Below are 115,343 nucleotides of genomic sequence, written 5' to 3'. Positions count from 1 at the left end.
GCCCTCAATTCTTTAGCTCACATATCTTAAATTGCCATCGGTATTTTGGCTTCTTGATTCTTTTCCTGATTGGGTTGAAAAGTGTATCTTCAGCAAGATATTGTCAACTTTGCCTTGTGTTTGAATTGGCAGGTGGCTATATGTACTTGAGTAATAGCTGAAAGACTTGGAGAACACATGTCAGGAACTACGTCAAATTCAGAAATGCAATATCGAGTACTCGGTAGTACAGGAGAGAAAGTTTCCGCCATCGGATTGGGTGGTTGGCACATTGCCTTAAAGCATGTTGATGAGCAACTGGCAATCCGTATTGTGAGAACAGCCATCGATCGCGGCATCACTTTTATGGATAACAGTTGGGATTACAACGATGGAGCCAGCGAAATTCGTATGGGAAAAGCGCTGGGCGATCGCTATCGAGATAAAGTGTTTCTGATGACGAAAATCGATGGTCGCTCTAAGAAGGAAGCTGCAAAACAATTAGACGAATCACTCAAACGTCTGCAAGTTGATTGCATCGATCTTGTTCAGCATCATGAAATGATTCGATACGAAGATCCCCATCGAATTTTTGACCCAGAAGGAGCGAATGCTGCTTTAATTGAGGCACGAGAAGCTGGAAAAATCCGATACATTGGCTTCACTGGGCACAAAGATCCCCATATTCATTTACATACACTGGAAGTTGCAGCTGCTAATGGATTTAAATTTGATGCAGTGCAGATGCCGCTGAATGTCATGGATGCCCACTACCGAAGCTTTGCAAAGCTGGTTGTACCAGAACTTGTGAAACAAAATATCGGCGTTTTGGGGATGAAAAGCTTGGCAAATGGTATTCTTTTACGGTCAAATACTGTAACGCCAATTGAGTGTTTACACTATGCTTTGAATCTGCCGACATCGGTTGTGATTACCGGAATTGACAGTATGGAGATTCTAGAGCAAGCTTTTGAAGCAGTGCGGACTTTCCAGCCAATGAATGACGAGCAAGTGCGATCGCTCTTAGCAAAAACGGCAGAAGCAGCATCACGCGGCGAGTTTGAGCCGTTCAAAACCTCATCAATTTTTGACAGCACTGCCCAAAATCCAGATTTGCTAGGAGAGGAACCAGAGCGCATTCAGCAATTGATGTCAGCATGATGCTTTCTTAGTGTTGTCTGGGGAGGAAGTTCACGCATCGACTATGCTAAGTAGATAAACAAAATTAATTACACAATGTCATTGCGAACGCTTCGCTCGCAATGACTGTAATGCTGTAAACTCCTTAGATTGTAATTGCGATCGCCACGCTATTGAATGTAACCTCCTGCAATGCCATTGTTGTGGCGGACAATGCGATTGTTTCAACTTGCAATGCCATTGTTGTGGCGAACAATGCGATTGTTTCAACTTGCAATGCCATTGTTGTGGCTGACAATGCCATTGTTTCGACTTGCAAAAATTAACTCACGCTTTTTTAACCTTGTTCAATCTAAAAAACTCACTTTACTGCTAGAATCTTTGTTTTAATGGGCACATTAAATCTATACCATATACCAGTATGCCTATATGCCCGCCCAAGATAAAACCCGCCGTCTCCCTTCTCAGTCAATTAGTCAAGATATAAACTCATTGCACGGTTTGCAAACCATCAGCACATACAACACAAGCCGTACTGATGCCTCTGTAGAAAAATTACAGCAAACTTATCAGACTATGTTGGCGCAGCAACAATCCGAAACCGAGAAACTAACTTTATACCGTTCTGCTGCCGATGCTGCGCGATTAGCAGAATGGGAATTTCATAATGCTGTATTAGCCATGAAAGAAGTAATTCGTGGGCAATATGGCTCAGATAGCGATCAAGCTCAAGCAGTTGGACTGAAGAAAAAATCAGAACGCAAACGCCCCAATCGTAAAAAGTTAGTTGCCATCCCAAGTTAATTAACTGAAGGGCGATCGCTAACTTTCCTGTGAGTGCGTTAGCGTAGCTCATCGTAAGTATCGCCCATATAGAAAAGCTGTAAACTGTTGAATTCGATCTTTAATTACCAGGAAATAATCTTTACTCAAAATTCAATCTATCAAAATAGTGAATTCCTTTCATAACTATTGATGCGAGAACTTCTATCTAGGGATCGATATGACTCATAAGCTAAATGAAGTAGAAATAGTATACTAAATCACATGAGATTGTATTGTATGAAATCCAATTATGTTGCAAAACAGCTTTCCACCGTAAAACGCTGGATGGCCACAGCGCTGTTTTGTATGTTAGCGATCGCTTTCGTTTGGCAAGGTGCATTTTTATCGAACACCTCAGCAATGGCTGATCCCACAGCTACCTTGATTGCATCATCAGACGCAGGCGATCGCGCTCAAGATAAAGCCAGTAGAGATGCTGGACGAACCAAAAATTTCATTGATGATACGGCAGATAAAGTTAAAGACGCTGCCAAGAGCAATGCCAACAAAGTTGACCAATCAACAGAGAATGGTAGTTTTGCTGAACGCAAAGCCAAGAAAGATGCAGCTACAATTCAGAAAAGAGCAAATGAAGATGCATCTCGGACTAAAGAAGCAGTAGATAAAACAAAAAATGCTGTTGAACGTACTGTTGATAACATCAAGGATGCTTTTAGTAAATAGAGAATAGACATAGCAATCCTATTGGATTTGTGAAAATCCAAAGCTTGAGATTTCCGTCTTCTTAAAGAAGTCGGAAATCTTGTCGTTTACGAATAATTTCGGAAATTCTAAGTTTACGTCAATATTATTACAGCAATTTATAGGTAGCTAAACCATTCTGGTACGGTAGCACAGCTAGCTCTGCGCCCCTATAGGTAATTTTAGTTAAAACCTCGTTTCTAGCCGGAAACTCTTAACGAGATATAGAAATATTTGCTAAATCAATGAAATTAGCAAGAAGAATCAAGTAGCTTTAGATACACGTTTGTCATACCTATATGAACAAGCGATCGCTGCTAAAATTAGCTGTTCTTACCGAAGACGATAAGAAATTATTGTTAAATATTTACCAGCAATTATGCTAGATATATAGTTAGAAATAAAATTTTTGACTTTCTTTCGTACTAACTTAACAAAGCAAAACTGAGTAATCTGATTAGGGTATTTCCGCAAAATACATCTAAAAAATTCGTTTTTCTATACGGATTAAAGAAAATTATTAAGTAGCATTACTCATGTAAAAATGTGCTATAACTTTAACTGATTGCAACCTTATTTGACGAATTGTTAATGGTTAACAAACTTTTCGCCATTATCAATTACGAAATTATACTTTCCGCTACAACTTAGTAACAATGTAAGACTTTGATTCTGTGAACAACCCGACCGTGGGAAAATCAAAATACCGAAACTCGAAGTTAGAGAGGAAAACCTTATAATATGCATCTGAGCGAAATCACCCATCCTAATCAGTTGCACGGTTTATCTGTTCGCCAACTGCAACAGATTGCCCGTCAGATTCGAGATAAGCATCTTCAAACAGTAGCAGTTAATGGTGGACACTTGGGGCCAGGGTTGGGTGTTGTCGAATTAACACTAGGACTTTACCAAACACTGGACTTAGATCGGGATAAAGTGATTTGGGATGTAGGACACCAGGCTTATCCCCACAAACTGCTTACAGGACGTTACGATCACTTCCACACCCTCAGACAAAAGGACGGGGTTGCAGGTTATCTCAAACGGGGTGAAAACAAGTTTGACCACTTTGGGGCTGGACACGCTTCTACAAGTATTTCAGCAGCATTGGGCATGGCTTTAGCGCGAGACTTGAAAGGGGAAAAATTTAAAGCCGTTGCTGTGATTGGCGATGGGGCACTCACTGGCGGTATGGCTTTAGAAGCCATCAACCATGCCGGACACATGCCGAAAACTAACCTGTTGGTTGTTCTCAACGACAACGACATGTCCATATCTCGCAACGTCGGCGCGATTCCTCGCTATCTCAACAAAATGCGCCTCAGCCAACCCGTGCAATTTATTAAAGATAATCTTGAAGAACAATTTAAGCAAATTCCCTTCGTGGGTGAATCCCTGTCACCCGAACTCGGACGCATTAAAGAAGGTATGAAGCGCTTGGCTGTTCCGAAGGTAGGTGCAGTTTTTGAAGAACTCGGCTTTACCTACATTGGGCCAGTGGATGGGCATAATCTCGAAGAATTGATTGCCACCTTCCAACAAGCACATCAGATACCAGGCCCAGTTTTGGTACATGTGGCGACAATCAAGGGCAAAGGTTATGAAATTGCCGAACTAGATCAAGTTGGCTACCACGCCCAAAGCCCCTTTAACGTAGCAACTGGCAAAGCGATTCCTTCTAATAAACCCAAACCCCCAGCTTATGCCAAAGTCTTTTCTCACACTTTGGTAAAACTTGCCGAACAAAACCCGAAAATCGTCGGCATTACTGCGGCGATGGCAACGGGGACAGGTTTAGATAAACTTCAGGCAAAACTGCCGAATCAGTATATAGATGTAGGCATTGCGGAACAACACGCAATCACTCTAGCAGCAGGACTTGCAACCGAAGGTATGCGCCCCGTTGCGGCTATTTATTCCACCTTCCTGCAACGTGCCTACGACCAGATAATTCATGATGTCTGCATCCAAAACCTGCCAGTATTCTTCTGCTTAGATCGGGCCGGAATCGTGGGATCTGATGGCCCCACCCACCAAGGTATGTATGATATTGCCTATCTGCGTTGTATTCCCAACATCGTAATCATGGCACCCAAAGACGAAGCCGAACTGCAAAGCATGGTAGTAACTGGCGTTGAGCATACCAGTGGCCCGATTGCGATGCGCTACCCTCGTGGCAATGGCTACGGCGTTCCCTTGATGGAAGAAGGTTGGGAACCTTTGGAAATCGGCAAAGGCGAGATTCTGCGTACAGGCGATGATGTGTTAATCGTTGCTTATGGCACAATGGTCTATCCGGGGATGCAAGCGTCTGAAATTCTCAGCGAACACGGCATTGAAGCAACTGTAATTAATGCCCGTTTCGTTAAGCCTTTGGATACCGAGTTGATTTTACCTTTAGCGAAGAAAATCGGCCGTGTTGTCACCTTAGAAGAAGGCTGTGTGATGGGTGGCTTTGGTTCTGCGATCGCAGAAGCTTTACTAGATTCAGATATTATCGTTCCTGTCAAGCGATTTGGTGTACCAGATGTGTTAGTAGATCACGCTGAACCCAATGAATCAAAGGCAGAACTAGGTTTAACTAGCCATCAAATAGCAGAGAGAGTGTTGCAAGCTTTCTTTAAGCAGCAAGTATCGGCTGTCGTCTAGTTAATTTAAGTCAGAATAGTTTGATAAAAATAACCCCAAAATTTGGGGTTATTTTTATGAAGATACTGGAAACCCCTCTGAAATCTATAGCAGTTTACACAGTTGGTTCATGGTATTTGACTCCTCGTTTTTGATGACGGTCATTAGCAACAATAGGATAAACAATGCTGCGTAACCGATTAATCGCACCGACAGGACGATGCACTGCTAGACCATTTCCAGGAGAAAAACTGAGATTTTCCCCAAAGTCATTTTCTTTGGCAGAATTAACTTTCTGATGCTTAACTGTTAGACGACCAACTGTAATAAAGGGTGATTCCTCTTCATTCCAAACAATAGTAGTATCATCAATAGACATTTCTGGGCTAGTTTGAAATTGAATTTGAAAGTCCCAACTATATTCAGCATCAGGCTTTGCTAAAGCTTGAATAATATCCTCTCGATAGTAGTTGTCCTCTGAACCTGCGGCTTTGGCACGCTGAAGCTCACTTTCTGGTCTAGATTCGAGAGGAAGTTGTTGATGAGGTGGTTGACTGGAAACTGGAGTAAATGCATATTTAATTACAACCGGATATTCCACAGGAACTCGACCTGGTTTATAGGGATCAAAATCAGATTTGAGTCCCAAAGAATATGCTGAAGCACTCCAATAGCGTTCTGTGAGTAAACTCTTGGGAAACCGTTTGAAACTAGTTTGTAAAAGAGTGGATTCGTAGGGATGTAACTTTAGCCAAAAAAGCACCAATAGCTTAAAAAGCGGAAACAGCCCTGCTCGATAAACCGCCACAAAAAAGCTATGGAAGTCTTTGATGGTTCTAACAAAAAAGAATTCGGTATTGTGGACAATAATATCTTGGGTTTTTAACTCGTGACTTTGCGGTAGTCTTTCTCCTTCTACCCCTATCACCTTTACGGACATGGAGCGCGTATCCCCTTCATAATCATTCTTTACTGAAAACGCTCCATTTGCAAATCGTAGCCAAACCGGATATTGTTTGGGATTTGCAAATAAACCTTGTTTTAGGGAAATGGCTAGAAGTTGAGCTTCAGTTAATGAGGTGCGTTTGCTCAATTCCTGTTTAATTGCTGCTTCATCAAAGTCAAAGATTTCTAGACTTCCTTGTACAGCAGCGTTGGTTTTAGAGTGGGTATCTCTCTTTGCAGTTTTTTTCTTCTCACCTCCGTAAAGATTTTCCATATTCTTTTTGACTAGCTCACTCATGAGAGCGCAATATTTGGCTTCGTCTTTTTCTGGGTATTCGGTAAATAGTTTCATTTTTTTAAACTTAGAATTAGTTAATCAATTGAGTTTATTACAAGGTGTATAGGCGCATCCCGCCGTAAGCATCGCTTGCAGTTCTTTTCTATTCAGTTTCGAGAATTATGTTGAAATTGCGAAAGTTTTGGTGACAAAGTGATAAGGGTATTATTAAGAGCGATCGCTCCACCATACAAGACGCTACGCATAGCTTGCTTAATAGTAAGTATCTAGGCATAAATAAATTTAAAGTTTGTAGTAAGGACTTTAGTCCTGATAATCCTTGCTCTGAGCGATAAATCGCTCACTACAAACTAGGAGTTTATTTTATATTTAATTATGTCTACCTACTTAGGGGTAAAGCGATCGCACTCAAAGCCAATGTTTATTGAAGGTCAAAAGTAACTTTGTACTTTCTGTCTGAGCGAGGGACGTTGCGATTAACTAAATCTGAAACTGTGTTGGTATTTTGAATTATTTCCCAACCCACAGGAGAAAAAGTCTTTTCATTGAAGATATTGGGTGATAGTAAAGGATTAGTTAGCGCTTGAGAAAAGGCATCAATCCCAATTAAGCGTGCTACTAGGGAAGGAATAGTTGAATTTTTCCGCCCATCCTCGGCGTAAAGCCCCACAAAGAATTCAATATTATCAACATGACCATATAATTCTTTGAGTTTCTCTTGAACAAATTCATCGCCGCTAATTTGCTCAAATCTCGTCACTCTGGGGAAACCACACAATTGGCGATAATCGTTGTAGCTTGCTAATTGCAGTTGCCGTCCTAGTTTAATCGCGGGTAACTCGGTTAACTCAACCAATATATCAGGCGTGTTGAATAAACCAATTTTTGTACCTGCTTGAGAACAAGTTTCTTCCATCAATGCGCCCAAACCTTGATCGATGAACATCTTGTTGTTCCAGAGAGATGCAGCAATATGGGTCGGTTTCCCGTTATATTTAAAAGTTTCTGGAATCGCGCTATGCCAGCGATAAACAAAGTCAAACTCAATTGCCATGTAATTAGGACGATGCCAACTTTCCTTAGTAAAAGCTTCAGGATCAGCAAACAACTTAAAGTGATAAGGAGTTATGTGGTTAATGTACTCCTCCATAATGATTTTGAGAATAATCGCCATGAGAATATTTCTCGCGGTTTGGAAGAGGCGTTCATCATCCCAATCTGGATAATTGCTTGCTAATTCATCGCAAAGACGATTATGCTCACGGAAACATAGAGTATTGAGCATGACATAGCCAATTTGCACATTTGCTCGTTCTACTCCCATCGCAAACAGATATTGTTTTTTTTCTACGGGCTGCCTTTTTTCATCATTGACAGGTTCATAAAGACCCTCAAATTGAGCGTCAACTTTACCCTGCGCTGGATCGGCATAATAAAACAAGGGATATTCTTCTTCTACACCATCTTGGCGCTTAAGTTTTTGAGATTTTAGTTTACCTCCTTCAAAGCTTCTTAAAAGGTGTGTTTGTTTTCTGGTTAAACCATAAACATTACACAAATCAATCTCATGGTTGGAAGTATTTTTTAATTTATTATAGTGATCGAGGCGAAGAAAACTATCAGTAAACCACTGCACCCAATAGGGAAACAGCATAGTTGATTTGGTAGAATAAATGGTTTTACCATCTCTTTTACGAAATAAGATAGCTAGGTCTTCTACTTTTGGTAAGTTGCCCTCAGCGTTTAACTTGGGATCGGGTGGTAAATGTCGTCCTGTATAAGTGCGATCGTTGAGTGATTCCCAGGAAGTATAAGTATCAGTTTTCTTAGGAATTTTAGTATCAGGAATATACTCATCTAGAGTCATCATACTGTAGGCATTAGGACGAGTCGGAATTTTATAGATGAGACTATTGAGTAGAGTTTTGTTAACTTTACGCTTTATAGATTCGTTACTTTGTAGAAGTTTCCAAATCGGTTTAAAGTTTGTTAAAACTAATGTTTGAATTTTGTTACCTAACCCGTCTTTAGATGTATCTCTTTTTCCAGCCATAATTGTTTTTACTTTTTTTCAGTTTTGGATTCAATACACTCGGATTTTCTCTGCTTCGATTAGCCAAATTCATTCAACTTATTTCAGTTTGGAAATAATCTTTTGTAGATTTTTTGGTCGATAGTCTTTGCGACTTTTCAAACGGTAGATCGCACTTTCATGAAGGTCTTCAATGACATCGCTGACCTCACGAAACTTAATTCCTGCTAATTTAAAGAATCCAGCATCGTTCTTAAAGTCACATTTATAATTAGGGTTGATGCCTGTCGGAATCACATTTGGATCTAAGTCAAGCCCTAATTCGAGTACACTGATGGAATCAATCATCCACTGTAAGGCAGCATCTGATAACCCACTGTGTTCTTCGGTTCCACCACCAACGCAACCGTGTACGCCTGGAAACCACTTTTGAATCACCCGCTGGTTTTCAGCATCAGGATGCTTTTGCATGGGAGTGACATCAAAGATTTCACGGATTTCGTCAATCGCCATTGCGTGCAATGCATTCTGAACACATTTGTTTAAAGTAGTGTCATGGAATCTGTAGCGCATATTAAGCTGTTTGCTTAACCTACTAAAGGCTGGTATCCCAGGAATACCAAGGGCACCAACGGTGTCAAAACAACCGAGTAAGGTGATCGGGACGCGATCGCCATAAGCTTGACGGTATTCTACTGCTGTCTTATCCTTGGGTTTAATACCCCGGTTACGGTAAAGCTCGTAGGCTTCATGTGCTTTAGTAATATGGGGGCGATCTAGAAGACCAGAGCAATAGATCATGCCGGCTAAACTTCTAACTGTGTAAGCACCGCGACTGAAGCCGAACAAATAGATTTCGTCACCAGAAACATAGTTGAGACTAAGAAATCGGTAGCAATCTTCTATATTTCTATCGATTCCTAGTCCGGTAGCTCCGCCTAAAACCTTTTGACCCTCGGTTCCAATGCCCTCGTCATAAAAGACGATTTGTGTAACCCCATCACTGGCAATCGATTTCACAGATTGAGCTAGCTTTACCACATTGCTTGGATAACGACTGGTTAACTGTTGCCAAGTTCCATCACAGCAAATAACAAGACGTTTCATAGTTCTATTTCAAAGGCTTTGAATAATTAGTTAAACTTTTATCAAAGTGTAAATTCGCCATTTAGTTAGGACAAAAGCATTTTATATATCAACTCAGAAACGCTGATATTTTATAAATGCTTTAGCGAAATATCCTCTCACTTTTCTAGTGAGAATGCAAGGACAGTTAAGACAGTTAAGCAGGAAATTAAATAAATAAATATTAAGTAATCACCCGCGCCGCAAAATTATCAATAGCTAAAAATAATTAATTGAATTTTGTTTTTTAAAATGAAATCATCTAAGTGCATTAAAGTAAAAAATATTGACCCTTTACTAACGACATTTTTCTATGACACCTTCCACAAACCAGGTTTATCCCGTTATTTGGCACAATGACTCAGTGTCACTAATTGACCAAACTCGCTTACCCAACGAATATACATTTGTGGAAATTCACCGCAGTGAAGATATGGCGCGGGCGATTAAAACTATGATTGTGCGAGGTGCGCCAGCAATTGGAGTGGCTGCGGCTTATGGAATGTATCTTGGTGCAAAGGAAATTACAACAAGCGATCGCACCGAATTTTTGCAACACTTGGATAAAGTAGCCCAGTTGTTGCGTTCTACTCGTCCGACGGCAGTAAATTTATTTTGGGCAATTAGCCGGATGCTAAAAGCTGCCTACGAAACGCTGGGAACGGTAGAAGAGATTAAGCAAACCCTTTTCCAAACAGCCCAAGCAATTAACGCTGAAGATTTGCAAACCTGTCAAGCGATCGGTGATCATGGTTTGGCAGTTTTGCCCAATACTCCAGAAAAGCTGACTTTGCTTACTCACTGCAACGCTGGGGCGCTAGCTACTGCTGGATATGGCACTGCTTTAGGTGTGGTGCGTTCTGCTTGGAGGGAAGGACGTTTAGAACGTTTATTTGCCGATGAAACCCGTCCTCGCTTACAAGGCGCAAAACTCACCACTTGGGAATGTGTGCAAGAAGGTATTCCAGTTACATTAATTACTGATAATATGGCAGCCCATTGCATGAAACAGGGTTTGATTCATGCTGTAGTTGTGGGTGCCGATCGCATTGCTGCTAATGGCGACACTGCTAATAAAATTGGTACGTATAGTGTGGCGATCGCAGCTAAAGCTCATAATATCCCTTTCTTTGTCGCTGCACCCCTTTCCACCGTTGATTTTGAATTAGCCGATGGCAGCCAAATTCCCATTGAAGAACGCGAACCAACAGAAATTTATCAAGTTGGCGATACTATTCTCACACCTGAAGGTGTAGATTTTTACAACCCAGCTTTTGATGTGACTCCGGCTGAGTTAATTACAGCCATCATTACAGAGAATGGAGCGATCGCACCTGATAAATTAGCAAAATCACAGTTAAAGCAATTAACGATTGGGTTAAATCCGAATTAATGGAGAACTTGCGCCAAGTTCTCGATCACTCTAAATCCGAATAAGGGAAACTTTATAGGGGATTGCCCCAAAAAAATCTCCGACTTTTTAGAAAAGCCGGGGATTTTGTTTTTTTACTAGTTTTAAATCTGACGCAATACGGTTTGGTTAAGGCAAGAGACGCGATAAATCGCCGTCTCTACAAAGGACTGATTCTTGTAAAGACGGCGATTTATCGCGTCTTTGCGATCTAGGGCATGTCATCAAAAAACCTTATCCAAACCGTATTAAAATCTGACGGTTCAAAATTTATCAGCAATTTTTTCAATAATTTTATCTAAACTTCATATTTTGACTAAATTCAATAAGCAAAATCCGCAATTACTTTCTCAAAAGAAGCTTTTGCTTTCTCAAACCCCAGTTTGCTTTCTCATTTTGGTGTTTTCCGCAAGCAAAAGCTGCTTTGACTTATTCAAACCCCAGTTTGCTTTCTCATTTTGGTGTTTTCCGCAAGCAAAAGAAGCTTTGACTTACTCAAACCCCAGTTTGCCTTCTCATTTCGGTGTTTTCCGCAAGTAAAATAAGCTTTTGCTTTCTCAAAATGCCATTTGACTTACTCAAACCCCAGTTCGCTTTCTGATTTTGGTGTTTTTGCAAATAAAATGCTATTTCGCTAGTTTAAAATGGTTGATTTTAGAACCAGCCCTTTCAAGGTGACTCGTAAAATCTCTATTTTTCTCTCTGCGCTCTCTGTGCCTCTGCGGTTTAAAAGTAATTTATTTAACCACAGAGACGCAGAGAACACAGAGTTAAGAGATTAAAGAGGAATTTTTTGAGCAAAATTTTTACTCACCTTGAAAGGGCTAGTTCTAGATTTATCAGAGGATGTCTGAGAAGTATTAAATATTTGTTGATCCCCCCTAACCCCTCTAAAAAAAGCGTGTATACACAAGTCAAATTACCCCCCTTAATCCCCCCTTGTAAAGGGGGGAAACAAGAAATCCAGTTCCCTCCCCAATACATACGGGGAGGGTTAGGGTGGGGTAATTCGAATTGTGACTAATTAACCCTAATAGAATTAACCAAAATGTTGAATAATTGCGTCGGCAAATTCAGAACATTTTAAGGGTTCAACTGGCGGTTCTAGCAACCTGGCTAAATCGTAGGTGACTTGACTATTTGCGATCGCATCGCTTAAACCTTTCTTAATTAGGTCTGCGGCTTCTTGCCAGCCCATAAATTCCAGCATCATCACACCAGACAAAATCACTGAACCAGGATTAATCCGATCTAAGCCGGCGTGTTTGGGTGCAGTGCCGTGGGTAGCTTCAAATATGGCACTAGAATCGCCAATATTTGCCCCTGGTCCCATTCCCAATCCCCCAACAATGGCGGCGGCGGCATCAGACAAATAATCGCCGTTTAAGTTCATTGTCGCCAAAATCGAATACTCATCCGGTCTGGTTTGGATTTGTTGAAAAATACTGTCAGCAATCCGGTCGTTCACCAAAACTTTCTCTTTCCATTTGCCATCGCCGTGGGTTGCCCAAATTGTGTTAAGAACAGTTTCAACTTCCTTGACAACTTGCGCTTTTTTGTCTGGGGTAAGATTATCAAACCCAGGCTCAATCTGGCGGGCGTTTTCTTCCAAGGAAATATTCGGATTTTTTTCCTTGTTACTCAAAATCCAAGATTCCTGTTCAGTGACAGTTTCTTGGCGAAATTCACTGGTTGCTAGTTCATAACCCCAATCGCGGAAAGCCCCTTCGGTGTACTTCATGATGTTGCCCTTATGCACCAAAGTCACTTGTTGCTTGTTTTTGGGCAATAGCAAGGCGTGTTTGATGGCACGTCTAACTAGGCGCTGGGAACCAGTTTTGCTGATGGGTTTGATGCCAATACCAGAATCAAGAGGAATGCGTTTTTTCCCATGTTCTGGGGTGGCGGGGATTAATTCTTCATTGAGAATTTTAATTAAGCGATCGCCGATTTCGCTACCTTGTCGCCACTCAATGCCTAAATAAATATCTTCTGTATTTTCCCGATAAACAATTACATCCAGCTTTTCGGGATTTTTGTGGGGTGAGGGCGTACCTGCATAGTAACGGCAAGGACGCACGCAAGCATACAAGTCAAAAATTTGCCGTAATGCCACATTTAAAGAACGAATTCCTCCCCCAATGGGAGTAGTCAAAGGCCCTTTAATAGCTACACCATATTCTTCAATTGCTGTGAGAGTGTCTTGAGGTAAATACTGGTAAGTTCCGTATAAATCACAAGCTTCATCACCAGCGTAAACCTTGAACCAGCTAATTTGACGCTGACCCTTGTATGCTTTGGCTACCGCAGCATCGAGAACTTTTTGGGTAGCAGGCCAAATGTCTATACCTGTGCCGTCGCCACGAATAAAGGGGATAATTGGATTGTCCGGTACGATTGGTTCACCATTTTTGAAGGTGATTTTGGCTCCGGCTGCGGGGGGGGTAATCTTTTCGTACATCGTTCACACACTCCTAATCGATACGCTGCTATTCAAAAAATCTTTATGTGGCAGGCTTGTATATTTTGCTATGTCTTTTGTTCACCAAGCCATAAGGCACAGATTTTCCCCCTATTCCCCTTGTACATTATTTGGGGATTAAGTGTGGGATTTCAGTGAAGCGATCGCAATTTTGTACGATCAAAAATAGTAAACTACTTTTCGCTATCAATGCTTCACTTTAGAGAATGCCCGATAGCTTACCACTCTTTCACTGACCGTTAACACAAGAATGGCATGACAGACCCAATGATTTTATCAGGCCCTGCAAATGACATCGACTCCCTCCGACAACCGTTAATCGCTGGGTCTGAAAAAGTCCAACAACAGATAATCCCACAGTTAGCTGAGTTGGGTAATGAGGGATTAGACGTGTTGATGGAATTTTTACTGAAACGACGTGAAAACCCAGCGACTTGGGTTGATGGCAAAGCTTACCAAGTCCTATACAACTCTGACGCACCTCAAGTCAAAGAATTTCTGCGCTCCTCTTTTCCTGAAGGAATTGTACCTCTAAAATCAGAGTGCGGGATTAACTACAATTCTTTGCAACAGCTATTGGCTGTTCAAGACTTTCAAGCAGCCGATCGCGTCACAATTGAAAAAATGTGCGAACTATCAGGGCCAACGGCTGTACAACGAAAATGGTTGTACTTTACTGAGGTAGAAAATACCTCGGCTGTTGACTTGCAAACCATCAACAACCTCTGGTTAGTCCACTCGGAAGGTAAATTTGGTTTTTCAGTGCAGCGAGAAATCTGGCTAAGTTTGGGTAAAAACTGGGAGAATTTCTGGCCGAAAATTGGCTGGAAAGCAGGTAACACCTGGACGCGATACCCTAACGAGTTTACCTGGGATTTGAGTGCGCCTAAAGGTCACTTACCTCTTTCTAATCAACTTCGGGGAGTACGAGTTTTTGCTTCTTTACTTTCTCACCCAGCTTGGTCGAAGAATCCAGAAAAATGATTTTGAGCCTACGGACAAACAGATTATAATTAATCCCACCAACCGAGAATTCTACGTCATCATTGAACGGGATGAAGATGGCTACTATGTCGGAGAAGTTCCTCAGCTACAAGCCTGTTACAGTCAGGGAGAAACAATTGATGAGTTGATAGCTAATATGAAACAAGTAATTGAACTCTGTTTAGAGGATGTCTGAGGAGTCAGAAATGTCATGCTGTAGTCTGCGATCGGAGTATGACTTAAAGAACCTAAAGGTGAGAAAGTTCGGACTTGAACGAAATAGCTTTGGTAAGACAACAATTTTTTTAGAACCTGATGTTGCAGAGGTTTTTTCTAATACCGATGCCGTGAATGAGGCTCTAATATTTCTGATTAGAGTTGTGCAGGACAACCAAGTTTCTGCACTTACAAAGCAGCCTCACAGTTCCTCTAAAGGGGCTGATAAAATCCCCTAGTGCTGAATTGGAGGTTACTTAACCGCAGATCCCAAACTGAAAATATCAAATCAGATAATGGCAAACGTTCGTCTAGAAGATATTAAGCGTAGGTTTAATAATGTCACCGCTATTGAGGATATTACTTTTGAAATTCCTGATGGCGAATTTTGGGTTTTAGTCGGGCCATCGGGTTGTGGTAAGTCTACAATTTTGCGAACGATCGCTGGTTTAGAAACCGCTACATCTGGCAAACTCTTTATTGGCGATCGCTTGGTGAATAATATCCCAGCCAGACAACGAGATGTGGCGATGGTATTCCAAAACTACGCTCTCTATCCTCACATGAGTGTGGCGCAAAACATCGGCTTTGGCTTGGAAATGCGGAAGGTTGACCGAAAAATCATTCAAGAACGGGTGATGAATGTGGCGCGATCGCTTTCTCTGGATCATCTGCTAGATCGTAAGCCCAAACAACTTTCTGGGGGACAGCAGCAACGAGTAGCATTAGGAAGAGCGATCGCTCGTGAACCCCAAGTGTTTTTACTTGATGAACCTTTATCTAATTTAGATGCCCAACTGCGCGATGATACCAGGGCAGAATTGAAACAGTTACATCAAGAATTAGGCATTACAACTATTTATGTCACCCACGATCAAGTTGAAGCGATGACTTTGGCTGATAAAATTGTCGTATTAAATCGCGGGCGGATTCAACAAATCGGCGATCCCCAAACTATTTATGCAAGTCCTGCTAATCAGATGGTGGCAACTTTTTTAGGCAGTCCACCAATGAATATTTTGCCTGCAATTTATCAAAATAATAGTTTTGATGTGAGTGGGCAGTTATTAGCAATTCCAGCAGACGTGAAAGAAAAATTACAGTTACGTCAAGGACACAGTTATGATTTGGGGATTCGTCCAGAGCATATAAACATAAACACTGACTCAGAACAGGCTGAACGCCCCGCTACCGATAACAGCACTCAAAACTCAGAATTATTATTAGTTGAAGTGAAAGTTGTAGAACCTTTGGGAAGAGAAACTTTGATTCGCGCTGGTTTACCTGGTTCGGCGGTGATGTTGAATATTCAGGTAGGCGGTGATGTGCGTCTTCGTCCAGGCGATAGGCTTTCTCTACAACTCGATTTAAATCAATTGTTTGTGTTTGATCCCAAAACTGGGGACAGAATATTATAAGCGCTTCGGAGTGTAAAATATAATTGTTTTGTGTGCGATCGCTGTGATGGGGTGTAGGGGCAATCGCTGTAATTGGTGGCAAGGGATAGGTTAGCGATCGCATCTAGAATCATCACCACACCGCCGTTAATCCAATTTTTGACCGTAATGACCTTGCCCTTGCGTCGTGCGATCGTGGTCATTTGTTAACCCAATAGCGAAAATTTGCTGTATCTCTTGCTGAGTAAGAATCTTGGCGCGTCCATGCCGATTTACTTTCACCTTTGGCCGCTACACCCCGTTAACTCTTAATTTTCAGGTTACAGCAGTTTGAACTGTTTATATTCATAATCAGGATGAAATAATGATTCAATCACTACAAAAACTATTTACATTTGATGAATATTTAGAGTTTTTAGAAACACAACCGGAAAACATTCGTTATGAATTACACGATGGAGATATTATTCAAATGCCGCCACCATCAGGCAAACACGAGCAAATAGTAGCATTTTTAACAATGATGTTAGGGTATGAGTGTCTTCGTCTTAAACTCTATTACGGTATACCTAAAACCGCAACGGTGAAGCCAGAAAATAAAATGTCAGGGTACTATCCTGATGTTTTATTAATGAATTTTTCTAACTTGGGTAATGAACCATTATGGGAGAAACAATCTATTCTTAGTAAACCAGATTCAATTCCATTAGTGATTGAAGTGGTCAGTACTAACTGGAGAGATGATTATCATAAAAAGTTGGCTGACTATGAAGAAATGGGTATTCAAGAATATTGGATTGTGGATTATGCTGCTTTGGGTAGCAAAGAATTGATAGGCGACCCCAAACAGCCAACAATCACAATTTACTCTTTAAGTGATGAGGGTGAATATCGTGGGAAACAGTTTAGAGGAGACGATCGTATAGAGTCTCCAACATTTCCAGATTTAAATCTAACTGTTGAACAAATTTTTTCAGTGCGTTATTGATGAATTAGACCGTAATCGCCGCAAGTCTGTAGAACCCTGTGATCCACAGACTACAACGATTTGACCAATGCTACTCACGGGCGCTAACCTGATTTCGGGAACCCTTTAATCACTTGGTGATGAGTAAGGCGATCGCCAATCTCAAGACAGTTGCTGCTCCATGTCTTCATTCTTCCCTAAAGTTGCAGGTGTTCTTGTATTCTTTTATAGGAAAAAGTGCATAACTAAGGCAAGGCGTGATTCTTACTGGGTAAAGCATACAGCGTTTTTTAAAATACCAAAATTCGGCACAAAACTGACGTAACAGCTAATGAAGGATAAAGTAGTCCAATAATACTGGTGTGCAAGGGTTATAGGCATTTTCACTGTACCTGACAAGTAATCAAGCGAGTGCTACTTGCCAGAACAAGTAAAATACCCTACTTGCTCTAACGCTTTTTTCATAGGCACAGAAAAAGGTGCTTGCACACGAAAATCTCCATACAGTGCTTGCCAGCGTTCCCAGTTTCGTTTGACAAACCCACGCCGTAAAAATGGATGTATCCAAATTACGCTCATACTCCATACCGATTCAATGTCACACCATGAACTCCACCCGACAATTAGATATTTCTCTGAGAGAATAGGGTTTGCAATGTAAACCTCAACTAGCCATTCGCGATCATGCCCCTCATGACCACCTGTTATGCCACAGATGTTAGATTCAAGGGCATGATTTGTTCTCGGCTCGATAAAGTGTTCTGAAAGCCTGATACAAATGATCCTCAAAATCTGTAATCATGTATTTCTTGCGGTAATCTCGTTTTGGCGCAATCATCCCAACATCAATATATGTAGAAAACTCGCTCAAGCCAACGCTTGACTTTTTTGAATCAATTTCGTGAGATGAACAATAGCGCCGATAGTTACCTAAAAAATTTTCTTCCTGCTTTAAATTAAGATTAATTTCAGGGATTAAATAAGGGTTGTTGATAATGGACACTTTGATTTTTATTAATTGAGGTATTGTAACCATGATTGAGAATATATATGTTATTGCTGACTAATTATTATTATCAAAATAGGTGGACACTGCCACCCATAAAACTACAATTTTGTTAGCTCATCAAGCTCTGCGATCGCACTTTGGTATTTCTTCCTCGCGCGGGGCGTTGCGTCCCATAAATATTGAATAATCTGCTCTTAGCTTTTCTCAAAATCCTCGCGGCTGAGTCTTCGCTGATGTGTCCATCACTGCGACCGGGAAACAGATAACTGTTATCTTTCCGATAATTCCCTGAACACCCCGTAGTGTCTCTTGTGGCGACGGGGTTTATTTTTGGTGGTTGGGTGCGAACCTATGATTAGTTGTAAAAAGATAGTTTAAGTAAAAATACACAATGTTTTGAATGTTAGTACTTAATATTACAAGTTTTGTAAATAGTTTCTTAAACTGCCAGAAATAATCGCCAATTCCCAATTTTTTGTAGCCAAAATCTAAGAAAATAAAAACTGCAATAGAGACATAATTGATTCGCTGCAAAAACTTCTATGACTATTAATCGACGCCATTTCTTGTTTTTACTCACAGCAGGTGCGGGTGCTTTTGCATTAGATGCTTGTGCATTGGCAGAGAAATCTCCTAATGGAAATACTGTAACTCCCAACGCAACAGCAAATACAACACCCAATATAACAGCAAATACAACAGGTGCTATCCAACTACCACCTTTACCTTATGCCTACGAAGCACTGGAACCACACATTGATGCCAAAACGATGCAATTTCACCACGATAAACACCACGCAACTTATGTGAAAAACCTGAATGCAGCGTTAGAAAAACACCCAGAACTAAAAGGTAAAACTGTTGAAGAACTATTGCAAAAACTTGACAATGTGCCACAAGATATTCGTAGAACAGTACGCAATAATGGCGGTGGTCATGTCAACCACTCAATGTTCTGGCAAATTATGAAGCCGAAAGGTGGTGGAGAACCAACAGGAAATATAGCCTCCGCAATTAATCAAAGTTTTGGCTCTTTTGCAGCTTTCAAAAAACAGTTTAACGAAGCTGGCGCTGGTCGTTTTGGTAGTGGCTGGGTTTGGCTAGTACGTAACAAAGGTGGCAAGTTAGAAGTGACAACTACAGCTAATCAAGATACTCCCTTAAGTGCAGGTAAATATCCCATCCTGGGTAATGACGTATGGGAACACGCATATTATCTCAACTACCAAAACCGCCGCGCTGATTATTTAGATGCTTGGTGGAACGTGGTTAATTGGGATGAGATTAACAAGCGGTTTGCAACAGCAAGTAAATTTGCCTGAAACCAGACAATAATTTAGAGTTATAGGCGCTTAAAAATTGGCGACAGAATATTGTTTCTGTTGCCAGTTGTATGATGTGATAATCTAACGCTCTTTTATTACTGTCGTCAGATTAAATTTGAAACCCTATTTTGGCGTTAGTCGGCGCAGGCGGACGAGAGTTTGTGTAGCCGCGATTTCTAATCGCTTGGATTATTTATGTCCTTTTTCTCGCACTTGCGGCTCAAAGAGGCTTTTGAGTCGGTACACCTACAGCACGAGGAAAATTAGCTGGAGTGGTAGTTACCTTACGCAAATACACACAGTGGCGGATGCTGTGACTCAGAGGTGTTGTAAATTGTTCGATTGATTCAATAACGCCACCCAATTGGTTCACAGCATTCTTTAAAGCAACTGTTTCATCCTCTGTCCAATTACCGCGATAAATTATAGCTAAACCTCCCTGTTTGAGAAGTGGTAGGGTATATTCTGCACAGACAGAAACTGCCCCTACAGCACGGATCAATGCAATATCATAAGCTAGTCGATGTTGGCTGTGCTGACCGATTTCTTCCGCCCTATCAACAAGAGTTTTGGCATTGGTAAGGGCAAGTTCACTTAATATCTTGTCGATAAAAGTAATTTTTTTCCGAGTGGAATCGAGAAGAGTAATTGTGCAATTAGGTACTGTAATTGCTACGGGAACACCCGGAAAACCCGCACCTGTACCAATATCGATGATAGTAGGGGAAACAGGGGAGAAATTTGCTGATAACAAGGGTGCAATTCCTCGTAGAGAATCCCAGAGATGTTTTTCCCAAAACTCTTGGGGGTCAACAATCCGAGTTAAATTGAGTTGGCGATTACCTTCTAGGATTAACTCATAAAGCTTTTGGAATTGCCCTTTTTGTTGAAAAGTTGGTTGCCAATTGAGAGTTTTCTGCCAGATTTCTGCCATCTCAGGCAATAGGTTTGTCATTTGTCATTTGTCATGGGGCATTTGTCATTTGTCATGGGGCATGGGGCATGGGGCATGGAGCATAGTTATTCTCCTTCTCCCCTTGCCCCTCATCTCCTTCTGCTCCCCCTGCTCTCACACCGTTGGTAGAGGTTCTTTAGCTTTGGATTCTAGTGTCTTTGGGTCTACTGATTCTAGTTCGCCGTGATTGAGTGTCCAGCAACGGTCTGCGATCGCTAACAGATCCCCAGCATCGTGTGTCACTATTAACAATGTCCAATCTTGTTTCAGTTTCGCTAATAAATTTACCAGTTGCCGACGCATTGACCAATCTAAACCAGCTGTGGGTTCATCTAATAACAGTAAATTTGGCTGGCGAATTAATTGCACTGCCAAAGCTAAACGTCGTTGCTGACCACCACTCAAAGCATGAGGGGCAGCGGAAAGCGATAAATGCTCTAATCCCACCTCAGTTAGGGCCTGTCTGACTCGTTCTGACCCTAACTCAGGATGTCCTAAACGTAATTCTTCTAAAATCGAACCACCACAAAAGTGTCGCTCTGGAAACTGAAATACTAACCCGGCTAATTGTTGTAGCTGTTCGGCTAGAAGTTCTTGTTCTCGCCAGAAGAGTGCGCCAGTAGTGGGTTCGGCTAGTCCCGACAAAATTTCTAGTAAGGTACTTTTACCGGAACCACTCGGGCCAATAATCAGACCTAGCTGCTGGGGTGCTAATTCTAAATTGATCGATTTGAGAATCGCTGTTGGGCACGCTGTAGGATGATAATTTACATTTCGGAGATAAAGCATTTGTTAAGATTACCAAAAAGTCAGCAAATTACTGATTACTTACACTGAGAATGTCTGGAAAATTCTGGAAAAACAATTTATAGCGCCTTACCTGGATTAACACCTTAATTTAGCAGCAAGAATTATCCACTTTTTCTCCATTGTGGCAGACTAAGCCTGAAATAATGGCTAGAGCAAGCCTGGAAACATGGAAAGATTACCAATATATAAAAAATTTTGGTTGAAGCAGAGGCAAGTTGAAATTAACCATTTTTGCATTCTAAGTAACACATACAACTATTTCAACCGCAATTATTCTGAGGGTTAAAATGACTAAAAGGTTTTCTTCGCCTCGATTAGTAGTGTCTGCTAAACTCACTGCCTTTGCTCAGACTGCTTTTGCAGTTGCAATCGCACTTAATGTCTGGGTAAATCCCTCCCTGGCCGGCGATCCGTTTCGCGATCGCGAACCTCATCAAATTGGCGACCAAACAGAAGCAGCTTTTAAAGCGATTTTCCAACAGGGCAACTATCCAGCAGCAGATCGTTATCTGGAACAAGCACTATCCAAAGAGCCAAATGAACCTCTAGCTTATGCGATGAAAGCATCTTTAGCATACGGAAATAAGGATTGGGCTAAACTCGATACATACAGTCAGAAAACTCTAGAAACAGGACAAAAACTGATTCCTACTGATCCATTGCGTGGTAATTTATACACTGCTGTTGGTCATTTTTTAGAAGGTGCAGTAGTTATTACCCGTCAAGGTACAGTCAACGGTGTACCCCAAGCCTTGGGCCGGCTGCGGCAAGTTTATGAATATTTAGACAAAGCTGAAGTAATTTCTGCCAACGATCCAGAACTGAATTTAATCAAGGGTTATATGGATTTATTATTGGCGGTTAATTTGCCTTTTGCTAGCCCAGATCAGGCAATTCGGCGTTTAGAACAAAATGCTGCTCCTGGGTATTTAGTGGATCGGGGTATTGCTCTTGCTTATCGGGATTTAAAACGGTATCCACAGTCACTAGAGTATGTCAACCGGGCGATTAAAACCACATCGGATAATCCAGAAATTTATTATCTCAAAGCCCAAATCCTTAAACAACTGGGGCAAAAAGAAAAAAGCCAGCAGATAATCCAGGAAGCGATCGCTAATTTTGACAAAGCATTAACTAAAAAATCCCAACTCCCAGGCGATTTAGTCAAACAAATTGAGCGTGAACGCAGAAGTGCTGTTAGCTTGAAGAATCCTTAACCCTCATTCCCCACTCTCCACTCCCTACTTTGATATGCTTATTTGCAGAAGAGTAATTGAGATATTAGACCAAAATGGAGATTCAGTTCCGCGAAATTAATCCTTTTGATATGTGGATTTGGCTGAAATTCAGTACAAATCCTTCTGCGCGTGAAAAGCAGTATGTAGAAGAAGTTTTCAATTCCTGGTTTTATTTAGGTAAATTGGGTGCATTTAATGCAGAGAATCTTCAGGTGCAGGACACTGGACTCGATATCAGCTACATGAATTATGATGAGCAAGGCTATGACAAAAGCCTACTAGCACTGATGCATAACATCGGTGAGTTTGAATATGAGGGACAGTGGGGACGTTGTTGGTTTGACTTAGGAACCAGTGATGCGATCGCTCTGGATATTTTAATCAACGCTCTCACCCAGCTAAGTCAGGAATATGTCACCATTGAAGAATTGTACGTTGGTGGTGAAAATCCAGATTGGCCTATTGAGGATAGCGAAAGTCGTCCTCAGTCTATCTATGATAATTAGTTATAAAAATGAGTAAAGCAGGTGAAATTCGGGTAATAGCATTGGGGCTAATTCGGAATGGCGATCGCATATTTCTTTCTGAAGGCTACGACCCCGTAAAACAAGAAACATTTTATCGGGCTTTAGGCGGTGGTGTTGATTTTGGTGAAACCAGCTACGCCGCCTTAAAACGGGAATTTCAAGAGGAAATTCAAGCAGAGTTAAAAAATATTAAATATTTAGGTTGTATAGAAAACCTGTTTACATTTAATGGTAGGCAAGGTCATGAAATTATTCAGCTTTATCAATGTGACTTTGCTGATTCAAAATTTTATCAACTAGAAAGTTTAGTCTTTTCCGAATCACCACATCATAAACATAGAGCGTTATGGATAGATATCTCTCGCTTGAAATCTGGGGAATTCCGATTAGTACCTGAAGTATTTTTTGAATATTTATAAATTATCTGGAAATCGCACTCAACAAAGACACAATATACTGATTGAGACTAACACCTTCCCGTTCAGAAGTCTCAGCTAAACGTCGATGTAAAGATTTCGGCATCCGTAGTAGCAGTTTACCACTATAGTTATCATTACTACTTGGTAAAGGAATATCATCGCCAGCTTCATAAGCTGTTTCAATCCACAATTCTCGCGCTTCATTGAGATTTGCCACTGTCTCTTCAAGGGTTTCAGCTTGGGTAAGACATCCAGGTAAATCTTTAATTTGAGCTACATATCCCCCCTCTGGGTCGGGGTAAAGTGTTACAGGGTACTGAAGATTTAAATAATATTCTAAGGACGGTTTCTCAATCTGCTGGTTCTTCTGGTTCAGTGTCTTCATCAATCCACTCTTCTAAATTTAATAGTTCAACTATTTGCTGCACGTAGATTCCCTTAACTTTTTGTCCTCCTGTTTTCGGTACAGTGATGGTTTTACCTTGGGAGTCTCGGAAGCTATGATGGCTACCCTTAGACCTTTTCTCTTCAAATCCAAAAGCTTCCAATAGATAGTAAACTTCCTGAAACCGCACTTCTGGAGGTCGCTTTAGGAACTGATCTACTAATTTTCTTAATTTGCTCATTGAGAGATGATACTATATATAGTATCAAAAAATTAAGATGTAAAAAAGCGATCGCTATAATTAACAGCAATCTACGTTAATTCTGCTTTAGATTTTGCCACCTTTCCTGCGCGGTATTCAGCCATTGCCTCAGTTGCCAGGAAAGCGAGTACATCAGGGGAACGGGCGAAAGCTTCATCACAAGAGCGCTCATCTTCTAGTTCTTCTAAAATCATTGCCGCGATGCCTGCGGCGGGCTACACCTACGCATCTTGTTCATTGGCAGGCAATTTTTTTAGTTTAGCGATCGCTTGTTCAAGTAACTCAGTCATAGCTGTTAATCGTTACGAAAGTCATACTATAAATTATCTCTGCTTGCACTCTGTTGGGGTTGTTAGGGTGCGATCCTTGGGGTGAGAGCAAAGCGCGATCGCTCTCAATAGCAGAACTAGTAATTGAGACAGTTCTACAATAAAAGCAAAGACGTTGAGGTTGAACTAACCTAATGGGTGTACCTGAAGCAAACCCAAAGATAGAAATGTTTTCACCAAGCCTCTACGAAACTGATTTTTACGCTTGGACACAGGAACAAGTAACTTTACTTCGCAATGAGCAGTGGAGTCAGATTGATCTGCAAAATCTGATTGAGGAGATTCAATCTTTGGGTAAACAGCAACGTCAAGAACTGCGGAACCGTCTGAGTGTGTTAATTTGTCATTTACTAAAATGGCAGTATCAGTCCCAACGCCGTAGCCGTAGCTGGTTAGCAACACTTCGTATTCAACGCTTAGATATTGCTGAACTGCTTGAAGACAATCCTAGCCTAAAGCCCTACCTTGAAGAAGCACTTCGCAAAGCCTACCTTAAAGGTGTCGAATTAGCTGTTGGAGAAACAGATTTGCCCAAACGGACTTTTCCGGTAGAGTGTCCTTACAGTTTGGTAGAGATTGTAGACTATGATTTCTACCCCGGTGAACCGAGCAAGTTACTAGATGAATCAGAGCAGTAATTTTAAATTAAAGTAAATCTTCTTCAAATAGCTGGGCTATTTTCATCAAGGCTTTCAAGGTTCCAACTTTCAAATCTTGATTGCGATGAACAGGAATTGACAGGATTTTCTATACTTCGGGGTTTTCATAAATATGGTGACTGCCAGTCTAAGTGGCAGATACAGCACCCGAAAATAATTTGGTGGCTACAGTTAATTCGGCTGAGGTAGTCAAGACTGTTAATAAGCCATGTTGTGGTTAGAGGAAAAATTGCTAGAACTATAAATTAAGTTAGCGATCGCTCGAAGTAATTTAGCTGGCTCCACTGGTTTGGTGATATGCTGCCCAAATCCGGCGGCAATTGCCTGTTGATAATCAACCTCACCAGCATAAGCTGTAAGGGCGATCGCAGGAATTTTCCCTCCCAGTTCTGGTGACATCGCTCTAATTTGACGAATCAGCATATAACCATCTACTTCTGGCATTCCAATGTCGCTTAACAGCAGATTTGGCTGAAACTGAGGCATAATTCGTAGTGCTTCCATCGCAGATCCGGACTGAATGACTACTGCACCAGATTGCTCCAAAATGAAAGCAATTAACTCTCGCGTATCACGCTCATCATCTACAAGCAGAACTTTCAACCCATTGAAATCGGGCAAATCATCAGGTAGAGAGGTAATCTGCTGGCTATTTAGATCGACCTGGATCAGCGGTAGCATGACTGTAAAGGTTGCTCCCTGTTCTTCACCTAAACTTTCTGCATTCACTGTGCCGCCATGTAGCTCGACAATGTGACGCACAATAGCTAATCCTAATCCCAGTCCCCCGAATTTTCTAGTGGTTGCACCATCAGCTTGTCGAAAGTAGTCAAAGACGAATGGTAAAAAGTCAGGGCTAATTCCCTTACCTGTATCACTGACTCGAAGTTTAACTTGAGAACCAACAGATTCTAAACTAATTTCTACCTGTCCACCTTGGGGTGTAAACTTAATTGCATTGGAAACTAAATTCCAAATAACTTGCTGCAAGCGACCAGAATCACCTGTTACTAAAAATTTAGAGTTGCTATTTTGGTACGCTTCTAGCGCAACTTGAATTCGGGATTTGAGGTTGTCTGGTTGCTTGTCAAAATCGATAGATTCTAAATTTCTGTGAGAATTTTCTAAGCCTAAGTCTAAAATCGTAAATCGCAAATTGATAGATTTGGCTTCAGCGGCTAAACGTACAGTTTCTATTGCTGCGGCGATCGCAGTTTCTAGATTCACAGTAGCAATATTCAGACTCAGCTTACCTTGCAGAATACGAGAGACATCCAGTAAATCTTCGATTAATTGGGTTTGCAGCTTGGCATTGCGCTCAATGGTTTCGAGAGCGCGAGTGGTGGTTGCTTCATCATACTTTTTCGTTTGCAGTAACTTCGACCATCCCAAGATCGGGTTTAGCGGCGTGCGAAGTTCGTGGGAAAGCACCGCCAAAAACTCATCTTTGATTCGATTAGCTTGGATTAATTCTTCTTTCCGTCGCTGTAACGAAGCCATTAACTGAGCGCGTTCTAGAGCAACCGCTACCTGATCGGAGGTTGCTTGTAATAAAGCTATTTCTCCAGAAGTAAAATGGGTACGGGTGCGACTGGCAAAGGAGAGGACACCAAGCAGCTTTCCCTGAGCAATTAACGGTTGACCTGCATAGGCTGTAATTCCTAAAGCATGGAGGATGTGAGCATGGGAATGGGTAGAGTGCGGCAGATTATTGACGACAATTTGACGGCGTTCTTGTACCACTAGTCCGCATAGCCCTTCATTAAATTCCAGGTATTCAATTGCTTGAAATACTTCATCAGTAATGCCGTTCCAAGCTACTAACCGAAGTTTCTGCTTATTTTCGTGTGTATCGATTAAATAGTGAAAGTAACAATGCAAATCCATTTGCGCCGAGAGTTTGCTAAACAAGCTGTTCATTAGATCCAAGGGGCGCTCGGTTGAAAGCAAATCACTGGTCGTTTCCGAAAGTAGTTTAAGTCTTTCACTGCGCTCTTGTAAGGCTTGTTCTGCAAGCTGACGTTCGCGAAGGGCGCGTTCGCGTTCGGTAATGTCAATTGCAACCCCTCCTACCAGGCATTGCCCAGACGCATCGGCAATGGGAAACTTATAGACCAAAAATTCGCCAAGAGTGCCATCTGTGCGTGAGGCAGACTCAATCGTTTGAACAACCTGATTAGTCCCGGCAACTATTCTAATGTTATCCAAGAGGGGTTGAGCAATTTGGACTGGGTATAAGTCAAAAATGTTTTTATTGATCGCTTTATTTATTGGCACATTGAATGTGCTGAAATAAGTTGGACTGAGGTAAAGTACACGTCCCTCTGCATTCGTAATCCATGCAGCAGCGGGAATATTATCCATAAAAGCTTGAAATTGTTCTTGACTCTGACTCAGCGCTTTTTTAGCTTGTTTGAGATCGCTAATATCCAGAATGAATGCAACTGATTTGTGCCGAGATTCTCCTAAAAGTGAGTAGCCAACTACAACTGGTACGCTAGAACCATCTTTGCGAATAAATTCCTTCTCGTAAGGAGTACAGGTTCCCTTCGCTGTTGCCTCGGCAATAGCCAGTTCGTCTAAATATTGGTACTCCGATGGCGTGATATCAGCCCACCGTAATCTACCTGCTTGAATATCCTCTTGGGTATAGCCGACAATTCGCAAAAACTCGTCGTTGGCTTCAGTGATGCTACCATTCACATCACCAAAGAGAATGCCAACTATATTCGCTTTCACAAAACTCCTGAGCCGTTCCTCACTTGCTTGGACTGCCTTCTCTGCCTGTTTGCGTTTGCTGATATCTGTAGTGCTGCCAACTAAACGTAACGGGTTTCCATCAGCATCCCGTTGCACCACTATCCCTTGATCTAATACATAGATATACTGATTATTTTTGTGGCGAATTCGGTACTCGGCAGCATAGCGATCGCTATTTACCAAAGCAAGTATCGCCTCTTGTACGCTTGGCAAATCTTCTGGATGGACAAGCTCACACCACCAATTACCAGTTGCTTCAGCTTCTGGGAGGGAATAGCCCAAAATTCGGGTTAACCCATCAGTTCTTTCAACGCTATCCTGTTTTATATTCCAGTCATAAATCAGACAGTTGACCGCAGATGCTGCTAACTCAAACCGTTCGTTAGCTAACTTGAGACGTTCCTCTTTCTGTCGCAAAGCTCGTTCTATTTGTTTGCGATCGCTGATGTCGCGGTAGAAAATGTCAAGACCATCTTCACTAGGGTAGGCGTGAATCTCCAGCCACAAGTCATACTTGGGTGGTAAGTAGTAGTGATGCTCGAAATGGACGGGAATTTGCTCTGCCATCGCCCGTCGGTACTGACGCTCGACATTCGTACCTAATGATATAGGCCACTCCTCCCAGTGCGACTTACCAATGACCTCTGTCCGGGATTTACCGTTAATTCGCTCTGCTTCGGCATTTTGGTAGATGATTCGCCAGTCCCGGTCTAGAGTAATAAATGCATCACTCATGTTTTCTAGAGTGCGTGTGTTCCGCTGATTAGCTTGCTGTAATGCCGCTTCTGCTTGTTTGCGATCGTGTAGCGCTGCTTGCTGTTGGCTCAAATCAATAACAAAGGCAATGACCGTTTCTTGAGTGTCTCCCAGCATCACAGAACCGAGCAGAACAGGAATGCGATCGCCATCTTTACGAATGTATTCTTTTTCAAAAGGCTTACATATTCCAGTAGTTCTTACTTCTTCCACTGAACGTTCGCTCAAAAGAAGATACTCAGGCGGAGTAATCTGGCGCCAGTTGATTTGGTTAGCAGAGAAATCTTCTTGCGTATAGCCGATCATCTTCAGAAAAGCATCATTGGCTTCGATAATGAAGCCGTTGTTCATATCAGTTACAATTACCCCAATGATGTTGGATTCTGCCAGTCGGCTAAACCGCATTTCGCTATTTTGCAACAACTTAAGGCTTGTCTCTGCCTTGCGTCTAGCAGTTCGCAACTCTGAAGAGAGCGCAGTAATTAAGAAGGATACTAGTGAGAATGTAGTTAATCGTACCAGAACTTTCAGGCTGAGGAAATCGAAAGAGTAGACTGGATCGATCAAAAAATAGAGCGCAGTTGTCACAGATAAAGCGATCGCTAGTACTCCAAGCCTCATACCGCCATACCAAGCGCTGACTGCCACAGCAGCATAAAATAAAGTGAATACGCTCGGATCAAAAACTGGCAGTAAGACTTTTGTTAAAAGTAGTGCCGTTATGACTGCCAAAATCATCACACTAAAAGCTATGAACCGATAACGCATTATCAAAATTTTTTCAGGTACTTTCACCGTCATCCTAAGAGTCCTCCCGTTGCTCCGATTTTGGGAGATACTCGTTCACTAATCTTTTGTCTGCTTCGCCCATCTTCTCTAACATTTCTTCAATCAGCTTTAGTGCCATCGGTGAAGGCACTGTAGATCCGTTCTCCCAGCGATTGATTGTTCTTAGGGAAACTCCTAACTTGGCTGCAAACTTTTCTTGAGATAGATCGAGTTGCTGCCGAAGTTCACGGATCAAATCTGAAATTTTGAGTGGCATTCTTAGTTCCATAGTAGGAAGAGTAGGACAGATGTCTCGCCATTCGTCTCCAGCTTGAGGATGAATTTGAATAATCATCAGTCGTTATCAATTTCATCTTTTGGCGAAACACCAATATTTCAGTTATCAGTGTTCACCGCTTACTGCTCGCTGTCGAAGCTATATCTAAAATAAACATTAAGTTTTGCCTGATATGAGATTCCCAAGAGTATTATCTAAGGCAATTTAATTAATTATTATCAGCGATCGCACCCAACCAAATAATTGGAGGTGTGTCATGTTTTAATTTAATTATTTATATGAAAATTAATTTTTTATATATAAAGTAAAGTATCTCTCTATATTTTGATAAAAACTTTTAAAGCATCGTTAGTTTAACAACTAAGTATAAAATAGATTCCCAAATATGCTAGTTAGTTTTACTTCTATGGTAAGATGTCATTCAAAAAACCAGTAAGTTACAATTCGCTATTTAATAGAAATTTTGCCTAATCCTAATCTTTAACTGTTTTGATTAATCAACACTCCGAAAATTTATTAAACAGTCAACAAGAAAATGCACCAGGTGAAGGCTATATATTTAACTGGTTTGATTGGTTTTGTCTTTGGTATCCTCCAGGGTGGCTAATTTTATTCAATCGGCATTGGCAGCACTATCACCCAGAGCCAGATGGTTGGAATTGCCTAGAATATGGATTATTTTTAATTCCTGGCGGATTTTATCTAGCGTTGCTGAGTCGATGGTTGCGTCTGGGTTTTCGTTCACCTCGAAAAGAAGTTGGTGAATTCGATCCTAAATATCAACAAGCTTTTGGCAAAGAAATTCTGGCCCCTATCGTTAAATACTATTTTCGTGGAGAGTTGCAACAAGTTGAAAACTTGCCGCCAACAGGGCCATTGATTGTGGCAATGAATCATGCAGGGATGTGTTTTCCTTGGGACTTTTTAACCTTGGCTTATTTATTGAGTGAAGCCAAAGGATGGGTAGTCCAACCAATAGCAAATCCAGCATTATTTGAGCATCCTTGGGTGATTTGGTGGCTACCGTCTCAATGGTCGCAGGTTTTAGGTGGTGTGCGAGCCGAATTAGATGATTTTGAGGGCGCGCTTGCCCAAGGTAAAATTCTTTTATATGCACCCGAAGGTATTCGCGGCCCTTTGAAAGGTTGGAGAAGACGCTATCAACTAGAAAAGTTTCATGTAAGTTTTATTCAGTTGAGCGATCGCTATCATATTCCGATTCTGCCAGTAGTTTGCATCGGCAGTGAATCTCTGCATCCTTGGGCTATTAATTTTACTAAATTACAACAACTAGTCAAATTACCATTCTTGCCTTTTTCGCCTTTGATGTTTGCCTTACTTCTATTTCCGTCAATGGGAATTTGGGCAATTAGAACTCGTCTGCGTTACTTTATTCAACCTTTGGAACCAGTAGAATTGGACAAGCACTCAAACAAAGGGCGTACAGTAGCCTATCAACAGGCGCAACAATTACGAGAAAAACTGCAACTCCAAATTAATCATTTTTTGGGTAAATCTTAAGAGGTTGTTTGAAAAGTCCTCTTCTGGGTAATAAAAAGTTTTAGATCCCCCTAAATCCCCCGAGAAATTGGGTGTACAGTGACAAATTAAATGGCGTTGAGACAAATTTACGTCATCAATGCAAGCCTTGCCCACTTTAAACTTGTAACTATTGCTGTTGATATAGCTTGTAACTTTCCCTGTTACTTTTAAGCTTAACGCTCTTTGAGTTCAAGCTTTACAGCCCTGATGACAGTAATTTGGCATCACGACAAAGAAAAAGTCACTGTACAGTACTAGAGAAAATCGTTGCAAATATTGGTAATACTGTATAGACGTGTTGTTAGCAATAAAGTTTTAGTTCCCACCACAGCTTGTCCGTTCGTTACCAACACAACTTGTTTTGTTACGAATGCTTATTCGTTAGTAACGACAGATTGTCCGTTTGTTACTAACATAACCTGTTTTGTTACCAACACTTATTCGTTAGTAACGACAGATTGCCCGTTTGTTACTAACATAACCTGTTTCGTTACCAATGCTTATCCGTTAGTAACTGACTCCATTGAAGAAGCACCGAAACGATAGCCTTTGCCATAAACTGTGTGAATCAGCGCAGTTTCTCTACCTACCTCAATCTTACGGCGCAGCAAACGAATTAATGCCGCAATTACATTACTACTGGGTTGTTCTGACTCTTGCCACAAATTTTGCATAATTTGCGCATGAGTCAGAAGTTGTCCAGTGTGTTCCATAAAGTATTGCAACAACTGGCTTTCTTTTTGCGATAGCTCAATTATTCGTCCTTGGCGATAGGCTACTTGATTTTCACAATCGAGTTCTAAATCAGCAACGGTTAAACGTCCGCTGGTGGTTTCATAAATTTGAGAACCGGAACGACGCAATAAAGCACGGACTCTTGCTAATAACTCCCGCAGTTCAAAAGGTTTAACCAAATAGTCATCAGCACCAGCATCTAAACCTTGTACGCGGTCATCGAGAGTATCTTTAGCTGTGAGAAACAGAACGGGAGTGGTTTTGCTTTGGCGTCGCAATTCCTGACAAATCTCTAACCCCGTTTTTCCTGGTAGCATCCAATCTAAAATAAGTAGGTCATAACTTCCTGCTTGTGCAAGTTCGCTGCCAGATGTCCCATCATAAACAGCGTCTACAGCATAACCCTCACGAGTTAACAAGCGGCTCAAGGGTTGAGTTAGTTCAACTTCATCATCAACTAATAAAATTCTCATGCTGCTTGTGGTAAGCATATAGAGATATTCTCAATATTATTCAACTGCCAAGACGCTAAGGATACCAATAAAAAAAATGCTGACTGTTGCATTGCCAAAAGGGGAACTACTTAAAAATAGCATCCGCTTGCTACAAGCTGTCGGATTAGATTTTAGTGCTTTTTTAGATTCAGGAACTCGCCAACTTCAAATTCCTGACACTAAGGGAGTTGCGAAAGCTTTACTGGTGCGGGCGCAAGATGTGCCCGTTTATGTGGAATATGGTCAGGCACAACTGGGCGTTGTCGGTTACGATGTGTTGCGGGAGAAGCAGCCGCAAGTTGCCCACTTGGTAGATTTACAGTTTGGGCATTGTCGGATGTCAGTGGCGGTAAAAGCATCAAGTGCTTACCGATCGCCTTTAGATTTACCACCGCATGGTAGAGTTGCTTCAAAATATGTGAATTGCGCTCGTGAATATTTCCATAGTCTGGATTTACCTGTGGAAATAGTGCCATTGTATGGTTCAGTAGAGCTAGGCCCAATTACTGGCATGTCAGAAGCGATCGTAGATTTGGTTTCTACAGGGCGGACTTTGCGCGAAAATGGTTTGATTGAAATTGCTATTCTGTATCAAAGCACGGCGCGGTTGATTGCCCATCCTCTGAGTTACCGCCTGAATACGGGTAATCTGAGTGATGTGATTAGCAAGCTGCGCGAGGCCGTTTTGGTAGAGGTTTAATATCATGTAATTCGTAATAACGCTTCTTTGCTCGTTCCTAACTAACGCTGCACAATTCGTTTTTACAGCGTCTCGTATTCAAGTGACTTGCAGATAAAAAATACTCAATTGTTATACCAATTCAATTAATGATTGCAACATATCCTTGGGTAAAGACGCGATGAATCGCGTCTCTACAAATGGTCTATTTGTTGCATTCTTTTTTCAAATTGGTATAACTTTTGGTTAAAAACTAGGTTTTAAAAGCCCTTACCCTTTGTTGTATAAGACTTGTAGAAACTAACCGCATACAAAGATTAAATTTTTATTTAACCCCTCAGCAAATTTAATCAAAATTATATTTATATTATTTTTGCAGACAAAGTAATATTTTTTTGAGCGTTAAAATTTGATGTGATCGCAAACAATTAAACTAGTGTTGTTTTGAGCAAAATTGTTAATCATAAAAAGCACTTTACAATTATTCTTAACACGAAGTAGGTGAAAATATGTTTCAAGCTACTCGCCGCCGTCTTGCAATTTGGTACACTGCCGTCACTGCTGTATTACTACTAATGTTTGCCAGTGGCGTTTATTTATACGTCCGCAGTACGTTGATTGAGCGGATTGATGACACCCTTAACCATGTAGTAGAAATAGTAGAGCGTTGCCTGACAACCAGTGGTTGTGCATCTACGCTCATATTTGAGCCAATTAATGCTGATGCAGATAAATTTCGCATTAACGTAGAAGCCAGTTTTGGCGATAATAGCGACACTGTAGAAGATGACCACATTGACCTAGAATGGTTTAGTCCAACTGGTAAATTACTTTGGTCAACGCTATCTGAACCACTAAATATTCCCATTCGTGCCAATCGCACTGGTGAAACTGTGCGCGTAGTCAAGAGAGAGAATGAAAATTCAAAATTTAAAATTCCTAACTCCCCACTCTTATTGCGACAAGTCACCGAACGAGTAGAAGTGAGACGCCAAGTATTAGGATATCTGCGCGTTAGTCATCCCTGGTTTGAAGTTACTAAACCTAGTCGCCAGTTAATATTTGATTTGGCTTTAGGTATTGGGTTAATGGTGCTTTCCGTAGGCGCGAGTGGTTGGTTTCTTTCGGGTAAAGCGATGGAACCTGTAGGTGAATCTTATCAACGTCTTAAACAATTCACTGCTGATGCTTCCCACGAACTTAGAAGTCCGATCACTTTGATTCAAACTAATGTGCAAGTTGCCCTTGCTGACTTGGATTTAGCAGAGACAGAAACGACTAGTTCTTTGCAATATCGACAACAGTTAAAGGTAGTGGAACGGTTAACACAGCGTTTAGGTAAGTTAGTCAATGACTTACTCTTCCTCGCACGACAGGATAGTGGTATTAGCAAAGATACTTTTTCACCTTCTCCATTGGATGCTTTGCTAATAGAGGTGGTTGAAGAACAACAATTGTTAGTCCCGGAGAAAGAAATCACCCTTTCTCTAGACTTAGTTGACCCTCCGGCCTCTGAAACTAGCCCCGAATTACTGGAGAATTGGTTTACTCTTGTAGGTAATTGGGATCAATTGGTGCGGCTGTTCACAAATTTAATTGCTAACGCTTTGCATTACACTCCAGCAGGTGGACGGGTGAAAGTGGAATTGGCGCGGATAGAAGGAATAAATCGTGTTTCTGGACTACGTAACACCAGTGCCCAGTTGCAAGTTAAGGTGAGTGATACCGGAGTTGGAATTCCAGCGGAAGCACTACCACGCTTGTTTGACCGCTTTTATCGAGTAGATCCGGCACGTACTCATAGGACGGGGAATACAGCTACAGCCAGCGCTACAGGTTCAGGATTGGGATTAGCGATCGCCCAAGCTATTGTTGAACATCATCACGGTCATATTCAAGTTGAAAGTACCCAAGGCATTGGCACTACCTTTACTATCACTTTACCAATAACTCTTGAGTCTTAATTTGCTAATAAATTTTTATTTCCTGTGATAGATGTAAGATTCTAGTACAATACGGCGGAAATAAAACAATCATTCCAAATCAACGAAACTCTAATGCTGTATTCATTTTTAATTTTTAATTCCGCCTTGCTGTACTAGTCCATTCAAGTGGACTTTAATTCTTAGTGAATAAACTTATTTTCTAGCGGGATATTGAATTTGACTGTTACAAAAATCTACTTAATGACAATGGTTAAGATTGTAAATCTTGAGAATGAGATATTTCAAGTTTTTTAGATTATTTCCGTATCCTTAGCTAGATGCGACAAATCAATTAGTTTGCTAAATGTTTAGATGTACTCAACGACCTATAAAACCTAATTTAATTTCCGGCTGGAGAAATCTTTAGTAAGAAAAAAAATGAAGCTTTTCTAGGAGTCAAGAATGAATATGAAGTCTCAAAATTTTCGCAAGTCTAGCAAATTATTTGGCGCTCTTTGTGGGGGATTACTAATTAGTCTGCCAGCAATTCCTCAAGCATTAGCACAAGAATCTACTGTCAAGGTTAACCCAAGACCCAGTATTTTTAGCGAACCACCCTACAACCGCTCTCAGGCTCCCGTGTCACCAGAGCCAGGAGCTAGACCAGCACGCCCAGTTCCGCCGACTGAAGGGCAACTGTCTCCCGTACCACCACAACCAGTTCCTCCGGCTGAGGGGCAAGTGTCTCCTTTACCACCACAACCAGGTGCTAGACCACTACGCCCAATTCCTGGCGATCGAACTCAACAGCCTTCACCACCTGCGGTTTCCAATGACCAACAACCACTGGTAGAACCACGGCAAACCCCCAGTGCGACGATCGCACTCACTAATGGGATGGTTAATATCAGGTTGGTTAATAATACTGCGGCTAAGATAACTTTCCAAGTGATTGGCGATACGGCACCGCGCTCCCTAGAAGGGAAGTCAGATGTAACGCTGCAAGCTTTAAAAGCACCAGTAACAGTAACATTTGAACGACAAGATGGCGGACAATTAATAGTGACTCCACAAGGTTCTTCAGAACCAGGAAGCTTGGAAGTCACATTTAAGGAAGCCACCAATGCAGCACAAGGTAGAAGTGCGATGAGAATTGAACGAAACGGTTCAGTGTTCTTAAATTAATTAATTTAGAGCTAGGGCGAAGGTAATTCGCGGCTACTTTTATAACCCACGTAGTTGGGTTTTGCCTGTGTAGACGCGGTTTCCAACCGCCCTTGTAATCCCTTGTAATATTAAATTGACTGCTACTTTCGCTGAAGCATTTTAGTTAATTGATCCCGCAATTGCACTTCTTGCCTACTATCTTGCAATGTCCGCGCCAGTATAATTGCCCTTTCGTAAAAATTGCGGGCAGTTAGGTAGTTACCTTGTTGCTTATATAGCTGGGCATAAGATTCAAAAGATTTTAATTCTTCGTGTAAATTTTGTAATTCTTTAGCGAGTGCTAAACGCTGCTCTAGTAAGTCAAAGGCGCGTTCGTAACGCCCTACAGCAGTGTGAGCCGTAACTAAACCGTCAATTGCCCGTAATTCATTAGTGCGATCGCGGTTGGTTTTAGCTGTGCGCATTGCTTCACCATAAGTAGCAATGGTATCTTGATAATTTCCAGATGCTAAATAAGCATCTCCTAAATTATTCAAGGTATTTGCTTCACCGATGGCATCGCCATTCTGACGGCGGAAAGTTAAAGCATTTTCGTACAGTTTAATCGCCTTGTTATAATCTCCCAACCTGGCACTTACCAAGCCCAAATTACTCAAAGACAGTCCTTCACCTTCAATATTTTTCACCCCGTGAGCAATTGCAAGGGCATCTTCAACTGTTTTACCAGCAGCAGCAAATTCGCCTTTTTGCAGCAGAAATGTACCAATATTATTCAGCACAAAAATCTGAGATTGAAAGTCTTTAGTATCACGAGCGATCGCTAATCCTCTCCTGAAAGCATCTTCTGCCTCTTTAGAACTACCAAGCTGCACATAAGCCTTAGCAAGCAAATTGTACGTCAGACCTTGTGCTTTCAGGTCGCCAATGGAATGATATAGTTCTAATGCTTGCAAACAAGACGTAATTGTTTTGTCGGCATGTCCTGAAGCGTATTCTTGTTGACCAATACGCAACAAGCTGTCTGCTTCATCTCTTGATTGTCGCCCAACGGAATTATTTAAAGGGCGATGGAGTTGTTCTGAAATATCAACCGCACCCGCTACAGGACTCAGCAAAAAAGCAAACAGTAAAAAGCTGTGTAAAAGAACCTGGGGACGATAAATCGCACCGACACAAATTAAGCCTACCTTTTGGTAGGGAAATACAAGTCGTTGTTTCATAAAAATTACCCGTAAAGTTGCGGGTTTAAGTAGAAGGTCTAAGAAGAAGTTTTAAGTTTTAAATTGAAGACAAGTAATATACGCATTTATACTTAAGTTGTGATTGAGCTAAATCTTCCCCAAAGTATATGGTGCGAATATCTGTGGGCAATTTGTCCTCTAGCATACGATAGCCTTCCTGGAGAAAATTGGCTACTTCATAAGGAGCGATCGCTTCTCCTTCAGCTTGTAGATAAGCAGCGATTCTAGTTTCACTCCAGTGGAAAGTTTGCGCCATTAATACAATTAATCGTAAAACTGGCGGCAGTTGGTCTAACGCCTGTTGTACATAGCACCATAGCGGCGGTGAAGTCGCTTGCAGAGAATAATGAATTGCTTCTGTGGGTGGTAGTTTAATCTCATTTATACAGAAAGCTGTCATATTAATTAACCAATTCTGCATGGTTAAAGCTTCCTCACCTGATTCAGAGTCAGTTAACTTTAGTCCACCGAGTTCGTAATAGATATGTCGCCAGGTGAGGGCAAACAGATAATCTGCTTGCACAGGCGATCGCGCCGAATGCCGAATTAAGGTGTAGACTATGGGGCTATAGCGGCAAAAAATCACCGTAAAGTACTTTCCGGCATCTGGATAGCGCTGAAACAGAGTCAGTAGTTCATGGTCACTGTGATGGAACAGCGACTTCACCAGTGGGTGATTAGCTTCGGGAAAATGAGGAATTTGCACAAGTCTTGGAGTTGATAATTGTTAAAATAGTTTTGGGAATTGCACTCCCCTAGTTAATCGCATAATATCTTGGTGTTGCTCAGTTTGTAGATAAGACTCAGACTAGTTGAGTATTGATAAACTAAAAACAAGGACTTAATTTTAGTCTTAATCGACAATCATAAAATCAACTCTCTTAAAGAATCCTTATTTGTTCATGGTTATAGCAGTTAGTGTGATCTCGTTCCTGCTCAGTCCCCTTACTTTAGGCTCCTTTCTGCCTTCCCTGCCGTTAGATAGCCTGTTCTCCACCCAAGGCATTATGGTAATGCTGCTAGCAGCCTACGCTGGTGCCATGTGGATGTTTCTCACCAGTGCCCCAAAAGTACACACTGTAATGGTGTCAGATTTGGAGATTGCCCGACAGTTGTATGAAGGACTGCTAGATTTGCCAGCAGCTGAGGTGCCATTGCACTACTACTACAACTACGAACAAACTATAGGCGCAACTGGCATCGATCCGTTATATATGTCTACAGGACCGAGCTTGTCTAGCAAAATGATGAATAATGCTAACGATGGGCTGTGGTATCAATTGAAGAAAAACACCCAGCTACACGTGATTACTGGTGCGAGTTTAGGTAGCAAAAATCAGCAACGCCACGTTTGTTTTGACCACGACTGCCTGGAAATGATTTTAATGCGAGTCGAAATGCGCGGTTTGAAATTGAAGATTCGTAATCACAAACCTCTGAACTTTTTAGTCAAGGACTATGAAGGGCGCGTTATTGAGGTAGCTGAGGTAGCGAATTAGTTCTGAGGTTTTAGATTATTTGAGGTTGGGTTTGGCGTAGCTTGCTACCGTAGGCATCGCTAAACCCAATATTTATTTTTAGATTTTGGATTTTAGATACTTCGACTTCGTTCAGTACAAGTTTTGGATTTTGGTGCAAGTGTTACCGCAGGGGTAGGTAAGTAAATAGGTGTAAATAAAGTGGAAAAAATGCACACATCTCACCTATATAAAACAGATTTCTATGATTGGACGCAAAAGCAGGTTAGCTTGCTCAAAACTCAACAGTGGGAACAATTAGATACAGTTAACCTGATTGAAGAAATTGAAACTTTGGGCAGAAGAGAACGGCAAGAATTGCGAAATCGGCTCGGAGTATTGCTAGGACATCTACTGAAATGGCAATTTCAACCTGAAAAACGTAGCAATAGCTGGTTGGGTACAATTCGAGAGCAACGTGTTCAAATTAAGCTGCTTCTGCAAGATAGCCCTAGTTTGAAACCCTATCTCGATGAAGTTTTCTTCAGTGTTTATGAACTAGGTTTGGCTTTAGCGATTCGAGAAACTGAGTTGGGTGAAAATGTTTTTCCAGAAATCTGTCCCTACACTTTAGACCAAACTTTGAATTCTAAATTCTTACCAAATTTTAATCAGGTTGATGAACAGGGCGAGTAATTACCCCAATACTATTATTTTCTCACCGTAAACCGTGGCAAATAAAAGCAGCCCAGTAATGAGGATGTGAAAAGGGAAATTTCTCTGTCGAATTTTTTATGTCATAAATTTGACTTAACACTTTACGGTACTTTTTATATTCACAGTCCCACTCTAAATAGGTGGCTGAACCTTTGGAATACTGGTTTCTATGAGTTTTCGCTTCTTTCGACATTTTGATAACTTGATTATAAAATTCTTGTATATCCTCTCTACTTAGCAGTGCCTCTTTCTGAAGTTCGCGCAGTTTGATTTGGGCTTGCTGTAAAGCTTCAGGACGGCTGTTGCCTTTTTGTCGATGTTGGTAATAAAAGATAGAAAATAATGCTGTTGCTAAGTCATCTATTAACCATAAACTACTAACAACGCTTCTAGCACCTGCACATAAAAAACCTGTGGCAAGAGTAAGAATATCATCAGTTAAGGATGGAATACCGCGATTCGTCTCGCAGCAAGACAGAAACACTTCTACAAGTTGAGGTAAACGCCAGCTTGGTGTCATCAATTGCCCCAAGGTGATGCTACCATCAGCTAATTTTAACTGTGATTCTAAGGCATTATCGAGGCGAGATAGGGCATGGTGGCAGGAATGAAGTACTTGAACTTGTTGTACTAATTGTCGATAGTTCTTGGAAGTGGCTTGACTGCTGCCAATTAATCTGTTTTCTGGTGGAATGTTGTACATTTTGGCGAGTTGTTCGCCTTCAAATCTGGCACAGGGAAGGTTATCTTCACCATCTTCCACAGTTCCATATTGTAGAGATATTTCATTAAATGCCCCTACATTGTCGCGTTGTTGACAAAATTCTAAAATTTGGCAGCTTGGGGTGTAACGAATGAGAAATTTATCTCCTAAATATTCTTGATATTCTCCTGTAGGCAAAGCAGCGAACGGAATCTGATGTAGTAATAGGTGAGGTACTAAAATTAACTCTTTTATTCCTTCAAGATGTTGGTAAATGAGTTCAGATATTTGTAGGCGTTCAGCTAATTCGCGGAGAATACTATTAATTTGAGTTTGCCATTTTTGGGAATCATTCATATAAGGCAATAACCAATTCTGGCTAATCCAGCCTTGTAACGTATCTAACCCTTGTTCTGTGCAAGTGTGGAGAGTAATTTGGTTTTTCTGCACGACAAAAATATGGGTGTCACTGTTGGTAGTGTAGAAACTGAGGATAGCTGTATTGGATTGGTCAATTAGCTTTTGAATTTCTGACAAGCTGAGAGGGTTAACTTGAATTTCGCCAGCAAATACGGGATCTTCGCGTCTAAGATTTTCCCAAACTTGGTGTTTTTGGGTTTCTAAAGATGCGATTTTTTGATTGCGTTCTTTCCAAATAGCGCGAGTGTCACTATGGTTATTTTCAGATTTATGGCTTTGGCGTTCTTGATTAATTTGCCGTTGCAGTTCTTCATATTGCTGCAATAATTCTTGGACTTTTGGAGGGATTTCTTCGCCTTGAGAGAGGTTGTAGCTTGCCATTAAGTCTACAAGAAGTTTAGAACGCGATCGCTCTGAGTATTCAAAGGCTTTTTCTATTTGTCCAGCATTGATGCAGGCTTGCACCATGTTTTGATAAACATCAATGGATTCTTCTATAATTTCTTGACGGCGGGATTCAGAAGTTACCCAATTACGGCTAGTTTCTACTGCGTCAATAGCTGCTTCATAGCCTTGGATAGCTTTATCCCAATTATCATTGGAGAAAGCTGTGTTACCCAAGTTACGTCCTGTTATAAAGCAATCAAGCGGAAATATGTTGTGTTGATAGATGGTTAAGGCTAACTGGAAAGATTCAATTGCTTTCGTAAAATATCCATGCAAGTTATAAATATGACCAATATTACTATGAGTTAATGCCCAGTCTTCCGGGAAAGCTTCTTGAGTACGAATTTGTAAAGCAAATTGAAAAGCAGTCATAGCCAGTTCTAAGTCGTTTGTGTAATCTTCTTTAAAATGCTCACCATAGCAAATTCCCAAATTCATTTGTGTCATAGCCCAGTTTATAGGATAAAATTCTTTGGTAAAAATTTGTAAGCTTTTTTGTAGAGAAATAATAGCTAAATCCAAATTTTCTGATCTAGTACCACAGATTCTATCCAAATAAGTAATACCTAAGTTATTTTGAGTTCTTGCCCATTCGTTAGGAAAGGCTTCTTTAGTAAAAATTTGGTAAGCTTCTTCAAAAGCAAATATAGCCAATTCTATATTTTGCTCTTTGTCTTTTTGAATACGTTCTAAGTAAGCAAGCCCCAAATTGTTTTTTACATCAGCCCATCCTTGAGGATAATCTGTCTGGCTAAAAACTTTTGCTGCTGCTTGATAACAGGCAATCGCTAATTCTATATTTTCTGCTTCGTCTCCTTTAATACGATAGCGATAGCTATTTCCTAAATTATTTTGGGTTTCAGCCCACTCCTGTGGAAAAGCTTCTTTAGTAAAAACTTGTAAAGCAGATTTGCAAGCGGCTATAGCTAATTCTAGATTCTCTACTTTGTTCCCTCGGATTCGGTCACGGTAAGCAACGCAACTGCTAGATTATTTTGAATAGTAGCCCATTTTTGAACAAATGCTTTTTCGGTAATGATTTCTAAAGCTGCTTGCAAAACAGTTATAGCTATTTCCAGATTCTCAGCTTTGTCTCCTTGGATACGCTTGATATAGGCACCAGCTAAACTGTTTTGGGTTATAGCCCATTCTGTAGGGAAGTCTTGTTTATTAAAGACTTGCAAAGCTTCTTGCAAAGCAGTAATAGCAATTTCTATATTTTCGGCTTTATATCCTCGGATACGCTGTATATAGGCAGCGGCTAAACTGTTTTGAGTCATAGCACATTCTTGGGAAAAGGCTTCTGGAGTAAAGACAGTTTGAGCTACCTCATAGCCAGCAATGGCAATTTCTATATTTGATGCTTTACTTCCTAAAGGAAACTCAGCGATCAGGTTACTGAAATTAAAAGTGTCAGTTGCTAAGATTTCTGCTGAAATTGGGTTTTCTTCTATTAACATATCTATAGCCCAAGCCTTCAATCAGCAAGAAAATTTATCATCAATTTTGTCTAGGTTAGCTTGCAAAAATGGGTAAACCACTTGTGGATCAGCATGACTACTACTAACTGCTTGTAACAGCATTAGAATAAGTTCCACATAATTTTCTGCTGACGATGGCTTACCTATAGTAGCGGAAATTGTAACAGCAACCCTACGTATGAAAGTGGCATTTTCTTCGTCTCCCTGCTCCGCTAGTGTTACAGCTACCTGCTTCATTGTCTCTACCAAACCAGCATCTATCAGGTTTTTATGAACCTCTAAAATTCCCGGTTCTTGTCCCTTAGAAGATTGGACAAGTTCATGTATTAACTTTAAATAAGCATTAAGGCGTTTTTCTTCTATCACCAATAAATTCCTGCTTATGAGCTTAGTTTATAAATTTATTTATACCGCTCAAAAAATTCCTTTAACTTCTCTAGCAATTCTTCAGCTAAATCCAACAACTCAATTTCATCAACTTCATCACTACTTCCACGATTACTTTCTCTATACGCCACATTAGCAGCCAAAACATTTTTTACAGCAAAAATCTTATCTTCTTCAGATAGACTCAAACATTTTTCCAACTCTACAGCAATTTCTCCGATTGTCCTTGAACCTAAACGCGCTCTTACTTTCACTGCTACCGAATCGTCACCTTCCAGCAGTTTTACCAAAGCTGTTCTCAGTCCATCATTCTCGCCAGAAAACTTCTCAACGGCGACACGCACATATTCCCGGACGCTCATGTTTGCCGCCAATGCTTTTTGGAAAACTACATCTGGTACATCTACCAGCAACACACCTTCGTTATCACTAGCTTGATATAAGTCATCCCCTTGTTTGACGGCTACCAGCAAATCTGCACCCAAAGTATGTAAATAGTGCAACACCGATTCCAATTCATGTTCCTTTAACGCCGACTCCAACTTGGACACAGCCGCCTGCTTTACTCCCAGTTTTTGGGCTAGCTCTGCCTGAGTCAATCCTGCTTTATTACGTATTTCCCGCATAGCATCAGTAAGATATAGGCGCAGATACTCTAACTTTCCCGCCAGAATCACCTCTGGTTCGTCGCTTACCTTCTGCTGTAACCAAGCTTGAAAATTAGGTTTTTTCATCAATTTTCCCTCTGCTGCAATTCACGTAATCTCACTCTTGCAGGTTCTTTGTCTCTCTCTTTGATAGCGTTGTCGTATTTCTTCATAAAGGCGTGCAGCACTACAAACCGTTGAGGAGTCGCAGCCGTTAATATAAACCTTGGATTATGTTCGCTTTTAGTCATGCGTAACTCATACAGGTCATCTTCGAGTTTCTCAAAAATGCCACTGGTGAGTGATGCGAGTCCTTTATTACACAGGTAGCCCAGGTTAACTTGCAAACGCCTGGTTTCGGAAGGACTCAGTAATGGCTTTGGTGGATTTTCTGGTTGCTCCTGTTCAGGAATCATCCTAATGAAAAAAGCAAGCAAATCTTTGGGGATTTCCCCATTGACATCTTGATAAAGTTCCCAAGTCCAATTCACTTGCTACCTCAGAGTATAATATTCCTTACAAAGAATGTCAATTGTATTATTCTTTTAAAGGAATATCATATAGATTACGGGAGTGCAACTAAGATAATAAAACATTGAGTAATAAAAATGGTAAGTGCGTTATACAAAGCCATATAGCGCTTCTGAGTTGAGTTCACCCCCAGCCCTTCCCTACTAGCGTTGAGGAGTAAGATTCAAAGCCTAAAAGGAAAGAGGTCAAACTGTATTGCATACAAACAAAAAACGCTATAACGTTCCATTTGCACTCAGGCTAAAATAGGTAAATCCCCTAACAGATACGATTTATGAACCAGCCGATATCTGAGAGAGTGCGCTGGACTACCGCCGATTTAGAGTTGTTTCCAGATAACGGGAATCGCTATGAAATTATTGACGGAGAATTATTTGTGACCAGAGCGCCCCACTGGAATCATCAAAAAACGTGTGTCAGAATTATTACTCCATTGCATATTTGGTCACAAGCTACTTCTTTGGGACAGGTCGTACCTGCTCCAGGAATAGTTTTTGGCGATAATGATAATGTTATTCCCGATGTTGTCTGGGCTAGCAACGAGAGATTACCCCTACTTTTAGACGAGGCGGGGCATTTGACTGGTGCGCCAGAACTGGTTGTAGAAGTACTATCTGCTGGTAGTGAAAATGAAAAGCGGGACAGAGAACTAAAACTTAAGCTCTACTCATCACGAGGTGTCAGAGAATATTGGATTGTAGATTGGCGCAAGCAACAAGTGGAAGTATATCGACGCGAACAAGCGAGTTTAAAGTTAGTTGCTACGTTATTCAATGGTGATGAATTGAGTTCACCCATATTACCTGATTTTATTTGTGCGATCGCACAACTATTTAATTAATAAAATTACGAATTACGAATTACGAATTAGTTAATTGTGCTGTAAAAACTCAATTTTGGGCAACAACGGGTCAGTCACAATACCCACACCGCTAAAACCCCAGCGTTTGAGCAAGTTTCCCAACTGTGTACGCGCAATAGATTCCACCGCAAAGCGATTTGCCACTTCTGCTGCGTGGGTGTTGAGATAGCTAAGAGCGTCAAAGTTTTCTTGAAACAGCAATAAATAACCCGATGTTTCAGCATCAGGACGAGCTATAAGATAATTCCCGTCAGTTTTTGAACGCACTAAGTAATAGACATCGGACAGCATGGAGATGAAGTTTGTTGGGGAGGAAAAAAAGCCCTTCAAATAAAAAACATAGAGGAATATCGCACTGCTTTGATTTCCGAGTATCCCTCATTGCTTTAATATCAACAATGTAAAATAAATATTTATCCAAATTTGCCGCTAACGTAATCTCTGGTTTCTTCCTGCTGAGGATTGTTGAAAATTAATTCTGTTGCATCGTACTCTACCATGTAGCCGCTACGGGTTCCTTTCTCTGAAGTCCGAACATTAAAAAAGGCTGTCTTATCAGAAACACGCGCTGCTTGCTGCATGTTATGAGTGACGATAACAATAGTATATTGCTCTTTAAGTTCGTGAATCAGTTCTTCAACACGCAAGGTGGAAATGGGGTCAAGAGCGGAGCAAGGCTCATCCATCAGTATAATTTCAGGTTGGACTGCGATCGCGCGAGCAATACATAACCGCTGTTGTTGTCCACCAGATAAAGACGAGCCACTTTGATGTAGTTTATCCTTGACTTCATCCCACAAAGCTGCTTTTCTGAGACTGCTTTCTACCAATTCATCCAAATCACCTTTGTAGCCGTTGATTTTAGCTCCAAAAGTAATATTGTCATGAATTGACTTGGGAAATGGGTTTGGTCTTTGAAACACCATCCCAATTCTCCGGCGCACTTCTACAGGGTCGATATCGGCTGCATACAAGTTTTTATCGTAAAAAAGTATTTTACCTTCTGCCCGAAATGACTCAATCAGGTCATTGAGACGGTTATAGCATCGCAACAACGTACTTTTACCACAACCGGAAGGGCCGATAAAAGCAGTCACCTGATTTTTCGGTATATCTAGCCAAATATTCTGTAAGGCTAAAAACTTGCCGTAGTAAATGTTGAGATTTTCAGCCCGTAAAACGGTTTCAGTGTCATTCACTGTCCTAGTATTGGTAGCCATAAATTAAATCTAGTGTTTGTTTAAGCGATGGGGATATGCACTGTGGATGGTTGCTGACTAAGCTTTTTTGCGAGTTACCCAGCGAGCGATGATACTTGTGATTAGAACCATCAATACCAAAATCAAAGATGCTGCCCAAGCTAGAGATTGCCAATTTTTAAACGGAGAAATGGCGTATTTGTAAACTAAAACAGCCAGAGAAGCTGTTGGTTGGAATAAACCATCTGGCCAAAAGTTAGAAAATAGAGCAGTAAATAGCAAAGGTGCGGTTTCTCCAGATGCTCTGGCGATCGCTAGCGTTGCCCCAGTTACAATAGCTGGTAAAGCTGCTGGTAAGACTACTTGACTTACAGTTTGAAAGTTAGTCGCTCCCAACCCTACAGATGCTTGTCGCAAATCTTGCGATACTAACTGTAACGCTTCATCAGTAGTTCGCAAAATAATTGGCAACATCAAAATTGCCAGTGCAAACCCTCCAGCTAGAGCTGAATACGATCCTAAGTTCAACTTTACCATTGTCAAAACTACAATCCCATAGGCGAATACCCCAGCAATAATTGAGGGGACTCCACTAAGGACGTTAGCCGCAAAACGCACCCATCTAGCTACTTTTGCCGAACTAAATTCTGTGATGTAAATCGCCCCTAAAACTCCAAAGGGGATACTAATCAAGGCAGCAATTCCTACCATCAACAGCGTGCCTAAAATGGCATTACCAAAGCCTCCTCCTTTTTGGAGAGCTTTGGGTGGCAATTCAACAAACACGGCCAGATTCAGACTGCTAAAGCCTTTAATAATCACATAAGAAAGTACTGCTAGCAAAGGAACAAGTGCCAATACTCCGCAGGTAAAAGCGATTACGGTCATCACTGTATTAAACAGTGTTCTTTGAGACATGGCGGAGCGAGTTAAACTGCGCTCTGGAAAATTAGAAGTCATAATTTAACCCAAAACTAAGCTATATTCGCTTGACTCTCAGAACGATCAACTCTGCCAGAATGTTGACTACTAGTGTCAAGAAAAATAGAATTAAAGCCGCATACATTAAAGCCGAAACTTGCAAACCACTAGCTTCTGAGAACTGATTTGCCAGTAGAGAAGAAATCGTATTGGCTGGTGCAAAAAGAGAGAGACTGATGTTGTTGGAGTTGCCAATTAACATCGTTACAGCCATTGTTTCTCCCATTGCGCGGCCAAGTCCCAACATCACAGCACTAACTATGCCCGAAAAGGCTGCTGGGATAAGAACTTGCAAAATCGTTTCCCAGCGGGTTGCTCCTAGTCCTATAGAGGCTTGACGCAAACTGGGGGGTACAGAAATCAAGGCATCGCGGGATAAAGCTGTGATGATGGGCAAAGTCATAATCGCTAATATGACTCCCGCCGGCAACATTCCTGGTCCTGTAGGAGAAGTGCTAAAAAATGGCAGCCAGCTAAAATAACCATTTAGCCATTTTCCCAAGCTGGTTAATATTGGCACCAAAACGAAAATACCCCACACGCCATAGACAACGCTGGGAATAGCTGCGAGTAGTTCTACTGCAAAAACCAGTACCAGTTTCACTTTTGCAGGTAAAAAATCCTCGCTCAATACAATAGCAGTACCAACGCCAATTGGGACTGCTATCAGCAGACCAATAAAAGAACTCACAAGAGTTCCATAAATTTGAGGTAGCACCCCATAGGTATCATTAACCGGATTCCAAGTGGTATTGGCTAAAAAGCTGACACCAAACTGTTGAATGGCAGGCCAAGCACCAATTGCAACCTGCGACCCGATCCATAATAAAGTACCAGCAACCGCAAAAGCGAAAATTTTAGTCAGCCAAATAAAACCCAAATCTAGGGATTTTTCGGCGTCAGAGCGATTTTTCATCGCTGATGACAGATTTTGAGAATTTGTAGTCATGAATACCGACTTTCAAGATTAAATCAGAGAAAAATATGGGAAGCAACTAGATTAGTAAAATTGTCGCCTCATCATCTATTTAAACTGACTTATACAATAGTAACTCTGTGTCCAAAGTTACTACTGGATAGGCATGTTTTATTGCTTGCTTACTTGCTAGCGCTAGTACCACTGGCAACAGAAATTTTGTACTCTGGACTGATTTGGTCAGCAGCAGCAGCTACTTTTGCGATCACACTTGAGGGTAGAGGAACATACCCTAATGGAATAGCCTGTTTCTGACCTTCAGTTAAAGCGTATTCGATGGCGGCTTCTATTGCCTTAGCTTTTGCTGCATTAGGATATTTTTTGTAAACTAAGAGCCAGGTATAGCTCACGATAGGATATGAATCAGCCCCTTCGGGATCTGCAATAAAGGCCCGAAGATTTTCTGGTAAGGTTACTGCTTCTAAAGTTTTAGCGGTTGACTGATCGTTATCAACAATGAATTTTCCTGCTTTATTTTCCAAAGCAGCAAACTTGAGATTGTTTTGTTTGGCGTAGCCGTATTCAATGTAACCAATAGAACCTTGAGTTTGTTGGATTTGGGCTGTAACACCCTCATTACCCTTCGCACCAACTCCTACAGGCCAATTGACACTTTTTCCTTCGCCAACCTTGCTTTTCCACTCCGGGCTGATAGCACTGACGTGTTTTGTAAACACACCAGTGGTTCCGCTACCATCAGAACGATAAACAACCGTTATTGCTTCTTTAGGAAGTTTTGCACCTGGGTTAGCCTTGGCAATTTGGGCATCATCCCAAGATTTGATTTTGCCTAGTAGAATATCAGCATAAACGGCTCTTGGCAGCTTAAGTTCTGGAACATCAGGCAAGTTGTAAGCCAGTACGATGCTACCAGCAGTCACAGGCAGTAAAATAACACCCCTATCTGCTGGTACTTTCTGAATTTCTTCATCCTTCATCGCAACATCGCTGGCCCCAAAATCTACAGTGCCTTTGATAAATTGCTCAACTCCAGAACCGCTACCAACTGATGCGTAGTCAACTTGCAGATTTGGATATTTTTTGTTTAAATCAGTGAACCAGGTATCGTAAAGTGGTGCCGGAAAAGTCGCACCAGCCCCGCTTAACTTTACGGTTCCGCCAAGGTCTAATTTAGCTGGGCTAGAGGCAGTAGTATCGGTAGCAGTGCCAGAAGGCGTATCCTTGCTGGCTGTACCATCTGGTGTTTGTTGTCCGCCACAAGCTGCTAGGCTGATTGTCAGTGCTAACACTGAAATTGAACCTGTGAGGCGATGAGTTTTTATTGCACTAAGACGTGAGAGCATCGCTATCAAATTTTTAGTAACTTTTCAGGTGAGCGTTTCTAAGATACTCCCAAAGCACAACAATAGAGATTAACGAAAGGTTAACAAAGCAAAAAGATACTTGTTTTTTTGATGAAGAGCAAACCCTTGTTTTTAGTTTTTATTGATAAATTTTATACCTTGGTTTAAGTTTAAGATAGAAATATTACTACCGTAAGTTTTTTATACGTATTTTATTTACAAAAATTTATTGGTAGTGTAATTTTGTTGGTCAAGTCATAAAAAAATATATAAATATATAAATATTAATTAAGATTAAGCATTAAACACTTTGTAGCCAAATTTAGGTACTGCTCTGCAAAACTAGTATAAATACTAATATAAATAATCTTAATTTACCAATATTTTAGGTTACATACCAGAATTCACAGCACGCCTCAGCCAAGAAAATCAGATAATAGACACCTCAGCTACAATTCGTAGAACTGAAAAATTACATACCAAAAAGGCAAAAGAAAATATGCTAGTTCTTAAGATGTAAGCACAAATTTCATTTCAATATTAATGAATATACTAGTTGCTGTTGGTTTTCCCTTTTGCTTTTCCTTGGTTGCCTGATAAATGTTTGCTGCTTCCAATCAATTACTATGGTCTATGATTGGCTTACTCCTGACAATGGGTGGTACCTTCTTAGAAGTTTATGGCATCACCTTTCCTTGGACTTGGAGTCAGCACGGAATTCAGACTTTTTCTTTAGGTGTCACTTTTCAAATTGGCGCAGTATTGTTGGTGGGTTGTTTAGGAGGCAAAAATGCGGGTGCGCTCTCGCAAATTGCCTATTTAGTCATGGGGTTAACCTTATTACCAGTATTTGCCGATGGCGGCGGTATTGGTTATGTCAAGCTGTCTCAGTTTGGCTATCTACTAGGTTTTATTCCTGGAGCTTGGATTTGTGGCTTAGTGGCTTTTAAAGCGAGACCTCGACTAGAAACTCTTGCCTTTAGTTGTCTCTGTGGCTTGTTAACTCTCCACATCTGCGGTATTACTTATTTGATTATCAGCTATTTTTTTCAGTGGAAAGGCACAGAAAATCTACCCTTGATGCAAGCAATCCTTAGATATTCTTGGTTTGCACTACCAGGTCAACTAACCGTGGTCTGTGCAGTTACTGTAATAGCATATATATTGCGTCACTTAATGTTTTATTAGTTCATTGCCTTTCGTCCTTTGTCATTTGTCAAAAGCTCATGACCAATGACCAATGACTAATGACCAACGACCAACGACCAATGACTAATTCGCCATGCATTTAAAAAATCGTCTTTTCTGGATCGCTGCCTTCATCGCTTTTTTCTTAGACCAAATAACAAAGTACTGGGTAGTACAAAGCTTTAGCCTGGGGCAGACACTACCACTCTTACCTGGGATATTTCACTTCACCTATGTCACTAACACTGGTGCGGCTTTTAGTCTATTGAGTGGGAAAGTAGAGTGGTTGCGCTGGCTATCTTTAGGAGTGAGTCTAGTATTGATAGCGTTGGCGTTAATTGGCCCAACATTAAATTTGTGGGATCAGTTAGGCTATGGGTTGATTTTAGGTGGAGCTATGGGCAACGGTATCGATCGTTTTGTTTTAGGCTACGTCGTTGATTTTCTTGATTTTCGCCTGATTAACTTTGCTGTATTTAATGTGGCAGATTCATTTATTAGTATCGGTATTGTTTGCCTGTTAATTGCTTCCTTGCAAAAAACACCGACTTCAACTGGCAGATCCCATTAAACTATTAAGCCTGGGATGATTAATCCCAGGCTATTGACTTAGTGAAACCTTTGCTTAGTCTTATATGCGAAGACTTGACGTATAAGGTTTTATCAATTTTTATTTGTCACCTAACACCAGTTTACATAACTGATGCAAGAGTTCAAGAAAGATGCACCGACGATCGCTGATGGCAAACTAGTATTTAGATTACGCCCAGCTTTAAATTTAGTTACCTGTGGTAGGAGTTTTTGGTGAACTAGAGCCGGGAGTACTGGGAGAGCTACCTGGTTCGATACTGCTGCCAGGAGTGCTAGGAGTGCCAGGTTGGTCAGGTGTAGTTGAGCTACCTGGTTCGGTAGTGCTGCCAGGAGTAGTAGGTGCGCTTTCAGGAGTGGTTGGAGTAACGCTTCCTGGTGCTGGAGTTAGGTTACTAGGTGCGCCTTCAGGAGTGGTTGAGCTTCCTGGTGCTGGAGTTAAGTTGCTAGGTGCGCCTTCAGGAGTGGTTGGAGTAACGCTTCCTGGTGCTGGAGTTAAGTTGCTAGGTGCGCCAGGTGCCGGTGGGGTTACGCTTCCTGGTGCTGGAGTGGTTTCGGGAGTGCCAGATTCAGGAGGAGTGGTTCCTGGGGCAGTTGTGCTATCAGGCGTTGTTGTTTCTGCTGGTGTTGTTTCTGCTGGTACTGTAGTGCTACCAGGAGCGCTAGGGGTGGCTGCTGTGCCGCCGGAACAGCGCGAGTTGAGCGGAAAATGCTCGCACAGAATTTTCATCCCTTCTGGCGACATTTTAATTTCCGCTGGTGCACTAGTGGAGTCGCTACTAGATTGGGCTATGGGGGATTTACTGGATTGGGCTACAGCAATATTAGTGGTAAGTGCCAAAGATAAAGCTGTACCAATCAGGGTCAGAGATTTTCCCATCATTCTGAAATTAACCTCAACAGAACACTCGCCCTATTAAAGCAGATAACTAAGATTTAGAAAATCCTCCTAAATGAAGATATTTAGGTTTGTTTCAGAATATGTGGATATGTAAAATTGGTAACAATTAAATCAGTTGTTTGTTACTAGCTAGTGTTTAAAAAGACAAAATTTAAAATTATACTTGTAGTTATTGAACAAATAATGCTAGCTATTGATAAGCCTTTGAGAATATAGAAGAAATTTTTCTTATATAAAGAAGTGACTAAAATCACAAATAAGTTCTAGCCATAATGTTAAGATTAAGTATAAATTAAATCAATAAAGTCCCGTATGACTAATTTATGCTTTGGCTTATGAGTAAAATGATGAAAGATTAACATCTAAAATTGATTGTAATTCGCCCGATTCTTCATTAAAAACTGTGATGTGAATAGCCGATGAGTTCTCCCCAACCCCCTCACAAGCCACAAACGTTACTAGGTCAACTGACTCAAGCAGTACATACGATTCAAGCTAGGGTCGATTTTTCAAAATTGGCGCTCAAGCCTAATGCCAAAGTACCAGAACTTTGGGTGCAGGATGCGGGGGCGGATAAAGCAGAGGTATATCCACTGTTGGGCGATCGCTATATTCTCGGTCGTAGTTCCAAATCCAGCGATATCGTCATCCGTAACCCTGTTGTCAGCCAAATTCACCTCTCATTATCGCGGAATTCTACTCAGCGCACACCAGTTTTCACGATCAAAGACGAAAACTCCACCAATGGCATTTATCGTGGCAAACGTCGTGTTAGTTCTCTAGAACTGCGTCATGGCGATATTCTGACTCTCGGTCCCCCAGAACTCGCTGCTTCTGTACGATTGCAATACGTCGATCCACCAGCATGGTATGTCAAAGCTGCAAGTTGGACAGCTTATGGAGTTGGTGGTGTTAGTGCCCTATTAACTTTAGTGATTGGCGTCGAATGGCTGAAATTTTCAGTCAAACCTCTACCGACAGCGACACGCGCCCCAGTAGTTGTTTACGCCCGTGATGGAGCCACTCCTCTGAGAGAGCCTCGGACTACCTCTCATGTAGATATGAAGCGATTAGAGGAATTTGGCCCTTATTTGCCTGCTGCGGTAGTGGCTTCAGAGGATAGTCGTTATTACTGGCACTTTGGGGTTGATCCTCTAGGGATTTTACGAGCTGTGTTGATTAATAGCCGCAGCGGAGATGTGCAACAAGGAGCCAGCACTGTCACCCAGCAAGTTGCCCGCAGTTTGTTCCGCGAGTATGTAGGAAGACAGGATACCCTTGGTCGCAAATTGCGAGAGGCGGTTGTCGCCCTCAAGCTTGAAACCTTTTACAGCAAAGATGATATTTTGCTGATGTACTTAAATCGGGTTTTTTTGGGAGGGGATACCTCTGGCTTTGAGGATGCAGCCCGATATTACTTTGAGAAGTCGGCTAAAGAATTAACTTTGGCAGAAGCAGCAACATTGGTAGGAATTTTACCTGCTCCCAACGCCTTCGATTTTTGTGGGGATGGGCCAAATAAGCTAGAAGCGGCTGAATACCGAAATCGTGTTATTAAGCGGTTGCTAGAGATGGGCAAAATTAAAGCAGAGGATGCGAACCGAGCTAGACGCTCCACTGTCCAAATTAGTCCTAAAGTCTGCGAACAGCAAGCTAAAACGATCGCACCTTATTTTTACAGTTACGTCTTCTCTGAACTCGAATCAATCTTGGGAGAGGGAGCAGCAAGAGAAGGAAACTATATCATTGAAACCAAACTCGATCCAGCGATACAGAGACAAGCAGAAGCAGCATTAAGTAATTCGGTCAACAACTCTGGTAGAACTTTTAATTTTTCTCAAGGGGCATTAGTCACTCTTGACTCTAGTACAGGCAGTATTCTCGCAATGGTAGGCGGGACTGATTACAAAAAAAGTCAGTTCAATCGTGCTGTTCAAGCCAAAAGACAGCCAGGTTCCACCTTCAAAATCTTTGCTTACACTGCTGCTATTCAACAGGGAATTTCACCATCTAAAAGTTATTCTTGCGCCCCTTTAACTTGGCAAGGCTTTACTTATAAACCCTGTCGTGCAGGTGCTGATACTAGCTTCGATATTGCCACTGGGCTGGCGCTTTCAGAAAATCCTATCGCCTTGCGAGTTGCTAAAGAAGTTGGGCTGGATAAAGTTGTGGCAATGGCGCAACGTTTGGGGATAAAATCAAATCTCGATCCGGTTCCCGGCTTGGTACTAGGTCAAAGCGTGGTCAATGTTTTAGAAATGACTGGTGCTTTTGGCGCTATTGGCAATCGCGGTGTGTCAAATCCTCCCCATGCCATTAACCGAATTTTAGACAGTGGTGATTGCAGCGATCGCAATGATATCAAAACCTGTCGTGTAATCTACTCCTTCGACCAAGATCCAGGTGCCAACAAACGAGTGTTGACAACTAATGTCGCCGATGAAATGACTAGTTTGATGCGTGGTGTAATCGCAAGAGGTACTGGTCGTAGTGCTGCCATTGGGCTAGGGGAAGCTGGTAAAACTGGCACGACTGATAAAAACGTTGACTTGTGGTTTATTGGTTTTATCCCCAGTCAGCGACTTGTAACTGGCGTTTGGCTGGGAAACGACAATAATTCCCCGACATCTGGTAGCAGCGCTCAAGCAGCTCAGTTGTGGGGAAATTATATGCGGAGAATTACACGGTAATTGGGGATTGGGAATTGGGCATTGGGGATTGGGAATTGGGGATTGGGAATTGGGCATTGAGAATTGGGAACTATTGATCAATAAATGAAAATGATCAATGGACTTTTGTGAGAAGACCTGATTTTGAGGAATTAGAAGTTTATCAACTTTCTGAAAAGCTTGCTAATGAAATTTGGCGTATTGCTAAAGGATGGGACAATTTCACTAAAGATACATTGGGCAAGCAAATTGTTCGGTCTGCTGATAGTATTTGTGCGAATATCGCAGAAGGTAGAGGTAGGTACAACGACCAAGACAATCGGCATTTTGTCAAGATTGCGAGAGGGTCTTTGTATGAAACTATCAGTTGGTTGAGGTTAGCCTACGCCAGACATTTATTGGCAAATGAACAGGTAAACAAATTTAAACCAATTCTTGATGAACTATTACCCAAGCTCAATGCTTATCTAAAAGCCATAGGGAATAGGGAATAGCAACTTAATTCTCTTGCCCCATGCCCCATGCCCCATACCCCATGCCCCATGCCCAATGCCCCATACCCAATTACTGATATCCCTTCCAAGGAGTGACTTCCAGCTTGCCGTTAGGCTTAAATATCACTTGAAAGTGGGCTAGAGGTTCTTTGTCATTGGGAGCAGCTACATTAGAACCATAGATGGCGTTAAACATCTTAGGAAGAGGTGTTTCTCGGAAATAATCAAAGGCGACTTGATTAAGTGGTTCATAGTCAGCAATTACACCCTCTTTGTTGACTGCTACCCGATATTTCAAATCTCGCGTAAAGGTGGGGGTGCCACTCCAGGTTTGACGAACTGTATTATAAAGTTTTTTATTTAAACCTTTAGTGATATTAGAGTCAGTAATTTTTGCACCAACTACCTCTGGTGTCTTAGCATATCCTCGCCAAGGGCTAACTTGCAGCACACCATTTGTAGTAAACACTATTCGGAATTGGGCTATCGGTTCATTAGAAATAGGAGCGCGATTAGCAGGATTGTAAAGTAGGTTAGGTAGAGGAGTTTGCCCGACTCCTTGATTGGCCTCTTTATTCACCGCTTTATAACCAACGATCGCTCCATCCGCAGCTACACCCAAACGATAGATCAAATCCTGTTGCAATCCTGAGCGTTTAGTCCAAGCTGGATGAACTTGGTTATACACTTGACGATTCAATGCACGCAGCTGGGATGGATCGGTAATTTCTGGAACTGTATTTAAAAGTGCTTCTAAATCTTTGACTACTGGCTTTTCATTAGCTATGGGTGTTGCTGTAGGTGTTGCAGCCTCGATGGGTGTTGCAGCTGCTGATGCTGGAAGATTAAGGCTCTTTGTTGTAGAGCTAGTTTGCTCATCTGGTTTAGGCTGCGGTGGACGAATTTGGGGAGGTGGAATCAGGTTAAATGCGATCGCTGCTACTGCTAAACTTGATATTCCTACAGCCGCAGGAACAGCTTGCCTAATTACAGCCTGACTAGCACCACCATAGCGTCTAGTAACTGGTTGTAGTTCTAGGGATAATTCTGGTAAAGTCTGGGTATCAGCAAAAAACTGATCTACTGCTTCTACTAAATCAAACAACTGTACCGTATTCAAATCTATTTCAATAGGCGGACGTTTAGAATTATTAGAGTGAGACTCGAACCCCTCTGGAGCATTCTCTGAATGTATGATTAATCTATGGCGGTTGCCGTCAATTTTTTGAAACTCTACTAGCTCCGATTCCTGGTTGTGTGCTTGCGGATTGGGTACAGTACTCAGAAATTCTTGAGCGTAACCACTAACAGCCCTTACCAAACTTTCAAAAAATTCCCGCCCTCCCGTTAGGGGTTGATTGTAACCAGATAAATAGCATTCTGCATTTACCAATATTGATAATTCTGGGCGCATTTCCTGAAACTGTGCAGCCCTAGTGACATCACTTAACCCTTCTAAAAGAAGAGTACAATTAGGTAGACTGTACTTACGTTGAATATTCATTCCACTTCACCGTCAAAAAGACTAATCCAGAACCGTTGCATTCCAGCAGTACCAGTACAAAATAGTAATTGTCCTAACAAATTTATTGCTAGCGCATCTAATTTTTCATCAGAAGTTAATGCTAGTACACCAGAACGCCGAGCATTCATCCGGCTTTTAAAATGCGCTCTAAACCGCTCTAGGTAATTAGATAGCCGCAAATTCTGTTCTAATGGAATCTGTTTTTCTTCCATTTGTTGACATATCATTAATAACTGGCGGATGACAACAGTTAAACGCCGTGCTATATAGCAAGCAATGACCACCAAAGCTTTTGCTTCCATAATAGTTAAGGGACGGCGCATGTGCGCTCTTCGTAGCGGGTTAGAGCTACGCATCCGCCATAAATTCACTCTGTCTTTAACAATTCCTTTCAGATCCAACTCTTGAGCAAAAGCCAGGATTGCTTCTGAACCACCAAGCTCTAAAGCTTCAATTGCCAATAAAATCAGGTCAATTTGCAGCCTGGTTCTTCGAGGACACGTTTTGGAAGCGATCGCAGGATCTGGTAAAGTGTCCAGAATCATCGGCAGTGAGTCTTGGGTTGAACTGTTGAACGGCGTTAAACTTGCTGAAACATTCATTCTATAAATACCTTGTGCGGTTCCAACAGACTAGATAAAACAAATTTAAGATCGGTAGCCAAGACTTGAGCCTTAGACTTGTGGCAGTAACATGACTACCTGATATATACATTACTTAACTCTTTCTACTCAAAGTTTTCCCTATATCGAAATCAAAATTTTAAAACATAACTAAATTCACCTCATTTATTAGTGAAATACCTTTTATAGCTTGGTTTAGATTCTAATTATCGTCAATGAAGAGCGAAGCTTTAGCCTTTATCCCCACTTGACCCCCAGCGTATGACATTATAGTGTACGATTTTTCAGGTATCTGAAATTGGGTATTGAGCATTGGGCACTTGTACTGAGCGAAGTCGTTGGCGCAGCCTCTCGTAGAGAAGTATTGGGCATTGCTTATTAATTTTTCTACCTCATTTCCCATGCCCCATTCCCCATTCCCTACTCCTTTATTCCCCATTTTATGGATTTAAAGTCTCTCGTTCGTGACATTCCAGATTTCCCGAAACCCGGAATTTTATTTCGGGATATTACTACGTTACTGCGCGATCCAGAGGGACTGCGCTATACTATTGACTTTTTAACACAAAAATGCAATGAAGCTGAAATAACAGCTGATTATGTCATTGGTATGGAGTCGAGGGGATTTATTTTTGGTGCACCTCTGGCTTATAAATTAGGAGCTGGTTTTATTCCCATCCGTAAAAAAGGGAAGTTACCAGCAGCCGTTCACTCAATTGAATATGAATTAGAGTATGGTACAGACTGCCTAGAAGTGCATCAAGACGCTTTACACCAAGGTAGCCGAGTTTTGATTGTGGACGATTTGATTGCCACAGGTGGAACTGCGAGTGCTACAGCAAAGTTGGTGCAGAAAATTGGCTGCGAACTAGTAGGATTTGGGTTTATTATCGAGCTACGGGATTTACAAGGGCGTAGATATTTGCCGGATGTGCCGATTATCTCTTTAATTGAATATTAGTCATTAGTCATTGGTCATTAGTCATTAATCATTGGTCAATAGCAAAACAACTGGCAAATGACGAAAGACAAATGACGAAGGACAAAATATAAATGACAAAGGACAAAATATAAATGACATCTACGAAAATTTCCTTGGAGACAGGTCGGGATTGGCTAATCGGGCTAGTCACGAGCGAAACTTTTGTTTATGTGGCAAAGCGGCTATTGCAGGCACTGCTAACTTTGTTGTTGGCGTCAGCGTTGTCATTTTTCATCATTCAACTCGCTCCCGGTGATTATGTAGATACGCTGCGGCAAAATCCGAAAATATCTCCAGAAAGAATTGAGGAAATCAAACGGCAGTTTGGTCTGGATAAGTCTTGGCCAGAGCAATTTGGGCTGTGGCTATGGCGAATCTTGACCAAAGGGGATTTTGGCACGAGTTTTATTTATCAACGTTCAGTGGCATCGCTGTTGTGGGAACGAGTACCAGCGACTTTGCTATTAGCGATCGCATCTTTAATTGTCACATGGGCGATCGCCATCCCTCTAGGGATCTTTGCCGCTGTCAAACAAAATAAGCCAGCAGACCGGATTTTACAGGTGATTAGTTACGCAGGACAAGGCTTTCCGAGTTTCATCACTGCTTTAGCGCTGCTGGTTTTAGCCCAAATCACCTCACCATTTTTCCCAGTGGGTAGTATGACTAGCATTAACCACTCAGAACTGTCGTGGTTTGGCAGAATCTTAGATATCGGCTGGCACATGATTTTACCAACGATCGCACTCTCAATTACTAGTTTTGCTGGTTTGCAACGCATCACTCGAGGCGAATTATTGGATGTTCTGCGTCAAGACTACATCCAAACAGCTCGTGCCAAAGGTTTGCCAGAAAACCGTGTCATCTACGTTCATGCACTCCGCAACGCCATAAATCCCTTAATTACGTTATTGGGTTTTGAATTAGCTGGTTTATTAAATGGTGCTTTCATAGCCGAATTTTTCTTTAACTGGCCTGGTTTAGGGAGATTGGCTTTACAGGCTTTACAAGCTCAAGATTTATATTTATTAATGGCAAGCTTGATAATGGGCGCAGTACTGCTGATTGTTGGCAATTTAATCGCCGATTTGATGCTCAAAGCAGCCGATCCACGCATTCGCCTAGAAAATCTCAATTAGCAGCAATTCTAAATTCAAAGAATCAAAACTTATTGGGATATTTCCAGGGTACTGCCAACTATCAAACAACAAATAGCTAAATAGCCAGGATGCGGATGTCATTGAAGAAAGTCTTCCTGATTCCTCATCCCGTCTTGAATTTGCCTACTTTCAGTGTCAGGCTAATTCTGCACACTGCAAAATCTAGAATTGCTGTTTAATTAGTTATTTTACCAAGATTCAGACTGATTTCTTGCTCTCACATATTTGAGAGTTTTTTCTAAGCGGGCGGCGGGAATCGAACCCGCATTAATAGCTTGGAAGGCTATAGTTTTACCACTAAACTACGCCCGCAAATTTCCAACTCTATCAATATAACACAGCTTCTGCCAAAATTCAAGTATTTACTTGGAATTGGCGGATTGGATTGTAATCCTGACATACAGATTGCTTAATTCTGGTTTTGTGCCATTGTTATTGTGGGCAGCAAGAAAGTTTTCTGTTTTGAAAACTTCATTGAGGGCTTGCTCGTATATGCTTTTTTCACTTTGCAGTGCTACTGGTTCTATTTCTAGAACTACGGCTTGTTTAAAATTACCATTGTTATCAATTATTAAGCTAGCCAAGAGTTGTGCTGGCTCAAGTCCCGAATTGTGGACAAGAAAACTTGGGTCTAATTGTTTTGTGTTGCTTCCTTTGTATAAAGCGATAACGTCGGGTAAAGCATCTTGTCGGAATCCTTTTGATTGTATCAAGCTAATCACTTCATCTCTAGATAAGGGAGCTACTATTGCTACCGATGCTCCTCCGGTAGGAATTGGCGGAGTTTCTCTAGTTGAAGTTGGTGGAGTTTCTCTATTTTCAGGTTCTGAAACTGGTCGATTTGATGGAATACCTGTTGGTAGTTGCGTTCCCTTTCCCAGTTTAATTTCTTGACGACGGTTCCAAGGTAAATTACCGACTGAAACTGTAGGTGTCGGTGTGGCTTTAGGTATCGGTGCGGGTGTGACTTTAGGTGTAGGTGCTGGCGTGGTTTTAGGTGTAGGTGCTGGCGTGGGGACTATCTGCTGTCTAGAAGGTTCGCTATTAGGTTGAGAGGCGTAAATTCGGCTCTTTTTCTGGAAATTCTTAGGGGTATTTATTGCGCCAAAATCCTGATTTATAGGCGTAGTTGGTGCTGTTTGTGATGAACGTGCTGGTACAGACTTTTGAGTTGAGGATAGTGGTTTTGACGAAACTATTTTGGCTGTTGATTTTGATTTGATTATTGATTTTGTTTTAGGAGCAATTTCTATCAATTCGATGGGAACAGCAGATTGATTTTGCTGGGGAAACCACAGACTAAATGCATTAGATGAGCGCATCAACCAGAACACCAGCAAGTGCAGAGAGACTGAACTGACAACGACAAAAATCCACAAACCTGGTGGATCGGTGTGTCGTCTCCAGACCTTGGCTGGAATTGGAGTTTTATCTGCAACCGATGGTGTCATATTATATAAACTGGATATGATTAGGCACTGTTACTCATTGGTAATGCTTTAAAATACCAGTCTAAATTTTAGCGATTAACCATTACCTCTGGTGAAACAGCGAAAGTCAAAACTGTTTCATCTACTCCTTTAAGTTCTAGCGGACTACCTTTAGTAATTTCTCCTTCCTGTAAATAATCTGCTACGGCAGCAGAAACCAGGATTGTACCGGGAAGTGCAGCAGCTTGCAACCTGGCAGCAATATTCACACTTGGGCCAATAGCAGTATAATCCGCACGTTCAGCGCTACCAAACATCCCCACAACAGCAGTCCCTTGGTGGATACCACATCGGAACTGTACGCTAGTAAGTCTGTCACCATCGAATACACCTTGGTCTCGCCAGCGCTGATTCAAGTCAGCCAGTGAGCGGTGCATTGCTCTTGCTGTATTGATGGCACGACGCACTTGTTCATTGGGGGTTAGTTCTTCTGGCGCTCCATATAAAGCTAAAATAGCATCTCCCATAAATTTATCTACAGTGCCGCCATTGCCAAATACAACCTTGGTCATAGCTTCTAAATATTCATTTAGCAATTCTGCGACTCGTCGGGATCTGAGAGTATTTGATAGCTGTGTAAAACCTACGATATCACTAAACAAAACTGTAATTAAGCGTGGTTCTGGGCGCAAATCTAACGTTAAATCTCCGGTTGCGGCTTTTTGCACCAATACAGCCGGTAAAAAGCGCTTTAGCACCGATTCTGTTAAATAAGTATTTAGCTCCACGATTCGCCGTTCATTTTCTTTTAATGCTAAAAGATTGCGAACTTCTGCCAAAAGTTCCCGATCGTTGAATGGTTTTGCTAAATAAGCGTCCGCGCCATGTTCTGTACCTTCAATGCGGGTTTCCTCATCTACTTTCGCTGTCAGGAGAATGATTGGTGTTCCTTTCAACGTCTCCTCATGGCGGATCATCTGAATCATCTCAAGTCCGCTCACTAAGGGCATCATTAAGTCAGTCACAATCAAACTGGGTATAATTTCTTTAGCTTTACTGTGCCCTTCATGACCGTTACGAGCTGTCTGTACATGATAGCCATTGCGGCGGAAAATCTCAGATACATAGGTTCGCAAATCGGGATTGTCATCTACAACTAAAATTGAGTGCTGAGTCTTAAGTGCTGAGTCTTTAGTATCAACACTGGAGGAGAGATTTATTGTAATATCTTCAATATTCTCTGTTGTTGACTCTACTAATTCTAAATCAGCCAATTCTACGCTAGCACGGCTCGTATTCAGTTCGGTAGGCGTTTCTAGTACTTGCTGTGCAGGTAAATGAGCATTCCCAGTCACCAGCCATAAACTAAAGGTAGTGCCTTTACCATAAACTGATTCCACAGTGACTTGACCACCATGTAATTCTACTAATTCTTTAACTAAAGCTAAACCCAAACCACTGCCTTCATAGGAACGGTTTGCTGAACCTTCAGCTTGGCGAAAGCGCTCAAATAGGTGAGGAATTTGTTCTTTAACAATACCAATTCCAGTATCTTGTACTTGCAATATGCAACGATCGCGCTCAGATTTTAGTCTGACACTGATCGTCCCACCTTCAGGAGTAAACTTCATGGCATTTGACAGAAGGTTATAAACCACCTTGTCAAATTTTTCCATGTCCAAGTACACCGTAGAACATTCATCTAGCTGGGTGACGAGATGCAGTCTCTTTTTCTCGCAGTAGGGACGAAAAGATTCCACTATTTGGCTGACAAATTCGACTAAATCGCAGGGATGGAAGCTAGGCTGCATTCTCCCCGCATTCAGGCGTTGTAAATCCAGGAGTTGATTTACCAGTCGCAGGAGGCGGCGGGAGTTACGCAGGGCGATCGCACATTGAGAGTAAGATAATCCCTCACCAGCGGCCACCGCCGACTCTAAAGGCCCTTGAATCAAGGTAATCGGTGTGCGAAACTCATGGGAAATATTTTGGAAAAATTCGGTTTTTTGTTTGTCTAATTCCAGTAGGCGTTCAGCTTGTTGGCGAGTTTTTTGATACAAGTGTGACTGCTGCACGGCGATCGCGGCTTGCGCTGCTACTGCTTTCGCCAAATCGATATCAGATGGCAACCACTGATGCACTTTTTTACCTTCATGCAAAGTAATACTACCAATACATTTGCCATCAGCCAATAATGGCACAAACATTAGCGATCGCGCTGGCATTTTTAAAGGCAAATCAAAACCCCGCACATCCGAGGGAGCATGGCTCACATTACCAATTACCACAGGTTCATGTGTCTGTAGCATTTGTTGGAGGATGGGATTCTCCTGTATAGATGCTTGAGAATAGGGTAATCTCTGGCTTGGTAGATGATTATTGCTACTTGAGCTATTGTCTGGGGTTGGCGATGCCTGCGACGGGCTGTGCCTACTTAAATTTTCTAGATGTTGAAAACTGTCATACAAGGCCACACACTCAACAAACTCATCTTCCTCAGTCCACAAAGACAAGACACAGCCATCGACTTGTAAAGCTTGTCCCAATTGCTGAGTGATCGCCGCAAAGATATCTTGAGGATCTAGGCTAGAGCGAATCGCGCTAGTAATCGTATTAATCAAGCTCTCTCGCTTGGCAAGGGCACGTACTTGTTCGTAAGCATAAGCTTGAGACAAAGCCAAGGCTGCCTGATCCGCTACCATCAAAACTAGCTGCACCTCATCATCCCCCCAGAACCGAGGAACAGAACACTGGTGCAGTGCTAACACTGCCATCAGTTCTTGTTGGCAGATCAATGGCACAACCAAACTAGAACAAATGTTAGCAGCAGCAAAAGCTTGCCCACGCTCACGCAGTTCGGGAGTGTTACCGTGAATGCGCTCATCATCAATCACATCGTGAATCACCTGAACTTCGCGGGTTTCCCACACCGTCTGAGCCAAAAGAGGCAGAGGAGTTGCAGAGGATATAGCGGGCAGAGTGGAAAGACTTACTGCTACTTCCTCTTTGCTCTCCTGCACCTCTGCTTCTTCAGAAACAGGCTTTTGATAAATAAACCCTTTATCCGCCAACTGCTCATCTTGAAAGGAACGTAGCAGACAAACATCCACCTCCAACATGTGACCCACTGTATCTACAATTGCTTGCAAAATTTGTCTGTAGTCTAAAGCACTGCGAATCGTATTGGTAACGGTATTCAGCAGCGATTCTTGACGGAGTGTGCGGGTAAGTTCGCGGGTTCTAGCTTTGAGGACATTGTGGGTATCCAAAGCTTGACGTACCACTGCTTTTAGTTCCTCCGCTTCCCACGGTTTGGTTACATATTTAAATACCTTGCCAGCATTAATTGCTTCCACCAAGTCTTCGACATCGGTGTAGCCAGTTAAAATAATCCGGATAATATCTGGATATTGAGTTGCTGTTAGGCTCAAAAATTCTGTACCGCTCATCATCGGCATCCGCTGATCGGAGATGATCACCGCGATCTCTCCCTCTTGAGCCAGCAGATCGAGGGCCGCAGGGCCAGAGGTTGCCCTTAGCACCTTATAATCACGATAGAAAGTGCGGTAAAGCAAGTCAAGGTTGTCTGGTTCATCATCGACAACCAAAATTTTAGGCTTACTGTTTGCTTGGGATTTCATGCACCGCTTTCCTGCTGCAACGGCAGTCGGATAAAGAATAATCTGATCAGGTAAGAATTTTTCTGAGTCAGGTAAGAGCAGAGCATTTTGACCAATAGGGCTATTTGGCTACATGACTGCTGAGTGTAGGAGCGTTTACTCACAGTAATTCGTCTCAATTGCTTGTGCCGATTACCATTTGCGTTGGTGCAGTGTAATTACTTTCATTGCCAGTTTTAGTGTTACAGAGTCGACGCTTGCTTGCCAAATCTTTTTTCACTTCCTGTGAGCAATGTCTGATAATACATACAGCGCTCATAGCCATCTGAAAAATCCAGATAAAGCTGCATATTAAGTTTTCCCTCCACAGCTGTTGTAATAACACTTGCAGGTAAATTTTATTTATGGTAGTCATGGTAGAGTCAGTGAAATTAGAACAATAAGATTTAAAGCCAAAGTATACTATTAGACAAATACCTCTTTCTAATTTAGCAATCAGAACTATCATTAAGACAAGTGATAGTGGTTGAGGAGTTAGAAATTAGGGTTTAGGAAACCTTACAGATTCTTATCCCAGTACCTGTACAGCCTATTTGGATAACTTGGTAGCAAAGTAGTATAAGTGTAGCGGTAACTGCAAAAAACAAGTTCAGTACTGTAACCAAGGGTGGTTTGAAACCAGAGTTTGCCAATAGTGTACTTACTTAACAATTTTGGAGATGCTGCTTACAGACAAGTTATGCTATTCCTCTGCCCACTCGCTCAAAGCTCTATCACTTTACAGATGTTTTTGTGGCAATCAGTTTGATATTCTGTCCACCTAAAACAAGGTATGCAATGAATATACTGAATTTAAGGTTATAGATTTATGAAGTTGTAACTCCTAATACTCTTTCAAAAATGCAGGTTATAAAACTCAAAACTAAAGTGTAAAAATTTGTTTAATCGACAAGCAAAAGCGAATTAGCAATATTGGTTCAGTTAAATCTCCTGGGCAACTCTTAAGTTCTGATTTAGTTTAAATCTTGTTTTAGGATATTTGAGAAAATTTTTGTTGAATAAAATCAATACTAAACTAGCCTTGAAATATCGGTTTTTTCACCCATACCACCAACAGCCAATCGATCCAGCATCCTGCCAATTCCAAATTCGTACAGCTACACCTGCTGATTTGATTGGTGTTGCCCAAATTATTACTGAAAGCTTTCACTCCCACAAGGGTATATGGGGATGGGCTTTTCCGTTGCTACGTCTGGGTATTTACGAAGACTTAAGGCATCGGATGGCATCACCTGCGCCCCGTCATCTGTGCTTAGTTGCCCTTGAAGCTACTACTGGTGAGGCTAATAACTTAGTAGGAAGTGTGGAAATGGGTGTACGCTACAGTAGTGATTCATGGAGCCAAATTGGTGTAGGTTTTCCTTACTTATCTAATTTAGCGGTTCACCCAAAATACCGTAGACATGGTGTGGCTTCAGGATTACTTACTAGCTGTGAAAAAGTCTCTCGCGAGTGGGGATTTCAAGACTTATATCTCCATGTTTTAGAAAATAACCATCAAGCACGACAGCTTTATTTCAAGCTGGGATATCGAGTGCATAAAGTCGAATCTAATTGGAATACACTTCTTCTAAGACGCTCAAGCCAGATGTTATTGCATAAGCACCTGAGTGCTGATTCCATTCTCTGAGTTTTGTTTTGGCAATTGTCAAGTTTTGTATTCCATTCCAATTAATTCGATAAAATCTGTAACTCATAGCGGTAATCAAACACAAAATAAGCTAAACCACGTATACCTTTATAACCACAATTATTTTGACTCAGAGAAAGCTCAAAACTCAAGCCAGGACTAGATAATATACTCTTATTAAGAACTCTAGGTTTTCAAATTAACGGGGTTTAATTAGAAATTTAGCCAATATTAGCTAAATATCCATATAAATCCGCTTTGATTTCCAGGACTTACTTGATTTAGCAGGCAAGAGCTAACGATAAAGAAGGCTCTTTGAGTTATACTAAGTTTTTTCACGCAATCAAATAGGAGTCTTAATAAATCAAAACTCAAACATGTTTGTTAATTTACGAAGCGAGTAAAAAGCTTTTGATAATTTTTTATCAAAAGAATATTTTATTTTAACTTTTTACGAAAAATGCCCTCTTCGCTATAAACAAATTATCTTTTTGGCAAATATTTTTAATATTAAAAAATGTTAAATTTAGCTTTTGGGATTTATGCTTAACAAATTTTTTAAAGCAATCGATATAGATGAAAATGGACTATAATGGGAACATACGCTAAATCGCGTTGAAATAAATCATTACTTCCTCATAATAACTTTGTAATTCATATATTCATCTTTATAAAAACTTTAAGAAAACACTAGTATAGTTTACAGACAAATCTAGTTATATCTCATAAAATATAATCACTTAATTACTGAAACAACGCCTATATATTGCTATTTTTAGTGAGATTGACTAAAAAGGTCTTGATAATAAAAGAATTCAAAAACTTGATTTGATATAACAGCTAGTTCCGTTTTGAAGTGCATACTACAACAACATTCATTAAAAGTTTAAAAAACATGGATAGCGAACAGCATCGACGCTATCAGACCTCTATGGTATCAACTTATTACCCTGAAACTACTTTCCTTGACTCTGTTGTCATGTCAGACGGAACTGAGCAATCGCAAGGCTCGGATATCCTTACACGTTTGCACAGTGGAGAAGTTTTCATCGTCAATAGTCGTAGGCGAAATGGATTAATACTCTTTAAACGCTACCATGCAGAGTTTGCTGGGCCTGGGGCTGCTGTCGGTGGGGATTATGATTGTGATTGCCAAAGGGCACTGCCCATAGGTAATCTGTCTTTATTAACTCCTGAATCTAATGAAGAACGCCAGAAGGCTTACTTGATTAGGCGACAGTGGATTCGATTGATCAAACAAATTACAGAAAACCCACTGCCTGGGCAGCGAGTCCAGAAAATTCTCGATCAATTTGAACAATACTTTCCACCAGAAATAGTGTCTCTTTTGCCGGATGTTGCCTTTGCTCTTTTAGTGGGTGTGCTGCCACAAACAGTTGGAGTAGTACGCCGTTTGGGCAGTGAGGTGAATAGCAGGTTTAATTACTGAGTAAATTGCTAAGATGACAAATTTGCCAAAGCAGCTTTTACTCGATTAACGGTGCGACCATTCTCCTCTATCGTTCCGACAGTAATTCGCAATCCTCCGCTAATGTGCCGTACAAGAGTGCCGAGTGTTCTAAGTTTCTGGTGGAAAGTTTTTAAAGCAGCATCTTGTGAATTAAAGCTATTTGGTTTAAGACGCAGGTAAATAAAGTTGGCAGCACTTGGGGTAACTTGTAGTTCTGGTTGCTGGGATAAAATTTCGATGAGTTTGGCTCGTTCACTCAGGGTCTGGGGAATTGATTCCAGCAAAAGTGTACGATTTTGTAAACCAACTAATGCTGCTGCTATGGAAAAACTGGGGAGATTATAGGGTAAGCGAACTTTTTCTAAAATGGCGATCGCTTCGGGATGAGCGACGCAATAACCTATACGGAGAGACGCCAATCGGAAAGCTTTAGAAAAAGTGCGTAACATTACCCAATTAGGATGCTGTGCTAATTCACCTACTAGGGTAGTTTGACTGAATTCAAAGTAAGCTTCATCAATTATTACTAAAATATCCTGTGGCAAGCTTCTTAACCACGCCAACTCTGCCTCAGTTAAGCTGTTAGCAGTCGGCGAATTGGGATGTACTACGAAAACTACGCGAATGGAGGGATTTTGAGTTTGTTCGATCGCAGACTGTGCGGCGCTTATGTCAATTTCAAAATTTGTTTCATTTCTCCCCACCGCAACCACAGGAATGCCCAAAGTTTGCGCCAAAATCCCGTACATCGAGAAAGTGGGATTGGCAACGAGAATTGACCCTTCTCCTCCTAGACAGGTGGCGATTAATAAAGAGCGGATTAGTTCATCTGAACCATTACCAACAGAAATATTGGCAGCAGTAAACAAAGATGATGAGAGGGCCGCTGACTGATTAACGTACTCAGTGATCGCATCCTTAAGTGTTTCATGTCCACCATCGGGATAACGATTTGTTTCAATTACTTGCTGATACGTCCACGCCAGCTTCTCTTTTAACTCAGGTGGTAAATCGTAAGGGCTTTCATTTGTATCTAGCCGATCGAACTGTGTGGCGACAGAATCGGCTGTATCGCTACTGGGGTGAGGTTTATAAGCAGTGAATTGGGCTAAATCTGACCGAATGAAGGGAAGCATAGTTTTAGTCATTAGTCATTGGTCATTAGTCATTGGTCATTAGTAACTAACAAAGGACAAATGACTAAGGACATTAGTTATGTGTGAGTCTAATATTTTACAACTTCAAGGTAATTGGCAAAAGAGGCGAATTGACTGCCAAATTTCTTCCATAACATTATTCAAGGCGTGATCGCTGTCGAGTTCAACTAACTCCACCCAAGGACGCGATTGCGCAAAGTCCTGACTAGCTTCTATGGGAATGACTTCATCCTTTTTCCCATGCAAAATCAGCGTGGAGATAGGGCGTTGCAAAAGCTTTTCTTGGTATTGGGCAGCATCTGTAACGAAATCGTAACTTAAGGGAAGTGGGCGCTGCTCCCCATAGTGGTAGACCATGATATATTTTTCCTGTTGCCAACGCTGTACTTCTTCATCCCCTAGCTTAGGCAACCAATGGGATAAAAACCCGAAAGCTGGTGCTAGCAAAACTAAGCGTTGCACTTGCAAACTTTGTTGTGCCAAGTGGGCAGCAGTCAAACCACCCAAACTTGAGCCAATGAGTGTTACTGGTGTAGAATCATTGCTGAATTCTGCGGCCACTTGAGTGAGCTGACGAGTGATTGTCAATTGGGAAAAATCGCCAGCATTGAGATCGGGAATTTTCAGATTTGTTTGAATTTGGGTAAAGCTATCGCCTATATCCTGCGCTTTGGCAGATTTAGGGCTAGAAGCAAATCCGTGAAGATATATGTAGTCCAAAGTTGTCAATAGTTAGGAGTTAAAAATTATTGAGTGTTGATAAATAAAGATTTATCAATTGTTGTGGCTCACTTATAATTCATAACTCAGAACTCCTCACTCCTAAGTTTTATTAGCGCATTGTGACAAATTCCTCTGCGGCTGAGGGATGGACACCCACAGTAGCATCAAAGTCTTTTTTGGTTGCGCCCATCTTGACTGCGATCGCTACACCTTGGATAATCTCAGCGGCACTTTCACCTACCATGTGAGCGCCTAGAACTTTGTCGGTGTTGCCATCAACTACCAACTTCATCATTGTCTTTTCTTGCTTACCAGTTAAACTGTGGTACATGGGGCGAAAGCGAGTGCGAAAAATTTTGACGGCATCACCAAGTTTTTCCCGTGCTTCGGCTTCTGTCCAGCCGACTGTTGCCGCTTCTGGGTTAGAAAATATGGCTGTGGGCACAGTTTCGTGACTGAATTCGCGGCGATTATTCCCAAATTCAGTATCAGCAAAGGCGCGACCTTCGCCAATGGCCACGGGAGTTAAATTGATTCGGTCGGTGACATCGCCAACAGCAAAAATATTCGGTTGACTAGTTTGACTATATTCATTGACTGCGATCGCATTTGTGGTTGGGTATCCAGGCCCTTCGATAGAACTAGCCACAACATCAATCCCAGCGTTTTCTAAACCTAATTCATCTACATTGGGAGTTCGACCGGTCGCTACTAAAAACACATCGGCAATCAGTGGTTCTTGGTCATCCCCTGATAAAGTCAGTTTCAACCTTTCTGGGATACGTTCAATTGCTTTCACCACATTATTCTTAATCAAGCGAATTCCGTGGTTCGTCATACCCTCTTCAATTTCTATGCGGACATCTTCATCAAAACCATTTAAAATCTTTTCACCTCTGGTAATTTGTGTCACCTCAGAACCCAAACCGCGCATAATACAAGCAAATTCCGTGCCGATATAACCAGCGCCAATAATGACGATGTGTTTTGGTTGTTCTTTTAGATGAAAGATTTCGTTAGAGGTAATGCCATGTTCCATCCCTGGTAAATCTGGCTTGACAGGACGCCCACCAACAGCAATTAAAATTTTGTCTGCTGTAATTTTACGTCCATTAACTTCTACAGTGTGGGGATCTACCAATGTGGCGCGACCAGAAATTAGTGCCACTCCAGCTTTTTCTAAGAAGTTGATGTGTAGCTGCGACAGCCGCCGAACTTCCTTATCTATAGATGTAATGAAATATTCCCAATCAAACTCAGCCTTACCTACTTTCCAGCCATAGCCTGAAGCGTCACTGAACAGTTCGGGAAAGTGAGAGCCATAGACCATGAGTTTTTTGGGAACGCAACCGCGAATCACACAAGTGCCACCAACTAAATCATATTCAGCGATCGCCACTTTTGCGCCGTAGCTAGCCGCTCGTTTGGAAGCCGCCAAACCTCCAGAACCCGCACCAATTACAAACAGGTCGTAATCAAAAGTCATAAGTTTATGTTCTCTTTAGCAACAAGTGAGTTCCTGGGAACTTACACACAGAACGTGATTGAACTATATAAGGATATCCGGTGAATGCTGTGTAAGTCCTGTCCTTGATTTAATCTAGCGTTAGCAGATGCTATCTGGTCGTAGGGAATATCACTTTTTGCTTTGGTGGCAGTAAAGGCAGTAGTTAACAGTTGTATAGTTCTGCCCCTAATCAAGCATAAGTCTGTGCTACTGCATTGAAGCAGCTAAGTTCCACAGGAATTACGCAAAATTATGACAAAACGTACTGCCTTCGGCGTTTGCATAGCATTTTTTACCCCCATTAGCAATTTTTATGTACTTGGAGAGTCAGTTGGGGTTACAGGTGTTGGAGTTACTGGAGTTACAGGTGTTGGAGTTACTGGAGTTACGGGTGTTGGAGTTACTGGAGTTACGGGTGTTGGATCTGTTGAGGTTACAGGTGTTGGAGTTACTGGAGTTACGGGTGTTGGAGTTACTGGAGTTACGGGTGTTGGATCTGTTGAGGTTACAGGTGTTGGAGTTACTGGAGTTACGGGTGTTGGATCTGTTGGGGCGTTGAGTAATTTCTCAGTTGTAGTTGAGGTGTTGGGTAATTTCTCAGTTGTAGTTGAGGTGTTGGGTAATTTCTCAGTTGTAGTTGAGGTGTTGGGTAATTTCTCAGTTGTAGTTGAGGTGTTGGGTGATTTCTCAGTTGCAGTTGAGGTGTTGGGTGATTTCTCAGTTTGGCCAACTGGTGGAGTTAACTGCACAAAAGAGGGGTTTTCAATTACTCCCTCGCCTTTTATAGGTGGCTGTGCTTTCAAAGCCGCAGTAGTTTCGGCTTGAACACTGGTGATTGCAGGATCGGGTGTAGGCACAGGACTCTGCCTGTTCAAATCAAGTTCCCGAACCATCTGGCTCGTTTCATAAAAATTTCTGAGATCAAAATCATATAACCTCTGAAATTCGCCTTTAACTATAATCACCATTTGCCCTGCTTCCAACACCTGAGTTTGAGAAGCTTTCTTGTTAGAAACTTCAATACCGCTATTTGTCAGCGCACCCACAATCGTAGTGTCTGTTTGTTGGTCGTAGCGTACAAATAATGCTGAACCACGAATTGCTGCTGCTGCATTTGGTGTTTGTATACGTGTTTGCCCCTTTCCTGGTGGGATGAGCAACAACACAGTCCCGTTTGTCAGTTTAAAGTCACGAGTCTTCGGCAAAAATTGAAATAACGCCTGTTCTCCAACTCGTGCCAAAGAGCCATCATTAAAACGCAAATCTGCTAGAGAAGCTCGGCCAGTTGACAGCCCGTCACCAGGAGTCATTGCATCTAATTTGCGCGCAGCACGTTGCTTCAATTTATCTTTGGGTATTAGTTGTACGATGTTGCGGAGGTTCTGAATCTCTGCTCGCGTTAGAGGAGTTATAGCACTTACCCGATTTTGCAAAGGCAGTACTATAAGTCCCCATAAACCAATCACCAATAATGGAAACGATTTATAAAACATAGTTTGAGAAATTTTGACCTTCAACTAATATCATAAAAATTAAAGTTTAAGCTAATGCTAATTGTTGTAAGAGTTGTTTAGGTAAATTAGTTTAAATTTTAATTTAGATTTAATGCATCAAATAGATAATAAATGAAATATATGTATTTAATTGATTTAAGTTTTTCTTATGAAACTGAAATTGTATGTAATCAAGTCTGTAGGAAATTGGGAAGTTAGTATTTGATATAAAAAAATAAACGAGAAGTACCTTACATATAATCCTTTATAATCACTTCAGGCAGAGAGTCATTAATTATGGGGGACAATAACTTGCTAAGATTTGTTGTGAAATTATCCACTGGCTGTATTTCACTAAAATTTAAGCAGGAATTTTATCGGAGCATCTCAGTTTTACAAAAAAAATCTGGGAAAAATCCGAAAAGCAGTAATTTTAGTTTGTAGTTTCAGTATATACCTACAAAGCTAAAATAGATGCAATCAACTGTATCTTTGTAGTCGGAACTTCCGATACAGCTAGTGGGTCTACATTTGCCAAACGCAATCAATGCGATCTAACCAGATGCGACTCAAGAACTGGAAAAATTTGTTTTTTTGTATTTTGTTAACGTCCAGTGGTGGAAGCTGGTGTTGCATTAAAGTAGATGCGGCAGAATCTGCAATTACAGATGTTTTGCATCCTAATCATTTAGCAAGTATACAGGTAACTCATGAGCAGTTATCTCATAAGTTGGAGCAAAAAGCAATTAACTCTTTGTGCAAGCTGTCGAGTGAGTCACATACTTTAGACTCTCGGATGCCGTTAAATCTGGCACAGCAAACACCAGAAACGACTCAAATCCCAGATCAAACCGAAGAACCTATAGATACTCAAAAGCAAAATGACCCGCCACAGCTAGAATCTCCGCCAAATAATTTGCCCATATCTCCTTCAGACTCAAAGGAGCAACTATTAAATTTACCTAAGAGAGAGTATTCTCAAAGGCGAGAGAGGTTGATAGAACTGCTACGATCGCCAAAACTACCATTTGAATCTAATAGCGATCGCGAATTGGGGTTACGGGTGCGGTTACGACCCCTAGAACAACAGCTACCACCACCGATAGAACAACCCGTACCTCAGTTTAAACCTATCGGCTATCTACAAGGACGTGTCGGCTACTTCCAGACAAATAACATTTTTTCTTCAAATGATAGTCCCATAGAAGATGGTTTAATTATTTCTGGACTGACACTAGCCTCTACATATTTCCCTTTGGGATCTAAAACTTTTTTAAATGGCTCAATTGATGGCAATCTGATTCGTTATATAAATCAGTCAGAATATCATTACAATCAGGTGAGATTCAATCTCGGTATTTACCAGCAGCTATCCCAACGAATGTTTGGAGAAATCAGTTGGAGCAATCAACATTTATTTTATGCCAACAACAGCGATCGCTTCGATAGCTTCAAAGCAGGCGATCGCTTTTTAAATGAAAATTCCCTACAACTGTCTTTGGGACGCCGAGATCCCTTAACTTCAAGATTAACCCTAGATAGCTTCTACGAGTTGAGTGTAAATTTTGCCGATCCCCAAAGTCGTAATCGGATAATCAATTCCTTTTGGGTGTCTCTGAACTACTACTTGCAAAAGCCTCTCCAGGTTGGTATTGACTACCAAATGAGTTTATCAGATTTTACACAGCGCGATCGAGAAGACGAATTTTATCGGCTATTCGGACACTTAAATTACCGAATATCCGATACCATTTATATGAATGTCCAGGCTGGAGTAAGTTTAGGTAGTTCAACCGCCGAAAACATTGATTTTGATGGCTGGTTCTTCAGTATTAATTATGGTTTGCAATTAGGTAAGTTTTGAAATTTGTCCTTTGTCATTAGTCATTTGTCCTTTGTGATTTATCCTTTATTAAAAACTAATGACCAATGACCAATACTTCGACTACGCTCAGTACAAGTGACTAATGACTATAAATAGGAAATCCAATCACTCCAGCTACCAGCATAAAGTTTCCCCTTGCTAATACCAGCTAATTCTAAAGAAAGTAAATTCACACAAGCAGTAACGCCAGAACCGCAATATACGAATATTTCTTCAGATGTTTCTAGCTTTTCCCACCGACGCCGTTGTTCTTCTTGAGGAAGTAGGTAGCCGGAAGAGTCTGTAACTTCTTGCCAGGGATAGTTGACTGCACCGGGAATATGTCCAGCAATTCGATCGATTGGCTCTCGTTCGCCTCGGTAGCGATCGCTCTCTCTTGAATCTACCAATACTACCTCGTGGCTATCTTTCCGGCTTTTCACCGCTGTAATATCTACCACCTTTTCTGTTTGTACTTGAGGCACAAACGTACCCATTCGAGGGGGAGGAATAACATCTGTAACAGAATATCCAGCTTTTTGCCATCCAGCCAAGCCGCCATCTAGTACTGCTACTTGCTCATGTCCTAGATAGCGCAACAGCCACCATAAACGAGCTGCAAAGGCAAAGCGCGAATCATCATAAGCTACAACTAAACTTTTTTGGTAATTTACGCCAATTGCTGCCAATTTGTTAGCTATATCATTAGGGTTAGGTAAAGGATGTCTCCCGCCATGCTTACCCACTGGACTGGAAAGATCCTGATTCAAATCTAAGTAATATGACCCCTCTATATGACTTGTTTGATACTGTTGTTGTCCTAGTTGTGGATCGGCTAAAGAAAAGCGACAATCCACAATAACGACTTGCGGATCTTCTAGATGTTTAAACAGCCAAGCTGGCGAAACAACAAATTGGGAATTGGGCATTAGTCATTATTTAATTTTTTTGTAAGATGTCAGACTTAGAGAATTTTACACCTAAGTTAACAGCAGATGGTTCTTTCACCTTTGTCTCTCAAGAGTTTGGTGAATCCTTTCACAGCCATTCTGGAGCGCAGCAGGAAAGTTTTTGCAAGTTTGTGGAACCTACTAAACTGGCTACAGCAGCGCAAAAACCGATCTTGCGACTATTGGATGTTTGTTATGGTCTAGGATATAACACAGCTGCTGCTTTGCAAACAATTTGGGCAGTGAATCCTAGTTGTTGTGTTGAAGTAATCGGTTTAGAACTGAATCCAGCAGTTCCACAAGCGGCGATCGCTCATCAGTTGTTTGACAATTGGAACTGTAACTATATTGATATTGAAATTTTGAAAAAGCTAGCTTTTGAGCATCAAGTACAAACACCTTGCCTGAAAGCGAAGCTACTAATTGGCGATGCTAGAACTACGATTGCGCTAGTACGTCAGTCGGGTTTCTGGGCAAATGCAATTTTCCTCGATCCCTTTTCACCACCACAGTGTCCTCAATTATGGACTGTTGAATTTATTAAACAGCTGTCATTGTGTTTACATCCAGATGGTTTATTAGCCACCTATTCTTGTGCTCCTGCTGTACGTACAGCACTTTTGGCTGCTGGCTTGGTGATAGGTTCTACCCCACCCGTAGGAAGGCGATCGCCTGGTACTGTGGCAACACATTCTAAAAATGCTGAGTCTAAAGAGGACTCCCCACTCACTACCCTCTCAGAAGTTGAAAAAGAACACTTGCTAACTCGTGCTGCTATTCCCTATCGCGATCCTCAATTGAGCGATCCAACCGAAGTCATAGTTAGGCGGCGACAACAAGAGCAACAAACCTCTTGCCTAGAACCTGCCTCTCATTGGCGAAAAAGGTGGCTATTGGGGACACAAGGCAGGGATTTTATGGGCACTAGTTTGTAGTTTGATTACAATATCATACAATATGCTACGCCTATGGACTGCAAGGCTAATTCTACGAGTTTTTACAAGCCAAATAGCTTATTTATGTGTTAGTATTTAATATCACATACTATGTAACAGTACTTGGGTATTGTTACAACTGAATAAAAATAAAAACATTTATATCTAATGATTATTATAAAGACTTGATAAAGACTTGAAACTCAAAATCCGGTATCTCGATATAAAGCAGTCAATTTTAACGCTTTCTGATGCCACAAGGCTAAAAAATCTCCGTAAAAAACCTGATTTAACATTTGTGAGAAATTATCATACTGGAATTAGAAGCAAAAAATTTGACAACAAGATACACCTTGTTTGTAACATAAAAGATACATGCTGCGAAAGATTCCGATCGGCAGCTTGACATCATGCATAATCCATATCGGAACTCAGACTCAGATACAGTCGAATATTAAATTTGTTTTTAAAATCTGACACTGTTAACTTGTGCAAAAACTTGGAGTGCCTTTGTGATTCAATGGAAATCCAACCATACAGGCTTTACAGAAAAAATTGTTAATGGGTCAAACCCCATTAGCACAGTGAAGAGTATCGGTTCAAATCATGCCGTGGAATCGCAAAATGCGGAGAGTTATTCTTTAGGCTTATCTCAAGGAGACCTTATGCTTGAAGATAGGCAAGCAATGTCTTCTTGGATAAAATCTGATGTTAATTGTGGTGATGATTTATTGGTCTCTAGAACACTACAAGCCAAAGGTTTTAAAGTGAATGGGTTTGATTTCGATCCGCCGAAGGTTTTAGTAGTTGACGATCATGCCGCCAGTCGGATGACTGCTGTTGCCCTCTTGGGGATGGAAGGATACGAAGTGATTGAGGCGGACTGTGGTTCTATTGTTGTGGGATTGGTAACTCAAAAACAACCAGATTTGATTTTGCTGGATGTAATGATGCCAGGAATGGATGGATTTGAAGTGTGCCAATTGCTTAAACAGGATGAGCAAACTAGGCTAATCCCAGTAATTTTTATTACAGCGTTAAATGACAGGCGATCGCGCATTCGGGGAATTGAAGTTGGGGCAGATGATTTTCTCACTAAACCCTTCGATCGGGTAGAACTGGCGGCGCGTGTAAAGTCCTTGGTGCGGCAAAAGCGTCTTAATGAAGATTTAGACCATGCCGAACAAGTACTGTTTTCCATTGCTATGTCTATTGAAAGCCGCGATCCTAATACAGGCAATCATTGCGAACGTCTAGTAAAACTGGGACAAGTTTTTGGTGAATACCTTAACCTCTCACGCTATCAAATTCGAGATTTGATGTGGGGTGGTTATCTCCACGATATCGGTAAGGTGGGTATTCCCGATGCTGTGCTGCTAAAAAAAGGCAAACTCACTCCTGAAGATTGGCAAATTATGCAGCAGCACGTTTTGATTGGAGAAAAAATCTGCCAGCCACTACGGAGTATGCGGGGTGTAATTCCGATTATTCGTCATCACCACGAACGCTGGAATGGCTCAGGCTACCCCGATCAACTCAAGGAGGATGATATTCCCTACCTGGCGCAAGTGTTTCAGTTAATTGATATTTATGATGCCCTAACCAGTGAACGACCTTACAAAAAAGCTTTTACTTCAACAGAAGCACTTTTAGTAATGCAAGAAGAAACTGATTCCGGTTGGCGTAACCCCAAATTAATGCAGCAGTTTGCAGAGTTTATTCGCTCTTGTCAGGAACAAGAGAGGAGTGGGGAATAGGGAGTATTGATTTGTCGCTGCGTCATGAACGCTAATTGGTATTTACGATCATCTCTGCTTTTGAGGAGTGAAGTTATACCGACTCCTGAATTCCAACTCCTTTAATATTTTCAGTCTTCTATAATTAGCTGGTATGATTTGAGCCGAGATTTTAAAGTACCAACAGCATTAATCACAATTTCACTGATAGCTGATAGCTAATTATGGTAGTTGTAGCAATTCTAGCGGCGGGACGCGGCACACGGATGAAATCACGCTTACCCAAGGTTTTACATTCTTTGGGTGGGCGATCGCTAGTAGAGAGAGTTCTCGAAAGTGTAGAACCACTTTCGCCCTCACGGCGAATCGTGATTGTGGGATATCAATCCGAGGAGGTGCAAGCCGCCATGCATTCAATTCCCTGTTTGGAGTTTGTCGAACAGACTGTGCAATTGGGGACAGGTCATGCTATCCAGCAATTACTTCCTCACTTGGAAAATTACACTGGAGATTTGCTGGTACTTAACGGCGATTTACCGTTAATACGCAGCGAAACTCTTAAGCAGATGTTACAAACTCACGTCCGAAATCAAAACTCTGCCACTATTCTCACCTCGCACCTACCTGACCCCACAGGCTACGGGCGCGTTTTTTGTAACGATGAAAATATTGTGCAGCAAATGGTCGAACACAAGGATTGTACGGCTGTTCAAAGACAAAATCAGCGGATTAACGCTGGAGTTTACTGCTTTCGCTGGCCAGATTTGGCAAAGGTGCTTCCCCACCTCCAGGCAAACAATGCCCAAAAAGAATACTATCTTACCGATGCCGTGACTCAGGTGGGACAAGTAATGGCAGTGGATGTGGAAGATTATCAAGAAATTCTCGGCATCAACGATCGCTTGCAACTGGCAACAGCATCCGAAATTTTGCAAAAACGAGTCAAGGAAAAATGGATGCTGGCGGGTGTCACCCTCATCGACCCCACAAGCATCACTATTGATGAAACAGTGGAATTGCAGCCGGATGTAATTATTGAACCCCAAACTCACCTGCGGGGAAATACGGCGATCCAAACAGGAAGTCACATTGGACCGGGAAGTTTAATTGAAAATAGTCAGTTAAGTGAAAATGTCACAGTGCAATATTCAGTAGTCATAAATAGCACCGTGCAGTCCGGAAGCAGAATTGGCCCTTATACTCATTTGCGTGGTCAGGTACAGGTGGGTGCTGGTTGCCGTGTGGGGAATTTTGTGGAGTTAAAAAATACGCAATTAGGCGATCGCACCAATGTAGCACATTTGTCATATATAGGCGATACAGTTGTCGGCAATCAGGTGAATATTGGTGCTGGTACAATTACTGCCAACTATGACGGCGTGAAAAAACATCGCACCAAAATAGGCGATCGGACAAAAACTGGCGCCAATAGCGTTTTAGTGGCTCCGCTCATCTTGGGAGATGATGTCTATATTGCAGCTGGTTCTACTGTGACAGAAGATGTGCCTGATGACTCTCTGGTAATTGCCCGTAGTCGTCAGGTGGTGAAACCAGCTTGGCGAAGGAAAAATGTTGAAAATGAAACCACAGATCAACATAAATAATTCATTGGTGTTAATTGCGGTTAATCTGTGGTTTATAGCCAAAATCTCAACATATAACATGCATGGAAGAACTGCTAGAACTTAGGCAATTTCTAGAACAAGGCAAAATCCATGAGGCGCTACTGTTGGTGGATGAGTTAGAAGAAATGAGCCTCAGTGACAAAATCAATAAAATTGATAGTTATGGTGTGATTCTGCTCATCCATTTAATTAAACAAAAGGCCGAAAAACGTTCTACTCGCTCTTGGGATGTTTCGATAGAAAATACAGTGCGGGAAATCAACAAAATAAACAAGCGCCGCAAATCCGGTGGCTTTTACTTGAATCAAGCAGAATTAATCGATATTCTGGAACAAGGATATCAAGTAGCACTCAAAAGAGCGGCGCTAGAAGCTTTTGAGGGGCGTTATGAAGCCCAAGAATTGGCCGCAATGGTTGACCAGCAAGAAACTTTAGCCGAAGCCCTGAAACTGATTCAACAATAGCCGATCAGTTCGTTGCCAGTCCATTCCAAGGTGTCACCAACTTTTTCGCCATCGTGGTAGGCGGCGAGTAAGATTTCGCTAGTTTTTCCCCAAGCGATCGCTCCACTAGCATCTAAGGCGATCGCTCCTAAATCGCGTTTGTTCTCGTGAGCTTCCCCAAAGGATCGCTGCATCGCCTCCTTCAATGACATCCCATCAGTGACACGCACTACAATCCGTGCGGCTAAACACTCATCGATGATATCTTCGCCAATGCCAGTACAGCTAACACCAGCATTACTAGTCGCATAATTACCTGCTGGCATCGCCGAATCACTTACCCTGCCAATCCGCTCAAATCCCTTACCACCAGTAGAAGTGCCAGCAGCTAGCTTACCAGATGCATCTAAAGCTACTACACCGATAGTTCCGCGTCCGGCATTACTGGTTTCTAACAGTTCGGGTTCTGCTACCACGCCAGCCATTGTGCTTTTAAAATTATCCTGGCGCTCTTGTATCCACTCTTGTAACCGCAAATCAGTTAAAGCGTTATAGCTGGGAATTTGCATTTCCCGCGCCAACTCAGCCGAACCGAAATCTGATAGCACTCGGTCTGGCGAGCTTTGTAAAAATTGCGCTAAATCAATCGGATTTTTCACCCGCGAGATATTAATCACACCACTAAATCGCCCTGATGCACCATCCATCAAGGAAGCACTCATACGGATTTGTCCATCAGATTGTAATACTGAACCAGTACCAGCATTAAAACGGGGGTTGTCTTCGAGCATTAGGCAACCCTGCACCACTGCCTCAGAGGCAGTTGCTCCTGACAATAGCAGAGAATAAACTTCTTCTATTACTGTATGGAGCGATCGGCGCACCGCCTCTAATCCGCCTTTACCGTGGAGAGAACTACCAGCCCCTCCATGAATAATTAATTTAGGTTGCACCTGTAACTCCATTAATCTCTTGCGCTATTTGCGTCTGTATTGCGGTTGGTTTCATTTGGAGCTTCAGAACGGCGACGACGACAACGTTCTGAGCAATATTTCACATCGTCCCAACAATCTTGCCACTTTTTACGCCATGTGAAAGGACGTTGACATACCGGACAGATTTTTGTAGGTAGGTCAGATTTAGAACGAACACGTCCCATATAAATACTGTGTATATGAGAATTTGATTTCTGAGGGAGATGGAAGATAATTATAACCAGTTTGCTAAGAAGGCAGGATAAATTCGACGAACAAATATATTGTCAACCTATCCTTAGACCTATTTGCAACATTTTTTCTAAAAAGAGAGAAGCTTTGAATCTTACTATCCTTCTCTTTTAGGGACTTGCAAAAAATAAATTATCCCAAATTATTTCTAGATTTATAGGGGCGCAAGGACTTGCATTGGTTTCAAATTAAGGTTAAAGCCAGTCTAGAAAAAGCTTTTAGGAGATTATTTCGCTCTCTGTCGGAGGCTGGGAATGCGTAATGGGAGGCAGCATTTCCAGACAGAGGCTGGAAACGAGATTTCAAAGGAGTTTTAGCTTAAGTTCACTGATACCAATGAAGGCTATGAAACACCCCTGACGTGTTAGGGGTGTTTCATTTCCTAAAAGGTGCTGATTTACAAGCGTTTCAATCAAAAAAAATCAGATGAATAAAAAATCTGATTGCACAAGAAAATGGTGATGCCTGCGGCAAGGCTTCTCTACGAGAGGCTACGCCAACGCTAACGCACTGAAATTGACTCTTTAAGATAGTAATTTTTCGATTACTAACTTCACCAAATTTATTGCCTATGCTGTTGGTAATATTCCTAATAGATCGAATTAAATAGCCCTGGAAGTTAGGGAATGTAAAAGTGCCTAAAGCCATAATGAAACACTTTTCAAGCAATCTCTAAATATTAGAAAGTGTCACTAACTTGACAATAGACAGCAAGATGCTTTTTAAGCAATCTCTAAATATTAGAAAGTGTCATTAACTTGATAATAGAATGTTTTTTCTTTGTTGAAAGAAAATTTACGTAAAACTACTGTTCATGGAATTCTAATAGTGCTATTCTTTGTATGCTGCTAAAAAACAAGTTGTAGTGGCACGACAACAAACAAGTTTACCTTACTAACTCTTAGGAAAGAAAATCATGATTATCAACGATCTTTCTCATGTAGAAACCGTTCTTGAAACCGAAAATGTTCAAGGTGGAACAGCTTTTTCAGATGCTTCAGCAATTGCAAAAGCTCGTGGTAAAAACATCGCTATCACCAGTATTGTTACTAAGACCGTTGCTGTCTCCGGCAAATACAGCTTCTCTCTGAGTGCCGGTGCGTCTAGTTCTACTGCCGACTAAATATGCCTTAGTCCTACAGTGGACTAAAGTGCATTTTAGATAGAAAAATTGCTGAAAGTTCTCAAAAACTTTCAGCAATACATTCGTTTTTCAAAGAGAGCTTTTTTATGGAACGATTAATAATTTCCGATCTCAGTTTTTGTGAAGATGAAGTTTCCGATCTTAGTCAAGTACAAGGAGGAATTGCATCTACTTACGCACGTGGTTATACTATTGCTAAAAGTAGCAGTTATAAAGTAGACAAAGACAAGGGCACTATTACAGCTAATTATGATGCTGCTATTGCTGTCGCTGTTGCTGCCGCTATTACTGATGGTGATAAGGTTATTGCATCTGTCAATACATCGGCAACAGTTTCCTAAAGCTGTCATAACCCAATTCTAGGAAGCTTTTATGGACATAGTTCATAAAAGTTTGTTAGGAATATTTCTATACCTCTATCTGGTACCACATATAGTAGTATAAGACAGTAGGTAAAAGCGACACTTCGGCGTTGCTGAATGACTATGCTTGTTTTTGAGTTCAAAGCTTATGAAAAGTCAGCCCAGATAACAGCAGTAGATAATGCAATTCTGACTGTAAAATTCATTCAAAATAGCTGGGCTTGGCTATGGATGAATATTAAAAATACAGCTAAAAAATATTTGCATAAATCATGGAATTGATTGTGCTGTATTTGCAGCTAACTTTCCTTTTGCTAATGAACTTAACTCAATGGCAAGACTTACCAGTGGAGGACAAGCATAGTCTTCTATCTCTTGGTTTTATGACAACTGTAAAAGGGGTACTTCGGGTTTAAAACGATATCCACAGTTCTAACAAGATTGTCGCCCTGTTGATTACAAAAAATCAGGGCAGAAACTTGTGGACGATCGAAAATCTATAGCTTTTAGCAACAAAAAAGCATTGGGCGATTAAATTAAGAAAGCGTCAATGACCTACACTATCCACTAGAACACACGTTTGTAAGTGTGGCCGTGTAATGGGTAGGGACAAAAACGCAGCCATAAAGTGCGATTCATTCAGTCTAAACCAAATAATCGGGGGATTACTGGCCTCTACAGAGTAATCCATGAGGATTGAGTTCGCACTTTAATCCCTTCTAAATGACAACTTCATTTTTATCGCTAACAAAGTTTGGGGTAAAAGTAGCATAGCTTCTATCAAACAGCCCGAATTGAAGCCTAAATCTAAATCACCGTTACAAAACGTAATTGCGTTAGCGGAGCGGGGCGTTAGCCCATTGCGAATTGTTTTAATGCTTGTCTGTCAGGGTGCAAAATCACAAAATTATCTGCATACCTAATGACTTGGGGTTTCCATAAATGCCATTTCCCTGACCTGAACTTATCTTAGTGCAAACATACTAAACAGACCTTAAATCCTGATTAACCAACAACGCAACCGAAGAAGCTCTTTTACGCTTGCGTATCGAGACAGCACCAAACATAGCGCAACTAAACAGCGAACCTAGAATTGTTGAGGGTTCTGGGATAGTATAGACGCTCACTTGATTACTTTTAGATTCTATTAATAATAAACGAGTTGACTTATCGAAAGTACGGGAATATTTACCCTTAAAGCTAGTCAAAGCATATTCGTGTGTTCCGCCAAAAGATTTATCAATAGAAGTCTGACTTGAATCAAGAATTATGCTACTACTCGGTTCAAATACAAAAGCATCATTGTTACCTATAGTTGATAAATTTCCAGAAATCTTGAAAGAGTCTAAAAGATTACCAGTATCGCTGTCGTATAACTCATATAAGAACTCTCCACTAGCGTTTGCACGTTCATTCACTGCATCATCAATGGATGTTTTAAGGTTAAATAAGCCACTGAAATCAAAAGAAAACTCTTTATCTACTATAAAATCATAACCGATAATCCCAGCAAAGCTTTCCGCCGACCCTGTATAGCCATCACCCTGACCTTGAGCTTGGCTGAAGGACAAATTAGAGGCAGAGTTGTTTGCATCGACATTAAACTTAGCCTCAGCGTTAGAATCAGCAGTTACTTGACCGCCTGTGCTAATTGCTGTGGTCACATTATCAGTTAAAGTCCTAACATCTAAAGGGCTGCTACTAAAGTTGTTGATGTTGAATTTTGACTCAGAATATGCAATGGTGGCAGCTTGGCTCGGTAAGGTTGCCAATATCGAAGTAGCGATCGCTGGAGTAGCCAATGCCAAAAAACGCTTTACAACTTTAGTGTAATTTTTCATACAATTTTCTGTTTTTATTTTACGATGTTAAGATTGCAAATTTGTCATGCTTGTCTACTGCCTTAGTAATGAGTAAGAACAAATCATAGGCAAGCAGGATGGTCAGCTTGGGAACTTTTCAAGCCATGTTTGTCTTATGTAGAAGAAATCTTCTATTTAAGGACGAACTTTTATTTACCAGATTTACACCTTGAGATAAGTAATAACCGTATAAGTAATTTAGTTATTAAATCTGTGGTTAAGTAAATTGGTTACATACTCATACTAGTCGTGCATCCACTAGTTTCTTGTAAAGCTTGAGTAAAAAAGAGCGTTTTTTAATTGGAATTTACGTAAGGATTCCGTAGGGAGAAGTTCACAAATTCAGTAGGGAGGAGTTCACATAAGTGATGTTGGTGCCAGAGCATCCTTTGATGAGCAAGCAACTCACTGTAAAATCAAGCAACGATCGCCTGTACCAATTGTCGAAGTCAAGATTGATATCAATGCGGTTTGCTTAAGGTGCATAGTCTATAGCCATAGCGTTGATTGACTGAAAATTCCGGTCAGAATCAGCAAGGCGAATAAAGCATCAGTAACCAGGATAGGATAAACGATCAAATACTGTGAACGAAAACGGTTTTCTTCCGTTTGCAGTTCCAAATAATAAAAAGATCAATATGTTTAATAGCCTAACTCTTGCCGTTTTCTAACCGTCCAACTCACATTGTGCTAACCTTCCCTGTGGGAATGCGTTCGCGTAGCGTCTCGTAGAGAAGCGCATCTGCGTTTAAATTTCAGCCCTTAATTTGCCGTGATTTCAGGCAAAGCTGCACTAAGAATCATGAATAGCTAACGGCAGCAACAAGCGACTGACTACCCGATTATCTGGTAACTGATAGAAATTCAATTCTCCTCCTAGTTCTTGCATGAGGTTTTGGCAGATCACTAGATGTAAAGCTGGTGGTTGGTCGAGCTTGGAAGGAGCAAGCACATCTTTAGGTGTCTTATCATGTAGTTCCGTAAGTAGCTGTGGTTCGATCGCACCGTTATATGTGATCGATAATTCTAGCGATGTCTGATGTTCAGCCCCTGTACTTGTAGAAGAATATTTTATATCTGAGGGTTTTGACGCATCTAAACGGCGACACCAAATATCAATTCTGCTACCAGTTTGAGAACGGTTACAGGCAGTAACCAATAATTCATGGATAACTAATTCAATTTTGACAATATCACCAGCGATCGCCATTGCAGATTGAGCGCTAGAGCTAGGAACGCCTCTGACTAATGAAGAATTTTTGGGCGATTCTTGCTCGTCAATCGGTTGTCCCAAACCATGTACCCCAATCCACAGCTTTTGTTGTTTGAGTAAATTTTCGATCCGTTCGAGCGATCGCTTCAGTAAACTGGCTATGGGCATCGTTTCCCAACTGATATGTAGTTGCCAGTTCTCAAGTTTTAGCATTCCACTCATGGAGGTGGCTGTATGGTCTAACTGCCGCAGCAATAGCTGGTAGCGCATCTGAGTTAGTTCATTCGCAGGAATGCCCAAATCATGTATTTGTTTAAGGGAGTGCGCCGTTATTCTTTGAATTTCCTCTAGACGACGATGTTTGTACCAATTAAGTTGTCGTAATTCTTCGGTTGTGGATTCTAGAAGTCGGGTAATTTGCTTTTCACGACGCCACCAGGCTAATTGAGAAATTAGAGTTGCTGTTGCACTGAGGTTTTGTTCTGACCAGCGACGCTCTTGATAGTCTACAAGCAACACTACACCAGTGGTTTCATAATCAGCAGTTGTACGTAATGCCATTACCAAAATTTGACTTTTGTCTGGAATATTCAACCATTTCCGAGTTTCTGGAGGTAAATTATCTACCTTCAAAGTCAGATAATTCTCTGTAGCGAGTGCCCATTGAATTAAGGCTTCAGCCTGGATAGAAATAGATACATCAGAAAAAATCCCAAATTGGCTATTGTCAATCAATCCAGCGATAATTTCTGCCCAACTGTCACCAGGTGCCCAGGATAGCATTAGTGCTAGGGGACAGGCCAAAATTGATGCTATTTGTTCTAGTGCTGTACGTTCTAAATGCTTGTTTTCGACTTCAATTCTGTTCTGAGATTGTGTCAGGATGCGTAAGCATTGCTCAAATGCCTGGGAAGTTTTTTGTTGCTGGGTGGTGCGGTTATGTAATTGCCACTGACGAACAATTACACCAATCTGTTGACTAACGGCCCACAGCAATTCTTTTTCTAGGGTTGTCCAAGAACGATGGCTTTCATGAGTAATAACTAAAAGTGCTGCTGGTATATGTTCGTGAGTACATTTACAAACAAGTAGCGATCGCACATTATTCTCTAACAGCGAGGGACGCCAGTTAAAAAAGCGTAAATCTTCATCTAAGTTCTCAATTTCCACCGCTTGAGTTGAACTTTGCAAAAGCTGCCCATCTAATTCTTTGAGAGCATGAAGGGTAAATGTCAACGGTCGGCGATTTTGGGGCTGACTTTGGTAAGTAAATTGATAATTCTTCTGCTCAGGGTCATACTGCAACAGCAAAAAGCGGGTGGCACCTAATCGAGTTAAAACTCTTTTAGCACAACTATGTAAAGTTGTCTGAAGGTCATGTTCGCTATAGATACCTTGGGCAACTTGGCTAGTCAGTTGGGCATCCTCTTGAATCTGTTTAATAGTGCTTTCCATGCTTTCGGTAGATGCAACTAGGGAAATTAAACCAGCAACACCCTGAACGAAATTTTTGTCTGTGTCTGTCCAAATGCGAGGTTCATTGCTTTCTACCGCCAGAAAACCGACTAAGTTCTTTTGCCAAATAATCGGTGCTGCCAAGAGCGATCGCACCTTCAACCGTTGCAGTAATTTTGCCGTAAAATGACTATTTAAAGAACTGCGTGCATCACCGATGGAGACTATTTGGTTAACTGCCAAAGCATAATAAAAATCGCTCAACTCCTGTACAGTCATTCCCGCTGCTTGCTGACTACTAGAATTGCGATCAGTTTTGATTAACTGATTGCTCGTCCGACACCAAAAGTAACGCCCTTCTCGCTCAAACCAGTAAACATTTGTCCGGTTGGGGGAGACAAATTTATGAGTTGCTTGCACTGCTGCTTCAAGTCTTTGATTCAGGTTACTGAGGGTGCGTAAATTTTCTAGCAATTCTAATAATGGCTCTTCGGTTCGCCTGGTTTGCTTCTGCTGCTTATGCATCTCATTTTGATAAAGCACTGCCCCCAGTTCACCTAAAACCATCATCAAACGTGCTTTTGTTTCTCCTGTCAGTAAATAGCCCCAGCGTTCTGAACCCAATAACAGCAAGCCCAAGCAACGGTCTTTATAGCGAATTGGTAAAATAATCGTTCCTTGGATGTGAAATTTTTCGGCCATTTTTCGCCATTCGGGGGCACGGATTTCAGTTTGCAAATCAGCTATACCCAAAGGATGCTGTTCAATCACTACTTGCTCTAATAAATCCCCAGGGCTGAGAACAACCCTTTGGCGTAAAAAGCTCGTGTCACGATCGGGTGTGATGCCCCCTTTGCCAAATAATATGTGATTCAGGCGATCGTAAAGAGCAATCCAAATCAGTTTGTAGTCAAACTCTTCTTTGAGATAAGAAATAGTAGTTTCAATCAGAACGTCAACATCATCTTCTTCTCTGAGACTTTGGAGGACGCGCCCCAAAGAGAGGATCTGCTGTTCGGCGGCTATAGATTTTTGTGGCTGCCCCATCTGATTTATTGGCTAACATAACTTGTAATATATAAGATGCCCAGAAAAGCACCCTAAGTAATATTGTCACGAGTGTTTGCTGAAAGTTCTAGGGAAGGGGTTCTTGAAATTAGATTTATGGAGTGCTAGAGAAATGGTCGAAACTTCGTCTGATGCCCAAGAGGAGCAAAGACAAGTCTCAGAGGAAAAACGAGAATCTGCCGAAGATACCAGGCTCTCAGAAGAGAAGCAGCGAGAGTCTGGTGAAGATTTCCGGCTTTCACAAGAGGAGCAGCGGCAGATTGCTGAAGAAATGAGAAATTCTGCCGAAGAAATGCGGCAGATTGCTGAAGAAATGAGAAATTCTGCCGAAGAAATGCGGCAGATTGCTGAAGAAATGAGAAATTCTGCCGAAGAAATGCGGCAGATTGCTGAAGAAATGAGAAATTCTGCCGAAGAAATGCGGCAGATTGCTGAACAAATGCGGCTATCTAAAGAAGAACTCCGACAAGCTAAAGAGGAAGCACGGCAAACTAAAGAGGAACTCCGACAAGCTAAAGACGAACTCCGGCAAGCTCAAGAGGAAACGCGGCAGTCTACCGAATTCCGTAGTGTTAAGGATTGAAATGGATATTTATCAACTTGCGATTCGTCCACTTTTGTTCAATCTGCTAAAAACCGATTCAGAGTGGTTACACCAGCAGACGATTCGCAGTTTTAATTGGCTATCGCAAACCCCTTCTAGTTGGGCAAACCAACGCTTAAAGCAGTCTTTATGTCTGTATGATTCACGCCTAGAACAAAATTTGTTTGGGCTAAACTTTCCAAATCCCGTAGGGTTAGCGGCTGGGTTCGACAAGGATGGAGTCGCTGCTAGCATTTGGTCTAACCTGGGTTTTGGCTTTGCAGAACTAGGAACTGTAACTTTTCACGCACAACCCGGAAATCCCCGTCCTCGTTTGTTTCGCCTACCGTTGGATAAAGCTGCTCTCAATCGGATGGGTTTTAATAACAGTGGTGCAGCAGTAATGGCGACACGTTTGGAACAAGGAAAGTATGAGTTAAACCAAGCAATACCCATAGGGATAAATTTGGGTAAATCTAAGATAACTCCCCTAGAAGCAGCCGCACAGGATTATCTCGATAGTTTTCGTTTACTCAAGGATTTGGGAGACTATTTTGTTGTTAATGTCTCTTCTCCCAATACACCAGGGTTGCGATCGCTCCAAGATGCTTCTATGCTCAGTGCTATCTTGAATTTATTACAACAAGAAAATACTATACAAAAACCAATTTTTGTCAAGATAGCGCCAGATTTATCATGGGAAGCGATCGCTGACATTATTTCTTTAGCTAAAACCTACCAACTCGCAGGAATTATCGCCACTAATACAACCATCAGCCGTGATGGACTGAAAACCCAGGTAATTGACCAAACAGGCAAATCACCCCAGGAAGAAGCTGGCGGAATTAGTGGTGAACCATTACGCGATCGTTCCACTGAGGTAATTCGTTTTATTTGGCAGCAAACCCAAGGACAAATGCCGATTATTGGCGTTGGTGGCATCTTTTCTGCTGAAGATGCTTGGGAAAAAATTACTGCTGGTGCTAGTTTGATCCAAGTTTATACAGGCTGGATTTACGAAGGGCCGCTAATGGTACGCCGAATTTTAGCAGGTTTACTTTCCAAGCTAGAACAAAGCGGATTAAATTCCATCAACGAAGCTGTGGGTTTAGAATTCAAAAATCAAAAGTAATTGAAGAAGAATACAGAATACAGAATTCAGAATTCAGAATCAATTAGTGGAAGATTCAGACTTGCCACTAATTGTAGTAGACCATTACATTATCATTTTGGTGGGAACTTAAAGGCATTTATTCAGACGTTCGCGGACTCGCTATCCGCCAGTCAAACATAATTCAATTCTGTTAGCGGTAGCGAGGCGTTTAGCCCCTTCTGGCTCCTGACTTCTGAATTCTTTCTTGTTAATATTGTCATCCTTCTTCCTCCACTGGGAAAAACTCTTTAGTTTTTTCCGAGTATGACCAGGCAATACCATCAGGGTCTTTGCTGCGGCTCCACTCAGGAAACTCTGGATCGTTTCGCCGTTTATAAACCGTGCTGGAATAGACATTTAGCCTTTTGGCAAGTTCAGATTGAATCAGAGAGCCAAAAATTAACTGTTTTTCCAGCGATCGTTTAGCTTCCTCATGTGTTTGCTGTGAGAGTGATTCGGTTTCTATTTCTTCCTCCTGTGGGGTTGGTGGTGGTGCTAAGAGCGATCGCGCAGTTTTAGTAACTGGTTGAGCCGGAAGTTCTTTGACAGGCTCACTACTGTCAAGAATATTGCCGAGAATGCTGGCAGTTATAAAGTAATAAGACTGTCCTGCCTCTTCAGAGTTGACTATACTCGCACCAAATTCCGAGGCTTTACTATCCAAGTAGCGTTTTGCCGTTGTTCCAGGAAAATTGCCCCTGATTGCCAAGTCCATTGGCGTAAGTCTGCCCTGATTTTCGCGAACTAACTGATGAAAAATTGGGTTAACTCGTACAGTCCACTGTTGCCATTGATATTCCTGCCAAACCTTGAAGCCAATTACCAGCACAATTACCGCCAGTAAAATTCTCCAAGTGGCAACTAGGAAAATAATCAAAAACGAGATGGGCAAAAGTAGAACGAGAAAAGCCTTACCGTTACCTTCTATGGGTTTCTCACTCATGCCGATTTTTGCCAAGTGAATTTTGGGAAATAATATTATATTGGCAAAAATTGAGACACTTTTTTGTATCGTTTGGCAAAGTTGCGGCAAAAGTTTCGGCAAAAGCTTTATTCAGTAAGTGTTATAGACTTATTACCTTTTTGCTCATCTAACATTGGTTTGCGATGCCTACGGCGGTAAACTACGCGCAAAAGTTTTTAACAGAGAAAATAAGAGGGTTGTGATGTATGGCGATCGCAATACATCTTAGATAATCTGCTCCCAAAATTCTGAGCAATGGCTTACTTATACTTCTCAGACTTTTCTTTACAAAGCAATAATTCTAAATTGGCTTACCAGACCCTTGACAATAGATAATACATGTACTACATTAATAATACAAGTCAACTTTCATGAGGGAGTTAGCTTTCACCAGTAGCGAATAGCTCAAATGGCAGAGCGCCCACCTTGCCCGGAAGGGCTGACGTATCGAGGGTTATCGCATATAACAAAAACACCCTCGATCAAACTTCTGGAGATGTAGGTAAAAATCCTACTTCGCTACAGCAAATTTAATGCTGAGTTTTGAATTTATATGTGGTGGGTAGCTCAGTGGATAGAGCGCCTAAATATCCTTATTCACACCTTGCCTGCAAAGGCCGACGAATTGAGGGTTATCGCCTGCCAAGCGGGAGGTCGCGGGTTCAATTCCCGCTCCACTACACCAATTAATTTTAGATTTTAAATTCAATCCAAAATCTAAAATCTAAAATCCAAAATTTTTATGTGGCGGGTAGCTCAGTTTGGTAGAGCGCTAAACATCCTTGTTCACCCCTTGCCTGCAAAGGCCGACGAATTAGGGTTATCGATTAGGGTTCGAGAGGCCGCGGGTTCAAATCCCGCTCCGCTACACCAAATAATTTTGGATTAAATTTAAAATCCAAAATCCAAAATTTTTATGTGGCAGATAGCTCAGTTGGTAGAGCGCCGAATAAACATCCTTGTTCACACCTTAAGGCCGACGAATTAGGGTTATCGCCTCTTAAGCCGGATGTCGCAGGTTCAAATCCTGCTCTGCCACCTTTCATTTTTGCCCGCAAGGGCCGGGAGATGAAGCAATGAATTACAACTTCTTCACTAAAAAGAAAACAACTACACCCCAAAATCAACCTATCCCCGGACGAGAAGCAGAAATGGTTCAGGGACGTTCCGGCGGCTGGATGTTTGATGCTGGTATTTGGAAGATGCTGCGGCGTTGTTTGTTAGTTGGCACAGCAAAAAGCACTTACTACGCTGGTAAACAGGAATTAACTGAGGATTTTGTGACAGTTGTCAGACAAGCTGTTGCCGAAAATCCCGGTCGTGTAGCAGAAGAAATTTTATATGCTAGCGATGGACGCGCCATCAATAACAGTGCGCCTATATTAGCTTTAGTGTTGCTATCAATGGGTGAAGCACCGCAAGCAAAACAGGCGTTTGGTGAAATTTTCTCGCAAGTTGTCCGCACTGGTAGCCACTTCTACGAATGGTTGAACTACACCAAATCTCTGCGGGGATTTGGCAAAGTAGTGCGGGAAGCTGGTAAAACTTGGCTCTCAAGGGAAGATGTCAAGGGTTTAGCTTATCAACTGTTGAAATATCAACAGCGTCAAGGCTTCTCCCACCGAGATGCGTTGCGATTGTTCCATGTCAAACCACCTACAGAAAATCACCGTCAACTCTTTGAATGGGTAGTTAGAGGCTGGGAAGAATTGCCAGCAGATATACCCTCAGAGGCGTTGGCGCAGATTTGGTGGTATGAGTGGCTGAAGCGGAATCCTACCCAAACCCATGAAGCTATTTCTCAAGGACGCTTAACCCACGAAATGGCTGCACCAGTGGGCAAAATGGATAAGCTTGCTTGGCAGCTGCTATTTCAGGAAATGCCAATAGGTGCAATGTTGCGTAACTTGGGTTCCTTGACTGAACTTGGTGTGTTGCGAGCCGATGAAAGTGCCAACTTGCTGCGAGTGGAAGCAGTTCTCAACAACAAGGAACATCTGCGTAAAGGTCGCATCCATCCAATTGATGTTTTGAAAGCACTTAAAACATATCAATCTGGTGGAACATTAGGACGCAGTAAGAAAACTTGGAATCCAGTTCCTCGAATTGTAGACATATTAGAAAAGGCGGTTGAACTGTCTTTTGATGTTGTGCAACCCACAGGTAAAGTGTTCATGCACGCCGTGGACGTTTCTGGTTCTATGGGTAGCATGGTTGCAGATATGGGACTGACTTGCTGTGAAATTGCCACCACAATGGCACTGGTGACAGCAAAAGCAGAGAAAAACTACATGATTCGCGGCTTTGCTACCGAATTTCGGGAATTAAATATCACTGCTAAAGATAGTTTTAGTTCTGCGGTTCGCAAAGCTAGCAATCAAAACTTCGGTGGAACTGATGCATCAGTAGCTTATGACTGGATGATTAAGAATAAGTTCAAAGCTGATGTAGTCTGCTTTTGGACTGACTCGGAAAGCTGGGCTGGGTATAAGCATCCAAGTCAAGCGCTGAAGGAGTACCGCAAAAAGGTAAATCCAAACGTTAAGGCGGTATATGTCACCTTGACACCTTACCAAATTACTTTGGTAGATCCTGAAGATTCGCTGTCTTGAAATTTGGCAGGGTTCGACCCAGGTACACCTCGGATCATCCAGATGCTAGCTACGGGTGAATTGTAGATATTGCTGAAGGGTAAAGGATGAAACACTTTATCCTTCATGCTTCATGGCGGGTTATCCTTGTTCGCAACTTGCCTTTCGGGGCCGGAGAATTTAGGATTATCGGTTACGTCTCCACCATTGTGGGGATTAGCGGGTTCAATCCCCGCACCCGCCTTTGTTTGATTTAATTTTTGAATGGTCGTTTTTCTATTTCAGCGATGGGTAAGAGTAGAGTGTCTTCGATGTGCGATCAGATTTTCGGAGATACATAACATAAATATTTTGTTTTCAACAATAAACCAACAACTTATTAGTATCATAGTAATTTGTTAACCGAGTTTTATCTGTCGATTTTTTAGAGAAACATAAAATAGAGCTAGAGTAAACAAATCAAATCATTGGAGCAAGCAACAGATTTGTTCCAACTTGCTAAGTATCAATAATTTTAAGCAACAACTGCAAAAATAAAGCAGAAAATAGAGGGTTGATAGAGTATTTATAAACAATCCACGGACGGCAGAGAGTACTGGCAGATGAAAACGAGGTACAACGTCGACAAATTTACCGCTTGACAAGATTGGTTTTAGAATTGCAAACTGAAGCTAGGAAAAATAAACAAAAAACAACTTTAAAAAAATAATTTATTGAATGAAAAAGACATATCAAAAATAACACAATTAAAAAGTATCAAGTTACCAGTCAGTGAAATCAGCGCTCAAACTAAATTTGAAATAGATGCATTAAAAATTGAGTTAAATTCAGCACTAAAAAAGGCTATAGTTTCAACCACAGATCAGAAAACGCTTTTAGCGATTGAAGCACTGAAAGAGGCTCAGTCCAAAGCAGAAGTTCCTAATCCTAGCGGATTTCTCCTTAAAAGTATCAAACAAGGTTGGGTTCCTAGTGGGATTCTAAAAAATAAAGAAGCAAAATAAATATTCAATAAGTGGTTTCCATTAGCGTATAAAAAAGGATTGGCTTTAACAAGTCAATCCAGTTCTGAGGGAATTGAGATTTACACAGTGAATTAAAAGTGGGTTTCTTTCAAGTAGATGCTGATTAAATATCCTTTAGAAAAGCTCAAATTCTTAGATGCATTTAAAAATGTAACTTAACTTGATGTAATATAAAATAAATATACTAGTATGTTTATGAAATTAAATTCTGATTGATAAGTTTTTTCATAAACCAGTAAGTTTAGTTCAACCATTTCCATCGCTTTAATGAATGTTTCATAAGCAGAATCTTTCAATCTGCTGCCCAATTATTTTTGCCCTAATACCTGGTTTTTTCCTGACTGCTTCTAAAATACTCGATTTTATTTCATCACATTCATAATTTAGGAGAGGCTTTGGGCAAGCCTCTGGTTCTAAAATATTAAGCAGTAGTTTTAGTCTGCTCAATATTGCTATTAACTAGAAGCTGGCGAAAAACTTCTACTATTTTTTCTACATCAGTAGAAGTCTTATCACCAGTAGCTTTAGGAGCGTCTTGAACTTCTTGCTTTAGAGGTATGCCTGCATCAAGGGTAGATACACTTTCTTGTTTTACCGATTTTTGTTTTTTACACTTATCATCTGTGTTATTTCTTTCAATCTTCTTCTGTTGTTTTTTCAGATGCTTCTCTAAACTGTATCTTCGCAGTTCCATGACTTCTTGGATATCTTTTAATACCACTCCTTCTTTTAAAGAATAAAGATAAGAACCATTCGCACCCGCTTTTTCGCGGTTGAGTAATTCAATCTTTAAGCGAGGACTACAATTCTTGTCACTGAGTCTGCGAAGGATGTTTGAAGAAGCTGAGTTCGACAATTCAAGAAGTCCTGCTATTTCGACTGCATCGTATTCAATTTTAGTCTCTGCAAATCGCTCTAAAATCAGTAATTCAATCTCATTACATCGGCGAATAGCTGATAGAATGTGTTCCCGATTAAAGTATTGAGAAAAAGGTTGACTTTGAGTGTGACTATTGCTATGATTGGACATGAAAAAGGAACCCTCCTTTTATAATAGGGTGTTAAAGGAATACATCTGACATTGATCTAAAATATGTTTTTGACCTGCGCCGCCAAGCAATCGGTCATCTACATCGTCTAAAAAACGTCAGATGTAAACTAATGAATAAAGTGAAAACGGAGCGTCTTAAAATACGCTCCGTTTTTACTCTATAACAATTTATGATTTGTGTCTAGAGATTTTGCGAATGTTTTTAATCGTAGAACAAATCTTTCAGCAGAATTGTCCAGTGAAAAAAATAAAAAATCAGATCAAGAAAATTCCAATAGCAAAACTAGATCAGTTTTAGTTATCGATAATGACAGAAGCTGAGAAATACAACCCGGTCTTGGACTCGTATAGTAAAAACATTTGCTCCATAAGGGTTTTAGGAAACCCAGCAATGTAACGAAGAGTAACAATTATTAGCTTGTCAAATCATGAAAAAAATGATTTTATTAGATGTTTTGATTTGTTGTGATGTGGCTATGCTATCAATTAAGGGGAGAATTGGCATCTTGGACTCGCTTGTAGTAGGATTCTCAATTTGCAATGCAAAAACTTTATTTCTTGTGATGTCACTATAGGCTTAATAGTTCTATAGTTGTTTAAATGTCAAATAGTATATTGTTTTACTATGCTGACCTCATTCGAGCCATTAAAACTACTATATGGTTTGGGCAAACCCCTATTGATGCATATAAACTTCAAAATTATAGTTTTGAGAAACGTTTTGGAGTCACAGGGATAAGTGAAGCGCTGGGTTACTCAAAAGAATGGTTTGGCAGGTTGCCAAAACAAGGGACAAAACAGCTAAAATCCTTACTGAAAGATGGTTTCACAGGTTGGCAAATCGAAGTTTTTACACCTCGTAGTGATGGTAAAAGTGGGGCATCTATTGCCAAAACTGTAAGTATCAGAGACTTCAACAAGCTCCTTGCCTATGAAGCTATTAAAAAGAAGAACATTAAAGCTATTATCTTGCTAGTAGCTTTATCTGAAGCAGGTTTGGAGCGTGTTGTTAGTGATGCTTTTAATGGTGTTTCTTTAGATTGGTTTGGTGAAAAAATTATTCACTACAGTAAGTGGACTTATGAAGAGTTTGAGGATGTACTGCGCTACAACAGAACAGAAGTTCGGGCACTATATCCTTGGGCAAATGATCCACTTGATGAGCCTTGGGATGTTCCAATCTCAATTGACCAGTAATCAAGTTGTAATGAAGTTGTAACTGTGTTTATGACCCTCAATTTTCATTGACTTCTAGCTGATAAATTCTTAAAGAAGGATGCTCTGCCATTAATCACCAACAACAATGTTTTGGAGGGGTGCGATAAATCGGTATTATAGCGATCGCCTCTTTAACTGCAAAATTAACCATGCTCTCATTGTCGTAGCCTTACCAGGTGAAGAAGCAGAGATTTTTAAATTTGATCGTGCAAGGCTAATTCATGTCTGGCATCAATGGCTTAATCGGCTGAATTTTTTCTTCAGTGCAATTGCTGCCTAGAAGTGCGATCGCTAACACTCGGCTGGAAGCGATCGCAATTTTTAAAGGTACAACACAAAAATTTGATCGTCCATCAATTATTCCACAACCGAATGATTAACTAAACAATTGCCCCAAGAAATTGATAATTGGTTTCCAAAAGATACCAGTTAACACATAAGGAGCATATTGCAAGATAGATAAGCTCGGCTTAATTGAAGGCTTTAGCGGTAAACTTTCTAACAAAAAAGGCACTACACAGGTGAGTCCATAGGCAGTTGCTAAAGCAGTAGTGAATTTAGGAGTCTGCCCTGGTATAGGACTATAATAAATACCCAATAGGATGCAACAAATCATCAAAAACTGCTCCCATAAAAACCATGATTGCGGCGACAAAAAATAAATTAACCTCGGAAAACTTTTATCAATTTTTTGTCGCATTCCCAGCAATACTGCCCAAGTTGCTGCCCCAACAATGCCATCATTCTTCAATCCATAAATTCTTTGAAAGCGTTTCACCGCTCTTTCTGTTGCACTGTCAAAATAGCTAGTAGGTTCTTTTTTCAAAAAGCCTTCATCATAAAGGATAGTTTGTAGTTCCTTAACCGCATTCCTTAATTCTGGGGACTTAATTTTTTGACTCCGAGAAAGTTTTGGGTACAAAAGGCAAGCCCATGTCAACGGGCCAACCACTCCATCTGCTAAAAGATTATTTCTTTTTTGAAATTCTTTTACTGCCTCGTCTGTCTCTAAGTCAAATCTACCAGTAATCTCTGCAAGCAAACCTTGAATTTTTAATCGCTCTTGCAATTCGTTGATTGATTCTTGTACAGACTTTGGTGTAAACTCACGGTAAAGTGTCGGAAGTTTATTAAAGACACAGACTTGTTTTTCTTCGGGAAAATAAAGTCGAGCTTGTTTGAAACCAACCAAGACACTTACAGTTTGAATTAGTTTATTCATTCAGTACTCCTTTGTTGTCAGAAGTGAAAACAATAATTCAGCCAGAGTTTTTGCTTGGTTGTCAGGATAGATGTTCCATTTGGATGCAGCCTGTTACCAACAATTATGAACTTAGTAATTAGCCTACTAAATTGACCCTAAATAGCATAATTAACAATGTTAAAAATTTGTTAGTTAAAAATTACTAATACAACATACTCAAAGTTTTGTTAGTTAAAATGTTGCTAACCAACATTTAACAACAGAACTAATAGGGTGATATTTATGTCAGATCAGTCAGAGCGTGGGAATCTGTCTAAAGCCTGGTATCAAAAGGTTTTACACGACTGGGATATAGATCGTTTACTGACTGACTTGGAGTCTAAAATTCAAGAACGATATAGGCAAAATTCTAAAAAAGACCTGTTACTTGGGTTGCTATGTGGGTATAGCTTGACAAGGATAAGTCAGGATTTGTACAGAGATAACGCTGGTATAAGAGTGCAATTGAGCAATATCTATCGAGATATTGAAACTTTGACAGGAGAACCAGACAACAGCGTTAGGTCAAGCAACCTGATTTACATTCTAGAGAGACATGGATATCGCAGAGGTGTTGCTGCATTTAGTACCGAAAGCGCCTCTATCCCTCACAATCTGCCATCACCAACCTACACAGAATTTATTGGGCGCGAGGCAGATATGAAAAAGCTACTGGAAAGGCTTTTGCCGATGCATGGCGCTCACATGATTACAGTACATGGCATTGGTGGCGTAGGGAAAACCGCGCTGGTGTTAGCAGCTGCTTACCTGTGCTTAAAAGCTAGTAACGAAAACAGTTCTGATGCACCTAAATTTGATGCAATTATTTTCACTTCAGCTAAACAACAAGAACTGATTCCCGATATGATTTTGCAACGGCAGCAAGGACAGCGTAACCTGCGCGAAATTTTTCGGGTGATTGCCAATGCCTTAAACGACTCTACTATTATCCAATCTCCTCCCAATGATCAATTCGAGCGTGTACGCCAATGTCTTTCTAAACAGCGAACGCTTCTGATTGTGGACAATATGGAGACTATAGAGGACAGGGATGAGGTTATAGAATTTCTATACAATTTACCCATTTGCGTCAAAGTAGTAATTACTACCCGCGAACGAATTGCCCTGCTGCCAATCAGTCTGCGAAACTTGCCCTTGAATGATGGTTTGCAGTTAATTCAGCAACAAGCTGAAGAAAAAGGTATAACTATCCAAGATGAAGACTCTAGCTTGCTCTACGATCGCACTGGGGGAATCCCTCTCGCTATTGTCTACGCACTCGGTCAAGTATCCAGTGGCTACTCTTTGAACTTCGTATTGGAGCAGTTAGCCTCCGCTAAAGGCGATGTGGCTCGTTTTTGCTTTGATCAATCTGTGCAAGGTACAAAGGGACAGCCACCACACAAGTTACTCATGTCACTGGCGATTATTTCCTGACGCTCCTATCCAAGCTGCTGTGGCTGAAGTTGCTGGACTGACATCCGATCCTGATTCTGTCAGTAATGGCTTGGTACGTTTGCAGCAACTCTCGTTAGTGAATCTCAACCCAGAGACTAAGCGATATGAGATGCTCTCTCTGACTCGTGAGTATGCCTTAGCACAATTAGCCGCTTACCCAGATTTTGAGAGGGAAGCACGGATGCGTTGGGTGAGATGGTATCTAGATTTTGCTTACAGTTACGGCGGAGAAGATTGGGAAAAATGGATACATTACAACAGGTTAAAGGAAGAGGAAGGAAATCTACGGGCAGTACTTTATTGGTGTAAAAACCAAGACCATTATGCAGAAGTTAGGGATTTGTGGTTGCTCTTGAACCACTACGCCAATCTCTATGCTTATTGGGACGATCGCCTCGATTGGTTGCAATGGCTCATAGAACAATCAGAACGACGTGGTGAATGGTCATCTTTAGTAAAATTTATGATCCGCAAAACCTGGCTGCTAATTCGGGAGTGTTCGCCCCAAAGTCTCACACAAGCAGACGAAATATTGCAGCGGGCATGGGTTTTACGCGACCATGCAGATTCATGCGTTCAAGCTGACTTAGCCGAAAATATGGCTAGACTGCGAATCAGACAGAGTAATTATACAGATGCGCGCCACTGGCTAATAGTAGAAGAAAAATTAGTGATTGATGCGAATCTAGACGAACGACAGCACATCCGCTATTTTATTCCCGTGCTTTATCATCGGGCTGAAATCTTTTATTCAGAAGGTGAATATTTTTCAACAAAGAAGCTATTTCAAGATGTGATGAAAAGTGCAGAAAAAATTAATTGGCATCGAGTGATCAATTCTGCTCAAAATTGGCTTGCTGATATTGCCATTGAACAAGGCGATCGCGATGAAGCTCAAAAGCTATTAATTCAAGGCTTAACTGTCGCCGAAAGTAGCAATAATAAACGGCGTCTGGCTCGTTATCAACGTTCTCTAGCACGCTGGGAGAGAAGGTGGGGAAGTGTCCAGAAAGCCTGCCAATTATCAACTCAGGCTATTAATAGTTTTGAGCGTTTGGGAATGACAAGGGATGCACAGGAGATGCAAACTTTACTTGATTGCCCATAATTATCTGCAAACAACGCATTTCCGGTTAGAGAGACGCGATAAATCGCCGTCTCTACAATGGGCTACATTTTACCGCCAGCGATCGCACTTCTAAATCTTACAAAACAAACAAGATACGTTGTTTGTCAACACAATGTAATATAGCTTAGTAAGAATTGCGCGATCGCTGTTCCTTTGATATCTAAATATTGTCTCTACATTCCTTTTCAAGGATTTTCTGAGGATGATTCTGAGTAAGATTTTGTGGGACCGCCTAATTCATCTAAAGTATTCATTAATAAGTCATCTTCTGGGATATAGTCTCTGTGTTGGGAATTTACCAAATCGTCAAGAGCTTTAATAGCTTTAAGAGCTTCAAGATCCTTAAGAGCTTCTGATGCAGACTGATATCGCTCTTTGAAGTCATCCAGCACCATTTTACTGAGAATATTAGCTAGGGATTGGCTCACCTGAGTGCGATCGCTCCATTTGATTTCTCCATCAGCATCTCTATCTAGCTCACGGGGTGCTACACCAGTCAAGGCTTTAATCCCAACCATGCCAACTGCATAGATATCACTACTGTACTGTGGACGTCCAAAACATTGTTCGCTTGGTGCGTAACCCTGAGTACCAATACCAATGGTGAAAGGGGTTGACTCTTGACTATCAAGCTGTTTGATGCCAACTTCCTTGACGGCTCCAAAGTCAATTAACACCAGTTTTCCGTCTGAGTGTCGTCGGATGATATTACTGGGTTTAATATCCCGATGAATCACGTGGTTGTCATGGACAAATGTTAATGTTTGCAATAAGTCCCGGATAATTTTGAGCGCTGCAATTTCTTCAATTGCTCTACCTGCTAAAAGTTCTTGATTTAAAGGATGACCAATTATCTGTTCTTGCACTAAATAAAATTCTTCATCTTCTTCAAAATAGGCCAAAAGTTGAGGAATTTGAGCGTGCCTTCCCAATTTTTCTAGTGTTTGTGCTTCTGAGTTAAATAAACGTCTGGCAAGTTGCAATCCTTCCGGTTTGGTGTTGGCTGGTTTTAATTGTTTGACAACACATCGCGGATTACCAGGACGTTGAGTATCTTCGGCAATGTAGGTTTCACTAAATCCACCGGAACCGAGAACTTTGACAATTTTGTAGCGTCTAGCCAAAACTTTTCCTGATAAGGCTAAATCTCGTTGCTGGATTAGGTGTTGGAAGTCATCTTGTTGGCTGATAATCTCTTGGACAACGGGTGAAGTTTTATACTTCTGAAAAATGTCTACTAATTGGCGTTTTCTGATGCTTTCTCTGATGACTGAGGTTGCCAAATAGCAAATTCCGGTCATTGCGATCGCAATCGTTGGTACACTAGTGGGAAAAATTAACTGACCATAGACAAATAACCCATAACTAATTCCTCCCCAAGCGCCAGACAGGGCGAGGCTATAGAAAAATCTATTGATACTACGTTTACGTCTGCTAATCATCAAGGCTGAACTGCCCACTAGGATTAGCACAAACAAACCCTGCAATGGTGGACTCTTAATTCCTGGGGCGATCGCTTTCCCTGTCATCAAAGTTGCGATCGCATTGGCGTGAATTTCCACCCCCGACATCGGTTCAGTGCTATTACTACCAGCAACTGGATAATAATCATTATGTAACTTATCTGTTGCACCAATCAGCACGATCTTGTTTTTGAACACCTTTCCCTGCTGCAAATAGGTGTTCCAGTTTTCCGGGTCGAGTACGTGCCAAAAAGGTTTTTGCTCAAACGTACCCGCAGGCCCCCAAAAATAAATGCGATCGCCCTTTGGTCGAGGATAATTTACTTGTGCTGCCTTCAGGGCTGCTTCATCAAAAGAGAGTCGCTTTTTGGTAAATAAATTATCTTCACCTAATAACTTGGGAAACTCACTCGCTAATCGATGAACTTTTCCATCTACTTCTAAAGGAAAATTAACTGAGCCAATGGATACTGACCCTGTACGAAACATTTGTTGTGGGTCTGTCAGTTGCGTAAAAGACCCTTGGTGCGTCTGGGAATTTTCGTAGACGGCTGCTAAGGCAACTTTATTACCATATTTTTGCAATACTGCCTGAAATTGGCGATCGTCTGTAACTCCATAGCTGCTCGCCGTATCAAAAACTACATCTAATGCTACAGCGCGGGCACCTGCTTCGATTAATTTTGTGATTACCTGAGAGTATGCAGCCCGTTTAAAAGGATAAGATTTCAGCGTTTCTAAGTAGGCATACTGTTTCGGATCTGTTTTATAGTACTGTTCGGGAACTGATATTGATTGATCGTCTATTGCTAAAATCACAATGTCTTCTGGAGGCACAATCGGCCCACGCAGTTGAAAAAAGCCAGAAAGCACCTGATTTTCCATCAATTGAACCAATTCCCCACCAGAAGCGCTCAATAGTGCGCCCCCAATTGCCCAAGTACCTGCCAGTAGATGACCTAAGCGAACCATCCACCGGGAGTGGCGAGCAGATGCTGTTGAAGTCACTTTTGTTGGTTTACTTGACAGTCTATTGGCAGTAGAGACATAGTTTTTAGTTAAGGTAGATGTAGGTTCTTCTGCCATATCGTGTTACTGATTGATTTTAGTCCAACACTTTTATTTATTCAGACCGCGTTTTAGTGTAAGCACATTGAAATAAGACTTAAATGATAATCTTATACATTTGTAAAGTATCTTCTATTCATCAACAAACTTTTATTGGCAGAGCCAGCCCCCAATAAATTCTTACTAAAACACTACTTAATTTATGCTTTTTCTGTTGAATGAGTTACAAGTAGTGATTGTCTCATAGATCGGAGCCGGATATACTCTACCTGTGAATTTGGTTGTGGCAAGATTTTACCCTCACCTAACCAACAACTACGTTACTAACTGGGTGCTACACCAGAAGCAGTCCCAAGGCTGTCTTCTGTCTCTGGTGCAATGTTGGTAATCTCCAGAAAGCGTGTTCTGATACTGACAGCTTTACCGAAAGATAGGCATTAATTTATATCTTACCTTAAGCCTATGTTATACCTCTTTAGGAGTAAACTTTAGTGTTATGCAGCGATGAATGCTGTTAATGGGTCAATTTTATCGGTAGATTTTGATCGTCGAGTGGTTCTTGTAGTGCTGGAGGTGAATCAGGTTAACACCCAGGATCTCAACTTCAATATTGCAGGCGTTTTTATGCCTTGAAAGAGGTAGGATAAAAGCTATAGATAAAGAACTACTTTATAGAGATTAGCAAACAAGGCATTTGAAAATTGCTATAATCTATTGTTCCATCTAAATTCATATATATTATTAGGTGTAAATTTGTATGGGTTCTCCAATGAATCGTCTGTCTATTTTTGTAGATGGAAACAATATGTTCTATGCTCAACAAAAAAATGGCTGGTTTTTTGACCCGCGGCGAGTCTTAGAATACTTCAAACATGAGCAATCAGAAACAACATTAATTAATGCCTTCTGGTACACTGGCTTAAAAGATCCACAAGATCAGCGAGGTTTCAGAGATGCTCTAATTAGTCTAGGATATACAGTACGAACTAAGATTCTGAAAGAATATTATGATGATACGTCAGGTCGTTACTCGCAAAAAGCGAATTTAGATATTGAAATTGTTGTAGATATGTTTAATACAGTAGACCAGTATGACCGAGTAGTATTATTCAGTGGTGATGGGGATTTTGAAAGAGCAATCGAACTATTACGCTCAAAAAATACACATATTACGGTAGTCTCAACAGAAGGAATGATTGCTAGAGAACTACGCAATGCTACTGATAGATATATAGATTTAAATGATATCAGAGATCAAATAGAGAAAACTGAAGGTTAGTACCTTTAACAATTATTTACAAAAATAAGAGTAAAAGAAAAACTAGGGTTGAAGATATATTAAGCCACAAGTAAACATTAAACACCAAACGGCAAATGACAAACAAAACAGATCGAATCATTATTTTTGATACAACATTGCGAGATGGAGAGCAGTGTCCGGGAGCGACTTTGAATATAGACGAAAAGCTAGTTATTGCCAAGCAATTAGCGCGTCTAGGTGTAGATGTAATTGAAGCAGGCTTTGCCTTTGCCAGTCCTGGAGATTTTGAAGCAGTCAAGAAAATTGCTCAAATTGTCGGGACAGAAAATGGCCCGGTAGTTTGTAGTTTGGCAAGAGCCATTAAAGCAGATATTGAAGCGGCTGCTGAAGCATTAAAACCAGCAGTTAATGCCAGAATTCACACATTCATTTCGACTTCTGATATTCATTTAGAGTATCAATTGCGAAAGTCACGGGCAGAAGTGCTAGCGATCGCCGAAGAAATGGTAGCTTATGCCAAGTCCTTCATGACAGATGTCGAATTTTCGCCGATGGATGCGGCTCGTTCCGATCCAGAATTTTTGTACCAAGTATTAGAGCGAACAATCGCAGCTGGTGCAACAACAGTTAACATTCCTGATACTGTAGGTTACACAACCCCTAGCGAATTTGGAGCAATGATTAAGGGCATTATCGAAAATGTCCCCAACATTGACCAAGCAATTATTTCCGTTCACGGTCATAATGATTTAGGCTTGGCAGTTGCTAACTTTTTAGAAGCCGTGAAAAATGGCGCACGGCAACTAGAATGTACAATCAATGGCATTGGCGAACGAGCCGGAAATGCCTCACTAGAAGAATTGGTAATGGCGTTGCACGTGCGGCGGCAATATTTTAACCCTTATCTCGGCAGACCAGAAAATTCTCAAGAATCCCTAACAAATATCGACACCCGACAAATTTATAAAACCTCACGCTTAGTTTCTAATTTGACGGGAATGTTGGTACAACCAAATAAAGCGATCGTTGGTGCAAATGCCTTTGCTCATGAGTCTGGAATTCACCAAGATGGTGTGTTAAAAAACAAGCTCACCTACGAAATTATGGATGCCCAATTGATTGGCTTAACAGACAATCAAATAGTTTTGGGCAAACATTCAGGTAGAAATGCTTTCCGCACCCGATTAAAAGAATTGGGCTTTGAACTGTCGGATACTGAGTTAAATAAAGCCTTCGTTAGATTCAAAGAAGTAGCAGATAAAAAGAAAGATATTTCTGATTGGGATTTGGAAGCGATCGTTAACGATGAAATCCAACAAGCACCCGATTTGTTCCGGGTAGAGTTGGTGCAAGTTTCCTGTGGTAGCAACGCCCGTCCTACTGCTACAGTTACCCTGCGTACCCCAGAAGGTGAAGAATTAACCGATGCTGCGATCGGTACTGGGCCAGTCGATGCAGTTTACAAAGCCATCAACCGTGTAGTGAATGTGCCCAACGAGTTGATTGAGTTTTCTGTGCAGTCAGTAACAGGCGGTATTGATGCCATTGGCGAAGTGACCATTCGTTTACGTTATGAATCTAAAGTATTTTCTGGTCATGCAGCGAACACAGATATTATCGTGGCATCCGCACAGGCTTATGTAAATGCTTTGAATAGGTTGTATGCATCTTTGCAAACTCAAGAAAAGCCAGAGGAAGTAACTGCACAGAAAGTCTGAGATCGGATCTGTGAAACTGCTAGTTTTTAGCTGATGCTAACAAACTCCTCTCCAACTTTGGGGAGGAGTTATTTATGAGTTCCAAAAATTTGTTAGAAATTATGCTGACAGAAAAACATCTCATTATTAGAGAAGGCACAATCAAAGAAGACTCACTGATTGTAAAACACTTTTACCAAATGTGGCTAGATATTGGTGTTGATGAGAGTAATATTATTCTGGAGTGGGAGAATATTACCCTCCAATTTATAGAAGAAGCGCGTCGAGATTTATTTTATAAGGCTTTTATTGCAGAGATTGATAAGACAGTTGTGGTTCTGTAAGTTGTCAACTGTTTGCAGGTTTATACCCGAATGTTTTAAAAGATGAATATCGCAAGTTTGGATATATTTGGGGCGTTTATGTCGAACAATCTTACCGCAGACAAGGAATTGCCAAATCCTTAACTAATAGAGCAATTGAATATTTAAAAGCGATTGGTTGCACGCGAGTACTTCTTAACGCCTCGCCGTTGGGTAAACCAGTTTACTCCAGCCTCGGTTTCTCTGAAGGGAATGTAATGCAATTAGATTTGATTTAACAAAACAAAATTCAGAAATGAATTCTGTGTAACTAGCGGATGAATAAACCTAAATCCGATAGGATAAGTTTCTCGCTCAAGAAGCATCCGTGTTTGCTCATATTCGGATTTGTACAACAGGTCAAGTTTATTGGGTGGATTATGAATATTGTTTACTTTTTTAGATTTTTCGATTGACTTGTATGGATAAAACTTTATTCTGAGAAACGATGTTTATAATCAGTCAGCTTGTATGAGTAGCGAAAAGACAACAGAATTGCCACTCTGGGTACAAGATAGAGATATAGTCATTGCTCATGATGAAGAAGTACAGTGGCGAGAAGGAAAACGGCCGGATTATTCTTATACCAATGAATTTCTTCATCAAGAGAGTAAATTTCAGCATCCAGAAGGTTCTTTAGAAGCGATCGCCCAAAACTTAGTCCGCACTTTTGAGATGGAAGCTTCTAATAAATCTAACCCTCAACAGTGGCTTTCGATTGTTACCGATAAGTTTAAGATGAGTACCAATGGCGGACAACAATTTACTGCTCAGGATGTTGCAGTCGAGGGTACTTATAACCTGTTTTTGGGTAAAACTGAGCAATATAACTCTGAAACAGAAACCTTTGAATCTTCATTTCAAGTTTTTCATACAGCCTTTCCTAATGGCTTTCTTTGGGAATTAACAGAAGTTCTTTCGGGGCCGCCTAATGTTACCTTTAAGTGGCGACATTGGGGAACATTTAATGGTTCTTATAAGGACTATGCACCCACAGGTGAAACAATAGAAATCGTCGGAGTTAGTATTGCTCGCGTCACTGATGATTTGAAGATTGAGTCTCTAGAGCATTATTTTGATAATAATGTCTTTCTTCAGAAATTAACGGCAGGTGGTTGTCCTTTCCATTCTAAAAATCAGAGCAATCACTAATTTTCATTTAGTTATAGTCTATCGAATAGCACACTCGATCGCCGCTCTTAGTGAACAGCAGTGAGTGCCGATCGAGTGATTATAATCATCGAAAATCTGCAATGGAAGATTTATTATTAAGGCTTATGAAGGGATGCAGAGAAATTTTAATAAATTGAAAAATGCCGTTCATGGTATTCGTGTTTGCACAGTAGTCACTGGTGTATTGACTGAAGGTGTAAACCCAGCCAGTTTACCCGACTTTTGGGATACAAAATCCGTTTCTTTGCTACCTTGAACCTCAGATAAGTAGCAATCTCGCACTGCCAACAACAAGCCTTTGATGGCATCTGGTGCGCCTGTTTTAACTAAATCGTCTGCCTTTTTGAAAAAAGCCGATCGCCATTTGCCATCGTTATTGCCATACAATTCTATTAAATACCAACCCGCAAGATACTCAGCTAAAGGGTCAAGACAGAAACGGATTCTGTCTTTGGCAGAACCGATAGTTTGAATCAAGTGCAAACGTTTTTCCAGATAATTGAGGTGTGCTTCGGGGTCATCAATACCCAAAGCTGCTAATGCAGCAATGGCATCTACACGCTTGGCGGTTCCTGGTTGATAATTTTGCTGCAAGCATTCCCAGGCGATGGTTTTGGCAATTTGATGAACAGTGCGGTCATCAAATTGCTCGTCTGTAACATCACGATTAAGTTCATTGATATAACCCAGCATCAAATTAGGAATATTCTCTGGCAACGCAGAAATATTAGATGTAACATCTTTACTGGCGATTAACTGTTCAGCATAAAGTTTAGCTAGCAAGACAGTGATATTATTTTGACCGACCATCAAAGAAAGACGGTTACAAGCGTCAAAAAATTCCTGGTCAGTAAAGCGATCGCGTTTACCTCGCTGCATGAGATAAGCTTCCATAAAGGACGATAGTTTATTAGCTTCAATCCGCAAAGGTTTAATTATCGTCTTATTAACTCGCCCCAGCTTTTCCTCAATTCGGGAAGTAATCACCAATGCATTCACTGGAAACTCTGGCGACTCCGGCTCAATTGCTTCTCGTGTAGTGGCATTCATTTCTGAGAACCGATCTACAATTACTAAAATGCGTTTCTTTCTTAACAAACGTAATAGTAATTCTTGACAAATCGGCTCTGGTTCATCAATTAAAGCTTGTAACTGTCCTCTGATGGCTTCTAAAAGCGGCGACTTACCTTCAGTTAACCGAAATTCTTCTTCTAAAAGCACAGGTAACATCAAATGTTTGCAGAGTTGTTGGTCTTCAGACTCAGCCATTGCCCATCCAGCGATTCGACACGCTAAACTGGTTTTACCTACACCCCCTTCCCCACCAATTACTAGACAGCTACGTTGTTTCTCGAAAGTTGAACGCAAATTCTCATTCATCAGTTGGGGAACTGTTGTACCATCCAGAACAACGGGAATGGGAATATAACAGGCGCGACTGCTAACTGTATCCTTTTTGGGAAATTGTTCGCGGGCTGCTTTGATATATTTAGCTACCCACGCATCTAATACTCTGGGATGGTAATGAAACCAGCCAACAAATAGCACATATCGCAGAGGTACATTAACGCTGATAAATGGGAGAGAAAAATCTGTGTAAGGTTTGAGGGCGTTGTTAATTTTCAACAACCATAAAGGGGCTACCCGCAAGAGAATTAACCAAATAGAAGGCAATAAAATAAGGTAAGCGGCAATTCCCAAGAGTAATTTATGCTTAAATAGCGATTCCAGAACTCTATCAAAGAGGCGAGTTTCTTTTTCTGCTTTCAGGGCATTGAGAGGGCGACGTATCAGCTTAATGTCCGTCTCTGTGAATTTATCTTTGTATTTTTGTATAGTTATTAATACCTGCTCAAAGTCTGAGATGACTTTCTGTAACTTGGAGGTAGGTAAAGCATTTGCTTTGTCTTGAAAGCCTGCCGCTATTCCTCCTAAACCTTTGATAGCACCTAAACGCACGTAAAACTGGCTATCATTCAGTAGGGCAATTAAATTCGGGACAGAAGATACTGCTTCTGTACCCATTGCACCCAAAGCGTAGGCAGAATTGTAACGTACAGTGGGGTTCTTATCTTTTAAGGCAGCAGTTAATACTGGGACAGCGACTTTCGCTTCTACACCAATTTTTCTGAGTGCAGAAGGAACATAAATGCGAACAAATTGCTCCTTGTCTTGTAATGCCGCCATTAACGATGGAACTGCTGCTTTGGCTGCTGTACCAATATTTCCTAAAGCTAAGGTGGCGTACAAACGGACTTGTCCATCTTCATCCTGTAATGCCGCACTTAAGGCTGGAACTGCTGGTGCTGCTTCTGCACCCAAATCTCCTAAAACCGAAGCGGCGTGCCAACGAAGATTAATATCCTGATTTTTCAAAGCTTCAATCAGAGACGGTACTGCTGGGGAACCGATATTAACTAATGCATCTGCTGCAAGGCTTCTGATGTGGGCATCGTTATCTATCAGCTTCTCAATCAGGGGAGCAATTTTGCTGTCAGTAGTGATTTGCGCCCAACTATTGCTTGTGCATAGTAGGAACAGTGTCAGGCATAAGACAACTACCTTGAGCGCACTAAGTAATACTTGTCTGGTATGCTTTGTCATTGAATCGGATTGAATCACCCGATGAACAACTCCAGTCAGAGAAACTATACCTAAGATTGTAATCTAACTGTCAATGTGGGTTAGCGATGTCTACGACGGGCTACGCCTACGCACTTATTTCCCCCCGCTTTGCTCAAGCTTGGTTAGCATTGGGATTTAAACGCATCATGATTTTCTCTGGCTCTGTCAAATTTTTAAATCCATAACGGCGATAAAGTCCATGAGCATCTTTTGTGCCTAACAACCACCTTTGAACGTCTTGCAATTCTGGATATTCTAAAATATATTCTACAAACCATTTTCCTAAACCCTGTCCTCGATAAGGCTCTAAAATAAAAACATCTTTTAACAACGCAGAAGTTGCATAATCAGTGATGACTCTCGCAAAGCCAACTTGTTGATTATCTTCATAAAGTCCAAAACATAAAGAATTGTTTATTGACTTTTCTACAGTGGCTAATGGGATGTTTTCAGCCCAATAGGAAGTTTGTAAAAAATCATGAATCATTTGAATATCTAATTTAGATTTATCGGTGTTGATGTAAAATCGATGTTTTAATTCTTCATTCATCTCGCTACATCTTTTATTTAATAGGTTGAAAAATTATAATTCATTCTTGGGGTCAGTGGTTTGTAGTGTCAAATGATGAAATTACTGAACCATTAGCTGGATAACAGAAGCTATATTCAGCATTCAATGATATGGGTGTATCTACCATTGATTATGAATCAGCCTACAACAAAATCTTGGCAAGAAGTCCGCGCTGCTTTCAAACAAATCTGGGGTTATGAAGATTTCCGTCCACCACAGGGAGAAATTGTCAGCAGTCTATTGGCACAGAAAGATGCACTGATTATTATGCCTACAGGTGGCGGGAAGTCGATTTGTTTTCAACTTCCCGCACTGCTACAAACAGGATTAACTTTGGTAGTTTCGCCCTTGGTGGCGTTGATGGAAAACCAAGTACAGGAACTACGAGAAAGCCACCAAAAAGCAGCACTTTTGCATAGTGAATTATCTTCATCTCAACGCCGTGCAACTCTGCAAGCTTTAGAACGCCAACAGCTAAGATTACTTTATTTATCGCCAGAAACTTTGCTAAGTATCCCAGTGTGGGAAAGATTATGTCACCCGCAATTGCAGATTAATGGTTTGATTTTAGATGAAGCTCATTGTTTAGTGCAGTGGGGTGATACTTTTCGCCCAGCTTATCGCAGATTAGGGGCGGTGCGTCCGGCATTGCTCAAATCAAAACCACCAGGAACAAAAATCAGTATCGCTGCTTTTACTGCTACTGCTGACCCCTCAGCCCAAAAAATTATTCAAACAGTTTTACAATTACAGCAACCAGAGATTTTCCGCTTGAATCCTTACCGTCCGAACTTGCATCCCAGCATTCGCATCGCTTGGACACCACGAGGTAGAAAACAACAATTATTAAAGTTTATTCAAAATAGACCGCAACAATCGGGATTAGTTTATGTTCGCACTCGGAGAGATAGCGAAGATTTAGCTGAATGGTTAGCAGAGATGGGTTACGCCACAGCTAGCTATCATGCGGGATTGGGTGCAACAGAACGCCGTGAAGTAGAAGCAAGCTGGTTAAGTGGCAAAATCCCCTTTGTTGTTTGTACCTGTGCGTTTGGCATGGGGATAAATAAAAGTGATGTTCGCTGGGTAGCACATTTTCACGCGCCGCATCTGCTATCTGAATATGTGCAAGAAATTGGCCGTGCTGGAAGGGATGGGAAACCGGCAGAGGCGTTAACGTTGGTAAGTGAACCTACGGGGTGGTTAGATTCAGGGGATAAGCAAAGACAGGAGTTTTTTCAAGAACAAATGCGATCGCAACAACAAATAGCGCAGCAACTTGTGAAAAAATTACCAAAACAGGGAGAAGTGAATGCAGTAACTCGACAATTTCCCGAAGGTGCAACGGCACTAGCTTTACTCCATAGCAATGGTCAGCTAAACTGGCTTGATCCTTTCCATTACAGTATTGGGCAAAAAGCGGGAAATCAGCCACCGACGCAATTACACGCCGCTAAACAGATGCAGCAATACTTAACAACTAAGCAGTGTCGTTGGCAGTTTTTGTTAAATGCCTTTGGTTTTGGCAAAGAAGCAGCTAACCTGCGTTGCGGACATTGCGACAATTGCCGTCAATGAGTATAAAAGACTCGTCGCCGAGTATCAAAGACTCGTTCACGAGTATAAAAGGCTCATTCACGAGTATCAAAGGCTCGTCGCCGAGTATAAAAGACTCGTTCACGAGTATTAAAGACTCATCGTCGAGTATAAAAGGCTCGTTCACGAGTATCAAAGACTCGTCGTCGAGTATAAAAGGCTCGTTCACGAGTATCAAAGACTCGTCGTCGAGTATAAAAGGCTCGTTCACGAGTATCAAAGACTCGTCGTCGAGTATAAAAGACTCGTTCACGAGTATCAAAGACTCGTCGTCGAGTATTACTCCCTTGCTGCTTGTTTGCCGTCAGGTGTTCCCGCTAGAATACCTAGATTTTTTTAATAACTGCGATCGCGCAGCGTCTCGTTAGAGAAGAACACAAAGGAAAAGATAAATAATTTTATAGCGGGACAGGGGTAAGTTAAAACTTTTTTCTTTTCCCTGCTCCCCTAAATATTCTCCAGCTAGGTTCATCCTATTGGATGAATTGTCATTTTCACCACCAAGTGACAATAGGGTAGTCAAGTAGAGGATAAAAATATGTCATCTGCTCAAGCGCCCTCCCTACCACCGTTGATTCCGCGCGAAATTCTGTTTGGGAATCCCGAAAAAACTAGCCCACAACTCTCCCCTGATGGCAAGTACTTGGCATATATCGCCCCTGATGAGAAAAATGTCTTGCAGGTATGGTTGCGAACTATAGGACAAGAAGACGACCAGATACTAACTGCCGACAAAAAGCGCGGTATCCGCATTTTCTTCTGGACTTATAACGCCGACCAGTTGATTTATATGCAAGACTCAGATGGCGACGAGAACTTTCACCTCCACTTAGTTAATATTCACTCCAAGATTGTGCGTGACTTAACGCCATTCCAAGGTGTAAAAGCAGAACTTGTGGAACTGGAACCCAAATTTCCAGATGAAGTGCTGGTAGCGTTGAACTTGAACAATCCTCAAAAGTTTGACGTTTACCGCATCAACCTTAAAAATGGTGCGGTTGAGTTCGACACTGATAACCCCGGTAACATTATTAGTTGGACATCTGACGCTGAGTTCCAAATACGTGCAGCAACAGCTAGCACACCCGATGGTGGTTACGACCTCTTATTGCGAAAACCAGATAAACAGTGGAAAATTCTCCGCCACTGGGGAGCTGAAGAAGAAGGGAATTCTGTTAGCTTCTCAGATGATGGCAAAACCCTTTATATTCAAGGCAATCACGATGCTAACGCCAAACGTCTGCTAGCTGTTGACTTAGATAGCCGTCAAGAAACTGTCATTGCTGAAGATGAACAATATGATGTCGTGGGGATAATTATTCACCCATTGACGCGAGTTATCCAAGCAGTTTCTTTCTACAAAGATAAACAGGAATGGCAGGTAATTGACCAAAGTATCGCCGCAGATTTTGAGGAAATCGCTAAGGTGCGTCCTGGAGAATTCTCTATAATTAGCCGCGATTTGGAAGATAAAACTTGGGCTTTAGCTTATAGAACTGACAATGGCCCAGTTTATTACTATGCCTACAACCGAGAGTCCAAAACTAGCACTTTCCTTTTTAGCAACCAACCCAAACTCGAAGCGTTGCAGTTAGCTTCAATGCAACCGATTTCTTACGAAGCGCGAGATGGCTTAACTATCCACAGTTACCTGACAACGCCTGTAGGAATACCTACGCAGAATCTCCCAACAGTACTACTGGTTCACGGCGGCCCTTGGGCGCGGGATGTTTGGGGTTTCTCTCCCACAGCGCAATGGCTAGCTAACCGGGGTTATGCCGTTCTGCAAGTGAACTTTCGCGGTTCCACTGGCTACGGTAAAGCATTTTTGAATGCTGGAAATCGGGAATGGGCTGGTAAAATGCACGATGACTTGATTGACAGCGTTAACTGGCTGGTGGAACAAGGGATTTCCGATCCACAAAAGATTGCGATTATGGGCGGTTCTTATGGAGGTTACGCCACTCTAGTAGGATTGACTTTTACACCAGAAATATTTGCGGCTGGCGTAGATATTGTCGGGCCAAGTAACCTAATTACGCTGATAGAAACTATACCGCCTTATTGGGAACCATTGAAGGCAATGCTTTCTCATCGCGTTGGTAATTTAGAGACAGAAGAAGAGTTTCTGAAATCGCGATCGCCTTTATTCTTTGCTGACCGAATTCAAAAACCTTTACTTATCGGTCAAGGTGCAAACGATCCGCGAGTGAAACAATCAGAAAGCGATCAAATTGTCAACGCAATGCAACAGGCTGGTTTACCAGTGCAATATGCACTTTACACAGATGAAGGACATGGTTTTGCCAGACCAGAAAATCGGTTGCACTTTTTTGCGATCGCAGAGGAGTTTCTCGCCAAATACTTAGGCGGTAGATTTGAACCTTTGGCAGATATCCCCGGTCATTCAGGAATAGTGAAATAAAATTAACGTGAGTTCGATAGAACTAAAAAATAGCAGGAGGCAGTGCAGGCAAATCTT

General features: G+C 41.3%; 99 protein-coding genes, 4 tRNA genes and 2 pseudogenes. 57 read left to right on the top strand and 48 right to left on the bottom strand.

All coding sequences use genetic code 11. From position 1 onward, the window contains the following. Positions 1-177: 177 nt before the first annotated feature. Complete coding sequence (locus HWQ43_RS24210) at positions 178-1,140, top strand: aldo/keto reductase (protein ID WP_292738511.1); 963 nt, start codon at positions 178-180, stop codon at positions 1,138-1,140. 124 nt (positions 1,141-1,264) lie between these two features. Here HWQ43_RS24210 and HWQ43_RS24205 read toward each other — a convergent pair whose 3' ends face one another. Next, on the bottom strand, positions 1,265-1,438 hold the full coding sequence (locus tag HWQ43_RS24205; RefSeq protein ID WP_292738510.1) for a hypothetical protein: 174 nt from the start codon (positions 1,436-1,438) through the stop codon (positions 1,265-1,267). A gap of 110 nt (positions 1,439-1,548) precedes the next feature. Between HWQ43_RS24205 and HWQ43_RS24200 the strand changes: the two genes are divergently transcribed. The 3 genes from HWQ43_RS24200 to dxs all read left to right on the top strand — a co-directional run bounded on the left by HWQ43_RS24200 (position 1,549) and on the right by dxs (position 5,295). After that, positions 1,549-1,923, top strand: coding sequence for a hypothetical protein (locus tag HWQ43_RS24200; RefSeq protein ID WP_292738509.1), 375 nt, complete (start codon positions 1,549-1,551; stop codon positions 1,921-1,923). Between the two features lie 258 nt (positions 1,924-2,181). Further along, on the top strand, positions 2,182-2,628 hold the full coding sequence (locus tag HWQ43_RS24195; protein WP_292738508.1) for a hypothetical protein: 447 nt from the start codon (positions 2,182-2,184) through the stop codon (positions 2,626-2,628). 759 nt (positions 2,629-3,387) lie between these two features. Further along, on the top strand, positions 3,388-5,295 hold the full coding sequence (gene dxs / locus HWQ43_RS24190) for a 1-deoxy-D-xylulose-5-phosphate synthase (protein ID WP_292738507.1): 1,908 nt from the start codon (positions 3,388-3,390) through the stop codon (positions 5,293-5,295). A 94-nt stretch (positions 5,296-5,389) separates the two neighbouring features. On the opposite strand, the gene HWQ43_RS24185 is transcribed toward dxs, so the two are convergent. The 3 genes from HWQ43_RS24185 to HWQ43_RS24175 all read right to left on the bottom strand — a co-directional run bounded on the left by HWQ43_RS24185 (position 5,390) and on the right by HWQ43_RS24175 (position 9,656). Beyond that, positions 5,390-6,571, bottom strand: coding sequence for a catalase (locus HWQ43_RS24185; protein ID WP_292738506.1), 1,182 nt, complete (start codon positions 6,569-6,571; stop codon positions 5,390-5,392). 367 nt (positions 6,572-6,938) lie between these two features. After that, positions 6,939-8,570, bottom strand: a complete 1,632-nt coding sequence (locus tag HWQ43_RS24180; RefSeq protein ID WP_292738505.1) for a peroxidase family protein — start codon at positions 8,568-8,570, stop codon at positions 6,939-6,941. Positions 8,571-8,648: 78 nt separating this feature from the next. Then, a complete protein-coding gene (locus tag HWQ43_RS24175) occupies positions 8,649-9,656 on the bottom strand; it encodes a DUF2235 domain-containing protein (RefSeq protein WP_292738504.1) in 1,008 nt (335 codons plus the stop codon). A gap of 331 nt (positions 9,657-9,987) precedes the next feature. Between HWQ43_RS24175 and mtnA the strand changes: the two genes are divergently transcribed. After that, positions 9,988-11,067, top strand: coding sequence for an S-methyl-5-thioribose-1-phosphate isomerase (gene mtnA, locus HWQ43_RS24170; protein WP_292738503.1), 1,080 nt, complete (start codon positions 9,988-9,990; stop codon positions 11,065-11,067). A gap of 1,057 nt (positions 11,068-12,124) precedes the next feature. Here the strand turns inward: mtnA and HWQ43_RS24165 are convergent. After that, entirely contained in the window at positions 12,125-13,546 is a 1,422-nt protein-coding gene (locus HWQ43_RS24165) for an NADP-dependent isocitrate dehydrogenase (RefSeq protein WP_163939025.1), read from the bottom strand. 276 nt (positions 13,547-13,822) lie between these two features. Between HWQ43_RS24165 and HWQ43_RS24160 the strand changes: the two genes are divergently transcribed. The 4 genes from HWQ43_RS24160 to HWQ43_RS24145 are packed head-to-tail and all read left to right on the top strand — an operon-like array spanning position 13,823 to position 16,185. Next, positions 13,823-14,551 (top strand): GUN4 domain-containing protein, encoded by a 729-nt coding sequence (locus HWQ43_RS24160; protein WP_292738502.1) that lies wholly within the window; start codon positions 13,823-13,825, stop codon positions 14,549-14,551. A gap of 25 nt (positions 14,552-14,576) precedes the next feature. Continuing rightward, on the top strand, positions 14,577-14,747 hold the full coding sequence (locus tag HWQ43_RS24155) for a type II toxin-antitoxin system HicB family antitoxin (protein ID WP_292738564.1): 171 nt from the start codon (positions 14,577-14,579) through the stop codon (positions 14,745-14,747). Between the two features lie 10 nt (positions 14,748-14,757). Then, on the top strand, positions 14,758-15,006 hold the full coding sequence (locus HWQ43_RS24150) for a hypothetical protein (RefSeq protein ID WP_292738501.1): 249 nt from the start codon (positions 14,758-14,760) through the stop codon (positions 15,004-15,006). Positions 15,007-15,063: 57 nt separating this feature from the next. Continuing rightward, the gene (locus HWQ43_RS24145) at positions 15,064-16,185 is read left to right on the top strand and encodes an ABC transporter ATP-binding protein (protein WP_292738500.1); all 1,122 of its coding nucleotides are present in this window, start codon (positions 15,064-15,066) and stop codon (positions 16,183-16,185) included. Here HWQ43_RS24145 and HWQ43_RS24140 read toward each other — a convergent pair. Then, positions 16,140-16,367: a hypothetical protein gene (locus HWQ43_RS24140; protein ID WP_292738566.1), complete on the bottom strand. Its 228-nt coding sequence runs from the start codon at positions 16,365-16,367 to the stop codon at positions 16,140-16,142. The genes HWQ43_RS24145 and HWQ43_RS24140 overlap by 46 nt on opposite strands. Positions 16,368-16,528: 161 nt before the next feature. On the opposite strand from HWQ43_RS24140, the gene HWQ43_RS24130 reads away from it, so the two are divergent. Further along, on the top strand, positions 16,529-17,152 hold the full coding sequence (locus HWQ43_RS24130) for a Uma2 family endonuclease (protein ID WP_292738499.1): 624 nt from the start codon (positions 16,529-16,531) through the stop codon (positions 17,150-17,152). Positions 17,153-17,545: 393 nt separating this feature from the next. On the opposite strand, the gene HWQ43_RS24125 is transcribed toward HWQ43_RS24130, so the two are convergent. Continuing rightward, a complete protein-coding gene (locus tag HWQ43_RS24125) occupies positions 17,546-17,710 on the bottom strand; it encodes a hypothetical protein (RefSeq protein WP_292738498.1) in 165 nt (54 codons plus the stop codon). A 145-nt stretch (positions 17,711-17,855) separates the two neighbouring features. Further along, positions 17,856-18,134 carry a hypothetical protein gene (locus tag HWQ43_RS24120; protein ID WP_292738497.1) on the bottom strand — a complete coding sequence of 93 codons (279 nt, stop codon included), beginning with the start codon at positions 18,132-18,134 and terminating at the stop codon, positions 17,856-17,858. A 548-nt stretch (positions 18,135-18,682) separates the two neighbouring features. Between HWQ43_RS24120 and HWQ43_RS24115 the strand changes: the two genes are divergently transcribed. Then, a complete protein-coding gene (locus HWQ43_RS24115; protein ID WP_292738496.1) occupies positions 18,683-19,462 on the top strand; it encodes a superoxide dismutase in 780 nt (259 codons plus the stop codon). Between the two features lie 223 nt (positions 19,463-19,685). Here HWQ43_RS24115 and rsmG read toward each other — a convergent pair whose 3' ends face one another. Both rsmG and HWQ43_RS24105 read right to left on the bottom strand, forming a co-directional pair. After that, entirely contained in the window at positions 19,686-20,420 is a 735-nt protein-coding gene (rsmG, locus tag HWQ43_RS24110; RefSeq protein WP_292738495.1) for a 16S rRNA (guanine(527)-N(7))-methyltransferase RsmG, read from the bottom strand. Between the two features lie 114 nt (positions 20,421-20,534). Further along, positions 20,535-21,209, bottom strand: a complete 675-nt coding sequence (locus tag HWQ43_RS24105; protein WP_292738494.1) for an ABC transporter ATP-binding protein — start codon at positions 21,207-21,209, stop codon at positions 20,535-20,537. A 308-nt stretch (positions 21,210-21,517) separates the two neighbouring features. Here HWQ43_RS24105 and HWQ43_RS24100 point away from each other — a divergent pair, with 308 nt between their 5' ends. From HWQ43_RS24100 to HWQ43_RS24090, 3 genes are all read left to right on the top strand, one after another. Further along, positions 21,518-22,447, top strand: coding sequence for a Sll0314/Alr1548 family TPR repeat-containing protein (locus tag HWQ43_RS24100; RefSeq protein WP_292738493.1), 930 nt, complete (start codon positions 21,518-21,520; stop codon positions 22,445-22,447). A gap of 74 nt (positions 22,448-22,521) precedes the next feature. Next, entirely contained in the window at positions 22,522-22,974 is a 453-nt protein-coding gene (locus HWQ43_RS24095; protein WP_292738492.1) for a DUF3531 family protein, read from the top strand. Positions 22,975-22,982: 8 nt separating this feature from the next. Next, positions 22,983-23,414 carry an NUDIX domain-containing protein gene (locus HWQ43_RS24090; protein ID WP_292738491.1) on the top strand — a complete coding sequence of 144 codons (432 nt, stop codon included), beginning with the start codon at positions 22,983-22,985 and terminating at the stop codon, positions 23,412-23,414. Position 23,415: 1 nt separating this feature from the next. Here the strand turns inward: HWQ43_RS24090 and HWQ43_RS24085 are convergent, their stop codons facing one another. The 3 genes and pseudogenes from HWQ43_RS24085 to HWQ43_RS24075 form a co-directional block, all read right to left on the bottom strand. Continuing rightward, positions 23,416-23,799: a toxin-antitoxin system HicB family antitoxin gene (locus HWQ43_RS24085; protein ID WP_292738490.1), complete on the bottom strand. Its 384-nt coding sequence runs from the start codon at positions 23,797-23,799 to the stop codon at positions 23,416-23,418. Continuing rightward, positions 23,765-24,040 carry a type II toxin-antitoxin system HicA family toxin gene (locus tag HWQ43_RS24080; RefSeq protein WP_292704350.1) on the bottom strand — a complete coding sequence of 92 codons (276 nt, stop codon included), beginning with the start codon at positions 24,038-24,040 and terminating at the stop codon, positions 23,765-23,767. The genes HWQ43_RS24085 and HWQ43_RS24080 overlap by 35 nt, the downstream gene beginning before the upstream one ends. Positions 24,041-24,111: 71 nt before the next feature. Beyond that, positions 24,112-24,351: pseudogene (locus HWQ43_RS24075) on the bottom strand (hypothetical protein). A 173-nt stretch (positions 24,352-24,524) separates the two neighbouring features. Here HWQ43_RS24075 and HWQ43_RS24070 point away from each other — a divergent pair. Continuing rightward, entirely contained in the window at positions 24,525-25,028 is a 504-nt protein-coding gene (locus HWQ43_RS24070) for a DUF29 domain-containing protein (protein ID WP_292738489.1), read from the top strand. Between the two features lie 219 nt (positions 25,029-25,247). Here HWQ43_RS24070 and HWQ43_RS24065 read toward each other — a convergent pair whose 3' ends face one another. Then, on the bottom strand, positions 25,248-29,366 hold the full coding sequence (locus tag HWQ43_RS24065) for a PAS domain S-box protein (protein ID WP_292738488.1): 4,119 nt from the start codon (positions 29,364-29,366) through the stop codon (positions 25,248-25,250). Between the two features lies 1 nt (position 29,367). After that, a complete protein-coding gene (locus HWQ43_RS24060) occupies positions 29,368-29,688 on the bottom strand; it encodes a helix-turn-helix transcriptional regulator (RefSeq protein WP_334700881.1) in 321 nt (106 codons plus the stop codon). Between the two features lie 432 nt (positions 29,689-30,120). Between HWQ43_RS24060 and HWQ43_RS24055 the strand changes: the two genes are divergently transcribed. Next, positions 30,121-31,152, top strand: coding sequence for a 1-acyl-sn-glycerol-3-phosphate acyltransferase (locus tag HWQ43_RS24055; protein ID WP_292738487.1), 1,032 nt, complete (start codon positions 30,121-30,123; stop codon positions 31,150-31,152). Between the two features lie 521 nt (positions 31,153-31,673). Here the strand turns inward: HWQ43_RS24055 and rppA are convergent. Beyond that, positions 31,674-32,381 (bottom strand): two-component system response regulator RppA, encoded by a 708-nt coding sequence (rppA, locus tag HWQ43_RS24050; RefSeq protein ID WP_292738486.1) that lies wholly within the window; start codon positions 32,379-32,381, stop codon positions 31,674-31,676. A 76-nt stretch (positions 32,382-32,457) separates the two neighbouring features. On the opposite strand from rppA, the gene hisG reads away from it, so the two are divergent. The 3 genes from hisG (at position 32,458) to HWQ43_RS24035 (ending at position 36,191) form a co-directional block, all read left to right on the top strand. Beyond that, positions 32,458-33,102, top strand: a complete 645-nt coding sequence (gene hisG / locus HWQ43_RS24045) for an ATP phosphoribosyltransferase (RefSeq protein ID WP_292738485.1) — start codon at positions 32,458-32,460, stop codon at positions 33,100-33,102. Positions 33,103-33,590: 488 nt separating this feature from the next. Beyond that, on the top strand, positions 33,591-35,045 hold the full coding sequence (locus HWQ43_RS24040) for an ATP-binding protein (RefSeq protein WP_292738484.1): 1,455 nt from the start codon (positions 33,591-33,593) through the stop codon (positions 35,043-35,045). A 423-nt stretch (positions 35,046-35,468) separates the two neighbouring features. Beyond that, on the top strand, positions 35,469-36,191 hold the full coding sequence (locus HWQ43_RS24035) for a hypothetical protein (protein ID WP_292738483.1): 723 nt from the start codon (positions 35,469-35,471) through the stop codon (positions 36,189-36,191). 122 nt (positions 36,192-36,313) lie between these two features. Here the strand turns inward: HWQ43_RS24035 and HWQ43_RS24030 are convergent, their stop codons facing one another. Further along, positions 36,314-37,393, bottom strand: coding sequence for a tetratricopeptide repeat protein (locus tag HWQ43_RS24030; RefSeq protein ID WP_292738482.1), 1,080 nt, complete (start codon positions 37,391-37,393; stop codon positions 36,314-36,316). 58 nt (positions 37,394-37,451) lie between these two features. Then, complete coding sequence (locus HWQ43_RS24025; RefSeq protein ID WP_292738481.1) at positions 37,452-38,120, bottom strand: sigma-70 family RNA polymerase sigma factor; 669 nt, start codon at positions 38,118-38,120, stop codon at positions 37,452-37,454. A 196-nt stretch (positions 38,121-38,316) separates the two neighbouring features. On the opposite strand from HWQ43_RS24025, the gene HWQ43_RS24020 reads away from it, so the two are divergent. Both HWQ43_RS24020 and HWQ43_RS24015 read left to right on the top strand, forming a co-directional pair. Then, entirely contained in the window at positions 38,317-38,913 is a 597-nt protein-coding gene (locus HWQ43_RS24020) for a glyoxalase-like domain protein (RefSeq protein WP_094351107.1), read from the top strand. Between the two features lie 189 nt (positions 38,914-39,102). Next, a complete protein-coding gene (locus HWQ43_RS24015; protein ID WP_292738480.1) occupies positions 39,103-39,567 on the top strand; it encodes a DUF29 domain-containing protein in 465 nt (154 codons plus the stop codon). A gap of 22 nt (positions 39,568-39,589) precedes the next feature. On the opposite strand, the gene HWQ43_RS24010 is transcribed toward HWQ43_RS24015, so the two are convergent. From HWQ43_RS24010 to HWQ43_RS23990, 5 genes are all read right to left on the bottom strand, one after another. Further along, positions 39,590-41,866: a CHAT domain-containing protein gene (locus HWQ43_RS24010; RefSeq protein WP_292738479.1), complete on the bottom strand. Its 2,277-nt coding sequence runs from the start codon at positions 41,864-41,866 to the stop codon at positions 39,590-39,592. Positions 41,867-42,099: 233 nt separating this feature from the next. Further along, entirely contained in the window at positions 42,100-42,618 is a 519-nt protein-coding gene (locus HWQ43_RS24005; RefSeq protein WP_292738478.1) for a tetratricopeptide repeat protein, read from the bottom strand. A 21-nt stretch (positions 42,619-42,639) separates the two neighbouring features. Next, complete coding sequence (locus HWQ43_RS24000; RefSeq protein ID WP_292738477.1) at positions 42,640-43,005, bottom strand: hypothetical protein; 366 nt, start codon at positions 43,003-43,005, stop codon at positions 42,640-42,642. 35 nt (positions 43,006-43,040) lie between these two features. After that, positions 43,041-43,760, bottom strand: a complete 720-nt coding sequence (locus HWQ43_RS23995; RefSeq protein ID WP_292738476.1) for a helix-turn-helix domain-containing protein — start codon at positions 43,758-43,760, stop codon at positions 43,041-43,043. Next, positions 43,760-44,164, bottom strand: coding sequence for a type II toxin-antitoxin system RelE/ParE family toxin (locus HWQ43_RS23990; RefSeq protein WP_292738475.1), 405 nt, complete (start codon positions 44,162-44,164; stop codon positions 43,760-43,762). Before HWQ43_RS23990 ends, HWQ43_RS23995 begins: the two co-directional genes overlap by 1 nt. A gap of 314 nt (positions 44,165-44,478) precedes the next feature. On the opposite strand from HWQ43_RS23990, the gene HWQ43_RS23985 reads away from it, so the two are divergent. Beyond that, positions 44,479-45,045: a Uma2 family endonuclease gene (locus HWQ43_RS23985; RefSeq protein WP_292738474.1), complete on the top strand. Its 567-nt coding sequence runs from the start codon at positions 44,479-44,481 to the stop codon at positions 45,043-45,045. Between the two features lie 30 nt (positions 45,046-45,075). Here the strand turns inward: HWQ43_RS23985 and HWQ43_RS23980 are convergent, their stop codons facing one another. The 5 genes from HWQ43_RS23980 to pstS form a co-directional block, all read right to left on the bottom strand. After that, the gene (locus HWQ43_RS23980) at positions 45,076-45,357 is read right to left on the bottom strand and encodes a hypothetical protein (protein WP_289795754.1); all 282 of its coding nucleotides are present in this window, start codon (positions 45,355-45,357) and stop codon (positions 45,076-45,078) included. A gap of 122 nt (positions 45,358-45,479) precedes the next feature. After that, positions 45,480-46,286, bottom strand: a complete 807-nt coding sequence (pstB, locus tag HWQ43_RS23975; protein ID WP_292738473.1) for a phosphate ABC transporter ATP-binding protein PstB — start codon at positions 46,284-46,286, stop codon at positions 45,480-45,482. A gap of 57 nt (positions 46,287-46,343) precedes the next feature. Continuing rightward, on the bottom strand, positions 46,344-47,225 hold the full coding sequence (gene pstA, locus HWQ43_RS23970; RefSeq protein WP_292738472.1) for a phosphate ABC transporter permease PstA: 882 nt from the start codon (positions 47,223-47,225) through the stop codon (positions 46,344-46,346). A 19-nt stretch (positions 47,226-47,244) separates the two neighbouring features. Next, positions 47,245-48,195 carry a phosphate ABC transporter permease subunit PstC gene (gene pstC, locus HWQ43_RS23965; protein ID WP_292738471.1) on the bottom strand — a complete coding sequence of 317 codons (951 nt, stop codon included), beginning with the start codon at positions 48,193-48,195 and terminating at the stop codon, positions 47,245-47,247. Positions 48,196-48,344: 149 nt separating this feature from the next. Next, a complete protein-coding gene (gene pstS / locus HWQ43_RS23960) occupies positions 48,345-49,526 on the bottom strand; it encodes a phosphate ABC transporter substrate-binding protein PstS (protein WP_292738470.1) in 1,182 nt (393 codons plus the stop codon). Between the two features lie 600 nt (positions 49,527-50,126). Between pstS and HWQ43_RS23955 the strand changes: the two genes are divergently transcribed. The 5 genes from HWQ43_RS23955 (at position 50,127) to HWQ43_RS23935 (ending at position 55,366) form a co-directional block, all read left to right on the top strand. Next, positions 50,127-50,714 carry a biotin transporter BioY gene (locus HWQ43_RS23955; protein WP_292738469.1) on the top strand — a complete coding sequence of 196 codons (588 nt, stop codon included), beginning with the start codon at positions 50,127-50,129 and terminating at the stop codon, positions 50,712-50,714. 94 nt (positions 50,715-50,808) lie between these two features. Further along, on the top strand, positions 50,809-51,285 hold the full coding sequence (gene lspA, locus HWQ43_RS23950; protein WP_289795760.1) for a signal peptidase II: 477 nt from the start codon (positions 50,809-50,811) through the stop codon (positions 51,283-51,285). 217 nt (positions 51,286-51,502) lie between these two features. Continuing rightward, complete coding sequence (locus tag HWQ43_RS33880; protein ID WP_366932893.1) at positions 51,503-52,222, top strand: hypothetical protein; 720 nt, start codon at positions 51,503-51,505, stop codon at positions 52,220-52,222. Between the two features lie 400 nt (positions 52,223-52,622). Next, positions 52,623-54,893, top strand: coding sequence for a transglycosylase domain-containing protein (locus tag HWQ43_RS23940; protein ID WP_292738467.1), 2,271 nt, complete (start codon positions 52,623-52,625; stop codon positions 54,891-54,893). Between the two features lie 107 nt (positions 54,894-55,000). Then, a complete protein-coding gene (locus HWQ43_RS23935; RefSeq protein WP_292738466.1) occupies positions 55,001-55,366 on the top strand; it encodes a four helix bundle protein in 366 nt (121 codons plus the stop codon). Positions 55,367-55,436: 70 nt separating this feature from the next. Here HWQ43_RS23935 and HWQ43_RS23930 read toward each other — a convergent pair whose 3' ends face one another. Both HWQ43_RS23930 and HWQ43_RS23925 read right to left on the bottom strand, forming a co-directional pair. Then, on the bottom strand, positions 55,437-56,870 hold the full coding sequence (locus HWQ43_RS23930; RefSeq protein WP_292738465.1) for a DUF4335 domain-containing protein: 1,434 nt from the start codon (positions 56,868-56,870) through the stop codon (positions 55,437-55,439). After that, positions 56,867-57,493 carry a DUF3038 domain-containing protein gene (locus HWQ43_RS23925; RefSeq protein ID WP_292738464.1) on the bottom strand — a complete coding sequence of 209 codons (627 nt, stop codon included), beginning with the start codon at positions 57,491-57,493 and terminating at the stop codon, positions 56,867-56,869. The genes HWQ43_RS23930 and HWQ43_RS23925 overlap by 4 nt, the downstream gene beginning before the upstream one ends. Positions 57,494-57,956: 463 nt before the next feature. On the opposite strand from HWQ43_RS23925, the gene HWQ43_RS23920 reads away from it, so the two are divergent. Then, positions 57,957-58,475: an adenine phosphoribosyltransferase gene (locus HWQ43_RS23920; RefSeq protein ID WP_292738463.1), complete on the top strand. Its 519-nt coding sequence runs from the start codon at positions 57,957-57,959 to the stop codon at positions 58,473-58,475. 113 nt (positions 58,476-58,588) lie between these two features. Further along, positions 58,589-59,635 carry an ABC transporter permease gene (locus HWQ43_RS23915; RefSeq protein ID WP_292738462.1) on the top strand — a complete coding sequence of 349 codons (1,047 nt, stop codon included), beginning with the start codon at positions 58,589-58,591 and terminating at the stop codon, positions 59,633-59,635. 262 nt (positions 59,636-59,897) lie between these two features. On the opposite strand, the gene HWQ43_RS23910 is transcribed toward HWQ43_RS23915, so the two are convergent. From HWQ43_RS23910 to HWQ43_RS23900, 3 genes are all read right to left on the bottom strand, one after another. Beyond that, a tRNA-Gly gene (locus HWQ43_RS23910) sits at positions 59,898-59,968 on the bottom strand. A gap of 50 nt (positions 59,969-60,018) precedes the next feature. Beyond that, on the bottom strand, positions 60,019-61,107 hold the full coding sequence (locus HWQ43_RS23905) for a hypothetical protein (protein ID WP_292738461.1): 1,089 nt from the start codon (positions 61,105-61,107) through the stop codon (positions 60,019-60,021). 68 nt (positions 61,108-61,175) lie between these two features. Further along, complete coding sequence (locus HWQ43_RS23900; protein ID WP_292738460.1) at positions 61,176-64,727, bottom strand: response regulator; 3,552 nt, start codon at positions 64,725-64,727, stop codon at positions 61,176-61,178. Between the two features lie 1,033 nt (positions 64,728-65,760). Here HWQ43_RS23900 and HWQ43_RS23895 point away from each other — a divergent pair. Beyond that, complete coding sequence (locus HWQ43_RS23895; protein ID WP_292738459.1) at positions 65,761-66,396, top strand: GNAT family N-acetyltransferase; 636 nt, start codon at positions 65,761-65,763, stop codon at positions 66,394-66,396. Between the two features lie 895 nt (positions 66,397-67,291). Then, a complete protein-coding gene (locus HWQ43_RS23890; protein WP_292738458.1) occupies positions 67,292-67,846 on the top strand; it encodes a hypothetical protein in 555 nt (184 codons plus the stop codon). Between the two features lie 8 nt (positions 67,847-67,854). Here the strand turns inward: HWQ43_RS23890 and HWQ43_RS23885 are convergent, their stop codons facing one another. From HWQ43_RS23885 to HWQ43_RS23870, 4 genes are all read right to left on the bottom strand, one after another. Further along, the gene (locus HWQ43_RS23885) at positions 67,855-69,003 is read right to left on the bottom strand and encodes a histidinol-phosphate transaminase (protein ID WP_292738562.1); all 1,149 of its coding nucleotides are present in this window, start codon (positions 69,001-69,003) and stop codon (positions 67,855-67,857) included. Between the two features lie 105 nt (positions 69,004-69,108). Beyond that, positions 69,109-69,744 (bottom strand): YqiA/YcfP family alpha/beta fold hydrolase, encoded by a 636-nt coding sequence (locus HWQ43_RS23880; RefSeq protein WP_292738561.1) that lies wholly within the window; start codon positions 69,742-69,744, stop codon positions 69,109-69,111. Positions 69,745-69,856: 112 nt separating this feature from the next. Continuing rightward, a complete protein-coding gene (gor, locus tag HWQ43_RS23875; protein WP_292738457.1) occupies positions 69,857-71,233 on the bottom strand; it encodes a glutathione-disulfide reductase in 1,377 nt (458 codons plus the stop codon). A gap of 332 nt (positions 71,234-71,565) precedes the next feature. After that, positions 71,566-72,747: a FecR family protein gene (locus HWQ43_RS23870; RefSeq protein ID WP_292738456.1), complete on the bottom strand. Its 1,182-nt coding sequence runs from the start codon at positions 72,745-72,747 to the stop codon at positions 71,566-71,568. A 562-nt stretch (positions 72,748-73,309) separates the two neighbouring features. Between HWQ43_RS23870 and HWQ43_RS23865 the strand changes: the two genes are divergently transcribed. Then, positions 73,310-74,611 carry a hypothetical protein gene (locus tag HWQ43_RS23865; protein ID WP_292738560.1) on the top strand — a complete coding sequence of 434 codons (1,302 nt, stop codon included), beginning with the start codon at positions 73,310-73,312 and terminating at the stop codon, positions 74,609-74,611. A 107-nt stretch (positions 74,612-74,718) separates the two neighbouring features. Here the strand turns inward: HWQ43_RS23865 and HWQ43_RS23860 are convergent, their stop codons facing one another. Beyond that, on the bottom strand, positions 74,719-75,540 hold the full coding sequence (locus HWQ43_RS23860; RefSeq protein WP_292738455.1) for a sulfurtransferase: 822 nt from the start codon (positions 75,538-75,540) through the stop codon (positions 74,719-74,721). Between the two features lie 26 nt (positions 75,541-75,566). On the opposite strand from HWQ43_RS23860, the gene HWQ43_RS23855 reads away from it, so the two are divergent. The 4 genes from HWQ43_RS23855 (at position 75,567) to HWQ43_RS23840 (ending at position 80,321) form a co-directional block, all read left to right on the top strand. Then, positions 75,567-76,496, top strand: a complete 930-nt coding sequence (locus HWQ43_RS23855; protein ID WP_292738454.1) for an MnmC family methyltransferase — start codon at positions 75,567-75,569, stop codon at positions 76,494-76,496. Positions 76,497-77,008: 512 nt separating this feature from the next. Continuing rightward, on the top strand, positions 77,009-78,253 hold the full coding sequence (locus HWQ43_RS23850) for a two-component system response regulator (protein ID WP_292738453.1): 1,245 nt from the start codon (positions 77,009-77,011) through the stop codon (positions 78,251-78,253). A gap of 203 nt (positions 78,254-78,456) precedes the next feature. Beyond that, the gene (gene glmU / locus HWQ43_RS23845; protein WP_292738452.1) at positions 78,457-79,836 is read left to right on the top strand and encodes a bifunctional UDP-N-acetylglucosamine diphosphorylase/glucosamine-1-phosphate N-acetyltransferase GlmU; all 1,380 of its coding nucleotides are present in this window, start codon (positions 78,457-78,459) and stop codon (positions 79,834-79,836) included. Between the two features lie 62 nt (positions 79,837-79,898). Next, complete coding sequence (locus HWQ43_RS23840; protein WP_292738451.1) at positions 79,899-80,321, top strand: DUF29 family protein; 423 nt, start codon at positions 79,899-79,901, stop codon at positions 80,319-80,321. Here HWQ43_RS23840 and HWQ43_RS23835 read toward each other — a convergent pair. Both HWQ43_RS23835 and HWQ43_RS23830 read right to left on the bottom strand, forming a co-directional pair. Continuing rightward, complete coding sequence (locus HWQ43_RS23835; protein ID WP_292738450.1) at positions 80,312-81,265, bottom strand: isoaspartyl peptidase/L-asparaginase; 954 nt, start codon at positions 81,263-81,265, stop codon at positions 80,312-80,314. The two genes, HWQ43_RS23840 and HWQ43_RS23835, sit on opposite strands and share 10 nt — an antisense overlap. Then, the gene (locus tag HWQ43_RS23830; protein ID WP_292738449.1) at positions 81,265-81,459 is read right to left on the bottom strand and encodes a DUF2256 domain-containing protein; all 195 of its coding nucleotides are present in this window, start codon (positions 81,457-81,459) and stop codon (positions 81,265-81,267) included. The genes HWQ43_RS23835 and HWQ43_RS23830 overlap by 1 nt, the downstream gene beginning before the upstream one ends. 983 nt (positions 81,460-82,442) lie before the next feature. Here HWQ43_RS23830 and HWQ43_RS23825 point away from each other — a divergent pair. The 3 genes from HWQ43_RS23825 (at position 82,443) to HWQ43_RS23815 (ending at position 83,314) form a co-directional block, all read left to right on the top strand. Then, a complete protein-coding gene (locus HWQ43_RS23825; RefSeq protein ID WP_292738448.1) occupies positions 82,443-82,649 on the top strand; it encodes a hypothetical protein in 207 nt (68 codons plus the stop codon). 107 nt (positions 82,650-82,756) lie between these two features. Beyond that, entirely contained in the window at positions 82,757-83,011 is a 255-nt protein-coding gene (locus HWQ43_RS23820) for a hypothetical protein (RefSeq protein ID WP_292738447.1), read from the top strand. 138 nt (positions 83,012-83,149) lie between these two features. Continuing rightward, on the top strand, positions 83,150-83,314 hold the full coding sequence (locus HWQ43_RS23815) for a hypothetical protein (protein ID WP_292738446.1): 165 nt from the start codon (positions 83,150-83,152) through the stop codon (positions 83,312-83,314). A gap of 701 nt (positions 83,315-84,015) precedes the next feature. On the opposite strand, the gene HWQ43_RS23810 is transcribed toward HWQ43_RS23815, so the two are convergent. Both HWQ43_RS23810 and HWQ43_RS23805 read right to left on the bottom strand, forming a co-directional pair. Continuing rightward, entirely contained in the window at positions 84,016-84,873 is an 858-nt protein-coding gene (locus tag HWQ43_RS23810) for a PEP-CTERM sorting domain-containing protein (RefSeq protein WP_292738445.1), read from the bottom strand. A gap of 814 nt (positions 84,874-85,687) precedes the next feature. After that, positions 85,688-88,609 carry a GAF domain-containing protein gene (locus tag HWQ43_RS23805; RefSeq protein WP_292738444.1) on the bottom strand — a complete coding sequence of 974 codons (2,922 nt, stop codon included), beginning with the start codon at positions 88,607-88,609 and terminating at the stop codon, positions 85,688-85,690. 103 nt (positions 88,610-88,712) lie between these two features. On the opposite strand from HWQ43_RS23805, the gene HWQ43_RS23800 reads away from it, so the two are divergent. Together HWQ43_RS23800 and HWQ43_RS23795 are read left to right on the top strand one after the other, a co-directional pair. Beyond that, a complete protein-coding gene (locus HWQ43_RS23800; RefSeq protein ID WP_292738443.1) occupies positions 88,713-89,213 on the top strand; it encodes a hypothetical protein in 501 nt (166 codons plus the stop codon). Between the two features lies 1 nt (position 89,214). Beyond that, positions 89,215-90,345, top strand: a complete 1,131-nt coding sequence (locus HWQ43_RS23795; protein ID WP_292738442.1) for a quinone-dependent dihydroorotate dehydrogenase — start codon at positions 89,215-89,217, stop codon at positions 90,343-90,345. Positions 90,346-90,583: 238 nt separating this feature from the next. Here HWQ43_RS23795 and HWQ43_RS23790 read toward each other — a convergent pair whose 3' ends face one another. Continuing rightward, a complete protein-coding gene (locus tag HWQ43_RS23790; RefSeq protein ID WP_292738441.1) occupies positions 90,584-91,309 on the bottom strand; it encodes a hypothetical protein in 726 nt (241 codons plus the stop codon). Positions 91,310-91,885: 576 nt separating this feature from the next. On the opposite strand from HWQ43_RS23790, the gene HWQ43_RS23785 reads away from it, so the two are divergent. The 5 genes and pseudogenes from HWQ43_RS23785 to HWQ43_RS23765 all read left to right on the top strand — a co-directional run bounded on the left by HWQ43_RS23785 (position 91,886) and on the right by HWQ43_RS23765 (position 94,925). Next, positions 91,886-92,015 (top strand) — tRNA-OTHER (locus HWQ43_RS23785). 59 nt (positions 92,016-92,074) lie between these two features. Next, positions 92,075-92,203 (top strand) — tRNA-OTHER (locus HWQ43_RS23780). A 46-nt stretch (positions 92,204-92,249) separates the two neighbouring features. Continuing rightward, positions 92,250-92,369: transfer RNA gene (locus tag HWQ43_RS23775), tRNA-Lys, on the top strand. Positions 92,370-92,406: 37 nt separating this feature from the next. Further along, positions 92,407-94,008, top strand: a pseudogene (locus HWQ43_RS23770) (TROVE domain-containing protein). Positions 94,009-94,634: 626 nt separating this feature from the next. After that, on the top strand, positions 94,635-94,925 hold the full coding sequence (locus tag HWQ43_RS23765) for a hypothetical protein (protein ID WP_292738440.1): 291 nt from the start codon (positions 94,635-94,637) through the stop codon (positions 94,923-94,925). 442 nt (positions 94,926-95,367) lie between these two features. On the opposite strand, the gene HWQ43_RS23760 is transcribed toward HWQ43_RS23765, so the two are convergent. Next, entirely contained in the window at positions 95,368-95,976 is a 609-nt protein-coding gene (locus HWQ43_RS23760) for a hypothetical protein (protein ID WP_292738439.1), read from the bottom strand. Positions 95,977-96,597: 621 nt separating this feature from the next. Here HWQ43_RS23760 and HWQ43_RS23755 point away from each other — a divergent pair. Then, a complete protein-coding gene (locus HWQ43_RS23755) occupies positions 96,598-97,194 on the top strand; it encodes a hypothetical protein (RefSeq protein WP_292738438.1) in 597 nt (198 codons plus the stop codon). 106 nt (positions 97,195-97,300) lie between these two features. Next, the gene (locus HWQ43_RS23750) at positions 97,301-97,495 is read left to right on the top strand and encodes a hypothetical protein (protein ID WP_292738437.1); all 195 of its coding nucleotides are present in this window, start codon (positions 97,301-97,303) and stop codon (positions 97,493-97,495) included. 96 nt (positions 97,496-97,591) lie between these two features. On the opposite strand, the gene HWQ43_RS23745 is transcribed toward HWQ43_RS23750, so the two are convergent. Next, positions 97,592-98,437 carry a peptidoglycan-binding protein gene (locus tag HWQ43_RS23745; protein ID WP_292738436.1) on the bottom strand — a complete coding sequence of 282 codons (846 nt, stop codon included), beginning with the start codon at positions 98,435-98,437 and terminating at the stop codon, positions 97,592-97,594. A 264-nt stretch (positions 98,438-98,701) separates the two neighbouring features. Between HWQ43_RS23745 and HWQ43_RS23740 the strand changes: the two genes are divergently transcribed. Both HWQ43_RS23740 and HWQ43_RS23735 read left to right on the top strand, forming a co-directional pair. Further along, positions 98,702-99,895 carry an NB-ARC domain-containing protein gene (locus HWQ43_RS23740; RefSeq protein ID WP_292738435.1) on the top strand — a complete coding sequence of 398 codons (1,194 nt, stop codon included), beginning with the start codon at positions 98,702-98,704 and terminating at the stop codon, positions 99,893-99,895. Between the two features lie 19 nt (positions 99,896-99,914). After that, a complete protein-coding gene (locus HWQ43_RS23735) occupies positions 99,915-101,024 on the top strand; it encodes a tetratricopeptide repeat protein (RefSeq protein WP_292738434.1) in 1,110 nt (369 codons plus the stop codon). A gap of 206 nt (positions 101,025-101,230) precedes the next feature. Here HWQ43_RS23735 and HWQ43_RS23730 read toward each other — a convergent pair whose 3' ends face one another. Next, a complete protein-coding gene (locus HWQ43_RS23730) occupies positions 101,231-103,594 on the bottom strand; it encodes a CHASE2 domain-containing serine/threonine-protein kinase (RefSeq protein ID WP_292738433.1) in 2,364 nt (787 codons plus the stop codon). A gap of 739 nt (positions 103,595-104,333) precedes the next feature. On the opposite strand from HWQ43_RS23730, the gene HWQ43_RS23725 reads away from it, so the two are divergent. From HWQ43_RS23725 to HWQ43_RS23710, 5 genes are all read left to right on the top strand, one after another. Further along, positions 104,334-104,855 (top strand): NYN domain-containing protein, encoded by a 522-nt coding sequence (locus HWQ43_RS23725; protein ID WP_041565194.1) that lies wholly within the window; start codon positions 104,334-104,336, stop codon positions 104,853-104,855. Positions 104,856-104,950: 95 nt separating this feature from the next. After that, on the top strand, positions 104,951-106,555 hold the full coding sequence (locus HWQ43_RS23720; RefSeq protein ID WP_292738432.1) for a 2-isopropylmalate synthase: 1,605 nt from the start codon (positions 104,951-104,953) through the stop codon (positions 106,553-106,555). 74 nt (positions 106,556-106,629) lie between these two features. Beyond that, positions 106,630-106,878, top strand: coding sequence for a hypothetical protein (locus HWQ43_RS33875; protein ID WP_366932890.1), 249 nt, complete (start codon positions 106,630-106,632; stop codon positions 106,876-106,878). An 8-nt stretch (positions 106,879-106,886) separates the two neighbouring features. Beyond that, positions 106,887-107,135, top strand: coding sequence for a GNAT family N-acetyltransferase (locus tag HWQ43_RS33870; RefSeq protein ID WP_366932898.1), 249 nt, complete (start codon positions 106,887-106,889; stop codon positions 107,133-107,135). Positions 107,136-107,367: 232 nt separating this feature from the next. After that, complete coding sequence (locus HWQ43_RS23710; RefSeq protein ID WP_292738431.1) at positions 107,368-108,048, top strand: SnoaL-like polyketide cyclase; 681 nt, start codon at positions 107,368-107,370, stop codon at positions 108,046-108,048. A gap of 168 nt (positions 108,049-108,216) precedes the next feature. Here HWQ43_RS23710 and HWQ43_RS23705 read toward each other — a convergent pair whose 3' ends face one another. Both HWQ43_RS23705 and HWQ43_RS23700 read right to left on the bottom strand, forming a co-directional pair. Next, positions 108,217-110,673, bottom strand: a complete 2,457-nt coding sequence (locus HWQ43_RS23705) for a HEAT repeat domain-containing protein (RefSeq protein ID WP_292738430.1) — start codon at positions 110,671-110,673, stop codon at positions 108,217-108,219. 133 nt (positions 110,674-110,806) lie between these two features. Beyond that, positions 110,807-111,244, bottom strand: a complete 438-nt coding sequence (locus tag HWQ43_RS23700; RefSeq protein ID WP_292707319.1) for a GNAT family N-acetyltransferase — start codon at positions 111,242-111,244, stop codon at positions 110,807-110,809. A gap of 153 nt (positions 111,245-111,397) precedes the next feature. On the opposite strand from HWQ43_RS23700, the gene HWQ43_RS23695 reads away from it, so the two are divergent. Both HWQ43_RS23695 and HWQ43_RS23690 read left to right on the top strand, forming a co-directional pair. Further along, positions 111,398-112,843 carry an ATP-dependent DNA helicase RecQ gene (locus HWQ43_RS23695; protein ID WP_292738429.1) on the top strand — a complete coding sequence of 482 codons (1,446 nt, stop codon included), beginning with the start codon at positions 111,398-111,400 and terminating at the stop codon, positions 112,841-112,843. 556 nt (positions 112,844-113,399) lie between these two features. Continuing rightward, the gene (locus HWQ43_RS23690) at positions 113,400-115,286 is read left to right on the top strand and encodes a S9 family peptidase (protein WP_292738428.1); all 1,887 of its coding nucleotides are present in this window, start codon (positions 113,400-113,402) and stop codon (positions 115,284-115,286) included. Positions 115,287-115,343 lie beyond the last annotated feature (57 nt).

The sequence above is a fragment of the Nostoc sp. JL31 genome (genome assembly GCF_017114965.1).
Taxonomy (GTDB): Bacteria; Cyanobacteriota; Cyanobacteriia; order Cyanobacteriales; family Nostocaceae; genus Nostoc; species Nostoc punctiforme_A.
This window is presented reverse-complemented; position numbering and strand designations above follow the sequence as displayed.

Coding starts and splice junctions, on each gene's coding strand:
- HWQ43_RS24210 (WP_292738511.1), top strand. CDS start 178: ATGTCAGGAACTACGTCAAATTCAGAAATGCAATATCGAGTACTCGGT.
- HWQ43_RS24200 (WP_292738509.1), top strand. CDS start 1,549: ATGCCCGCCCAAGATAAAACCCGCCGTCTCCCTTCTCAGTCAATTAGT.
- HWQ43_RS24195 (WP_292738508.1), top strand. CDS start 2,182: ATGAAATCCAATTATGTTGCAAAACAGCTTTCCACCGTAAAACGCTGG.
- dxs (WP_292738507.1), top strand. CDS start 3,388: ATGCATCTGAGCGAAATCACCCATCCTAATCAGTTGCACGGTTTATCT.
- HWQ43_RS24185 (WP_292738506.1), bottom strand. CDS start 6,571: ATGAAACTATTTACCGAATACCCAGAAAAAGACGAAGCCAAATATTGC.
- HWQ43_RS24180 (WP_292738505.1), bottom strand. CDS start 8,570: ATGGCTGGAAAAAGAGATACATCTAAAGACGGGTTAGGTAACAAAATT.
- HWQ43_RS24175 (WP_292738504.1), bottom strand. CDS start 9,656: ATGAAACGTCTTGTTATTTGCTGTGATGGAACTTGGCAACAGTTAACC.
- mtnA (WP_292738503.1), top strand. CDS start 9,988: ATGACACCTTCCACAAACCAGGTTTATCCCGTTATTTGGCACAATGAC.
- HWQ43_RS24165 (WP_163939025.1), bottom strand. CDS start 13,546: ATGTACGAAAAGATTACCCCCCCCGCAGCCGGAGCCAAAATCACCTTC.
- HWQ43_RS24160 (WP_292738502.1), top strand. CDS start 13,823: ATGACAGACCCAATGATTTTATCAGGCCCTGCAAATGACATCGACTCC.
- HWQ43_RS24150 (WP_292738501.1), top strand. CDS start 14,758: ATGTCATGCTGTAGTCTGCGATCGGAGTATGACTTAAAGAACCTAAAG.
- HWQ43_RS24145 (WP_292738500.1), top strand. CDS start 15,064: ATGGCAAACGTTCGTCTAGAAGATATTAAGCGTAGGTTTAATAATGTC.
- HWQ43_RS24140 (WP_292738566.1), bottom strand. CDS start 16,367: ATGACCACGATCGCACGACGCAAGGGCAAGGTCATTACGGTCAAAAAT.
- HWQ43_RS24130 (WP_292738499.1), top strand. CDS start 16,529: ATGATTCAATCACTACAAAAACTATTTACATTTGATGAATATTTAGAG.
- HWQ43_RS24125 (WP_292738498.1), bottom strand. CDS start 17,710: ATGAGCGTAATTTGGATACATCCATTTTTACGGCGTGGGTTTGTCAAA.
- HWQ43_RS24115 (WP_292738496.1), top strand. CDS start 18,683: ATGACTATTAATCGACGCCATTTCTTGTTTTTACTCACAGCAGGTGCG.
- rsmG (WP_292738495.1), bottom strand. CDS start 20,420: ATGACAAACCTATTGCCTGAGATGGCAGAAATCTGGCAGAAAACTCTC.
- HWQ43_RS24105 (WP_292738494.1), bottom strand. CDS start 21,209: ATGCTTTATCTCCGAAATGTAAATTATCATCCTACAGCGTGCCCAACA.
- HWQ43_RS24100 (WP_292738493.1), top strand. CDS start 21,518: ATGACTAAAAGGTTTTCTTCGCCTCGATTAGTAGTGTCTGCTAAACTC.
- HWQ43_RS24095 (WP_292738492.1), top strand. CDS start 22,522: ATGGAGATTCAGTTCCGCGAAATTAATCCTTTTGATATGTGGATTTGG.
- HWQ43_RS24090 (WP_292738491.1), top strand. CDS start 22,983: ATGAGTAAAGCAGGTGAAATTCGGGTAATAGCATTGGGGCTAATTCGG.
- HWQ43_RS24085 (WP_292738490.1), bottom strand. CDS start 23,799: ATGAAGACACTGAACCAGAAGAACCAGCAGATTGAGAAACCGTCCTTA.
- HWQ43_RS24080 (WP_292704350.1), bottom strand. CDS start 24,040: ATGAGCAAATTAAGAAAATTAGTAGATCAGTTCCTAAAGCGACCTCCA.
- HWQ43_RS24070 (WP_292738489.1), top strand. CDS start 24,525: ATGGGTGTACCTGAAGCAAACCCAAAGATAGAAATGTTTTCACCAAGC.
- HWQ43_RS24065 (WP_292738488.1), bottom strand. CDS start 29,366: ATGACGGTGAAAGTACCTGAAAAAATTTTGATAATGCGTTATCGGTTC.
- HWQ43_RS24060 (WP_334700881.1), bottom strand. CDS start 29,688: ATGATTATTCAAATTCATCCTCAAGCTGGAGACGAATGGCGAGACATC.
- rppA (WP_292738486.1), bottom strand. CDS start 32,381: ATGAGAATTTTATTAGTTGATGATGAAGTTGAACTAACTCAACCCTTG.
- hisG (WP_292738485.1), top strand. CDS start 32,458: ATGCTGACTGTTGCATTGCCAAAAGGGGAACTACTTAAAAATAGCATC.
- HWQ43_RS24040 (WP_292738484.1), top strand. CDS start 33,591: ATGTTTCAAGCTACTCGCCGCCGTCTTGCAATTTGGTACACTGCCGTC.
- HWQ43_RS24035 (WP_292738483.1), top strand. CDS start 35,469: ATGAATATGAAGTCTCAAAATTTTCGCAAGTCTAGCAAATTATTTGGC.
- HWQ43_RS24030 (WP_292738482.1), bottom strand. CDS start 37,393: ATGAAACAACGACTTGTATTTCCCTACCAAAAGGTAGGCTTAATTTGT.
- HWQ43_RS24020 (WP_094351107.1), top strand. CDS start 38,317: ATGGTTATAGCAGTTAGTGTGATCTCGTTCCTGCTCAGTCCCCTTACT.
- HWQ43_RS24015 (WP_292738480.1), top strand. CDS start 39,103: ATGCACACATCTCACCTATATAAAACAGATTTCTATGATTGGACGCAA.
- HWQ43_RS24005 (WP_292738478.1), bottom strand. CDS start 42,618: ATGTTAATAGAAGAAAACCCAATTTCAGCAGAAATCTTAGCAACTGAC.
- HWQ43_RS23995 (WP_292738476.1), bottom strand. CDS start 43,760: ATGAAAAAACCTAATTTTCAAGCTTGGTTACAGCAGAAGGTAAGCGAC.
- HWQ43_RS23985 (WP_292738474.1), top strand. CDS start 44,479: ATGAACCAGCCGATATCTGAGAGAGTGCGCTGGACTACCGCCGATTTA.
- HWQ43_RS23980 (WP_289795754.1), bottom strand. CDS start 45,357: ATGCTGTCCGATGTCTATTACTTAGTGCGTTCAAAAACTGACGGGAAT.
- pstB (WP_292738473.1), bottom strand. CDS start 46,286: ATGGCTACCAATACTAGGACAGTGAATGACACTGAAACCGTTTTACGG.
- pstA (WP_292738472.1), bottom strand. CDS start 47,225: ATGACTTCTAATTTTCCAGAGCGCAGTTTAACTCGCTCCGCCATGTCT.
- pstC (WP_292738471.1), bottom strand. CDS start 48,195: ATGACTACAAATTCTCAAAATCTGTCATCAGCGATGAAAAATCGCTCT.
- pstS (WP_292738470.1), bottom strand. CDS start 49,526: ATGCTCTCACGTCTTAGTGCAATAAAAACTCATCGCCTCACAGGTTCA.
- HWQ43_RS23955 (WP_292738469.1), top strand. CDS start 50,127: ATGTTTGCTGCTTCCAATCAATTACTATGGTCTATGATTGGCTTACTC.
- lspA (WP_289795760.1), top strand. CDS start 50,809: ATGCATTTAAAAAATCGTCTTTTCTGGATCGCTGCCTTCATCGCTTTT.
- HWQ43_RS23940 (WP_292738467.1), top strand. CDS start 52,623: ATGAGTTCTCCCCAACCCCCTCACAAGCCACAAACGTTACTAGGTCAA.
- HWQ43_RS23930 (WP_292738465.1), bottom strand. CDS start 56,870: ATGAATATTCAACGTAAGTACAGTCTACCTAATTGTACTCTTCTTTTA.
- HWQ43_RS23925 (WP_292738464.1), bottom strand. CDS start 57,493: ATGAATGTTTCAGCAAGTTTAACGCCGTTCAACAGTTCAACCCAAGAC.
- HWQ43_RS23920 (WP_292738463.1), top strand. CDS start 57,957: ATGGATTTAAAGTCTCTCGTTCGTGACATTCCAGATTTCCCGAAACCC.
- HWQ43_RS23915 (WP_292738462.1), top strand. CDS start 58,589: ATGACATCTACGAAAATTTCCTTGGAGACAGGTCGGGATTGGCTAATC.
- HWQ43_RS23905 (WP_292738461.1), bottom strand. CDS start 61,107: ATGACACCATCGGTTGCAGATAAAACTCCAATTCCAGCCAAGGTCTGG.
- HWQ43_RS23900 (WP_292738460.1), bottom strand. CDS start 64,727: ATGAAATCCCAAGCAAACAGTAAGCCTAAAATTTTGGTTGTCGATGAT.
- HWQ43_RS23890 (WP_292738458.1), top strand. CDS start 67,292: ATGGATAGCGAACAGCATCGACGCTATCAGACCTCTATGGTATCAACT.
- HWQ43_RS23885 (WP_292738562.1), bottom strand. CDS start 69,003: ATGCTTCCCTTCATTCGGTCAGATTTAGCCCAATTCACTGCTTATAAA.
- gor (WP_292738457.1), bottom strand. CDS start 71,233: ATGACTTTTGATTACGACCTGTTTGTAATTGGTGCGGGTTCTGGAGGT.
- HWQ43_RS23870 (WP_292738456.1), bottom strand. CDS start 72,747: ATGTTTTATAAATCGTTTCCATTATTGGTGATTGGTTTATGGGGACTT.
- HWQ43_RS23865 (WP_292738560.1), top strand. CDS start 73,310: ATGCGACTCAAGAACTGGAAAAATTTGTTTTTTTGTATTTTGTTAACG.
- HWQ43_RS23860 (WP_292738455.1), bottom strand. CDS start 75,540: ATGCCCAATTCCCAATTTGTTGTTTCGCCAGCTTGGCTGTTTAAACAT.
- HWQ43_RS23855 (WP_292738454.1), top strand. CDS start 75,567: ATGTCAGACTTAGAGAATTTTACACCTAAGTTAACAGCAGATGGTTCT.
- glmU (WP_292738452.1), top strand. CDS start 78,457: ATGGTAGTTGTAGCAATTCTAGCGGCGGGACGCGGCACACGGATGAAA.
- HWQ43_RS23840 (WP_292738451.1), top strand. CDS start 79,899: ATGGAAGAACTGCTAGAACTTAGGCAATTTCTAGAACAAGGCAAAATC.
- HWQ43_RS23835 (WP_292738450.1), bottom strand. CDS start 81,265: ATGGAGTTACAGGTGCAACCTAAATTAATTATTCATGGAGGGGCTGGT.
- HWQ43_RS23830 (WP_292738449.1), bottom strand. CDS start 81,459: ATGGGACGTGTTCGTTCTAAATCTGACCTACCTACAAAAATCTGTCCG.
- HWQ43_RS23825 (WP_292738448.1), top strand. CDS start 82,443: ATGATTATCAACGATCTTTCTCATGTAGAAACCGTTCTTGAAACCGAA.
- HWQ43_RS23820 (WP_292738447.1), top strand. CDS start 82,757: ATGGAACGATTAATAATTTCCGATCTCAGTTTTTGTGAAGATGAAGTT.
- HWQ43_RS23815 (WP_292738446.1), top strand. CDS start 83,150: ATGACTATGCTTGTTTTTGAGTTCAAAGCTTATGAAAAGTCAGCCCAG.
- HWQ43_RS23810 (WP_292738445.1), bottom strand. CDS start 84,873: ATGAAAAATTACACTAAAGTTGTAAAGCGTTTTTTGGCATTGGCTACT.
- HWQ43_RS23805 (WP_292738444.1), bottom strand. CDS start 88,609: ATGGGGCAGCCACAAAAATCTATAGCCGCCGAACAGCAGATCCTCTCT.
- HWQ43_RS23795 (WP_292738442.1), top strand. CDS start 89,215: ATGGATATTTATCAACTTGCGATTCGTCCACTTTTGTTCAATCTGCTA.
- HWQ43_RS23790 (WP_292738441.1), bottom strand. CDS start 91,309: ATGAGTGAGAAACCCATAGAAGGTAACGGTAAGGCTTTTCTCGTTCTA.
- HWQ43_RS23760 (WP_292738439.1), bottom strand. CDS start 95,976: ATGTCCAATCATAGCAATAGTCACACTCAAAGTCAACCTTTTTCTCAA.
- HWQ43_RS23755 (WP_292738438.1), top strand. CDS start 96,598: ATGTCAAATAGTATATTGTTTTACTATGCTGACCTCATTCGAGCCATT.
- HWQ43_RS23750 (WP_292738437.1), top strand. CDS start 97,301: ATGTTTTGGAGGGGTGCGATAAATCGGTATTATAGCGATCGCCTCTTT.
- HWQ43_RS23745 (WP_292738436.1), bottom strand. CDS start 98,437: ATGAATAAACTAATTCAAACTGTAAGTGTCTTGGTTGGTTTCAAACAA.
- HWQ43_RS23740 (WP_292738435.1), top strand. CDS start 98,702: ATGTCAGATCAGTCAGAGCGTGGGAATCTGTCTAAAGCCTGGTATCAA.
- HWQ43_RS23730 (WP_292738433.1), bottom strand. CDS start 103,594: ATGGCAGAAGAACCTACATCTACCTTAACTAAAAACTATGTCTCTACT.
- HWQ43_RS23725 (WP_041565194.1), top strand. CDS start 104,334: ATGGGTTCTCCAATGAATCGTCTGTCTATTTTTGTAGATGGAAACAAT.
- HWQ43_RS23720 (WP_292738432.1), top strand. CDS start 104,951: ATGACAAACAAAACAGATCGAATCATTATTTTTGATACAACATTGCGA.
- HWQ43_RS33875 (WP_366932890.1), top strand. CDS start 106,630: ATGAGTTCCAAAAATTTGTTAGAAATTATGCTGACAGAAAAACATCTC.
- HWQ43_RS23710 (WP_292738431.1), top strand. CDS start 107,368: ATGAGTAGCGAAAAGACAACAGAATTGCCACTCTGGGTACAAGATAGA.
- HWQ43_RS23705 (WP_292738430.1), bottom strand. CDS start 110,673: ATGACAAAGCATACCAGACAAGTATTACTTAGTGCGCTCAAGGTAGTT.
- HWQ43_RS23700 (WP_292707319.1), bottom strand. CDS start 111,244: ATGAATGAAGAATTAAAACATCGATTTTACATCAACACCGATAAATCT.
- HWQ43_RS23695 (WP_292738429.1), top strand. CDS start 111,398: ATGAATCAGCCTACAACAAAATCTTGGCAAGAAGTCCGCGCTGCTTTC.
- HWQ43_RS23690 (WP_292738428.1), top strand. CDS start 113,400: ATGTCATCTGCTCAAGCGCCCTCCCTACCACCGTTGATTCCGCGCGAA.